General features: G+C 59.9%; 109 protein-coding genes, 3 tRNA genes and 1 pseudogene (2 of these 113 running past the window's edge). 57 read left to right on the forward strand and 56 right to left on the reverse strand.

The annotated features are described in order from the left end of the window. The 4 genes from ACR3EL_RS09900 to ACR3EL_RS09915 all read right to left on the reverse strand — a co-directional run. Positions 1-742: the 5' portion of a hypothetical protein gene (locus ACR3EL_RS09900; RefSeq protein ID WP_480721425.1), read on the reverse strand. 194 nt of this gene lie to the left of the window's left edge; the window shows 742 of its 936 coding nt (coding positions 1-742); the start codon lies at positions 740-742; its stop codon lies off the left edge, out of view. 5 nt (positions 743-747) lie between these two features. Beyond that, the gene (locus ACR3EL_RS09905) at positions 748-1731 is read right to left on the reverse strand and encodes a glycosyltransferase family 2 protein (protein WP_170339127.1); all 984 of its coding nucleotides are present in this window, start codon (positions 1729-1731) and stop codon (positions 748-750) included. 365 nt (positions 1732-2096) lie between these two features. Next, positions 2097-2173: transfer RNA gene (locus ACR3EL_RS09910), tRNA-His, on the reverse strand. Between the two features lie 47 nt (positions 2174-2220). Next, positions 2221-2712 carry a GNAT family N-acetyltransferase gene (locus ACR3EL_RS09915; RefSeq protein ID WP_170339129.1) on the reverse strand — a complete coding sequence of 164 codons (492 nt, stop codon included), beginning with the start codon at positions 2710-2712 and terminating at the stop codon, positions 2221-2223. 70 nt (positions 2713-2782) lie between these two features. Between ACR3EL_RS09915 and ACR3EL_RS09920 the strand changes: the two genes are divergently transcribed. Further along, positions 2783-2971 carry a DUF6324 family protein gene (locus tag ACR3EL_RS09920; RefSeq protein ID WP_093961768.1) on the forward strand — a complete coding sequence of 63 codons (189 nt, stop codon included), beginning with the start codon at positions 2783-2785 and terminating at the stop codon, positions 2969-2971. Between the two features lie 2 nt (positions 2972-2973). Here the strand turns inward: ACR3EL_RS09920 and ACR3EL_RS09925 are convergent, their stop codons facing one another. From ACR3EL_RS09925 to ACR3EL_RS09955, 7 genes are all read right to left on the reverse strand, one after another. Beyond that, positions 2974-3405 carry an MmcB family DNA repair protein gene (locus ACR3EL_RS09925; protein ID WP_170339131.1) on the reverse strand — a complete coding sequence of 144 codons (432 nt, stop codon included), beginning with the start codon at positions 3403-3405 and terminating at the stop codon, positions 2974-2976. 349 nt (positions 3406-3754) lie between these two features. Further along, a complete protein-coding gene (locus ACR3EL_RS09930; RefSeq protein WP_170339133.1) occupies positions 3755-4732 on the reverse strand; it encodes a PIG-L deacetylase family protein in 978 nt (325 codons plus the stop codon). Positions 4733-5221: 489 nt separating this feature from the next. Continuing rightward, the gene (locus ACR3EL_RS09935) at positions 5222-5518 is read right to left on the reverse strand and encodes a hypothetical protein (protein ID WP_170339134.1); all 297 of its coding nucleotides are present in this window, start codon (positions 5516-5518) and stop codon (positions 5222-5224) included. Between the two features lie 67 nt (positions 5519-5585). After that, positions 5586-6068: a transcription antitermination factor NusB gene (nusB, locus tag ACR3EL_RS09940; protein ID WP_093961764.1), complete on the reverse strand. Its 483-nt coding sequence runs from the start codon at positions 6066-6068 to the stop codon at positions 5586-5588. Then, the gene (locus tag ACR3EL_RS09945) at positions 6065-6616 is read right to left on the reverse strand and encodes a 6,7-dimethyl-8-ribityllumazine synthase (RefSeq protein ID WP_005983872.1); all 552 of its coding nucleotides are present in this window, start codon (positions 6614-6616) and stop codon (positions 6065-6067) included. The genes nusB and ACR3EL_RS09945 overlap by 4 nt, the downstream gene beginning before the upstream one ends. Before the next feature lie 2 nt (positions 6617-6618). After that, positions 6619-7740, reverse strand: a complete 1122-nt coding sequence (ribB, locus tag ACR3EL_RS09950) for a 3,4-dihydroxy-2-butanone-4-phosphate synthase (protein WP_480721431.1) — start codon at positions 7738-7740, stop codon at positions 6619-6621. A gap of 116 nt (positions 7741-7856) precedes the next feature. Further along, positions 7857-8444 carry a riboflavin synthase gene (locus ACR3EL_RS09955; protein WP_170461821.1) on the reverse strand — a complete coding sequence of 196 codons (588 nt, stop codon included), beginning with the start codon at positions 8442-8444 and terminating at the stop codon, positions 7857-7859. Positions 8445-8596: 152 nt separating this feature from the next. Here ACR3EL_RS09955 and ACR3EL_RS09960 point away from each other — a divergent pair, with 152 nt between their 5' ends. From ACR3EL_RS09960 to ACR3EL_RS09970, 3 genes are all read left to right on the forward strand, one after another. Continuing rightward, entirely contained in the window at positions 8597-9895 is a 1299-nt protein-coding gene (locus tag ACR3EL_RS09960; protein ID WP_170461819.1) for a capsule biosynthesis protein, read from the forward strand. A 92-nt stretch (positions 9896-9987) separates the two neighbouring features. Further along, positions 9988-11121, forward strand: coding sequence for a polysaccharide biosynthesis/export family protein (locus ACR3EL_RS09965; protein WP_367646340.1), 1134 nt, complete (start codon positions 9988-9990; stop codon positions 11119-11121). Between the two features lie 3 nt (positions 11122-11124). Continuing rightward, entirely contained in the window at positions 11125-13125 is a 2001-nt protein-coding gene (locus tag ACR3EL_RS09970; RefSeq protein ID WP_170368286.1) for a capsular polysaccharide biosynthesis protein, read from the forward strand. Between the two features lie 9 nt (positions 13126-13134). On the opposite strand, the gene ribD is transcribed toward ACR3EL_RS09970, so the two are convergent. The 4 genes from ribD to ACR3EL_RS09990 all read right to left on the reverse strand — a co-directional run bounded on the left by ribD (position 13135) and on the right by ACR3EL_RS09990 (position 15660). Continuing rightward, the gene (gene ribD, locus ACR3EL_RS09975; RefSeq protein WP_480721435.1) at positions 13135-14235 is read right to left on the reverse strand and encodes a bifunctional diaminohydroxyphosphoribosylaminopyrimidine deaminase/5-amino-6-(5-phosphoribosylamino)uracil reductase RibD; all 1101 of its coding nucleotides are present in this window, start codon (positions 14233-14235) and stop codon (positions 13135-13137) included. After that, a complete protein-coding gene (gene nrdR, locus ACR3EL_RS09980; RefSeq protein ID WP_039534475.1) occupies positions 14232-14702 on the reverse strand; it encodes a transcriptional regulator NrdR in 471 nt (156 codons plus the stop codon). The genes ribD and nrdR overlap by 4 nt, the downstream gene beginning before the upstream one ends. 120 nt (positions 14703-14822) lie before the next feature. Beyond that, complete coding sequence (locus ACR3EL_RS09985; protein ID WP_170339147.1) at positions 14823-15236, reverse strand: secondary thiamine-phosphate synthase enzyme YjbQ; 414 nt, start codon at positions 15234-15236, stop codon at positions 14823-14825. 22 nt (positions 15237-15258) lie between these two features. Next, positions 15259-15660: a hypothetical protein gene (locus ACR3EL_RS09990; RefSeq protein ID WP_093961755.1), complete on the reverse strand. Its 402-nt coding sequence runs from the start codon at positions 15658-15660 to the stop codon at positions 15259-15261. A gap of 325 nt (positions 15661-15985) precedes the next feature. On the opposite strand from ACR3EL_RS09990, the gene ACR3EL_RS09995 reads away from it, so the two are divergent. Continuing rightward, the gene (locus ACR3EL_RS09995) at positions 15986-17092 is read left to right on the forward strand and encodes a helix-turn-helix domain-containing protein (RefSeq protein ID WP_480721438.1); all 1107 of its coding nucleotides are present in this window, start codon (positions 15986-15988) and stop codon (positions 17090-17092) included. 186 nt (positions 17093-17278) lie between these two features. Here the strand turns inward: ACR3EL_RS09995 and rpoD are convergent, their stop codons facing one another. From rpoD to ACR3EL_RS10040, 9 genes are all read right to left on the reverse strand, one after another. Next, on the reverse strand, positions 17279-19267 hold the full coding sequence (gene rpoD / locus ACR3EL_RS10000; protein WP_170357505.1) for an RNA polymerase sigma factor RpoD: 1989 nt from the start codon (positions 19265-19267) through the stop codon (positions 17279-17281). Between the two features lie 114 nt (positions 19268-19381). Beyond that, positions 19382-21334 carry a DNA primase gene (gene dnaG, locus ACR3EL_RS10005; protein ID WP_170339152.1) on the reverse strand — a complete coding sequence of 651 codons (1953 nt, stop codon included), beginning with the start codon at positions 21332-21334 and terminating at the stop codon, positions 19382-19384. 80 nt (positions 21335-21414) lie between these two features. After that, positions 21415-21711, reverse strand: coding sequence for a hypothetical protein (locus tag ACR3EL_RS10010; protein WP_170357503.1), 297 nt, complete (start codon positions 21709-21711; stop codon positions 21415-21417). 33 nt (positions 21712-21744) lie between these two features. Then, positions 21745-22290, reverse strand: coding sequence for a sarcosine oxidase subunit gamma (locus ACR3EL_RS10015; protein WP_170339156.1), 546 nt, complete (start codon positions 22288-22290; stop codon positions 21745-21747). After that, a complete protein-coding gene (locus ACR3EL_RS10020) occupies positions 22283-25216 on the reverse strand; it encodes a sarcosine oxidase subunit alpha family protein (RefSeq protein ID WP_480721441.1) in 2934 nt (977 codons plus the stop codon). The genes ACR3EL_RS10015 and ACR3EL_RS10020 overlap by 8 nt, the downstream gene beginning before the upstream one ends. Continuing rightward, positions 25213-25476, reverse strand: coding sequence for a sarcosine oxidase subunit delta (locus ACR3EL_RS10025; protein ID WP_170339159.1), 264 nt, complete (start codon positions 25474-25476; stop codon positions 25213-25215). Before ACR3EL_RS10025 ends, ACR3EL_RS10020 begins: the two co-directional genes overlap by 4 nt. Positions 25477-25528: 52 nt before the next feature. Next, complete coding sequence (locus ACR3EL_RS10030; protein ID WP_170339161.1) at positions 25529-26782, reverse strand: sarcosine oxidase subunit beta family protein; 1254 nt, start codon at positions 26780-26782, stop codon at positions 25529-25531. A 134-nt stretch (positions 26783-26916) separates the two neighbouring features. Further along, on the reverse strand, positions 26917-27771 hold the full coding sequence (locus ACR3EL_RS10035; protein ID WP_217358598.1) for a hypothetical protein: 855 nt from the start codon (positions 27769-27771) through the stop codon (positions 26917-26919). Positions 27772-27915: 144 nt separating this feature from the next. Next, the gene (locus ACR3EL_RS10040) at positions 27916-29346 is read right to left on the reverse strand and encodes a Glu/Leu/Phe/Val family dehydrogenase (RefSeq protein ID WP_093961747.1); all 1431 of its coding nucleotides are present in this window, start codon (positions 29344-29346) and stop codon (positions 27916-27918) included. Positions 29347-29776: 430 nt separating this feature from the next. Here ACR3EL_RS10040 and ACR3EL_RS10045 point away from each other — a divergent pair, with 430 nt between their 5' ends. From ACR3EL_RS10045 to ACR3EL_RS10055, 3 genes are read left to right on the forward strand one after another with little or no spacing between them, the layout of a single operon-like run. Further along, complete coding sequence (locus tag ACR3EL_RS10045) at positions 29777-31444, forward strand: pilus assembly protein TadG-related protein (protein WP_254429305.1); 1668 nt, start codon at positions 29777-29779, stop codon at positions 31442-31444. Positions 31445-31494: 50 nt separating this feature from the next. Beyond that, on the forward strand, positions 31495-32001 hold the full coding sequence (locus ACR3EL_RS10050) for a TadE/TadG family type IV pilus assembly protein (protein WP_254429306.1): 507 nt from the start codon (positions 31495-31497) through the stop codon (positions 31999-32001). Next, a complete protein-coding gene (locus ACR3EL_RS10055) occupies positions 31988-32572 on the forward strand; it encodes a TadE/TadG family type IV pilus assembly protein (protein ID WP_093961744.1) in 585 nt (194 codons plus the stop codon). The genes ACR3EL_RS10050 and ACR3EL_RS10055 overlap by 14 nt, the downstream gene beginning before the upstream one ends. A 3-nt stretch (positions 32573-32575) precedes the next feature. Here the strand turns inward: ACR3EL_RS10055 and ACR3EL_RS10060 are convergent, their stop codons facing one another. Beyond that, positions 32576-33046, reverse strand: coding sequence for a hypothetical protein (locus ACR3EL_RS10060; protein WP_093962924.1), 471 nt, complete (start codon positions 33044-33046; stop codon positions 32576-32578). A 158-nt stretch (positions 33047-33204) separates the two neighbouring features. Here ACR3EL_RS10060 and ACR3EL_RS10065 point away from each other — a divergent pair, with 158 nt between their 5' ends. After that, positions 33205-34116 (forward strand): pirin family protein, encoded by a 912-nt coding sequence (locus tag ACR3EL_RS10065; protein ID WP_170339165.1) that lies wholly within the window; start codon positions 33205-33207, stop codon positions 34114-34116. Positions 34117-34147: 31 nt separating this feature from the next. Here ACR3EL_RS10065 and ACR3EL_RS10070 read toward each other — a convergent pair whose 3' ends face one another. Then, on the reverse strand, positions 34148-34735 hold the full coding sequence (locus ACR3EL_RS10070) for a TetR/AcrR family transcriptional regulator (RefSeq protein ID WP_093961742.1): 588 nt from the start codon (positions 34733-34735) through the stop codon (positions 34148-34150). Between the two features lie 100 nt (positions 34736-34835). Here ACR3EL_RS10070 and ACR3EL_RS10075 point away from each other — a divergent pair, with 100 nt between their 5' ends. From ACR3EL_RS10075 to ACR3EL_RS10140, 14 genes are all read left to right on the forward strand, one after another. After that, on the forward strand, positions 34836-35084 hold the full coding sequence (locus tag ACR3EL_RS10075) for a hypothetical protein (RefSeq protein ID WP_170339166.1): 249 nt from the start codon (positions 34836-34838) through the stop codon (positions 35082-35084). Positions 35085-35216: 132 nt separating this feature from the next. Beyond that, positions 35217-36503, forward strand: coding sequence for a homoserine dehydrogenase (locus ACR3EL_RS10080; RefSeq protein ID WP_170339168.1), 1287 nt, complete (start codon positions 35217-35219; stop codon positions 36501-36503). Between the two features lie 72 nt (positions 36504-36575). After that, positions 36576-37559, forward strand: coding sequence for a class II fructose-bisphosphatase (glpX, locus tag ACR3EL_RS10085; RefSeq protein WP_170339170.1), 984 nt, complete (start codon positions 36576-36578; stop codon positions 37557-37559). 69 nt (positions 37560-37628) lie between these two features. Further along, positions 37629-39371: a single-stranded-DNA-specific exonuclease RecJ gene (gene recJ, locus ACR3EL_RS10090; RefSeq protein ID WP_480721447.1), complete on the forward strand. Its 1743-nt coding sequence runs from the start codon at positions 37629-37631 to the stop codon at positions 39369-39371. 109 nt (positions 39372-39480) lie between these two features. Next, positions 39481-39555: transfer RNA gene (locus ACR3EL_RS10095), tRNA-Glu, on the forward strand. A 24-nt stretch (positions 39556-39579) separates the two neighbouring features. After that, positions 39580-39654 (forward strand) — tRNA-Glu (locus ACR3EL_RS10100). 319 nt (positions 39655-39973) lie between these two features. Beyond that, positions 39974-41713, forward strand: a complete 1740-nt coding sequence (locus ACR3EL_RS10105) for an ABC transporter substrate-binding protein (RefSeq protein ID WP_170403822.1) — start codon at positions 39974-39976, stop codon at positions 41711-41713. A 93-nt stretch (positions 41714-41806) separates the two neighbouring features. Then, the gene (locus ACR3EL_RS10110; protein WP_170528218.1) at positions 41807-42856 is read left to right on the forward strand and encodes an ABC transporter ATP-binding protein; all 1050 of its coding nucleotides are present in this window, start codon (positions 41807-41809) and stop codon (positions 42854-42856) included. Between the two features lies 1 nt (position 42857). Next, on the forward strand, positions 42858-43934 hold the full coding sequence (locus ACR3EL_RS10115; protein ID WP_170368276.1) for an ABC transporter ATP-binding protein: 1077 nt from the start codon (positions 42858-42860) through the stop codon (positions 43932-43934). Beyond that, positions 43931-44794, forward strand: a complete 864-nt coding sequence (locus ACR3EL_RS10120; protein WP_005983941.1) for a carbohydrate ABC transporter permease — start codon at positions 43931-43933, stop codon at positions 44792-44794. Before ACR3EL_RS10115 ends, ACR3EL_RS10120 begins: the two co-directional genes overlap by 4 nt. Further along, on the forward strand, positions 44791-45588 hold the full coding sequence (locus tag ACR3EL_RS10125) for a carbohydrate ABC transporter permease (RefSeq protein ID WP_480721451.1): 798 nt from the start codon (positions 44791-44793) through the stop codon (positions 45586-45588). The genes ACR3EL_RS10120 and ACR3EL_RS10125 overlap by 4 nt, the downstream gene beginning before the upstream one ends. A 146-nt stretch (positions 45589-45734) precedes the next feature. After that, positions 45735-46004, forward strand: a complete 270-nt coding sequence (locus ACR3EL_RS10130) for a DUF2160 domain-containing protein (protein ID WP_370797609.1) — start codon at positions 45735-45737, stop codon at positions 46002-46004. Between the two features lie 68 nt (positions 46005-46072). After that, positions 46073-46468, forward strand: coding sequence for a BlaI/MecI/CopY family transcriptional regulator (locus tag ACR3EL_RS10135; RefSeq protein ID WP_005983946.1), 396 nt, complete (start codon positions 46073-46075; stop codon positions 46466-46468). Further along, on the forward strand, positions 46455-47552 hold the full coding sequence (locus ACR3EL_RS10140) for a M56 family metallopeptidase (protein ID WP_170339182.1): 1098 nt from the start codon (positions 46455-46457) through the stop codon (positions 47550-47552). Before ACR3EL_RS10135 ends, ACR3EL_RS10140 begins: the two co-directional genes overlap by 14 nt. Here ACR3EL_RS10140 and ACR3EL_RS10145 read toward each other — a convergent pair. From ACR3EL_RS10145 to ACR3EL_RS10170, 6 genes are read right to left on the reverse strand one after another with little or no spacing between them, the layout of a single operon-like run. Next, entirely contained in the window at positions 47540-48700 is a 1161-nt protein-coding gene (locus ACR3EL_RS10145; RefSeq protein ID WP_480721455.1) for an NnrS family protein, read from the reverse strand. The genes ACR3EL_RS10140 and ACR3EL_RS10145 overlap by 13 nt on opposite strands. 9 nt (positions 48701-48709) lie before the next feature. Continuing rightward, the gene (gene ubiV / locus ACR3EL_RS10150) at positions 48710-49621 is read right to left on the reverse strand and encodes a ubiquinone anaerobic biosynthesis protein UbiV (RefSeq protein WP_170339185.1); all 912 of its coding nucleotides are present in this window, start codon (positions 49619-49621) and stop codon (positions 48710-48712) included. Between the two features lie 4 nt (positions 49622-49625). Continuing rightward, positions 49626-50624 carry a ubiquinone anaerobic biosynthesis protein UbiU gene (gene ubiU / locus ACR3EL_RS10155; protein ID WP_170339187.1) on the reverse strand — a complete coding sequence of 333 codons (999 nt, stop codon included), beginning with the start codon at positions 50622-50624 and terminating at the stop codon, positions 49626-49628. Then, positions 50621-51157, reverse strand: a complete 537-nt coding sequence (gene ubiT, locus ACR3EL_RS10160; RefSeq protein ID WP_254435634.1) for a ubiquinone anaerobic biosynthesis accessory factor UbiT — start codon at positions 51155-51157, stop codon at positions 50621-50623. The genes ubiU and ubiT overlap by 4 nt, the downstream gene beginning before the upstream one ends. 39 nt (positions 51158-51196) lie before the next feature. Beyond that, on the reverse strand, positions 51197-51730 hold the full coding sequence (locus tag ACR3EL_RS10165) for a DUF2478 domain-containing protein (RefSeq protein ID WP_480721458.1): 534 nt from the start codon (positions 51728-51730) through the stop codon (positions 51197-51199). Positions 51731-51742: 12 nt separating this feature from the next. Next, positions 51743-52222 carry a hemerythrin domain-containing protein gene (locus ACR3EL_RS10170; RefSeq protein WP_254437057.1) on the reverse strand — a complete coding sequence of 160 codons (480 nt, stop codon included), beginning with the start codon at positions 52220-52222 and terminating at the stop codon, positions 51743-51745. Between the two features lie 106 nt (positions 52223-52328). On the opposite strand from ACR3EL_RS10170, the gene ACR3EL_RS10175 reads away from it, so the two are divergent. The 3 genes from ACR3EL_RS10175 (at position 52329) to ACR3EL_RS10185 (ending at position 55016) form a co-directional block, all read left to right on the forward strand. Next, entirely contained in the window at positions 52329-52757 is a 429-nt protein-coding gene (locus tag ACR3EL_RS10175) for an RrF2 family transcriptional regulator (RefSeq protein ID WP_480721461.1), read from the forward strand. 260 nt (positions 52758-53017) lie between these two features. Next, positions 53018-53899, forward strand: coding sequence for an AraC family transcriptional regulator (locus ACR3EL_RS10180; RefSeq protein ID WP_480721463.1), 882 nt, complete (start codon positions 53018-53020; stop codon positions 53897-53899). A 139-nt stretch (positions 53900-54038) separates the two neighbouring features. After that, a complete protein-coding gene (locus tag ACR3EL_RS10185; protein ID WP_170339194.1) occupies positions 54039-55016 on the forward strand; it encodes an oxidoreductase in 978 nt (325 codons plus the stop codon). A 137-nt stretch (positions 55017-55153) separates the two neighbouring features. On the opposite strand, the gene ACR3EL_RS10190 is transcribed toward ACR3EL_RS10185, so the two are convergent. Beyond that, complete coding sequence (locus tag ACR3EL_RS10190) at positions 55154-55987, reverse strand: DeoR/GlpR family DNA-binding transcription regulator (protein WP_170339196.1); 834 nt, start codon at positions 55985-55987, stop codon at positions 55154-55156. A gap of 169 nt (positions 55988-56156) precedes the next feature. Between ACR3EL_RS10190 and ACR3EL_RS10195 the strand changes: the two genes are divergently transcribed. From ACR3EL_RS10195 to ACR3EL_RS10210, 4 genes are all read left to right on the forward strand, one after another. Then, the gene (locus tag ACR3EL_RS10195; protein WP_170339198.1) at positions 56157-57818 is read left to right on the forward strand and encodes a Na/Pi cotransporter family protein; all 1662 of its coding nucleotides are present in this window, start codon (positions 56157-56159) and stop codon (positions 57816-57818) included. Positions 57819-58012: 194 nt separating this feature from the next. Beyond that, complete coding sequence (locus tag ACR3EL_RS10200) at positions 58013-59938, forward strand: DUF3604 domain-containing protein (protein ID WP_254437760.1); 1926 nt, start codon at positions 58013-58015, stop codon at positions 59936-59938. 150 nt (positions 59939-60088) lie between these two features. Beyond that, positions 60089-60919 (forward strand): peptidyl-prolyl cis-trans isomerase, encoded by an 831-nt coding sequence (locus ACR3EL_RS10205; RefSeq protein ID WP_170339199.1) that lies wholly within the window; start codon positions 60089-60091, stop codon positions 60917-60919. Next, entirely contained in the window at positions 60916-61917 is a 1002-nt protein-coding gene (locus tag ACR3EL_RS10210; RefSeq protein WP_367646641.1) for a HupE/UreJ family protein, read from the forward strand. Before ACR3EL_RS10205 ends, ACR3EL_RS10210 begins: the two co-directional genes overlap by 4 nt. 17 nt (positions 61918-61934) lie before the next feature. Here ACR3EL_RS10210 and ACR3EL_RS10215 read toward each other — a convergent pair whose 3' ends face one another. Genes ACR3EL_RS10215 through ACR3EL_RS10230 form a run of 4 tightly spaced genes read right to left on the reverse strand, consistent with a single transcriptional unit; the run spans position 61935 to position 66262 of the window. Next, positions 61935-62858, reverse strand: coding sequence for a 2-hydroxyacid dehydrogenase (locus tag ACR3EL_RS10215; RefSeq protein WP_480721466.1), 924 nt, complete (start codon positions 62856-62858; stop codon positions 61935-61937). Continuing rightward, a complete protein-coding gene (locus tag ACR3EL_RS10220; RefSeq protein WP_480721468.1) occupies positions 62851-63699 on the reverse strand; it encodes a fumarylacetoacetate hydrolase family protein in 849 nt (282 codons plus the stop codon). Before ACR3EL_RS10220 ends, ACR3EL_RS10215 begins: the two co-directional genes overlap by 8 nt. Before the next feature lie 11 nt (positions 63700-63710). Next, positions 63711-65507, reverse strand: coding sequence for an IlvD/Edd family dehydratase (locus tag ACR3EL_RS10225; protein WP_480721471.1), 1797 nt, complete (start codon positions 65505-65507; stop codon positions 63711-63713). After that, positions 65504-66262 carry an SDR family oxidoreductase gene (locus tag ACR3EL_RS10230; protein ID WP_093961720.1) on the reverse strand — a complete coding sequence of 253 codons (759 nt, stop codon included), beginning with the start codon at positions 66260-66262 and terminating at the stop codon, positions 65504-65506. Before ACR3EL_RS10230 ends, ACR3EL_RS10225 begins: the two co-directional genes overlap by 4 nt. Before the next feature lie 194 nt (positions 66263-66456). Between ACR3EL_RS10230 and ACR3EL_RS10235 the strand changes: the two genes are divergently transcribed. Together ACR3EL_RS10235 and denD are read left to right on the forward strand one after the other, a co-directional pair. Next, positions 66457-67338: an NAD(P)-dependent oxidoreductase gene (locus tag ACR3EL_RS10235; protein ID WP_480721473.1), complete on the forward strand. Its 882-nt coding sequence runs from the start codon at positions 66457-66459 to the stop codon at positions 67336-67338. Further along, entirely contained in the window at positions 67338-68306 is a 969-nt protein-coding gene (gene denD / locus ACR3EL_RS10240) for a D-erythronate dehydrogenase (RefSeq protein ID WP_170368263.1), read from the forward strand. The genes ACR3EL_RS10235 and denD overlap by 1 nt, the downstream gene beginning before the upstream one ends. Here denD and ACR3EL_RS10245 read toward each other — a convergent pair. Then, complete coding sequence (locus tag ACR3EL_RS10245) at positions 68303-68953, reverse strand: GntR family transcriptional regulator (RefSeq protein ID WP_170368262.1); 651 nt, start codon at positions 68951-68953, stop codon at positions 68303-68305. The two genes, denD and ACR3EL_RS10245, sit on opposite strands and share 4 nt — an antisense overlap. Positions 68954-69151: 198 nt before the next feature. Between ACR3EL_RS10245 and ACR3EL_RS10250 the strand changes: the two genes are divergently transcribed. From ACR3EL_RS10250 to ACR3EL_RS10295, 10 genes and pseudogenes are all read left to right on the forward strand, one after another. Then, on the forward strand, positions 69152-70165 hold the full coding sequence (locus ACR3EL_RS10250; RefSeq protein WP_093961716.1) for a TRAP transporter substrate-binding protein: 1014 nt from the start codon (positions 69152-69154) through the stop codon (positions 70163-70165). A gap of 78 nt (positions 70166-70243) precedes the next feature. After that, on the forward strand, positions 70244-71413 hold the full coding sequence (locus ACR3EL_RS10255; protein WP_170339214.1) for a mandelate racemase/muconate lactonizing enzyme family protein: 1170 nt from the start codon (positions 70244-70246) through the stop codon (positions 71411-71413). A 16-nt stretch (positions 71414-71429) separates the two neighbouring features. Further along, complete coding sequence (locus ACR3EL_RS10260) at positions 71430-72272, forward strand: TRAP transporter small permease subunit (protein WP_254432860.1); 843 nt, start codon at positions 71430-71432, stop codon at positions 72270-72272. Continuing rightward, complete coding sequence (locus ACR3EL_RS10265) at positions 72272-73894, forward strand: TRAP transporter large permease (protein WP_170403878.1); 1623 nt, start codon at positions 72272-72274, stop codon at positions 73892-73894. Before ACR3EL_RS10260 ends, ACR3EL_RS10265 begins: the two co-directional genes overlap by 1 nt. Before the next feature lie 10 nt (positions 73895-73904). Next, entirely contained in the window at positions 73905-74855 is a 951-nt protein-coding gene (locus tag ACR3EL_RS10270) for a phytanoyl-CoA dioxygenase family protein (protein ID WP_480721477.1), read from the forward strand. A gap of 24 nt (positions 74856-74879) precedes the next feature. Continuing rightward, positions 74880-76382 carry a UxaA family hydrolase gene (locus tag ACR3EL_RS10275; protein WP_480721479.1) on the forward strand — a complete coding sequence of 501 codons (1503 nt, stop codon included), beginning with the start codon at positions 74880-74882 and terminating at the stop codon, positions 76380-76382. Further along, positions 76379-77383: a Gfo/Idh/MocA family protein gene (locus ACR3EL_RS10280; protein WP_480721481.1), complete on the forward strand. Its 1005-nt coding sequence runs from the start codon at positions 76379-76381 to the stop codon at positions 77381-77383. The genes ACR3EL_RS10275 and ACR3EL_RS10280 overlap by 4 nt, the downstream gene beginning before the upstream one ends. A 116-nt stretch (positions 77384-77499) precedes the next feature. Then, a pseudogene (locus tag ACR3EL_RS10285) lies at positions 77500-78411 on the forward strand (NAD(P)-dependent oxidoreductase); the annotation flags it as partial. A gap of 3 nt (positions 78412-78414) precedes the next feature. Continuing rightward, on the forward strand, positions 78415-79296 hold the full coding sequence (locus ACR3EL_RS10290; RefSeq protein WP_480721482.1) for a DMT family transporter: 882 nt from the start codon (positions 78415-78417) through the stop codon (positions 79294-79296). Continuing rightward, the gene (locus ACR3EL_RS10295; RefSeq protein WP_480721484.1) at positions 79293-80156 is read left to right on the forward strand and encodes a sugar kinase; all 864 of its coding nucleotides are present in this window, start codon (positions 79293-79295) and stop codon (positions 80154-80156) included. The genes ACR3EL_RS10290 and ACR3EL_RS10295 overlap by 4 nt, the downstream gene beginning before the upstream one ends. On the opposite strand, the gene ACR3EL_RS10300 is transcribed toward ACR3EL_RS10295, so the two are convergent. After that, positions 80143-81339 carry a mannitol dehydrogenase family protein gene (locus ACR3EL_RS10300; RefSeq protein ID WP_480721486.1) on the reverse strand — a complete coding sequence of 399 codons (1197 nt, stop codon included), beginning with the start codon at positions 81337-81339 and terminating at the stop codon, positions 80143-80145. The two genes, ACR3EL_RS10295 and ACR3EL_RS10300, sit on opposite strands and share 14 nt — an antisense overlap. After that, positions 81340-82683: a glucuronate isomerase gene (gene uxaC, locus ACR3EL_RS10305; protein ID WP_480722458.1), complete on the reverse strand. Its 1344-nt coding sequence runs from the start codon at positions 82681-82683 to the stop codon at positions 81340-81342. A gap of 123 nt (positions 82684-82806) precedes the next feature. Between uxaC and ACR3EL_RS10310 the strand changes: the two genes are divergently transcribed. From ACR3EL_RS10310 to ACR3EL_RS10340, 7 genes are all read left to right on the forward strand, one after another. Continuing rightward, positions 82807-83823 carry a Gfo/Idh/MocA family protein gene (locus tag ACR3EL_RS10310; protein WP_170339233.1) on the forward strand — a complete coding sequence of 339 codons (1017 nt, stop codon included), beginning with the start codon at positions 82807-82809 and terminating at the stop codon, positions 83821-83823. After that, on the forward strand, positions 83820-84821 hold the full coding sequence (locus ACR3EL_RS10315; protein WP_480721489.1) for a Gfo/Idh/MocA family protein: 1002 nt from the start codon (positions 83820-83822) through the stop codon (positions 84819-84821). Before ACR3EL_RS10310 ends, ACR3EL_RS10315 begins: the two co-directional genes overlap by 4 nt. Then, positions 84818-85870: a Gfo/Idh/MocA family protein gene (locus ACR3EL_RS10320; RefSeq protein ID WP_480721491.1), complete on the forward strand. Its 1053-nt coding sequence runs from the start codon at positions 84818-84820 to the stop codon at positions 85868-85870. Before ACR3EL_RS10315 ends, ACR3EL_RS10320 begins: the two co-directional genes overlap by 4 nt. Further along, positions 85867-87048, forward strand: coding sequence for a mannonate dehydratase (gene uxuA, locus ACR3EL_RS10325; protein WP_480721493.1), 1182 nt, complete (start codon positions 85867-85869; stop codon positions 87046-87048). Before ACR3EL_RS10320 ends, uxuA begins: the two co-directional genes overlap by 4 nt. Before the next feature lie 224 nt (positions 87049-87272). Next, a complete protein-coding gene (locus tag ACR3EL_RS10330; protein WP_170339241.1) occupies positions 87273-88163 on the forward strand; it encodes an NAD(P)-dependent oxidoreductase in 891 nt (296 codons plus the stop codon). An 11-nt stretch (positions 88164-88174) separates the two neighbouring features. Further along, positions 88175-89038, forward strand: a complete 864-nt coding sequence (locus ACR3EL_RS10335) for a sugar phosphate isomerase/epimerase family protein (protein ID WP_170339243.1) — start codon at positions 88175-88177, stop codon at positions 89036-89038. 112 nt (positions 89039-89150) lie between these two features. Beyond that, positions 89151-89570 carry a secondary thiamine-phosphate synthase enzyme YjbQ gene (locus ACR3EL_RS10340; RefSeq protein ID WP_058277404.1) on the forward strand — a complete coding sequence of 140 codons (420 nt, stop codon included), beginning with the start codon at positions 89151-89153 and terminating at the stop codon, positions 89568-89570. 30 nt (positions 89571-89600) lie between these two features. Here ACR3EL_RS10340 and ACR3EL_RS10345 read toward each other — a convergent pair whose 3' ends face one another. From ACR3EL_RS10345 to ACR3EL_RS10380, 8 genes are all read right to left on the reverse strand, one after another. Next, on the reverse strand, positions 89601-90371 hold the full coding sequence (locus ACR3EL_RS10345) for an SDR family oxidoreductase (protein ID WP_170339245.1): 771 nt from the start codon (positions 90369-90371) through the stop codon (positions 89601-89603). Further along, positions 90368-91408 carry a zinc-dependent alcohol dehydrogenase gene (locus tag ACR3EL_RS10350; protein WP_170371356.1) on the reverse strand — a complete coding sequence of 347 codons (1041 nt, stop codon included), beginning with the start codon at positions 91406-91408 and terminating at the stop codon, positions 90368-90370. The genes ACR3EL_RS10345 and ACR3EL_RS10350 overlap by 4 nt, the downstream gene beginning before the upstream one ends. After that, positions 91405-92505 (reverse strand): mandelate racemase/muconate lactonizing enzyme family protein, encoded by a 1101-nt coding sequence (locus tag ACR3EL_RS10355; RefSeq protein ID WP_170339249.1) that lies wholly within the window; start codon positions 92503-92505, stop codon positions 91405-91407. The genes ACR3EL_RS10350 and ACR3EL_RS10355 overlap by 4 nt, the downstream gene beginning before the upstream one ends. Then, on the reverse strand, positions 92502-93500 hold the full coding sequence (locus ACR3EL_RS10360) for an ABC transporter permease (protein ID WP_142634806.1): 999 nt from the start codon (positions 93498-93500) through the stop codon (positions 92502-92504). Before ACR3EL_RS10360 ends, ACR3EL_RS10355 begins: the two co-directional genes overlap by 4 nt. Before the next feature lie 3 nt (positions 93501-93503). After that, positions 93504-94481: an ABC transporter permease gene (locus ACR3EL_RS10365; protein ID WP_170339251.1), complete on the reverse strand. Its 978-nt coding sequence runs from the start codon at positions 94479-94481 to the stop codon at positions 93504-93506. Continuing rightward, positions 94466-96001 carry a sugar ABC transporter ATP-binding protein gene (locus tag ACR3EL_RS10370; protein ID WP_254437761.1) on the reverse strand — a complete coding sequence of 512 codons (1536 nt, stop codon included), beginning with the start codon at positions 95999-96001 and terminating at the stop codon, positions 94466-94468. The genes ACR3EL_RS10365 and ACR3EL_RS10370 overlap by 16 nt, the downstream gene beginning before the upstream one ends. 67 nt (positions 96002-96068) lie before the next feature. After that, positions 96069-97043 carry an ABC transporter substrate-binding protein gene (locus tag ACR3EL_RS10375; protein ID WP_093961695.1) on the reverse strand — a complete coding sequence of 325 codons (975 nt, stop codon included), beginning with the start codon at positions 97041-97043 and terminating at the stop codon, positions 96069-96071. 55 nt (positions 97044-97098) lie between these two features. Beyond that, positions 97099-98565: an aldehyde dehydrogenase family protein gene (locus ACR3EL_RS10380; RefSeq protein ID WP_217358571.1), complete on the reverse strand. Its 1467-nt coding sequence runs from the start codon at positions 98563-98565 to the stop codon at positions 97099-97101. A 167-nt stretch (positions 98566-98732) separates the two neighbouring features. On the opposite strand from ACR3EL_RS10380, the gene ACR3EL_RS10385 reads away from it, so the two are divergent. Then, positions 98733-99833 carry a LacI family DNA-binding transcriptional regulator gene (locus tag ACR3EL_RS10385; RefSeq protein WP_254437762.1) on the forward strand — a complete coding sequence of 367 codons (1101 nt, stop codon included), beginning with the start codon at positions 98733-98735 and terminating at the stop codon, positions 99831-99833. A gap of 10 nt (positions 99834-99843) precedes the next feature. Continuing rightward, entirely contained in the window at positions 99844-101481 is a 1638-nt protein-coding gene (locus tag ACR3EL_RS10390) for a GMC family oxidoreductase (RefSeq protein WP_170339252.1), read from the forward strand. Between the two features lie 148 nt (positions 101482-101629). On the opposite strand, the gene ACR3EL_RS10395 is transcribed toward ACR3EL_RS10390, so the two are convergent. Together ACR3EL_RS10395 and ACR3EL_RS10400 are read right to left on the reverse strand one after the other, a co-directional pair. After that, the gene (locus ACR3EL_RS10395; RefSeq protein WP_170339254.1) at positions 101630-101941 is read right to left on the reverse strand and encodes a cupin domain-containing protein; all 312 of its coding nucleotides are present in this window, start codon (positions 101939-101941) and stop codon (positions 101630-101632) included. A gap of 35 nt (positions 101942-101976) precedes the next feature. Continuing rightward, a complete protein-coding gene (locus ACR3EL_RS10400; protein WP_170339257.1) occupies positions 101977-102657 on the reverse strand; it encodes a GntR family transcriptional regulator in 681 nt (226 codons plus the stop codon). A 259-nt stretch (positions 102658-102916) separates the two neighbouring features. Between ACR3EL_RS10400 and ACR3EL_RS10405 the strand changes: the two genes are divergently transcribed. From ACR3EL_RS10405 to ACR3EL_RS10420, 4 genes are all read left to right on the forward strand, one after another. Next, positions 102917-103705 (forward strand): SDR family NAD(P)-dependent oxidoreductase, encoded by a 789-nt coding sequence (locus tag ACR3EL_RS10405; protein ID WP_480721503.1) that lies wholly within the window; start codon positions 102917-102919, stop codon positions 103703-103705. Positions 103706-103756: 51 nt separating this feature from the next. Further along, complete coding sequence (locus tag ACR3EL_RS10410) at positions 103757-104740, forward strand: TRAP transporter substrate-binding protein (RefSeq protein ID WP_170339260.1); 984 nt, start codon at positions 103757-103759, stop codon at positions 104738-104740. A 75-nt stretch (positions 104741-104815) separates the two neighbouring features. Next, a complete protein-coding gene (locus ACR3EL_RS10415; protein WP_170339262.1) occupies positions 104816-105343 on the forward strand; it encodes a TRAP transporter small permease in 528 nt (175 codons plus the stop codon). A 9-nt stretch (positions 105344-105352) separates the two neighbouring features. Further along, positions 105353-106633 carry a TRAP transporter large permease gene (locus tag ACR3EL_RS10420; protein WP_480721506.1) on the forward strand — a complete coding sequence of 427 codons (1281 nt, stop codon included), beginning with the start codon at positions 105353-105355 and terminating at the stop codon, positions 106631-106633. A gap of 181 nt (positions 106634-106814) precedes the next feature. Here ACR3EL_RS10420 and ACR3EL_RS10425 read toward each other — a convergent pair whose 3' ends face one another. Then, positions 106815-108071 (reverse strand): NADH:flavin oxidoreductase/NADH oxidase family protein, encoded by a 1257-nt coding sequence (locus tag ACR3EL_RS10425; RefSeq protein WP_170339265.1) that lies wholly within the window; start codon positions 108069-108071, stop codon positions 106815-106817. Between the two features lie 66 nt (positions 108072-108137). Here ACR3EL_RS10425 and ACR3EL_RS10430 point away from each other — a divergent pair, with 66 nt between their 5' ends. Continuing rightward, positions 108138-108500 (forward strand): MerR family transcriptional regulator, encoded by a 363-nt coding sequence (locus tag ACR3EL_RS10430; protein WP_170339267.1) that lies wholly within the window; start codon positions 108138-108140, stop codon positions 108498-108500. Positions 108501-108551: 51 nt separating this feature from the next. Here the strand turns inward: ACR3EL_RS10430 and ACR3EL_RS10435 are convergent, their stop codons facing one another. The 5 genes from ACR3EL_RS10435 to ACR3EL_RS10455 form a co-directional block, all read right to left on the reverse strand. Further along, entirely contained in the window at positions 108552-109283 is a 732-nt protein-coding gene (locus ACR3EL_RS10435) for a proteasome-type protease (RefSeq protein WP_170339269.1), read from the reverse strand. An 11-nt stretch (positions 109284-109294) separates the two neighbouring features. After that, complete coding sequence (locus ACR3EL_RS10440) at positions 109295-110092, reverse strand: transglutaminase family protein (RefSeq protein WP_170339271.1); 798 nt, start codon at positions 110090-110092, stop codon at positions 109295-109297. Between the two features lie 3 nt (positions 110093-110095). Continuing rightward, complete coding sequence (locus tag ACR3EL_RS10445; RefSeq protein ID WP_480721509.1) at positions 110096-111037, reverse strand: alpha-E domain-containing protein; 942 nt, start codon at positions 111035-111037, stop codon at positions 110096-110098. Between the two features lie 2 nt (positions 111038-111039). After that, positions 111040-112458 (reverse strand): circularly permuted type 2 ATP-grasp protein, encoded by a 1419-nt coding sequence (locus tag ACR3EL_RS10450; protein WP_170339274.1) that lies wholly within the window; start codon positions 112456-112458, stop codon positions 111040-111042. A 238-nt stretch (positions 112459-112696) separates the two neighbouring features. Next, positions 112697-113569, reverse strand: coding sequence for a LysR family transcriptional regulator (locus tag ACR3EL_RS10455; protein ID WP_170368239.1), 873 nt, complete (start codon positions 113567-113569; stop codon positions 112697-112699). A gap of 120 nt (positions 113570-113689) precedes the next feature. Between ACR3EL_RS10455 and ACR3EL_RS10460 the strand changes: the two genes are divergently transcribed. Then, on the forward strand, positions 113690-114520 hold the 5' portion of the coding sequence (locus ACR3EL_RS10460; RefSeq protein WP_217358572.1) for a TauD/TfdA dioxygenase family protein. Its footprint extends 42 nt past the window's final position; the window shows 831 of its 873 coding nt (coding positions 1-831); the start codon lies at positions 113690-113692; its stop codon lies off the right edge, out of view.

Raw genomic sequence — 114520 nt, forward strand, 5'->3', positions numbered from 1 at the left:
CCGGCTTCAAAAGATTGAGTTTCCGCAGCATGGGCGCGGCAAAGTGGTTGGCGAACCAGGTTTTGAGAAGAACGACATTGCCGCCCTGCAGCCGTGTGACCTGTTGCCTGTCCAAGTCAAAGAACGGGTCGTAAAACACATAGGCTCGAGCAGCTGCCTGAACGGTTTCGACAGCGTCGCTCAGTGGCAGATCCCAGTCCTGGACACGGCCGAACCGATAGCGAGTTTCCCAAGGGACCCGCCGCTCGTCCAATGTGGTCTGAGGATTGAAAGCAATGACGATCGCACCCGGCACCAGCGCCGAGAAGGTCAACGCGGCGAACCCTCCCATGGACGCTCCGGCAAACACGACCTGATCGAACTGGTCAAAAAACCCCTCGCGCGCCTTGTCCTCGAAATAACCGATGATTTCGGGGTCGCGATACCATGCCTTTGTGCGGGCGATCACGCCCAGATGGGACCATCCCTCGTCCCGGAAAAACTTCCAGCCCCACGGCTCGCGGGCAAAGGACAGGTCATTGGCATTTGCAATATTGTCAAAACTAATGACCAGCCGCGCCGAGTCACGCTGGTGGAAGAGAACCGAGTGACGGTCGAGCTTTTGCAGAAACCCCTTCCCGTCCCCGCCGGGGTAAATCTCGACAAACCAAGGCGGAGGCGGATCGGTCAGAATGCGTTCATAGCCGGTCTTACGATCCGGGTGGTCAGGTTGCAGCTGCGCTTTGGTTAGATCGTCCGCCATGGCCGTCACACCAGATTGTCGGCCAGCCAAGACCGGAACTCCACCCAATCAGGGCGCATCTTGATCTCGGCGATTTTGGCGCGGTGCCAGTCGCAGGCCCGTTCGTGCAATTCGCGCAGCTCGGGATCCGATTTGAGTTCGTCAAGCAACGGTGCTGCACGCTGAGCGATCGGCTGGATCGAGGTGTCCTTAACCTTGTTTGCATTCATGTCCGACCAGTAGGATTGCCCCTGATCCACCTTTACGTGGTTGGTCCGCCCCCGGTCCCGCTTGATAAGAAAGCCATCCAGAGATCGAACGGAATAATGATGGAGCCGTCCGAAGGAATGGTCAAAATTCCTCCACGCGCGCCAACCGACATTCTGGGCCGGAAACAGATTTCCGCCGGCGTCCGACCATGCGACCTCGGCCTCTTTGCCCTGTTCAATGCCCTTGGGTCTATGCGGACCGAACCGAGTGAACTTGCCATTGTTCCGAAACAGCGTTTTCAGACCATATGCGCGACCCGAATGATAGGGAAACTCCTGATCGGCCATGCAAAAAGACCGTGTCACGGGCGTGTCGTCAAAACTGATATTGCCCGACGTCCCAAACAACCGCCATGCGAACGAAATGGCGTCCACCGATTGTCCTGCCTTCTGTTCGACGGCATCAATCAACGCCGCGAAGCTGTTGTCGCCGCATCGGATGTTCCAAAACTCATCGACATCAAGGCACATCAGCCAATCGGCTTCTTTGACCTTGGGATGCCGCCGTGCCCGCCGGAGCATCTGGTGCTGGGGGTTTCCACCCTCAGGCACAGCATTTGGGACGTGGGATGCCAAACCCATCTGCTCAAGGCGTTGTGCAATTCTGTCGGTACCGTCCTCACAGTCATTGGTGAAGATCACAAAGTGATCGACGCCCAAAGTCCGATGAAATGCGACCCACTCCAGCATGTAGGGGCCTTCGTTCTTCATCGTCGTGAATACGGTAATGGTCTGAGACATTTACGCCTGTTCCCGAACTGCCTTTGACCTTCTTCTTACACAAAGCGCACCAATGCTGCGAGGGTCGAATTCCGTGCGAGGGAATGTCTGCTCCAACTGGTGCACCGCTACACGCGCACCCGACGTTCAGACGCAAGTGCACATAGCACCACTGAAGCAGGCGACAGGTTCCATCCGGGGTCCATTGCCCTCTCGCACAATCCCAAACCTACGGCTTCCGGCGTAAAGGGGAACAGTAAAAACCAATTTAATTCCGCCGGTTGCACCGAAAATATCGTGCGGCCGGCCTCTGTAATCCTCACCGGACTGACGGAAAAAAAGCGCACAGTCACAGGCGGAGGACGAGCAGTCTTGTCGAGGGGAGATGGTACCGCCTCCCTGGCTTGAACAGGGGACCTCTGGATCCACAATCCAGCGCTCTAACCAACTGAGCTAAGGCGGCACTCGTGAGGGGCGATTTAACGAACGCGTTCGGGGATTGCAAGAGCCTTAAAGTCGAATTGACCAGCTTTGTTCGATGAGATCGACGCCGAAGGAATGAACCGATTTGCTGTCGGTCAGGCGCCATCCATGGGCCCGGTACAGCTTGCAGGCAGCCCTGTGGCTTTCGTGGGTCCACAAGACCATCGACGTGTACCCTGCGGATCGTGCAAAACCCATGCATGTCATCAAAAGCCGCGCCCCAAGCCCCTTGCCCCGCGCGTCGGGTTCCAGCAGAAAAAGGCGCAGTTTGGCGGTGGTTTCATCCAGCGCGACACAGAAAATACTACCAAGGCGCCTTCCGTCACTTTCAACGATCCATCCCCTCTCGCGTTGGGGATCATGCCTGGCGACAAATTCGTCCAGAATACGGGCCACCAGCGGGGCGAAACTCTCGTCAAACCCTTCATCCCGCGCGTAAAGCGTTCCGTGGCGCTCGACCAGCCAATCGCGGTCATCGTCGCGAAACGGCCGGATCACAGCATAGTCCCCTTGCGACATCGGCCACACACTCCGCTTGATTCCCATTGCGTTGCAGGCTAGCAGAAACGCTCAGTCCCCGGAGGCGAGAATGGGCATCAATACCGAACGTGACATCGAAGCGAACCTTCAGATCGGTCCGACCGACCATGGAATGGTGCGCCTGTTCATCGAGGCGGGCGAGCTTGAAATCCCCATGGATTTCGACCCGGAAGAAGCCGAGGAAATCGCCGACGAGATCCGCGCCGCAGCACAAGCCGCACGCGCCGTCAAAGGCTGAAGTCAAAGCCGAGGGTCACGCAGGCCATGCAACCGCCGCGCGGCGTCCATGGCAAATTTCTGGATCATCTTTTTGCGTCTTGCCCCGGCCAACTTGGCCTCGGGGGACATGCGTACGATCTCGGCGTCATAAGCATCCGCAATGATAAGTCCGGTTTCAGCGGGCAGCAGCTCGGTGGGAAAGTCCGTGTCCACCGCCCAGAAGAAGCGGTCGCACCAATCCAGATAACCCTGCCACTTCGAATCGGACATGTAGTCCGTCCGGCTGGACTTGCACTCGATCACCCATAGCTCGCCCTTTGGCCCCAACCCCATGACGTCAACGCGCAACCCGCGGGTCGGGACGAATTCCTCAATCGAAACAAAGCCGTGCGTCACAAGGTGTCGAGAGACACCCCTGGCCAGTCTTTGTCCGGGCTGAAGTTCAACTGTCATACGCAGAGTGTGAACAATTAGTGAACAAATTGTCAAGTTGGCAGGTGTTGATCATCATCCCGGATTTGATCCGGCCCGCATGCCCAAGATTTGCCCCCACAATCAACTTCCGCACGACCCAGACCAAAAACTGTTGTGCAAGCCCCTTGTGCAACTCAGTGTTGCGCCCTACTTACGTCCTTGGCGGGTTCTGCCCTTCTCGTGACTGGTAGCATTCCGGTGGCCTTAAGCAATTCCGAGGGAGCTGGCTCTGTTCGGGTCCTGGCCCGTTTACCTGGCGCCCACCTGTACATACAGGTCCTCGGGAATCAAAACCGCACGGTTGCCTGGTGGTCCCGCCGCTTTCCGATCAGGGGATTTCTTGCGGATCGACCCGTGCGAAGGTTTCGTCATCCAGAGCAAAATCATAAAGCCTGCGCCCGTTCCATTGCGGCATATAGCCGTCAAACATCCTATTTTTTTGCTCCGGCAGGCTTGGCACGGTCAAATCTGCCGCTGGCAGGTTCAATCCAAACGTCAACATCTGGACGTCCGTGTAACGTGCAGATGCCTGCTTGACCGCATGATGCAGCAGCACGTGTTCGACATGCCCGTATTCGCCAACTCGGTTGTGAGTGATGACGGTTGTCGGCGCGAACTGCTTCATCAACGCATAGGCAGATCCAGATAACAGTCCAAACAACGGATGGCGGCGCAATGGCCGGACGATTTCGGGTTCTGGCAAGCCATCGCCGGTTGGCATGCGAATAAAACGGCGCAGCCTCGGGTAATCACTTTCGACCGCAAAAGGCAGTTGCACCCGGGTGGCACCAATCATTTCGCACACCTTTTGCATCGCTGCCTCGCGCGTGTCGGTGTCTCTACGGTTGGATGCAGGCCGGAAGAAGCTTGCGACGACAACTTCGGCACGCCCCTTGAGGTGCGCCAGAAGTGAGCCGGCAAACAGCGTTTCATCATCCTGATGGCACACGCACACAAGAATGCGCTGATGGGCAAGCCCGTCCAGGCTGAGTGCGTTGCGCACAACGCCCGGGCCGGTCTCCAAAAGGCCGAAATTCGCGCTGTGCAGGGTTTCCTGCCCAATCAGGTTGACCGGCCGCGCGCGCCCTTGCTGGACCAAACGGGCCGAGCTTGCCTGCACATGGCCGTTTCGGTTGTCTCCCTGAATCAAGTAGCATCTGTCAGCCAGGCCAGACCAGACCGCATCCAGCTCGGCGACCCTGCTGTTCTTCTGCGCATCCAAGTGCAACAGGTTGATCGGGCCGAACGGCCGATCCTGAACCGCCTGCTCAAGCCCTTCGGTCGCCGGCCTGAGGTAGAACTTCACGCGATCAGGGAAGCGGTTTTCGAACCATCGGAATGCAATCGGCACATAGATGTCGACCGGCGGCCACGAGGCGCGCAAACGCTGTCCAAGGTCGATGCCGATATATTTCAAACCGGGGTTCGAGTGCAGCGCCAACAGACCCGCGTGACCGCCCGCCACTCCGACCTCGGCAAAACAATTGCTTTCCTGTGCCAGCCGGTGAAGAGCACGCCGTTTCGGCTCCATCGATGGCGCCAGATCGGATGTGTGAAAGTCCTCCTGCATGTGTGCGTAGCACACGTTTCCATTGATCGCGACCGGCTCGCCTGCTTGTTTCAGCCCGTCCGCAATCGCCTGATTCAAACTTGACAGATCATCCAGAAACGCCGGCGAATTTCTGACGTCTTCATAACTTGGCTTGGTCAAGGAATCGGTCTTTCATGGACAATTCGATACGCTTGCGCATCAAATGTCAGGGGCAGACCAATTGCAAGCGTCAGCAACCACCCATCACGACCGGCGCGCTTCGACGCGCACAGGTTCCAGCTTGACCGCAACCGGGGTTCCTCCGCGAGGGCCTTTGGGCTTTTCGGCCATGCTCATGATCGCATAGGCGAATTGGACGCCCGCAAAAACGATCCCGTTCATGAACCAGATCATGATCAGAGCGATAAAGCCTATGTCGGACCCGGTGATGAGGTGGCGCAGGTTGGCCACGTTCAACATCAGCAGCACGGCGACAAACACAGCCGAGACTACAAAGCCCAGTGCAACCTGGGTGATGTAAAGACGGATCAGTTTCGGCATGACGCACCTCCTTCACACGACAGGAGTCTAGCGCAATTTCATGCCGGGTAAAATCGCCCGTGGCGCGTCAGAACGCCTCGGGCTTGGCCTCGCGGGCCATGTGGTCCAGAACCGCGTTGACGAATTTCGGTTCCTTGCCTTCGGGGAAGAAGGCGCGCGCCACGTCGACGAATTCGGTGATGACCACCTTGGGCGGCGTGTCGCTCTGGCTCAGCTCGGCGCCGGCCGCGCGGAACAGCGCCCGCAAGGTCGGGTCGATGCGCGAGATCGGCCACTTGGCCACCAGCGCCCGGTCGGTCATCTGGTCGATCGGCGCCTGATAGTTCACCGCGTCATCCACCAGCTTGCGGAAGACCGAGCTGTCGCCTTCCAGCATCTCGTCGCCCTCGTAGACCGCGCCGAACCGGTGATCCAGAAACTCGTTGACCACCTGCTCGGTCGTCTGGCCCGACTGCTCCATCTGGAACAGCGCCTGCACGGCATACAGCCGCGCGGCGGATTTCATCAGGCGTTTCCGGCTTGCCGGTTTCGGCGTGTCTGTCTGGGTCATGCTGTCGTTGATCCGTTGCTGTCGCCCGCCACGAGGATGGACTCGGACGGCGGCTTGAATCCGACGCCCTTTTTCGAAGCGCCCCACTTACGTCTGAGTGCGATCAGATGCAAGGCCGCAGCCGCCGCGCCGCCGCCTTTGTTCATTTTTTCCGGATTTGCACGCACTTCGGCCTGCGCGTCATTTTCAACCGTCAGGATGCCGTTGCCGATGCACAGGCCCTGCAGGCCCAGCAGTTGGATTGCGCGGCTGGAATCGTTGCAGACGGTTTCGTAATGCGTGGTCTCGCCCCGGATCACGCAGCCCAGTGCGACGTAGCCGTCAAAGTTGCACTGGCGGTCGGCCATGGCAATCGCCGTCGGGATCTCGAGCGCACCGGGCACCTCGACCACCTCGCAGCTGCCGCCGGCGGCCTCGATTTCGGCCTTGGCGCCGCGAACCAGGTCGTCGGCGATGGCGCGATAGAACGGGGCCACGACGATCAGCAGCTTGACCGGGTCATCGAATTTCGGAGTCGGCAGAACGCCGTGTTTGTCTTGCTCAGCCATGCTCAGTCATCCTTGAGAATCGAGCGGGTCCCGACGATGGACAGGCCAAAGGCGTCCAGACCCAGGTATTTCGTCTGCGGCGAGTCGGTCAGCAGCACCAGTTCCTTGATGCCCATCTTGGACAGGATCTGCGCGCCCAGACCGGTTTGCTTGATGGTGCGCGGGCCTTCGTCCTCGGCCGCGTACAGCGAGTTGCGCGGGTTGCGAAACAGGCAGACCACGCCGCGCCCTTCGGCTGCGATCTTTTCCATCGCGCGCGGCAGTTCCTGCGGCGATTTCGGACCAAGCCCCAGAATGTCCGACGCCTCGTGCAGCGCGTGGGTGCGGGTCAGCACCGGCTCGGGCGTGCTGATGTCGCCCTTTATCATCACCACATGTTCGATCCCGTGGGTCTGATCGGTGAAGATCCGCATCTCCCACTCGCCGCCATATTCCGACGTGACCGTTCTGCGCGCGGTCTCGACCACCAGATTGTCGTGGCGCGCACGGTACGAGATCAGGTCGCTGATGGTGCCAATCTTCAGCCCATGCTCCTTGGCGAATTCGACCAGATCGGGCAGCCGGGCCATGGTGCCGTCGGGCTTCATGATCTCGCAGATCACGCCCGAGGGGTTCAACCCGGCCAGGCGCGAAATGTCCACGGCGGCCTCGGTGTGACCGGCGCGGACCAGCACCCCGCCCCGCTTGGCGCGCAGCGGAAAGACATGGCCCGGCGTGGCCAGATGCGCCATGGTGTTCTGTTCGTTGATCGCGGTGGCGATGGTCAGCGCCCGGTCGGCGGCGGAAATGCCGGTGCTAACGCCTTCGCGTGCTTCGATCGAGACGGTAAAGGCGGTCTCGTGCCGCGACGAGTTGTTCACGGCCATCATCGGCAGGCCCAGACGGTCGATCCGCTCGGCCGTCATCGGCAGGCAGATCAGGCCGCGGCCATGGGTGGCCATGAAATTGATCGCCTCGGCATCGGCAAATTCCGCCGGGATCACAAGGTCGCCTTCGTTTTCGCGGTCCTCGTGATCGACCAGGATGTACATCCGGCCCTGGCGCGCCTCTTCGATGATCTCTTCGATCGGGCTGATCGCGTCGCGCAGCTGGGCCTCGACCGGTCCGGGTGTTTCAAAGCTCATGGGGCAGCCTTTCACAGAGCAGGTGTTGCATCGCGGGATAGACCAGCGCGCGCGCAAAGGCCAGTCCGCAAACGAAGTGGGCCGTAGCTAACGCGACGCAATTTCTTCGCTGGTGATCACGAAACCTCGGCCAGACGGGCCACGTACCGGGCCAGCGTGTCGATTTCCAGATTGACCCGATCTCCGACCTTCGCCGCGCCCCAGGTCGTCACCTCTTTGGTATGAGGAATGAAGTTGATCCCGAAATCGCAACCGTCGACATCGTTGACCGTGAGCGAAGTGCCGTTCAGAGCAACCGAGCCCTTGGGCGCGATGAAGCGCGCCAAATCCTTGGGCGCGCGCAGGGACACGCGGGTGCTGTCGCCTTCTTCGGCCATCGCGACGATCTCGGCGACGCCATCCACGTGTCCCGATACGATATGGCCACCCAATTCGTCACCCACCTTCAAGGCCCGTTCAAGGTTGACCCTTGAGCCCACCTTCCAGCCGTCCAGATTGGTTTTGGAAACGGTCTCGGCGCTGATCTGAACATCGTACCAGTCATCACCCAGCGCGATGACGGTCAGGCAAACCCCGTCGCTGGCGATCGACGCACCAATATCTATGCCGGATGTATCATAGCCTGTCCGGATGCGCGCACGCAGATCGCCCTGCTGCTCCAACTCGATGATTGTGCCGATATCGGTGACGATCCCAGTAAACATTCCGTTAACCCTCTGCGCCTAAGCTGTGCCATGCAATCCACGCCGAGGTAAGGCCAAGTGGCGGGCGGAGCAAGCCCTGCCTTGCCCGGCTGGCCGCAAAAAGGCATAGTTTGTTCAACAAAACACGGGCAACCAGAATTCGAGCATCTGGCATGAGGCAACCGAAGGACAACTCCGACAGTCGCGTATTCCTGTTTCTGCAGGGGCCGCATGGGCCGTTCTTCAGCGGCCTGGGGCGCATGTTGCGCGCGGCTGGCGCGCAGGTGTGGCGTGTCGGGTTCAACGCCGGGGACCAGGCCTTTTGGTTCGATCGCGCCAGCTATATCCCCTATCGCGGCGGGCTAGAAAACTGGCCGGAAAGCCTGACGAACATCATCCTGTCGCGCGGTGTAACCGACATCGTGCTTTATGGCGATGTTCGCTCGGTGCACGCCGACGCGATCCGTACGGCGCGAAGCCACGGCATCCGTGTTCATGTGTTCGAGGAAGGGTACCTTCGACCTTGGTGGGTCACCTATGAACGCAATGGGTCAAACGGACATTCTCGCCTGATGGATCTGGAAATCGCCCAGATGCAGCAAGCGTTGCAAAGCTCGGGCGCCAAAACGCCCCCACCCCCGTCACATTGGGGGGATATGCGGCAACACATTTTCTACGGCGCACTGTACCACTGGTTCGTTCTGTGTGCGAACCGTGGGTACCGTAATTTCCGCCCGCACCGAGAAGTGCCTGTCTCAAAGGAATTCAAACTGTATTTCAAACGTTTGGCGCTCATGCCGATCCATCGACTGCAGCGCGTTCTCGCCACCTGGCGCGTAAGGCGCGGCGGGTTCCCCTATCATCTGGTGCTGCTGCAACTGGGGCACGACAGTTCGGTCCAGGCGCATTCAGACTTTTCATGCATGGCCGATTTCATCACCCCGGTGATGGAGGGGTTCGCCAAGGGCGCTCCGTCCCACCACCGCCTTGTCATCAAGGAACATCCCCTTGAGAACCAGCGCGAGCCGCTAAGAAGACGCGTCCAAGCACTTGCGCGCGAACTGGGCATTTCGGATCGCGTGCATTACGTGCCCGGGGGAAAGCTGGCGCGACTTCTGGATCACGCGAGCTCGGCCCTGACCATCAACTCCACCGCCGGACAGCAGGCTCTGTGGCGCGGCATCCCTCTGCGTGTCTTCGGCAAGTCGGTCTACGACAAGCCTGAACTGGTCTCGCATCAACCGATTGACGAATTCTTCAGGCACCCGCAAAAACCGGACACGGAGGCCTATCGGGCATACCGCCAATTCCTGTTGGAAACCAGCCAGGTGCCGGGCGGCTATTACTCACGCGGCGGACGGCGCCAGTTGCTGCGGCGGGTTGCAGACATGATGTTGCAGGCTCGCGACCCTTATCAGGCCGCGCTGACCGGAATCGCGACCATCACGCCACAGTTGAAAATCGTTGAATGACACGGTGCTTGGCTGGCTGGAACTTGAAGTATGAAACCGCTAGTTTGACCGCAAACCAAAAGACTACATACGAAACTCGAGGTATTTCGGCAGTGCAGCGTTTCCCTACTCGATGGATACGAGGGTTGTCCCTTGTTGCAGCCATTGGCCTTCTGACAGCGTGCCAACTGCCCAAGGCCGGGCCGAACAAAACCGAAATTCTGGCGGGCTCGACAGTCAATGGCGGCAACGCCCACGTGGTCGAAGTTGATGACCGGGTGGCCCACGTCACCTCTGCGGTTCCACAGTTTGGCTTTCCGCCTGCCTTCCGGTCAGCACAAAGCGTAACATCCGACACCATTCGTCCCGGCGACGTGCTTGGCCTGACCATCTGGGAAAACGTCGACGACGGTCTGCTGGCCGGTGAAACCGGCCCATCGACCAATCTCGATGAGGTTCAGGTCGACAGCGAAGGCTTTATCTTCGTGCCCTATGCCGGCCGCTTGCGCGCATCGGGCAACACGCCCGAGCAGCTACGCTCGCTGATTGCAGAAAAGCTGCGCGAGCAGACGCCTGATCCGCAGGTTCAGATCCGCCGCGTGGCGGGTGACGGTGCAACGGTCTCGGTAACCGGTACGATCGGTGCCTCTGGCATCTACCCGATCGAGCGCCCGACCCGCACGCTTTCGACGATGCTTGCCAGGGCCGGCGGCGTGGCGGTCGCCCCGGATATTGCGCTGGTCACTGTAATCCGCGGCAATCAGCGTGGCACCGTTTGGTATGACGATTTGTTCCGCAATCCTGAAACCGACATCGCACTGCGCGGTGGTGATCGCATCCTGGTCGAACAGGACACCCGGTCGTATGTCGCGCTGGGGGCCACGGGTGGGCAATCCCGGGTCGCTTTCGACAGTCAGGATCTGTCCGCGCTGGAAGCGCTGGCGCAGGTCGGCGGCTTGCAGTCGCTGTCCTCAGATCCCACCGGTATTTTCGTTCTGAGGGACGAGCGCGAAGATATCGCACGCAAAGTGCTGGGCCAGCCGAACCTTCAGGGCGAACAACGCGTGATCTACCTGCTGAACCTCACGGCGCCCAACGGTCTGTTTGTGGCACGTGATTTCGTGATCCGCGACGACGACACGATTTACGTGACCGAAGCCCCGTATGCACAGTGGACCAAGTCGATTTCGCTGATTGCCGGCGGTCTGACACCCGTTGCAAACGTCGCCACGCTGACCGGAAACTGAGGCATGAAACCCGGCGCCGACACTGCGGACGCCGAGGATCGAACGCGCCTGTATGTCTACAACGGCGGGTTTCTGACCCAACGTAGGATCCGCCGCATCCTGTCGCTGACGGGATTCGACATTCGCGTTGGGCTTCCGCGTTCGGGCGACATGGTGGGCATCTGGGGCGAAAGCCCGACTGCGCACCGCGGAACCCGAGTTGCGAAAGACCGGAATATCCCGCTGTTGCGGGTCGAGGATGCATTCCTGCGATCCCTGCTGCCGGGGCGCGATCACGAGCCGCCGCTGGGCCTGCTTCTGGAACGACGTGCGATGCATTTCGATCCGTCACAGCCGTCGGACCTCGAAACTCTGCTGGCCACGCACCCGCTGGATGACACCGCCCTGCTGGATCGGGCGCGCGGCGCGATCGCACGGCTGAAGGAATCGCATCTGAGCAAGTATTCGGCATGCGACCCGGATATCGCACCCCCGGATCCGGGCTATGTACTGGTTGTCGATCAGATACAGGGCGATGCGGCGGTTACGGCAAGCCGGGGCGACCCTGCGCGGTTTCTGGAAATGCTGATCATGGCCCAAGAGGAAAACCCCGGGGCGCGTGTGATCATCAAGACCCACCCGGAAACACTGCAGGGTCACCGGCGCGGTTTCTTCTCGGAGGATGACGAAACTGACCGTGTTTCCCTGTTGGCGGATCAGATCAGCCCCTGGTCGTTGCTGGAAGGCGCGATTGGGGTCTATACCCTGTCCTCGCAACTGGGGTTTGAGGCCATTCTGGCCGGTCACAAACCTAGGGTTTTTGGGCAACCCTTCTACGCCGGGTGGGGTCTGACGCAGGACGAGATGCCTCTGCCGCGCCGGCAGCGCAATCTGACTCGCGCCCAACTATTCGCTGCCGCCATGATACTGTACCCGACGTGGTACGATCCCTATCGCGACCAGCTGTGTGAGCTTGAAACGGTGCTGGATACGCTTGAAGCCCAGAGCCGCGCCTGGCGACAGGACAGGCACGGCTGGACAGCGTCTGGAATGCGCCTGTGGAAACGCAGGCATATTCAGCAAACCTTCGGGAAGTGGAAAAAAGTCCGTTTCGTGCCGGAACGGCCCTCGGCGACCGATCGGTCCCATATGGTCTGGGCCAATCGTGATCTGGAAGCCGAAGATGTGGTCCGCGTCGAAGACGGTTTTCTGCGCTCGCGCGGGTTGGGGGCCAACCTTGTGCCCCCGCTTTCACTTGTGACCGACGACCTTGGAATTTACTACGACCCCACCCGACCCAGCCGTCTGGAAGAACTGATCACCGCTCGCGAAGAGTTGCGACCCGATCAGGAGATACGGATACGCCGCCTGGTGACGCAACTCACCGCGGCGGGGCTAAGCAAATACAATACGGGCGGCGGTTGCCCGCCCTTGCCGGACGGGCACCGGATTCTTGTACCTGGCCAGGTAGAGGACGACGCCTCGATCCGGTTGGGCACCAGCACGGTCCGCACAAATCTCGAGTTGCTGAGCACCGTTCGCGCGGCCAATCCCGCCGCAGTTCTGATCTACAAGCCGCATCCGGATGTTGAGGCCGGGCTTCGGGACGGTCGAATAGACGCCGAGGGTCTGGCGGATGTCGTCCTCCACGATGTGGATCCGGCACTGGTTCTGCCGGAGGTTCATGAGGTCTGGACAATGACCTCACTGCTTGGGTTCGAAGCTTTGCTGCGCGGGATAAAGGTCACTACGCTTGGGGCTCCGTTCTACGCCGGCTGGGGTCTGACGACCGACCTTGGATCGGTCCCGGCGCGACGAGGCGCGCGACCGACAGTGCTGGGCCTGGCCTACGCCACGCTCATCGACTATCCACGGTATTTCGATCCAGTCACGCGCGACGCATGCCCGGCGGAGGTTGTCGCAGACCGTTTGACGAATGGCCCGATTGCACCAGCTGGGCCGGCAATTCGGCTGCTGGCTAAGCTTCAGGGGGCTTTTGCAACACATGCGAACCTGTGGCGCTAGGGCTCGCCGCTAGCCGACCGGCCTGCGCCAGACATGCAGGACATCGCCACCCAAGTCCCGGGTTTCGACCAGCGAAAAGCGGGGCGCGTCCCCCAATTCCTCAAGCCCCATGGCGCCAATGGCGGGCAAGCCCTCGGCTCCGATGGCCAAGCCCGCGCTGAAACCGACCAGCTCGTCGACCAGATCATTTGCCAGCAGGGACGCAGCCAGAGCCGAGCCCCCCTCGCAGAATACCCGGGTCAGACCGGCCTGCCCCAATTGGTGCAGCATGTCTGCGGCGTCGATCCGGTGATCCTGCAAAGCGCAGGATATCAGCCGCGCGCCCAGTCCCTGCCACGCCGCGGCACGCTCGGGATCGGGCGACGGGCCATGGCACAGCCAAACGGGAATATCAGAGGCGGTTCGGGCCAATTGGCTGAGCAAAGGCAATTCAAGGTGACGTGAAACCACGACACGCACGGGCTGCCGGTCGATACCCAGATCACGAACCGTCAGCGAAGGATCGTCGGCCCGCGCGGTGCCCGCGCCGACCATCACCGCATCGTGCTGCGCCCGCATGGCATGCACCGCCCGGCGGGCCTCGGGGCCGGTGATCCACTTGCTCTGCCCGGTCTCGGTTGCGATTCGTCCATCAAAGCTGCTGGCAAGTTTCAGCGTCACGAACGGTCGGCCTTGCTCGGTCTTCATGAAAAAGCCCGCGTGGTCCATTGCCGCCAGATCGCTCAGAACCCCGGTCGTGACCTCAATCCCGGCATCGCGCAACATGGCAAAACCCTGCCCCGCGACGCGCGGATCGCTGTCCTCGATCGCCGAAACCACACGGGCCACTCCGGCGTCGATCAACGCCTGAGCACAAGGTGGCGTCTTGCCGTGATGCGAACATGGCTCCAGCGAAACATAAGCCGTCGCGCCACGCGCTTGTTCGCTGGCCTCGGCCAGAGCCTCGGTTTCCGCATGAGGGCGACCGCCGGGCTGCGTCCACCCGCGCCCGACGATCCGGCCGTTTTTCACCAGAACACATCCGACCGCGGGGTTGGGCCAGCAAGATCCTTGTCCGCGCCGCCCCAAGGACAGGGCCAGCGCCATGTATCGCTTGTCTGTTTCGGTCACTCGTCAGTCGATGGCTGCGGCGGGCGCAGTTCGTGGACGAACTCCTCGAAATCATCGGCCGCCTGGAAATTCTTGTATACGCTCGCAAAGCGAACATAGGCGACGGTGTCGATCCGCGCCAGAGCTTCCATGACGATCTCGCCGATCTTGTTGGAGGGAATGTCGGTCTCACCCATGCTTTCCAGGCGCCGCACGATGCCGGATATCATCTGGTCGATGCGGTCCGGATCAATCGGGCGCTTCTGCATCGAAATACGGATTGACCGTTCCAGTTTGTCCCGGTCGAAATCCTCGCGTTTGCCATTTGTCTTGATGACCACAAGGTCGCGCAACTGGACCCGCTCATAGGTGGTGAAACGGCCCCCGCATGCGGGGCAGAACCGACGCCTGCGGATGGCCACGTGATCTTCTGCCGGACGCGAGTCCTTGACCTGAGTATCGATATTTCCGCAAAACGGGCAGCGCATCCGCCGTCTCCTCGTCCCTTGTTCCGCCTCTTTTTGTCAGCGCTGTGGCCGACTTATCCACAACTATAGGGCAGCCGCTAGAGTTTGGGTAGTCGGAAATTTCAACCGCTATATGCAGGGTCACCCAAAATGCGCCGCAACTCGGCGAACGTGGGGCGCGGTCCGGTGTTCGAACAGGTAGATACCCTGCCATGTTCCCAAGGCAGGGCGCCCACTTAAGACCGGGACCGAAAGAGAGACCGGCATCATCGCCGCCTTGATATGGGCCGGCATGTCATCGGGCCCCTCATACGTATGTTTCAGATAAGACATCGATGGATGATCTGAGGGCGGAACCAGCCGCGAGAAAAATGCCTGCAGGTCCGTCTGAACTTCGGGATCCGCGTTTTCCTGTATCAACAGTGAACAGGATGTGTGGCGGACGAACAGCGTCAGCAATCCGTCGGCCACACTTGCGGACAGCCAGTCACGGATGTCGGAGGTGAACTCGTACAGCCCCTGCCCTCGGGTTTCGATGGTGAATTCGGCCTGCATCAACCGGGTGGCCCTGTTCGCGTCAGTTGAAGAAGGGGCGCACGTTGCATCGGGCGTTCGCACCTTGGACCGACATGCTGTAGCCCGGTTGAAATCCCGAAACCACTACGCTGGGTTGCTGTGGCACGCCGCCTGTCGGCGGTTTTATGGAAAACTGCACAGCGGTCCGACGCCCGGTTGTCACACTGGGCCCATAGCCGCGCAAAACGTAAATCCGCTGCTGCCAGCCGGCCCCCAGTTTGCGCCGAGCAAAATCCGCCGCTGCGCACCAATACCCATCAACGTCCTGCCGGGCACGAGGGATGACCTCAAAATCGGTGCTGTTCATCGGCTCGGTCCGGTACCCGTTCGGGGCGGCATCAGTCTCGACCGGAGCGGCTGCAACCATTGCCGCAACCGCAGCGCATGTCAGAATATGTTTCATTGCAAATATCTTCCCTGATTTCGACACGCATCATAGCCTAGTTTTCCACCAAGCCCAGAACAGCGCCGTTCACGATGATTTCAGGAACGGTGCGCATGCGAATGGTGCCTTGCGTCTTTGGAATCGGGACATGCGTTCAATGTGTGCCGGGGAGCCACAGATCGGTTGGTGTGACCAAATCCTTCGGCTCTGCCCGATCCCCACGGGACTGACCCGGCACGCGGCTGATCTATGACGGCCGTACCACGGAGTCTTTCTTTGCCCGGCCACGTCTTTGTGATCTGAAGCCATTTCCGGCGTAAATACTTGCGCCGTGTCTGAACCTGTGTGGGAACTGTCACCTCACAAAAACTATGCAAATGACAAAATTCGCTACATAATCCGGCCAATTCAGTGGGTTCCGGAGCGTGGCATGCAAGTCGATATCGCCAGAATTCAGTTGCTGGCGTCCGCGTTGCAGGCGCAGGCAGGGAATACTGATACGGTCGTTCGTGTCCTCGCCAAAAGCGGGCTGAGTGCGCAAGACCTCGCGCCGCCTGCAAAGCTGTACAGCGCCCACAGCGAGGCATTGTTCGCCCGCCACGCTTGCGATGAACTCAACGACATCCTGTTCGGCGCGCGAACGGGTTTGCAGTTCAGTGCAACCTCCAGCCTGACGGCATATATCAGCAAGTATTCCCGGGATCTGCGGCAGGTTCTGGAGAACGCCAACCACTTCCACCGGCTGATTGATCCTGCCATCGCCGTGAGGCTGCACGAGTCCGGCAATTCGGCAACCATCGAGGCCAGGTGGAAGGACCCAAGCTTTTCGCGGTACCACCGGCGAACCGAGTTCCTCATGTTTGCCTGCATTGCCCGCCTGCGTGCTCTCACGGGGATCCCGATCCAACCGATCGAACTGCGGTTTCAGCACAAGGTCGGCGCGCTAGAGGAAGACTATTCGAAACTCGGCAGATTCCCGGTGGTGTTTGGCACAGAAAAGCTGGAGATCATTTTGCCGCAATCAACGCTCGACGTGCCCGTCCCGACCTACGACCCCAGCTTGCGACAACACCTGATGGAATATGGTGACCGTCTGCTGCATGAAAACAGTGACGAAAAACAGACTCTACGGTCGCGGGTCGAAGGGCGGATCACCCAATCGCTTCCCGGGGCCATCGCCCGCGCCGAACAGGTTGCCAAGGATCTGGGCATGAGCCCGCGGACATTCGGTCGACGCCTGACCGAGGAAGGCACCAGCTTTCGCGAAATTGTCGACGACCTGCGCTGCGACCTCGCCAGAACGTTTCTGAAGAACGACATGGGCCTTTCTGAGATCTCGTACAGCCTTGGCTACGCAGACCAAGCGGCATTTTCGACTGCCTTCAAACGCTGGACCGGGCAATCTCCCAGCGCGTTCAAGGATCAGTCCCGGCGCAGAAAGCTTGCCTGACAAGCGGCCGGGGGTCATCAGCGTTGCCGCCTCGCCCCGACCTGTCCCATGAGTGGACACAAGCGATATGGACCGCGAAGGCTCAGACCACTTGCGAATTCCCGCCAAATTGAATTCACGTTTGGCCGTCGTGAACCAAACCGCAGCTCAAATGAAAAAGGCGCCTCGATCGAGACGCCTTTTTGATCACTGATCCAGGAAGGACCGCAGCTTTCGGCTTCGGCTGGGATGTTTCAGCTTGCGCAGCGCCTTGGCTTCGATCTGCCGGATACGTTCGCGCGTCACGCTGAACTGCTGACCGACCTCTTCCAGCGTGTGGTCGGTGTTCATGCCGATGCCGAAACGCATCCGCAGAACCCGCTCTTCGCGCGGGGTAAGCGAGGCCAGTACCCGCGTGGTGGTTTCCTTGAGGTTTTCCTGAATGGCGCTGTCCAGCGGCAGCACGGCATTCTTGTCCTCGATGAAATCACCCAGCTGGCTGTCTTCCTCGTCGCCGATCGGGGTTTCCAGAGAGATCGGCTCCTTGGCGATCTTCATCACCTTGCGGACCTTTTCCAGCGGCATCTGCAACTTTTCGGCCAGTTCTTCCGGCGTCGGCTCGCGACCGATTTCGTGCAGCATCTGGCGGCCAGTCCGCACCAGCTTGTTGATCGTCTCGATCATGTGCACCGGAATACGGATGGTGCGCGCCTGATCCGCGATCGAGCGCGTGATCGCCTGACGGATCCACCAGGTCGCATAGGTCGAGAACTTGTAGCCACGGCGGTATTCGAACTTGTCCACCGCCTTCATCAGGCCGATGTTGCCTTCCTGAATGAGATCAAGGAATTGCAGGCCGCGGTTCGTGTATTTCTTGGCGATCGAGATCACCAGCCGCAGGTTGGCTTCGACCATTTCCTTCTTGGCCTGACGTGCCTCTTTCTCGCCCTTCTGAACCTGCTGGACGATGCGGCGGAATTCGCTGATGTCCAGACCGACATACTGGCCGATCTGCGCCATGTCGTTGCGAAGTTCCTCGACCTTGTCCGACGAGCGTTCGATGAACATCTGCCAGCCGCGACCCGGCTTTTGGGCCATGTCGGACAGCCAGTTGGGATCAAGTTCACGACCGCGATACTCGTCAATGAACTCACGGCGGTTGATGCGGGCCTGGTCGGCCAGCTTCACCATGGCACTGTCCAGCGACATCACCCTTTTGTTGATGCCGTACAACTGATCGATCAGGGCTTCGATCCGGTTGTTGTGCAGATGCAGGCCATTCACCAATTCAACGATCTCGGCGCGCAGCTTTTGATAGGTCTGCTCATCCTTGTCGCTGAACGACCCATCCTCGTTCAGAGTTGCCGAGATCCGGCTGTCCTGCATCTCCGAGAGCTTTGCGAAATCCGTCGAGATCCGCTCAAGCTGAGTCAGAACCTGATCTTTCAGTGCCGCTTCCATCGCGGCCAAAGACATGTTCGCCTGATCGTCTTCATCATCGTCATCGTCGTTGGCAATCGGGTTGCCGTCGGCATCCAGTTCGGGACCCGTGTCCTTGGCGGGCTTGGCGGCCGTGACAGCCGAAGTATCCACCACCGGCTCTTCTACGTCGCCATCCTCGTCCATCTGATTGCCGAACGTCGCTTCCAGATCGATGACATCGCGCAGCAGGATGTCCTCGGACAACAGTTCGTCATGCCAGATCGAGATCGCCTGGAAGGTCAGCGGGCTTTCGCAAAGCCCGAGGATCATGGTGTTGCGACCGGCTTCGATCCGTTTCGCGATGGCGATTTCGCCCTCGCGGCTCAGCAGTTCTACCGACCCCATCTCGCGCAGATACATGCGCACCGGGTCATCGGTCCGGTCCAGCTTTTCGGTTTGCGCACCGGCCAGCGCAACCTCACGGTTACTGTCGGTGGTGACCAGATCGGTCGAGCCCTTCTGCTCTTCCTCTTCGGCCTCTTCGTCTTCGATGATGTTGATGCCCATCTCGGACAGCATCGACATCACGTCCTCGATCTGTTCCGAACTGACCTGATCCGGCGGCAGGACCTGGTTGAGCTGATCGTAAGTGATGTAGCCTTTCTCGCGAGCCTCGGCGATCATCTTCTTGACCTGGGCCTGGCTCATGTCCAGCGAGATTTCCTGTTCCTGGTCGTCGGACTTCCGTTCCTCGTTGGTATCCTTGGCGGCCATTCAGTGCTCCTGCAGGGATGGGTGATTCGATGGAACCGAATCATTAGCGCGTAGAAGTGATTCGGCCACCCGTTTACCCGTTTTTCTTTTCCAGTGCTTTATGAAAACACCACTTCAGCGGCGTTTCCGCTCGAACTTGATGCCGGACATGATCGCCTGAAACGCGTCTTTCTCGTCACGATTGATTCGCGCCCCGTTGTCAGCAATGTCGAAAACGGCCCTGTCCTCGTTCTGGCTGCGGCTTGCGCGGTTGCGTTCTTCGGCGGCCTGGGCCAACCGGAACGTTAACGCTTCATCCGCCAGATCGGACAACTCCTCTTCGGCTTCGGCAATCTCGGCATCCAGCCCCCGGAGCGCTTTGATTTTTGCGAGTTCCTCGGCCAGAGTCATCTGTGCCTTTTCGACGTCGCCCGGTTTGTGCACACAGGGGATTACAGCGACATGGCGAAGGGCTAGCAGGTTTTCAAGAGGGGCCGGCCCCAAAGACTGAACAATATGCTCTTTCAGGTTGTCGGGATCGTCGATCGCGTGCCGCAGGATTGCATCGCGCAGGGCCGCGTGATCGGTGTTCAGGCATTCCATCTCTTCCAGTTGGTGCTCGAATTGAATGACGACCTCGGGGTTCAGGATTGCAATCGCAAGGATTGCCGCTTCACGCAGCTGGATATCCGCATTCTCCGAGGACGCAAGGAACGAGGCCCGCGCATCCGGAGTTGCCGACGGTTTTGGCGGTTGCCATTTGCCTTTCGGCTGCCAGTTTCGAGCCCCTGCCCCTTGCCGCTGCGGGCGGAAAAGTTGCCAGCGGAGATCCTTGATTTCCTGTCCGTAGTGCGACCGGATCGAAGGATCGCGGATCAACTGGATCTTTTCGCGCAGCGCCTTGTCCAGGGCCGCCTTGCGCTCGGGGCTGTCGAACACTTTGCCCTCGGTCTCGCGCCGCCACAAAAGCCGCACCATCGGAATGGCCGCGTCCAGCACCGCCTGAACCGCCTCCGGGCCTTCGGCGCGCAGCAGATCGTCGGGATCCTTGCTCTCGGGCATCAGGGCGAACCGCAGAGACTTGCCGGCCACCAGCAGGGGCAGCGCCAGGTCGATGGCCCGCATCGCCGCGCGCAGGCCGGCAGTGTCGCCATCCAGCGCGATGATCGGCTCATCGGCGATGCGCCACAGCATGTGCAACTGGTGTTCGGTGATCGCGGTGCCCAGCGGCGCGACGGCGGCGCCGAAGCCTGCCTCGGACAGGGCGATCACATCCATATAGCCCTCGGCCACGATCAGCGGTTGCCCCTTGCCCGCCGCCTGACGGGCCGGTCCGTGGTTGTACAGGCTTCGCCCCTTGTCGAACAGCGCGGTCTCGGGCGAGTTCAGATATTTGGCGTTGTCGTTGGGGTCCATCGCCCGCCCGCCGAACGCGATGCACCGGCCGCGCGGATCGCGGATCGGGAACATGATGCGGTTGCGGAAGGTGTCATAGGGCTTTTTGCCCTTGTTCGACGGCTTGGCCAGACCGGCGCCCAGGATCAGGTCCTCGGTCACGTTCTTGCCGCGCAGATGGTCCCACAACGCCTGCCAGCCGTCGGGTGCAAACCCGATTTCCCAGCGTTCCAACGCCTGAGCGTCCAGACCGCGGCGGTCCAGATAGGCGCGCGCCTCGGCCCCTGCCCCGGTCTTGAGTTGCAGGCGGAAGAACTGCACCGCCTGCTCCATGACATCGGCCAATTGCGCCCGATGGTCCTGCTTTTCCTGCGCCTTGGGATCGCGCGCGGGCATCGGCAATCCGGCCTCGCGCGCCAGAATTTCGACAGCTTCCATGAACGAGACGTTCTCGGTTTCCTTCACGAAGCTGATCGCGTCGCCCTTGGCATGGCACCCGAAGCAGTAATAGAACCCCTTTTGGTCATCCACATGGAACGAGGCCGTCTTTTCGTGATGGAACGGGCATGGCGCCCACATGTCGCCCTTGCCCGGATTGGACTTGCGGTTGTCCCACATGACCTTGCGCCCGACGACCTGAGACAGGCTCAGACGGGTGCGCAGCTCATCCAGAAATCCAGGGGGCAATGACATGCTTCATACATGGCAGAAACCAGGCCGCCCGCCAAGGGCACGGCAGGCCTTTGTCCACAGCCAATTCGCGGCCCTGTGGATTACTGCTGCAGGCACAGCTCCATCCAGGCGGCACCGAGGTCTTTTTTGCGGATATCGCGCATCTTCTGCTCATAGACCCACGGGGTGATCAACGGGATTGCGGCGTTGTAGTTCTCGGGCCAGGTCGGGCCGGCCTCGGCCACCGCTTCAGGAACGTCCCGTTCTTTCACGCGATCAAGACGGGCTTTTTGAACCGCCGCCACAACGTCTGCTTGATAGCGGCAGCTTTGTTCCTTGGTTTCAGCGGCAGCCAGCGGTGTGGCAAGCAGAGTGGCGGCAAGTGCGATGCGCAGCATAAGGTCCCCTTGGAATCAGTTCTTTGCAACAGTCTAACCGCGTGCTGCCACACCTTCCATTGCCCTCTGCAGATCATGAACCAACGATGTGGCCATCGACCGGAACACCATGATCTGAAAGGCTTTCTCGCTAACCCGAGTGATCGACGCGGTCATGTGGAACAGGAGCGTGCGCGCCGTATGTCCGCGCTTGAAGTTCTGCGGGCGCAGATCAACGGGAACCAGACGGGCCAGAACATCCTCGGCCCCGTCGCCCTCAAGCCGCACCACGGCCCAGGCATCAGACTGGTCGACGACCGCGGCATAGGCGGACAGCGAAGGATCTGGTGCGGGGCCGATCAGCATGACCTGACCCGGGCCGAACCAGATGGCCCGCGCGCCCGACTTCCCGGTGGCGCGGTTTGGGGCCGGCAGCGCCATGCCATGCGCCGCCTTCATCGCCTCGGACAGTGCTTTGGTCTGCCCTTGAAAGGCCGAAACCGCATGTATCGCGCCCGGGTCGACCTCGGTGACCGAGACCGTTCCGATGATCAGCGGCAGCAGCCCGTCACACGGGGTCTGAGCAATCAGCTTATCCACGCAAACGCTCTCCCTCTGAATCAAAGAACACCGGGTCCGTCACCTCACACAGCGTGGTCACGCCGCGCAGGTGATCGACCATCTTGACGATCTCGCCATGACGGTCGGGGCCATCGGCCAGAAACGCCAGCCCCAGCATGCTGCCCAGCGTTGGCGAATAGCAGACCGAGGTCACATAGCCCTGATCGTTGGTGCGTACCGGCGCGTCCTCTTCGTTGTACAGATGCGCACCTGCCAGCAACTGGCGGCTTTCCCCGATGGGTTTGAGCCCGACCAACCGCTCGCGCCCCGGCGCCTCAAGCCCTGGGCGTTCGGACATAGTTTTGCCGATGCAGTCCTTTTTCTGCGACACCATCCGCCCCATCCCGATGTCATAGGCCGTGGTCCGCCCGTGGATTTCGGCATGGGTGATGAACCCCTTCTCGATCCGGAGGACGTTCAGCGCCTCCATCCCATACAGGCCGCCGCCCAGCGCCTCGGCTCGTTGGGTCAGAATGTCGAACAAACTGGCCCCATACCGCGCAGGCACGGCGATTTCATAGGCGTGTTCACCCGAGAACGAGATCCGGAACAGACGCCCCGGCACTCCCAGAACCGAAACCGGCCCGCAGGCCATGAACGGCCACGCAGCATCATCCAGCGGGGTGTCGAGCACGCCGTTCAGCACCTCGCGCGATTTGGGGCCGGCCACGGCGAATTGCGCCCATTGTTCCGTCACTGAAACCAGTGTCACGTCCCAATCGGGCCGCAGACCTTGGCGCACGAATTCCAGATGTTTCATCACGTCGCCCGCGGCGGCGGTCGTGGTGGTCATCAGGAAATGACTGTCACCCAAACGCGCGGTGGTGCCGTCATCCATGACGAACCCGTCCTCGCGCAGCATCAGCCCATAGCGCACGCGCCCGACCTTCAGCGTCGAAAACGTGTTGGTATAGACGAAATCCAGAAACTGCGCGGCGTCGTGCCCCTGAATGTCGATCTTGCCCAGCGTCGAGACATCGCACACGCCGACCGCCGTGCGCACCATCTGCACTTCACGGTCGCAGGATTGGCGCCATGTGGTCTCGCCCGGCTGCGGGAAATAGCTGGGCCGGTACCACAGCCCGGCCTCGACCATCGGCGCTCCGCGCGCCACCGACGCCTTGTGCGAGGTGGTGAAGCGCTGTGGCTTGAACCCCGCCCCCTCGGCCCCCGCGCCCAGCGCGGCAATGGCGATCGGGGCGTAAGGCGGGCGGAAGGTGGTGGTTCCGGTCTCGGGGATCGCGCGCCCGGTGGCATCCGCCAGCACGGCCAGCGCCGCGACATTCGAGTTCTTGCCCTGATCGGTGGCCATGCCCTGCGTGGTATAACGCTTCATGTGCTCGACCGAGCGGAAATTCTCGGTCGCGGCCTGCTTGACGTCCTTGACGGTCACGTCGTTCTGGAAATCCAGCCACGCGCGCCCCTTGCCCGGCACCGCCCACAGTTGCGCGATTTCATAGGGCTGATCCTCGGCCGGCGGCGGCTCGGGCTTGGGCGACTTGAGGCCCAGATCACCCAGCGCCTCGGTCGCAGCCGAAATACCCTCGCGCAGACAGGCGGCGGTGGAGAACGCGCCGTTGCAGGCCCCGGCCGTGCGCATCCCGGGCACGGCGCCTGGCGTGGGCACGAAGGCGGCAATGTCACGCCGCCAAGTCGGTCGACCGTTCATGTGGCAGGTCAGGTTGACCGAGGGGTTCCATCCGCCAGTCATCGCCAGGCAATCGGTCTGAATGCGCTCTTCTCCGCTGGCGCGGCGCACAGTGATCGACTCCAGCCCTTTGCGCCCCGAACTGCCACAGACCTGCGCCCCGCGCAGCACCGGATAGTCGGTCGACACCGGCCCGTCATGGCGGCTGTCGATCACGGCGGCAACGTGGACCCCAGCCGCCAACAGGTCGCGGGCCGTCCGGTGAATGTCATCGGTGTTGCCGAAGACTGTGACACTCTGGCCGGCGGCGACGCCCCAGCGGTTCAGATAGGCCCGCACGGCCCCGGCGGTCATGATACCGGGCCGGTCATTGTTGCGAAACGCCACCGGGCGTTCCAGCGCCCCGGCCGCCAGAACCGAGCGGCGGGCGGCGATCCTCCAATAGGTTTCCAGCGGCGCATCGGCGGGACGGTCGCCCGTATGGTGCAAGACCCGTTCGAGCGCGGCAAAGGTGCCTTGATCGTAGGCACCCGCCACGGTCGTGCGGGTCATCAGCCGCACGTTCTCCATCGCCCGCAGTTCGGCCAGAACCTCGTCTACCCAGACGTGACCCGGCTTGCCATCCACCTCGAGCCTCTCGGCCAGCAGACGCCCGCCCATCTGGTTGCTTTCGTCGGCCAGAATGACATCCGCCCCGGCCCGGCCCGCCGTCAGGGCGGCCATCAAACCCGCCGGGCCAGCCCCGATCACCAGCAGGTCGCAGAAGGCATAGGCGCTTTCATATGTGTCGGTGTTGGCCTGCCCGGACAGCGCGCCCAACCCTGCGGCGCGGCGGATCATCGGTTCGTACAGCTTCTCCCAGAAGCTGCGGGGCCACATGAAGGTCTTGTAGTAGAAACCCGCCCCCAGGAAGGGCGCGGCCAGATCGTTCACCGCCATCACGTCGAAATTCAGGCTGGGCCAGCGGTTCTGGCTGCGCGCCTCGAGGCCCGGATAGATCTCTTGCATCGTGGCCCGGACATTGGGGTCCTGCGCGGGGCCTCGGCCGATGGTGACCAGCGCGTTCGGCTCTTCGCTGCCGGCGGTCAGGACGCCGCGCGGGCGATGATACTTGAACGACCGCCCCATCAAGCGCTCGCCATTGGCCAACAGCGCCGAGGCCAGCGTGTCGCCCTGAAAGCCCGAATACCGGATGCCGTCAAAGGAAAATTCGACCGGTGTGCCGCGGTCGATCAGCCCCCTGTCCGCGACCCTCATCGCTTGCCCCCGGACGCAGGTTCGGTCGCCGAAATTTCGTGGGTCAGCGTGTTTCGGGTCACGACGATCCATGCGCCGCAGCCGCCCTCGTGATACCACAGATCCCGCGTCTCGCCCGCCGGGTTGTCGCGCAGATAGACGAAATCACCCCAAGCCTCCGGCCCGGCATCCGGGGCGGGCCGGTCCAGATCGACGGCGGCCCCGCGATAGTAGAACTCGCGGCGGTCACGCTCGCCGCAATACGGACAGGTGATCCTCATGGCCGCGCCTCCTGGATTTCACAAATATTCGAACGAAACATACCGACCCGCCCTAATGCAGATTGTGCTGAGAGCCCTTGCCCTCTTCATCGATGATCCCGCGCCCGGTGCGGAAACGATCCAGCCGGAACCCTGTCGCGTTCTCGTGGTACCGGTCGGTGGCCATCAGGTGGGCAAACACGTTGCCCGAGCCCGGAACCGCCTTGAACCCGCCGTAGTTCCAGCCGCAGTTCAGGTACAGCCCGTCGATATGCGTGCGGTCGATGATCGGCGATCCGTCCGGCGACATGTCCATGATCCCGCCCCAAGACCGCAGCACCCGGGCCTTGCCGATCATCGGCATCAGGGCCACGCCGGCCTCCATCACGCTTTCGACCGTGGGCAGATTGCCCCGCGCCGCGTAGGAGGCATAGAAATCCAGGTCGCCGCCGAACACCAGCCCACCCTTGTCGGATTGGCTGATGTAGAAATGCCCCATGCCGAAGGTCACGACTTGGTCGATGCAAGGCTTCAGCCCCTCGGTCACGAAGGCCTGCAGCACGTGGCTTTCGATCGGCAGGCGCATCCCGGCCATGCCGGCAACAAGCCCCGAACGGCCCGCAACCACGATTCCTACCTTCTTGGCCCGGATCGCCCCGCGCGTCGTCTGCACCCCGCGCACGGCGCCGTTTTCGATGTCGATGCCGGTGACCTCGCAATTCTGGATCAGATCCACCCCGCGCTGATCCGCCCCGCGGGCATAGCCCCAGGCCACGGCATCATGCCGGGCCGTGCCGCCGCGCGGATGATACAGGCCGCCATAGATGGGAAAGCGCAGATCGTCATAGTTCAGATAGGGCAGCATCTCGCGCAGCGCATCGCGGTCCAGCAGGATGGCATCGTCGCCCTGGCTGATCATCATGTTGCCCCGCCGCGCGGCCGCGTCCCGCTGCCCGTCTGAATGGAACAGGTTGATGATGCCTCGCTGTGAATGCATCACGTTGTAGTTCAGGTCCTCTTCCAAACCCTCCCACAGCTTGAGGGAATGCGAATAGAACTCGGAATTTCCTTGCAGAAAATAGTTGGCGCGCACGATCGTCGTGTTGCGCCCCACATTGCCGCCGCCGATATAGCCCTTTTCCAGCACGGCGACATTTGTCAGTCCGTGCTCTTTCGCCAGATAATACGCGGTGCTGAGGCCGTGCCCCCCACCGCCGATAATGACGATGTCGTACTCGGCTTTGGGCTCGGGATCACGCCAATGCGCCGTCCAACCCTTGTTGCCCGTCAGTCCTTCCTTCAGGACGCGTAAGCCGGAAAAGCGCATTCAGATCTCCCTGCGGGTTTGCTGGCATCAAACCAACTTCCAACAGGAGTAGCAATCCGGGCTCGGGGCTCCGCATCCGTTTTCGACAAGAACTTGTCAACGCGCGACCAAACCGGACGCAAACGAATTCGCCCTCAGAACCGCAGACGGAAGGCAAAGCCAACGATCGGAGCGGTATCATAGCCCTGCCGGCTGACTTCCTGCCCCGCTGCATTGTCCAAGCGCAACTCGCCGTTAAACTCGGCACCCGCAAATGCCGAAAGCGAAACTCCGGGGTTTGGCGCGTATTCAACCGACAGAACCACTGGAATGCTGCTGTCCTCGCCCACGCCGCCCGGCGCCAACCCGTTGTCGTTCAACTGAAAGCGGACCCTCTCGGACCGAACGGCAAGCCCGACGCTGACACTTTCCGAAGCCTTGTACTCCAATGTGACGCCGGGGCCTTGAGTGGCCCCCAGCGCGCTCCCGGTGCTCAGACGCCAGCGCTCGGCAAAGGTCCAGTCGACCAGAAGCGCGGGAAAGACTTCGAGGTCATTCGTTCCAACCTCGGAGAACACGCCAAATGCCGGGCCGATGCGCAGATTGGGGCTCACCGCCCATGAAATGCCGGCGAAGGCACCATAGGTGAAGCCGTCCGAGGCACTGGCGCCGGTCTCGTAGTCCCATCTCAACTGGGGCGAAACGATCACCGCAGCCCCGTTGTCCAGAGCGAAGCGCAATGGAACGCTCAGGCGAATGTCGCGGACGTCGTCCCACGGCTGGGTTCCGGGCAACCCGAAATCGTAAGAAAACTGACCGAAACTCGCCAGCAAACCCACAAAGGACCCGTCTCCATAGCTGTAAATGCCGCCTGCCCGCAGAAATGCGCGCGATGCGCTGAAATCACCACCGTCCTCAAGATCGGCGCTGCCCTGATAGACAGCCAACCCTTCCACAGTCGGCGTCCAGCCCTGTCGGGGCTGGGCAATGGCGGCAGTCGCAAGCGCCAAGGTCGCGGACCCAATCGCTGCGACCCATGCTAATGAACGGGTAATTTGCATGAGATCCTCGCTGGTTTCACTGCCTGAACTCCAGCGCAGGATGTGCGGCAACCGGACTTTTTGTCAAAGCCCGATTGCCCAGTTTCTGATACGTCAGAGGCCCTTGGCCCGATAGCTCTTGGCTACACGGTCAATGGACACGATGTAAGCCGCGGTGCGGAGGTCATCCACGTCGTCGCGATCATGCCAGACCTCGCTCATGGCCTGGTAGGCGATGCGCATCGTGTCATCCAGACCCGAGCGCACCAGCTCAAGTTCATCCGCGCCCTTGAGGTATTTGGCCTTGAAGTCCGGAGACATCGACCACGCATCGCCAAGATAGCGATCCAGCCGTTCCAGCTCTTTCACGATCAGCTCGTGCCGCGCCTCTTCCTGACGGCGCTGCATCCGGCCGAAACGGATGTGACTGAGGTTCTTGACCCATTCAAAATACGAGACCGTCACACCGCCGGCGTTCGCGTACATGTCGGGAATGATCACGGTGCCCTTCTTGCGCAGCACTTCGTCGGCCCCGGCGGTCACCGGGCCGTTCGCGGCCTCGATGATCAGCGGCGCCTTGATGCGCTCGGCATTGGACAGGTTGATCACGCCCTCCAACGCTGCCGGGATCAGAATATCGCACTCCTCTTCCAGCACAGCAGTGCCCTCGGCGGTGTGCGTTGCATCCGGGTAGCCGTTCACACCGCCATGTTTGACGATCCACTGGTGAACCGCTTCGACGTCGATCCCCTCGGGGTTATAGATCGCACCGTCACGTTCGATGATGCCCACAACCAGAGAGCCGTCTTCCTCACTCAGGAACTTGGCCGCGTGATAACCCACGTTGCCGAGGCCTTGAACGATGACCCGCTTGCCGTCCAGCGAGCCTGACATGCCAGCCTTTTTGACGTCCTCCGGATGCCGGAAGAATTCTCGCAGCGCGTATTGGATGCCACGCCCCGTCGCTTCGACCCGGCCCGAGATGCCGCCGGCATTCAACGGCTTGCCGGTCACGCAGGCCCGCGCGTTGATGTCTGTGGTGTTCATCCGCGCATACTGGTCAGCCATCCAAGCCATTTCACGCTCGCCGGTGCCCATGTCGGGGGCCGGGACGTTCTGCGACGGGTTGATCAGGTCGCGCTTGGCCAGCTCATAGGCGAAACGGCGGGTGATCTGCTCCAGCTCATGCTCTTCGTATTTGCGCGGGTCGATGCGTAGGCCACCCTTGGACCCGCCGAAAGGCGCCTCGACCAGAGCACACTTGTAGGTCATCAGCGCAGCAAGCGCCTCGACCTCGTCCTGGTTCACGGCCATCGCATAGCGGATACCGCCTTTTACCGGCTCCATATGCTCGGAATGAACCGAACGATAGCCGGTGAAAGTATGGATCTGCCCCCGCAGACGCACGCCAAACCGAACGGTGTAGGTCGCATTGCAGACCCGGATCTTTTCCTCAAGCCCGGGTGGAAGATCCATCAGGGCAGCCGCCCTGTTGAACATCAGATCTACACTCTCCCGAAAGCTGGGTTCCTTGATGGCCGTCATAAAATCCTCCATGCCGGTTGACGTCGAGCGTCATGACGTTTTGTCGCACCCTTGGCAAGCTGCTGCAATCGCGATTTGCACTTTTTTTCATCAATTTATGAACAGCGCGTTTCGACCAACCGAGCCGAGTCGCGGACATTTACGATTTCCAGAAATTGTCCCGAGCAACGAAACAAAGATGCCCCTCCCGGCCAGACTGCCGCCGATTTTCATTCAAAAAGAGCACCATAGTGACGATCACGCCCAATTCTCGCCACGATCCACATCTAAATTATTAAAGTTCCGAAGAACTGGCTTCGCTGCTTTTGGCCGGCAAAAGGATTTCGTTATGCGCAATTTTGAATGGACATCGACACGGTCGGGGAAACCGCGCCACGCAGACCGCTGCCGGGGCGCCGTCGAGTCTTTCGCGACCTCGGAAAGCGGGACGATGACCATCTTCGCCCTCTTCCTTCTGATGATCATCTTCACCGCGGCGGGCTTCGCCGTGGACGTTATGCGGTACGATCGCGAACGTGCGCGCCTGCAATACGCTCTGGACCGCGCCGTATTGGCGGCGGCCGACCTGGACCAGGACCTTTGCCCCAAGGACGTAGTCGTCGACTACCTCGCGAAGGAAGGCTTGGACCAGTACCTGGTTGGTGACCCGATCGTGGAACCCAATGTCTGCGGCGCGACCGCCGTTACGATCGAAGGCTACCGCAAGGTCCAAGCGAGCGCCCAGATGGATGTCGGCATGCACTTCATGCAGTGGTGGGATGTTGACTCGATCGTGAGCGCGGCAACCAGCGTTGCCGAAGAAGCCATTGATGATGTTGAGATTTCTTTGGTCCTCGACGTCTCTGGCTCGATGAACAGCTACAATCGCCTGGCCAACCTGAAAGTGGCGGCCAAAAACTTCGTGCAAGAGATGGCGGACAAGACCGAGGACGGGAAGCTGTCGATCTCGATCATCCCATACGCAACTCAGGTGTCGCTGCCCGACTATCTGATGGACGAATTCAGCACGACCGGCACCAATAACCGGGCAAACTGCATCAACTTCACCAGCAGCGAGTTCAACACCACCGCGCTGGACCCCGATACGATCCGCCAACGCACACTGCACTTCACGCCGTGGAGCACCTATGACCGGCGCCCCAGCAACGGCTACGTCTACAGCGAAGTCTGTGACGAACTCGCCAACCGTGAGGTCTCGGTCCTGCAGAAGGACCCGCAGGTTCTCAAAGATCACATCGAAAGTTTTACGGCCGGCGGAAACACGTCGATCGACGTCGGTCTGAAATGGGGTCTTGCCCTGCTTGACGAAAGCATTCAGCCGGTGATCGCACGCCTGGCGGGTGACGAAGTGCCTGCAGAGTTCGCCACCCGTCCCAACAGCTACTCCAGCAACGACTCGATGAAGGTTCTGGTGCTGATGACGGACGGCGCGAACACCACACAATACATGGTAAACGACCCCTACCGTGAGGGTACGTCCATTCTGTGGTGGAATGCCAAAAAGTCCACCTATTCGACCTATGACTACGAGACCGAGAAGTACTTCTGGCACGATGTCGACTATACCGAATGGGACAGCAGCAAAGGTTGGTACTGGGGTCGCGAGATCTGGCAGGACGATCCCTATGGCAACGACGAGTATACTGTCTATCGGTGCACCTACCGGTCCGGCGGCGTCTGCTACAACTTTGACTACAGCAGAAGCGAGACTCGCACTGTTCTGGACAACAATGGCGACCCCGCGACATCGGTCAACCTGACCTGGGTTCAGGTCTGGGAACGCACGACCCGTCGCGCGATCCGCGACCTGTTCCGCGAAGCGCTGGGGAGCACGAAAGGCAACACCTGGTACAACAACGCGGTCACTTCGATCGGGTCGGGCACCAAGGACCCGCGCGCGCGCGCAATGTGTGCCGCCGCTCGCGCCAATGGCATCGTAGTCTTCACTATCGCTTTCGAAGCTCCCGATCAGGGCAAGGCCCTTCTGAAAGACTGCAAAAGCGATGATGGCGCCTACTACGAGGCGACCGGTGACGAAATCGTCGACGTATTTGCATCGATCGGATCGACCATCCGCAATCTGAGGCTGACTCAATGATCAAGCGTTTGCTTCATAAATTCCGCACGTTCCGGCGGAAAGAAGATGGGATGGCGACGATCGAGTTCGTCTTCTGGTTCCCCATCTTCATCATGACGACCTATTCGGCCGTCGAAGTCGGGATCGGGGCCTTCAACCACGCCAACCTCGAGCGTGGACTGGACGAAACGATCCGCGACGTTCGCCTGAACAATCTGGACAAGTATACCACCAACGTTCAGGACGGCTGGACCCACACTCTGTTGAAGGACATCGTGTGCGACAAGGCAGGCTACATTCCTGAGTGCAAGGAAAACCTGATCCTGGAAATGACCCGCGTCGACCCATTTATTGGGACCACGCTGGATCCCAACCCCTACTGCATCGATACCCCGGCAACGATCCGCAACAGCCAGATCTTCGAGCCGGGTACGTCGGACGAACTGATGATCGTCCGCGCCTGCGTCGAGGTAAAGCCGCTGTGGTGGGGTACCATTCTGGGCGCCATCGCGCGGAAAAAGCCCAACGGTATGTACGAACTGCACGCAACAACGGTGTTTGTCTATGAACCGACCTGATCGCTCAATCTTCTCGCTGGCTGTCCGGTATCTGAAACGGTTTTCCCGCAAGGAATCCGGCGTGATCAGTGTCGAGGCCGTGATGATCTATCCCCTGCTCTTCTGGGGCATGTGTGCGTCCTATACGTTCTTCGACGGGTACAAGCAGAGCTCGCGGAATCTCAAGGCGTCTTATGCGATCGCCGACGTCATTTCCCGCGAACGCAATGACATCAACGCAACCTATATGGATACGCTGTACGACCTGCTGCAGCAGATGATGTCGGACCGCTCCGACGTGTCGATGCGCATCTCGTTCCTTCGCTTCGACCTGCCGGATGACCGGCACTATGTGCAGTGGTCTTGTATTCGCGGCGAAAGCTTTGAGGCGTGGACCGATGGCACCATAAGCGAAATCCGTGACAAGCTGCCCATCATGCCGGACAACGGCAAGATGATTCTGGTCGAAGTGAAGGACTTCTATCGCCGTCCCTTCCGCATCGGATACGGCGAAAACGAATTTGCCATGGACAATTTCGTATTCACCCACCCGCGCGTCTACGACAAGATCGACGCACCGGGCGGGTGCTGAGAGCTATTCGGCCTCGGCCAGCATCGCAGAAAGCATTTCTGACAGGAACTTGGTCTCGGCGGCGGACGTCATGCCGCCGACGCCGACACGTCGCCCGACGCGCCACCAAAGGCCCGGGGCCCAAGCCCTGCCACGTTTGCTACGGGTCGTCAGCAGAAACCCGTTCGACGGCTTGAAGGCGAATACGCCCCGATCCACCCCTTCGATTTCACCAACCTCGGCAATCAGCTTGCCGCTGCCCGTGCGCAATTCCGTGCGCGTCAGTTCGATCCGGTCCGCTGTCGCATGCCAGACGCGATGCGCGAGCCAAAGCGCGCCACCTCCGACCACGAACAGGAACAGCTGCCATTCCGGCGCTGGCGGTGCGGCCAGGGCGACATAAGTCACGAACACGCCCACAGTGACGAGCATTCCCACCCCCATCCACCGCCGTGCCGATGAAGCCTGAATCGTTGCCAGTACGTCTTCTTGCATTTCCAACTCCGCCTTTGCCTGCCCCCCATACCCGCTTTCAGCGACAAGCAACAGGCCAAGACTCACCCGGCGCAATTTTGCACAGAGGCAGTGCTTTCTCGCGAATTGACCGTACTTCAGCGAAAATTAGATAACGGGTCCAGAGACAGGAGATCCACATGTCGCTCAGACCAACACTCGAAACCCGCAAGGCCGTTCCGACGATGGAAGGCGCTGGCGTAAAGCTGCACCGCGCTTTTGGATTTCAGGATCCGTCCGAACTTGATCCATTCCTGTTGTTTGATGACTTCCGCAACGAGCACCCGCAGGACTACCAGGCCGGCTTTCCCTGGCACCCTCACCGCGGCATTGAAACTATCACCTACGTGCTGTCAGGAACCGTCGATCACAGCGACTCGCTGGGCAACAGCGGCCAATTGGGTGCCGGAGACGTCCAGTGGATGACGGCGGGGTCCGGAATTCTGCATCAGGAAATGCCCAAGGGAAACACATCCGGGCAGATGCATGGGTTTCAGCTGTGGGGCAACTTGCCCTCGGCTCAAAAAATGACGGCTCCTCGATACCAGGACGTTCAGGGCAAGGACATTCCCGAAGTGATCGACGATGATGGCACCACGGTGCGGGTCATCGTCGGCAAGTTCTGGGGTAGGACCGGGCCGGTGGACGGTATCGCCGCGGACCCGCAATACCTGGACGTATCGATTCCTGCAGGGGTGAAAAAGACCTTCAAGATAGATACTTATCGCCGTGCTTTCGCCTATGTTTTCGATGGGCAGGCCGCTTTCGCCGACGCCTCGCAACCGACCGGCGTTCTGCTTGAGAAGGAAGTCGCCGGGCAAGAGCTGAACATTCGCGATATGTCGGGCAACCGGACGCTGGTGCGGTTTGGTACCGGAGACGAAATAACCGTTCAGGCCGGACCTGAAGGTGTGCGGTTCCTGTTGATCTCGGGTGCGCCGATCAATGAACCGGTAGCGTGGCATGGCCCGATCGTGATGAATACGCGCGCCGAACTCGAGCAGGCGTTTCGGGAGTTGCGCAACGGTACTTTCATCAAGCCGGCGCACTGACTCCAAACAGCCGGTAACAGGGCGCGGCCAGTCAGGCCGCGACCGCCTTGCGTACCATATCCCAATAAATCTGCTCGACCTCGTCCAGCGAAAGCCGTCCACCGGCCCGGTACCACGTCATGACACCATTCAGCATGGCAATCACTGCCAGAGTCGCGATTTTGGCATCCTGAACCGAGAACAGACCGTCCTTCTGGCCGGCGAGAAGGATGCTCTGCAACGCATCTTCATACCGCCGGCGCAGCTTTTCGATTTCGGCGAAGTTTTCAGGCGTCAGGTTTCGCAGCTCCATGTACGCGATGAACACTTCGTCCGGTCGCTGCATGTGAAACCGGATGTGGAAACCCACGAATTGCCGCAGGGCGCCCAATGCATCCGCCTGTGGTTCCAACTCTTCATAGGCCGCCAGCAGCTCTTGCATGTGGTCCTGCATCAGGCGGAACAGAAGGCTTTGCTTGTCCGGAGTGTAATTGTAGAGCGCACCGGCCTGCACCCCGACCTCCCCCGCGATTTGACGCATGGAAACAGCGGCATAGCCATGCCGTGCAAACAATCCCAGGGCGGCCTCGCGGATACGGGGCCCGGTGATATCGGAATGAGAGCCTTGAGTACGTGCCATGGATCCATCGTATATGAACGTACGTTCATATAGAACCCCGCTTGAACCGTTCATGCAAAAAGTGCATCACGTTCAGGTTCCTCATTGTTCGGGTCGCGAAATGAAAGCTGTTTCCGTCATCCTGCCGCTGCTCCTCTTGGCCGCGTGCGCAGATATTCCCGAGTTGGAGGGAAGCGAAGCGGCCTCGGTAAAGGCCGCGCCCTACCCCAAGCTGATCCCGTTGACCCAGGTCAACGTGCCACCCGTCGACCCGGTGAACGAGGCAGCCGCGGTGGAAGAAGAATTGGAACAACGGGCCGAGCGGCTGTCGCAAAAGGCACAGGCACTCCAGAACGCCGAGACCCAGTAAGCCCCGTACGCTCGCCCGCTGCGCAACAACTCTGTCCCTGACGGATTGCACCGCCGCGTTGAACCAGCTATGGCAGCCGACAAAGGACCTTGCGTCCAACAGGCAGACTTCGAGCGGAAAGGAACCCACGGAATGACACAGGCGCTGCGGCTTGGAATTGCTGGCTTGGGAACCGTGGGTGTGGGCGTCGTCAAGATCGTGCGCCGTCATGCCGAATTGCTGCAAGCGCGCACTGGTCGACCGATCGAGATCGTTGCGGTTTCGGCGCGCGACGCCGACAAAGATCGCGGGATAAACCTGTCCGGCTTCGCGTGGGAAACCGACCCGGTGGCCTTGGCCAAACGAAACGACATCGATGTGTTCGTCGAACTGATGGGTGGTGAAAACGGCCCGGCAAAGGCCTCGGTCGAGGCGGCATTGGCCACCGGCAAGGATGTGGTCACCGCAAACAAGGCGCTGCTGGCCATTCACGGCCAGGCATTGGCGGAACAGGCCGAGGCCGCAGGCCGCGTGATCCGGTTCGAGGCTGCAGTGGCCGGTGGAATTCCGGTCATAAAATCCCTGACCGAAGGGTTGGCCGGAAATGACATCAAACGTGTCATGGGCGTGATGAATGGCACCTGCAACTATATCCTGACCCGAATGCAATCGCAGGGATTGGGCTACAATGCCTTGTTCGAGGAGTGCGCGCAGTTGGGCTATCTCGAAGCCGATCCGAACTTGGACGTAGGCGGCATCGACGCGGCGCACAAGTTGGCGCTGTTGGCCTCTATCGCGTTTGGAACAAAGCCGAATTTCGACGGGATCGAGATCGAGGGTATTCAGCATATCAGCCTGGACGACATCCATCAGGCCGACGATATGGGCTACCGCATCAAGCTGCTTGGCGTTGCGCAGCGCACGCCGCGCGGGCTTGAACAACGGATGCAACCCTGCCTGGTACCCAGTGACTCGCCTTTGGGGCAGCTGGAAGGCGGCACCAACATGGTGGTCATTGAGGGCGACGCCGTCGAACAGATCGTTTTGCGCGGACCCGGCGCTGGCGAAGGCCCGACGGCCAGTGCGGTGATGGGGGATGTTTGCGACCTGGCGCGGGGCCTGCGGATTTCCACCTTTGGTCAACCCGCCACGTCGCTGGTCGACTCCAAGCCCGCAATCACCGGCCTGCCTGCCCCTTATTATCTGCGCCTTGCATTGCTGGACAAACCAGGTGCGCTGGCCAAGGTGGCCGCGATTCTGGGCAATGCCGGCGTTTCAATCGACCGGATGCGCCAATACGCACATGCCGAGGACACGGCACCGGTACTGATCGTTACACACAAGACCACACGCGCCACGCTGGACGTTGCGTTGGAGGACTTGCGCACCACGGATGTGGTTGCGGGCGAACCGGTAGCTCTGCGTATCGAGCAGGTTTGAACCCTTGCGGCCTGCGCCACGAGCAGGCTATGCCAGTCAGGACGTCTTCGCTTTACCAAAGGATTACATCGCATGAGCGCTGCCAAAATCGATTTCAACGACCGCCTTCTGTCCCTTGGACTTGCGCGCGTGGCTGAGCAGGCCGCTCTGGCCTCGGCCTCGCTGGTCGGACGCGGAGACGAGAAAGCCGCCGACCAGGCCGCGGTCAACGCGATGCGTGAACAGCTGAACCTGCTGGATATCGCTGGCGTGGTAGTCATCGGTGAAGGCGAACGCGACGAAGCGCCCATGCTGTATATCGGCGAAGAGGTCGGCACCGGCAACGGCCCGGGCGTGGACATCGCTCTGGACCCGCTCGAGGGTACGACGCTGACCGCAAAAGATATGCCCAACGCCTTGACCGTCATCGCGATGGGTCCGCGCGGTTCGATGCTGCACGCGCCGGACGTCTACATGGACAAGCTGGCGATCGGCCCGGGCTTCCCCGAGAACGTGGTGACACTGGACATGTCCCCGCGGGAAAGGGTCGAGGCGCTGGCCAAGGCCAAAGGATGCACCCCCGAGGACATTACCGTTTGCATACTGGAACGTCCGCGCCATGAAGCGATGATCGCCGAGGTGCGCGAAACCGGCGCTGCGATCCGCCTGATCACCGACGGTGACGTTGCAGGCGTCATGCACTGTGCCGAGTCCGAGACGACCGGCATCGACATGTACATGGGCCAGGGTGGCGCGCCCGAAGGCGTTCTGGCGGCCGCCGCGCTGAAATGCATGGGTGGCCAGATCTTTGGACGTCTGATGTTCCGAAATGATGATGAACGCGGTCGGGCGGCCAAAGCCGGTATTGCCGATCTGGATCGTGTCTATGCCCGCGACGAGATGGTCACCGCAGATGTGATCTTTGCGGCGACCGGTGTCACCGGCGGGTCGCTGCTGCCGCGGATCAAGCGGGAACCCGGTTGGGTCGAGACGACGACCCTGCTGATGCGCTCGAAAACCGGATCGGTGCGGCGCATGTCCTACCGCACCCCCATTTGGCCGCATGTCGAAGGCTGAGCGGCCCCGCAGACACAACCGTTCAAGGGCCGGGTCCGACAGGATTCGGCCCTTTTCAGGAGAAGTGGATTGAGCTTTCTGGGTGTTGAACAGTCTTTGACGGGCCGCCGGTGGATTGGTCCATCGCCTGAATTGGACCGGGCCGCCGAGATGCTGGCCCAGCAGACCGACCTGCCCCGCCCCCTGTGCCAGGTGCTGGCACGGCGAGGTGTCCCGCCGATGGAGGCCGAGAGCTTTCTGTCTCCAAAACTGCGCGACCTTCTTCCCGATCCTCGCAGCCTGCGCGACATGGAGATCGCCGCAACGCGGTTCCTGAAAGCGGTGCGGGACAACCAGCGCATCGCCGTTTTCGCCGACTATGATGTCGACGGCGGCAGCTCGGCAGCCCTGTTGCTGGTTTGGCTCAGGCAGATGGGGCGTCAGGCGACCTTATATGTGCCCGATCGTATCGACGAGGGCTATGGCCCCAACGTCCCCGCCATGAGCCAGCTTGCTGAAACGCATGATCTGATCATCTGCGTTGACTGCGGCACGCTAAGCCACGAAGCAATTGCCGCAGCCAAGGGGGCCGATGTGATCGTTCTCGATCACCACCTGGGCGCCGAAACGCTGCCGGATTGCGTGGCCGTGGTGAACCCCAACCGCCAGGATGAAAGCGGTGACCTGGCCCATCTGTGTGCTGCAACCGTTGTCTTTCTGATGTTGGTCGAGGCCGGGCGCCAACTGCGCGAGGCCAACGCCCAAGGTCCGGACCTGATGGCGATGCTGGATTTGGTCGCGCTGGCGACCGTGGCAGACGTGGCACCTCTGATCGGGATCAACAGGGCGCTGGTTCAGCAGGGTTTGAAAGTGATGGGGCAGCGGCAACGCCCCGGACTGGTTGCGCTGTCCGAAGTGGCGCGCATGGATTCGGCGCCCAACAGTTACCACCTGGGTTTTCTGCTTGGGCCGCGCATCAATGCCGGCGGCCGGGTTGGACAGGCAGACCTCGGCGCGCGGCTGCTCAGCACCGACTCGGTGACCGAGGCCGAGGCCTTATCCCGGCGCCTTGATGACCTGAATACCGAACGGCGCGACATCGAGAATGCGGTCCGCGCCGCGGCGCTGGCGCAGGCCGAAGAACGTGGATTGGATGCGCCGCTGGTGTGGGCTGCAGGTGACGGCTGGCATCCCGGCGTCGTTGGGATCGTGGCGGCTCGCCTGAAAGAGGCGTCGAACCGTCCCGCCGTCGTGATTGGTTTCGACGGTGACGAAGGCAAAGGCTCGGGCCGTTCGGTCTCGGGTGTCGATCTTGGTGCATCAATCCACCGGTTGGCCGCCGAGGGTTTGTTGGTCAAGGGCGGCGGTCACAAGATGGCCGCAGGTCTGACCGTGATGCGCGACCAGCTGGAACCGGCGATGGAGAGACTCTCGGAGTTGCTGGCAAAACAGGGGGCGGGCCAAGCCGGTCCTGCCGACCTCAAGCTGGACGGTGCGCTGATGCCCGGGGCGGCCTCGGTTGATCTGATCGAAAAGATCGAGCAGGCCGGCCCATTTGGCGCCGGGGCCCCTGCCCCTCGATTTGCAATGCCCGACCTGCAGGTCCGCTTTGCCAAGCGGGTCGGAGAAACCCATCTGAAGCTGTCGCTGTCGGACGGAATGGGTGGTGGGCTGGACGCGATTGCATTTGGTGCCTTTGACGGACCGATGGGCGAAAGGCTGTCAAATCACGGTGGCGCGCGGTTCCATTTTGCCGGTCGGCTCGAGGTCAATACATGGGGTGGAAGGCAAAGCGTGCAGTTGCGCCTGGAAGACGCGGCCGATGCAAATTGACCGCTGACGCCACTGCCTTTTTTGACCCGCAAAAAAGTTTCCTGGCCGTGCGTTTTTCGTCTTGCGGGTGGGGGGCGTAATCCGTAAAAGGCCCTCCACAAGCCAGCGTGGCCCGTTCGTCTATCGGTTAGGACGCCAGGTTTTCAACCTGGAAAGAGGGGTTCGATTCCCCTACGGGCTGCCACTTGTGCTTGGGCAATGCTGACGTGGCCCGTTCGTCTATCGGTTAGGACGCCAGGTTTTCAACCTGGAAAGAGGGGTTCGATTCCCCTACGGGCTGCCATTTTCACCCTCGAGAAACGCAAATCGCGCGCTACTATTGCGGCGTCTTTCTGCATCGAAATTTGCAGCTCGACCAATCGGTGACCCAAAAAAATCCTTAACGAAGCGTGATTGGCATGCTCTTTTCGCCCGGCAGATGACGCCACGTAGAGTGGGTTAAAAACCATATATTTTCAAGGATATAGTCGTTGAATTCGTTGGGTCGAACAGGCCAATTTCGCCATTTACTAATTTTTTAGTTTGACAGACTCGCGAAAAATCGCTGATGCTGTTCGTCATCCGGTTCGCGCCGGAGAACCATAAATTTTGGGAGGAGAAAGATGCGGAAACATCTTTTGTCCGCAGTGGCGGCGGCTGCCGTCATTGCGGGGCACGGTCCTGTTTGGGCCGACGAAGCCGCAGCACAGCGCTGGGTCGACGATGAATTCCAACCATCCACCTTGTCGAAAGACGAGCAGATGGCGGAAATGCAGTGGTTCATCAAGGCTGCCGAACCGTATGCCGGGATGGAGATCAACGTTCTGTCCGAAGGTATCCCGACCCACTCGTATGAATCCGAAGTTCTGACGAAGGCGTTCGAGGAAATCACCGGCATCAAGGTCAACCACCAGATCCTGGGTGAAGGTGAGGTCGTTCAGGCCGTCCAGACGCAGATGCAGACCGGACGGAACCTGTATGACGGCTATGTCAACGACAGTGACTTGATCGGCACGCACTCGCGCCTGCAACTGGCCTATCCCCTGTCGGATATGATGGCGGGTGATTGGGCGGCGACAACCTCGCCGACGCTGGACCTGAATGACTTCATGGGTATCCAGTTCACCACCGGTCCCGACGGCAAGCTGTACCAGCTGCCCGACCAGCAATTCGCCAACCTGTACTGGTTCCGCAAGGACTGGTTCGATGACGAAGCCAACAAGGCCGCATTCAAGGAAAAATACGGCTATGATCTGGGCGTTCCGGTGAACTGGTCTGCCTACGAGGATATCGCCGAATTCTTCACCAATGACGTGAAGGAAGTCGACGGTGTCGCGATCTATGGCCACATGGATTACGGCAAGCGCGCGCCTGACCTGGGCTGGCGGATGACCGACGCCTGGCTGTCGATGGCCGGTGCCGGCGACAAGGGCGAGCCGAACGGTGTGCCCGTCGACGAATGGGGCATCCGCATGGAAGCGGGCACTTGTAACCCGGTCGGCGCCTCGGTGTCGCGGGGTGGTGCCGCAAACGGCCCGGCGGCCGTTTACGCGATCCGCAAATGGGACGAGTGGTTGCGGGCCTATGCGCCTCCGGGTGCGGCGTCCTACGACTTCTACCAGTCGCTGCCCGCTCTGTCGCAAGGCAACGTGGCCCAGCAGATTTTCTGGTACACGGCCTTTACCGCCGACATGGTCAAGCCCAAGTCCGAAGGCAACAATACCGTCGATGATGAGGGCAACCCGCTGTGGCGGATGGCGCCCAGCCCGCATGGCCCCTATTGGGAAGAAGGCCAGAAGGTTGGCTATCAGGACGTGGGATCGTGGACTTTCCTGAAGTCCACCCCGTCGGATCGGGCACAGGCCGCGTGGCTGTACGCTCAGTTCGTGACGTCCAAGACTGTCGATGTGAAGAAGTCCCATGTGGGCCTGACCTTCATCCGCGACAGCTCGGTCAACCACGAGTCCTTCACCGAACGCGCACCCAAGCTGGGTGGTCTGGTCGAGTTCTACCGCTCGCCCGACCGTGTGGCCTGGTCGCCGACCGGCATCAACGTTCCCGACTATCCGAAGCTGGCCCAAATCTGGTGGCAGCAGATCGGTGACGTGAACTCGGGCGCCTTCACCCCGCAAGAGGCGATGGACCGTCTGGCTGAAGAGATGGACATCACCATGGCCCGCATGCAGGCCGCGGATGAAAGCGCCGGCGTCTATGGCGGCTGTGGTCCGCGCCTGAATGAACCGCAGGATCCGGCCTTCTGGCTGGAGAAGCCGGGCGCGCCGAAAGCCAAGCTGGAGAACGAGAAGCCGCAAGGCCAGACCGTCAACTACGACGAACTGGTGGCACGCTGGCAGTCCCAGTAAGCCACTACTCCCCGGGGGGCGCCGGTACCGGCGCCCCTTACCAACCAAGACCAAACAGCGTTGCCACGCGCTGCGGGATCGGAACCCACGGACATGATCGAACTACAAAACGCAACCAAGCGGGTCGGCACCGTTACCCATATCAAACCCACGTCCCTGACGCTGCAGACCGGCCATTTCAACGTGCTGCTGGGCGCGACCGGGTCGGGCAAGACCTCTCTGATCAAGATGATGGCCGGCCTGGATCCGATTGCCTCGGGCAAGGTCCTGATGGATGGGCAGGACGTGACCCGGCTGAGCACCCAAAAACGCAAGATCAGCCTCGTGCACCAGTTCTTCGTGAACTACCCGCATATGACTGTATTCGACAACATTGCATCGCCCCTGCGCGTTGCCGGAATGGCGCAATCCGAGATCGAAGGCCGCGTGGAAGAGGCCGCCGACCTGCTGCAACTGCGCCCGATGCTGCACCGTCGTCCGCATGAACTGTCAGGCGGCCAACAGCAACGCACCGCACTGGCCCGCGCCATCGCCAAGGACAGCCGCGCCGTGTTCCTGGACGAGCCGCTGGCCAACCTGGACTACAAGCTGCGCGAGGAACTGCGCGAGCAACTGCCCGAGCTGTTCGCCGGGCGCGGCGCCGTGGTGGTCTATGCCACGTCCGAACCCGAAGAGGCGCTGCTGCTGGGCGGCTACACCGCCTTGATGGAAGACGGCCGCGTGACCCAGTTCGGCCCGACGGCGGACATCTATCGCAACCCCGAAAACCTCGCCGCCGCGCGGGTGTTTTCCGACCCGCCCATCAACGTGGCCCGCGTCACGGTCGCCGGTGCCCAAGCGCGCCTGGCTGGCGGAGGTGGATGGACTGTGTCCGGAATTGCCGATGGCGAATACATGGTCGCCGTGCGTCCGCACCGTGTTACTCCGCTCAAGGCTTCTGACGCCGACGTTGAACTGACCGGCCGCGTGATCGTGACCGAGCTCTCCGGGTCCGACTCCAGCGCGCATTTCCAACATGGCGAGGAAGCCTGGGTGTCTCTGGCCGCAGGGGTCCACCCCTATCAGGTGGGCGAGGACCACACATTCTACATGAACCCGGCCCATTGCCGGTATTTCGGCCAAGACGGCAAAAGGGTGGCCTGACATGGCACAGATCAAGCTTGCAAACCTCAAACACAGCTACATGCCATCGCCGCAAGGCCCACAGGACTATGCGCTGAAGGAAATCGACGTAACCTGGCGTGATGGCGGGGCCTATGCTCTGCTTGGGCCGTCGGGTTGCGGCAAGTCCACGCTGCTGAACATCATCTCGGGGCTGCTGACCCCATCCGAGGGGCAGATCCTGTTCGACGACCGCGACGTGACCGCCCTGCCCCCCGATCAGCGCAACATCGCGCAGGTGTTCCAGTTCCCGGTGATCTACGACACGATGACCGTGGGCGAAAACCTGGCCTTTCCGCTCAAGAACCGCGGCGTCGATCCCGCGACGATCAAGCGCCGCGTCGACGAGATCGCCGAGATGCTGGATGTCACCGACATGCTGAACACCCGCGCGAGCGGCCTCAGCCCGGACAACAAGCAGAAGATCTCGATGGGGCGCGGTCTGGTCCGCGACGACGTGAATGCGGTGATGTTCGACGAGCCATTGACCGTGATCGACCCGCATCTGAAATGGAAGCTGCGGTCCAAGCTGAAAGAGCTGCACCAGCGCGTCAAGGCGACGATGATCTATGTCACCCACGACCAGACCGAAGCGCTGACCTTCGCCGACGAGGTCGTGGTGATGCAGGAAGGCGAAGTGGTCCAGATCGGCACCCCGGTCGAGCTGTTCGAACGCCCGCAGCACACGTTCGTGGGCCATTTCATCGGCTCGCCCGGCATGAACGTTCTGCCCTGCGAAGCCCGCGGCGATCGTGCCCTGTTCGAAGGGCACGAGGTGGCGCTGGAAGGTCCGGTCAGCGGCAGTGGCGGCCGCACAGATCTGGGCATCCGGCCCGAATATGTGGGTTTCGGCCCCGAGGGCATTCCGGCCCATGTCACCAAGGTGGCCGATATCGGCCGGCATTTTGTGGTCAGTGCCATGGTCGGCAACACCGCGTTGAAGGCGGTGACCGAACACGCGCCCCCCGAGCCCGGATCGCAAGTCTTTCTGAAATTCAAACCTGAACAGACGCGCGTGTATCGCGACGGCTGGATCGCAACCGAGGAGCGCGCCCGATGAGAACGGAAAACCAGAAAGCGTGGTTCTTTGTCCTGCCGGTGCTGGCGCTGGTGGCGTTCAACGCGCTGGTGCCGATGATGACGGTGGTCAACTACTCGGTGCAGGAAACCTTTGGCAACAACCAGTTCTTCTGGGAAGGGCTGGGCTGGTTCGAACAGATCCTGCGGTCCGACCGGTTCCAGGCGGCGCTGGGGCGGCAGTTCCTGTTCACCGCGCTGATCCTGATGATCGAGGTGCCGCTGGGCATCATCGTGGCCTTGTCGATGCCGCGCAAGGGCTTTTGGGTGCCGGTCTGCCTGGTCCTGATGGCCCTGCCGATGCTGATCCCGTGGAACGTGGTCGGCTCGATGTGGAACATCTTCACCCTGCCCAAGATCGGCCTGCTGGGGTATTTCCTGAACGACGTGCTGGGCATCAACTATGACATGACCCAACAGCCGCTATCGGCCTGGATCACCATCGTGGTGATGGATGTCTGGCACTGGACCTCGCTGGTGGTGCTGCTGTGCTATGCCGGTCTGGTGTCGATCCCCGACGCCTATTACCAGGCGGCCAAGATCGACGGGGCAAGCCCCTGGTCGGTGTTCCGCTATATCCAGCTGCCCAAGATGAAGACGGTTCTGACCATCGCGGTGCTGCTGCGGTTCATGGACAGTTTCAACATCTACACCGAACCCTTCGTTTTGACCGGGGGCGGCCCCGGCAACTCGACCACTCTGCTGTCGATCGACCTGGTGAAGATCGCGCTGGGACAGTTCGACCTTGGCCCCGCGGCCGCGATGAGCCTGATCTATTTCGCCATCACGCTGCTGGTTTCCTGGGTCTTCTACACCCTCATGACAAAGGATGACGCGCAATGAAGAAGCGGTCTCTCATCCCGATCCTGTATATCGCGTTCCTGATGCTGCCGATCTATTGGCTGGTGGCGATGTCCTTCAAGACCACGAACGAGATCCTGTCGGGCTTTTCCCTGTTTCCCCAGACCTTTACGCTGGAGAATTACACCACCATCTTCACCGATCCGACATGGTATTGGGGCTATATCAACTCGATCACCTACGTGACGATCAACACGGTGCTTTCGGTCTGCGTGGCCTTGCCTGCGGCCTACGCGTTCTCGCGCTATCGGTTCCTGGGCGACAAACAGTTGTTCTTCTGGCTGCTGACCAACCGCATGGCCCCGGCGGCCGTGTTCGCCCTGCCCTTCTTCCAGCTGTATTCGTCGATCCATCTGTTCGACACCTACCTGGCGGTGGCGCTGGCGCACACGCTGTTCAACGTACCGCTGGCGGTGTGGATCCTGGAAGGTTTCATGCGCGGCATCCCGAAAGAGCTGGATGAAACCGCCTATGTCGACGGCTATTCCTTCCCCCGGTTCTTCGTCACGATCTTCCTGCCCAATATCAAGGCGGGCGTGGGCGTGGCGGCGTTCTTCTGCTTCATGTTCTCGTGGGTGGAAATGCTGCTGGCCAAGACCCTGACAGCGGTCGAGGCCAAACCCATCGCCGCCGTGATGACCCGTACCGCGTCCAGCGCCGGCTACGAATTGGGCCTGCTGGCCGCCGCCGGCACTCTGACCATCATCCCAGGCGCCATCGTCATCTGGTTTGTCCGCAACTACATCGCGCGCGGCTTCGCGATGGGACGTGTATGAGGTTCGACATGCGCAAACTCCTTCTCTCCCTCTCCCTGCTCGCCCCGTCCTCGGCACTGGCGCAAGCCAAGGCCGGCTGGGGCAATGTCGGCCAGGAAGAACCCAAGGGCTTTTCCTGGACCGACCCGCTGTGGCCCGATTTCTGGATGGCCTGGACCCCGGCAACGCTGGCGGTTTTCGTGGGCATCTTCTCGGCCATCGCCCTGATCGGGGTGCTAGAGGTGGTCAAGTTCCGTGACGGGATCGAACGCCGAGGCGTGCTGGGCCTGACCACCACGTTGGGCGACCGGCTGTTCATCACCCTGCTGGGCTCGGCCTACATCTTTCTGGCCTGGCTGGGGCTGGTCGGCCAACCGGTATGGACCCCGCTTTTCCTGTCGATCGGCTGGGGCATTTTCGTTTTCTGGAAAGTTTAGGCTTTGCGTAACCGCGAAAGGATGCTTGTCTGGCAAGCATAACAGGCAAAATGGTGACACCGAGACCGATGCGAAAGAGAAAGACAGGAAATCTGCTGACCGAGGTTGAACTGGAGTTCATGAACGAGCTCTGGGCACTTGGCGAAGGCTCGGTTCGCGACGTGCTGGACCGGCTGCCGCCCGAGCGGAACCTGGCCTACACCTCTGGCGCGACGATCCTGCGCATTCTGGATGAAAAGGGATTTGTCCAAAGCCGCAAGGACGGCAAAACCCTGATCTACCGCCCGCTGCTTGAAAAGGACACATATCAGGCGCGGTCGCTGCAGAACCTGTCCCGCACGTTGTTCGATGACACCCCGGCCTCGCTGGTGGCACGACTTGTCGACGACGCCGGCCTGACCGAAGCTGATCTGGAGGAAATTCGAGCACTGGTAGAGAGGAGACTGCAAAATGACAGCGGTTAAACCGGTTCTCGATGTATTTCTCGACCTGAACGTGGTGCTGGTTCTTTCGGCACTCATCTGGTTGGGCGCCCGCATGGCCGTAGCCCGAACGCGCCTGCGGCACGACTACATGACACAGCTGCGCGTGCTGAAGGTTCTTTGCGTCTGCGTCATGCTCAGCCCTGTTCTGGCCCTTGGGGTCACGGCAGCCGCCGGTTTTTTCTGGCCGGGTCAGGCCGTTTCCATCGGTGATATTGCGGTAGCGGCCTATTTGCGCGGTGAAATCGCGATGCCGGCTACACAATTCGAAGCTCTGCTGAACACGCGTGAACGTTGGGTCGACACGGTACTGTCCGGACAAAGCGCCCTTGTGACGGCCGCCTTGGTGCTGCTGACCCTGGCCGCCCTCCGGATGCTGGTCCGCACCGTCCGGGATGCGCTGGCAATCCGCGACACGGTGGTTTCAAGCTTCCTGTGGCGGCGGTCGGCCAACGTGGACATTCGCTTGTCCGATCGGATCACGGTTCCATTTGCCGTGCGCGGGGCGCGTCGTCGCCATGTCGTTCTGCCCAGCCATCTGCTGGACACCCCCCGCGAACTGCGATTTGCCCTAGCGCATGAATTGCAGCACGTTCGCGCCCGGGACGTCGAATGGGAGATTGCGTTTGAGGCCATGCGACCGCTGCTGTTCTGGAACCCTGCCTACTGGGCGTTGAAATACCAGTTCAGCCGACTGCGCGAACTGGCCTGCGACCAATCCGTCGTCACCCGACGCGGGATCGACGCGCGCGACTATACCGACTGCCTGCTGGACTATTGCGCCCGGACCGTTGCGCAGGGCCGGCCACGGGTCTTGAACGTGGCGCTGGTCTCTGGTGGCAAGGCCAAACGGGTTCTGAAACAACGCGTGATCGCGCTGGCCGATGCACCCTCGTTCTCGGCACCGTTGCCGGCAATCTTCATGGGTTCGGCCCTGCTGTTCGCTGTTCTGCTGGCCTTGGGCGCAGCCACGATCCGCCAGACTCAGGACTGGAGCCATGACCGGCTGATGCTGTCGACCGTCGTGAACCTTGAACGGCTCGAGGCACGCAATCAGGGCAATTGATCGGCGACGCCAGGATCCATCCTGTTGCTGGCCTGACCGCTGAACACCGGTCGCTCGAGTGGGCGGCCTAGCGCTTGGACGTGCCGCCAGAGAAACACGGCCCAACACGCTCCCCAAGCAAGGACCGCGGGCACGTCTGCAGAGGACGCCCGCAAAACCGCGGCAAGGCACAACAAGGCATATCCGATACCATCAATCGCACTGGGGCGCAGCCGGCCGCAACGGCGCGCGACCGCACGGGCAGCGACGGCATAGATCGCGCAGCTGACCGCTCCGACCGTCAGAACGTGCAACGCATCATGCGCCGCCAGCAAGTCGGGGAAGTACAGCGAAGCCGCCAACAGGGACAGACCAGCGGGCAACCACGCAAAGGCAATATGAAGCATCCCCAGCAATCCATCCTGAAGAACTGCCGTTGAATGCCAGAGCCACAGACGCCCACCCTCGCACCCCGCGCAGATCACAAGAAGGACGCCGATAAGCGGACCATCGGCGACGGAAACAAGCCCGAGAAGCACCGCAGTTAAAGCCAGAGCTGCCGCCGAAGCGTCCCCCAATGCCCTCGCGCACCGAAACTTTTGCGCGGCGGTTGGGCTTTGGTGCGTCCAATTCCATGTGAAAGCAGCGATCATGCGCCCACCGACAACCGACACCAAAAGTGCAACGAGTAAAACTGTGGAGAAGGACGGCGCAGACCCAGCTAGAAAGGCAAGTTGGCAGATGGCCAGGAAAAGGGCGAAAAGCGCCTGAAGCCCTCCGGCAACCGCGGGCTCGCGCAGTGCAGCCCAAGCGAGACGACCGGCGAGAAAGAGCAAGAACGCCGTGCCCATTGGGACGATGAACATGGGTTCGCCCCCAAGCGCACCGATGGCGGCAAACCGGGACATCGCCCAAATCGCAAACAGCAACAATGTGCCGGTTGGCGAGACAGAATCGCCCCCCGACCAGCTGCGCATCGCCGTCAGCGAATAGCCCGCAAATGCCGCGCCGACGAAGCCGAACAACATCTCATGCGCATGCCAGGCGTACAGCCCCAGCAACGGCGACCAATGGGTGATGAAATCCTGCCCCAGAAACAGGCCGCTCACCCCCGGAAGGGCAGCTGCCCCCGCCGCAGGAAACATGATCCGATGAGGCGAGGACAGCATGGTTTCCGATCATGCAAGGGACGCCTGGGCTATCCTGCGATAGCCGGCTTGACCGTGATAGAACCCATTGCTGAACGGCGTATCTGCACAAACCTGCCGCAACCGGGCTTCGGCCGCCTCGGTCGACATGCTTTGATCCAACAGCGCCCGGTAAACCTCAGCGACGGTGACCATGTCGACGGCCTGCGGCATCAATCGCAGATGGCTCACACCATCGGCAACCAGTTGGGGCAGTTCCTGCAGCAGGATCAGATACCCTTCGGATTGGGTCTGGATCCCGTTGATGCGCAGGATCGGCTGCTCATCCCTCGTACGCAGGGGCATCCCGTCGGGGTCTTCTTCGCAGACGAATTGGCAATTGTCCTTTGTCCGCCCGTGCGAGCGCGCGTGATAGCACCGCGCCGAAACGGCCAGCGACGCCCGGCCAAAGACCTGCACTTCAACCCCGAGACCCAAGTCGCGCGCCATTCGCGCCGCGACGGCGATCGAGGGCGCTGGCAACTCGGTGGGCAGGCAGACATGCGTCGCCCCCTTTGACGCCATCCAGCGGATTGTGGCCTCGTTATAGGCATTCATGAATGGGCCGATGCGATGCGGTCGCGTACCGCGTGCATACAGTCCCGCAGCGTTGTTGATTTCGATCTCGGGCGACTCCATCTCAGACAGGTCTTCGGTGGCCTTGCGCTCTCGCTTCAGCATCACTTCGGCCAAGGAGGACAAAATCACCTTTTTGCCCGTCCGTTCGAGCCTTTCGATGATGGACGGCAGGTCAGCCTCTTGGAACGGGGCGCGTTTTGAACAGATGACCTCGCCCAGATAGACCTCATCCACCGGAGCTTCGTCGGCGACACGCGCATAGAAATCCCGGCGTTGGTCGGCCGACCAGTGATAGGCGATCGGGCCCAATGTAAGTTTCGTCATCGTTTCACCGCCATTTCTTCGTGGCAAAAGCGCCTTGCGTCTGTTTCTGACCCTCGGTCAGTGCGACGAGGTTCCCGATATCCGCTTCGCGACCCGCCCGGATATCGTCGACAGCGTTTCGAAATGCAGACACCACGGACCGGACATAACTCTTGGACCTTTGCCGCCCTTCGATCTTGAACGCATGCACCCCGGCATCGATCAACTCAGGCAGAAGGCGGGCCAGGTTCAGGCTGATCGGTTCCTCGAACGCATAGTACCCGTCCGGACGATGTGCGACCTGATAGCGGCCTTTGCAAATCGTCGGATAACCGGCCTTCTCATCTGGCCCGAACCGGTCGATGGTAAAGCCAGCCAACCTCGATGACATCGAACCATCGGCATCGCGCACGTACTCCACGTCGGACGCCGGCGAACAGACGCCATCGAGGTTCGTGGACTGCCCGGTCAAATAGTTCGTCAGGCTGCAGCGCCCTTCGACCATCAGACCGTGATTTCCGAAGATGAAGGTTTCGATCTCACAGGGGATTTCTTTTCGGATCTGCCGGATCTCGGGAATGGTCAAAATACGGGGCAGGACCACGCGTTTGACACCGAAATTCTCGCAATAGTAGCGGATCGCCTCGGGTGACGACGCTGCAGCCTGTACCGACAGGTGCAAGCGTACCTGTGGATGGGTTCGGGCGATGTAGTCGGCCACGCCCATATCAGCCACGATGAAGGCATCAACGCCGATCCGCGCACCGGTGTCGGCAGCGTGCCGCCAAAGGTCGACCTTGCCCGCCGGGGGATAAGTGTTGAGTGCCAGAAGGACCTTGGCACCCTTGGCATGGGCATAAGCGACCGCCTCCTCCAATTCCTGCGGCGTGAAATTCAGCCCCGGAAAATTCCGGGCGTTGGTGGCGTCCTGAAAGCCGCAATAGACGGCGTCGGCCCCGGCATCGACCGCTGTGCGCAGGGCAGCGGGAGTTCCGGCGGGGCATATCAATTCGGCGAGGCTCATGAAGCAGTCGCTCCTTCTACTTCTTGGTAATTTCGGCGCAACCGGGACAGGATCGCGCGGCCAGGCGGGCCGAACATGTCCGCAGCCTCCTGAGCGATGGATCCATCCATGTCGTCCAATGCATTGCGCAAACGGACGACGGCCTCGGTATCTCCAGTGATCTCCAGATCGCGTGAGAAAAAGGCCGCGTCGCCGTCCTGTTCCGCATCAACCAGCTCCAACAGCAGCAGGAACCGCCCTCGGATAATTGCTGTTGCGTCAGGCAGCATCGACCGCGGTACGGCACGAAAGCTCAGGTTCTGAGGATCTGGACGCAGATGCAGCGCGAACGGCAGCTCGATCGGGTCGATCAGGAAATCGGCGCTTTGATACGGGCCAAGTCGGGCAAACAGTGCAGGATGTTCCTGCGCGACCCTACGGACCACACGCGCGAGAATGGGCTGAACCGCCAAGCAGGCCAAACGCGAGACGACTGCCTGTCCCGGCGGTCTTGGCCTGTTCGATGTCTGTGTTGGGCTCACCATATGCTGCATGTACTGCCTCATCCGTTTGGCTGTTGTATTTGTGCGGGTTCAACCCGGTGCCGCCGTGTTTCGGCCTTGCGCGATGGAGCATCGGCACCATTCGACAACAACGCCCTCAAGGGGCGGCAGGAGCTTGGCGGTTCCACCGGCAAACTGATCGAAGGCGGCGCGATGGGTTTTGCTCACGCCGATCAGGACCGGAGTATCTCGCGCCAAGGCCTCGGCTATGAGAGTGCGAAATCCGCGGCCCTCGGCCTCGCTGAGTCCGAACTTGTTCAGCAGAACGATATCGCAACCGTCATCTCGCAACCGAGCGGTCGCGATGCCGACCACGTCCTCGATCGCACCGGCGTCCATGCGACACGCGCCTGAGCCCGAACCCAGATCCTGCGTGATCCGGATATTGGGACCATGCGGCAGCAGTCCAAGCGTTGTCTCACAAAACTGGGCGCCAGTATCCGGAATGTTCACACGCAACGCTCCGAGCAAGCGCAGACCTTCTTCCTGCAATCGCGCGGCCACTGTCGCCAGCAAATGATCCGTTCCGCCTGCCTCACTTGCGTCGACACCTGCAAGAAGCATGATTGATCCCCTCTACCGTTCGAACCGTGGAAACAGGACCTGGTTTTCAAGCATCATGTGCCGGTCAATATCCGCCAAAAGGTTCCGCAGCCCATCGTAAAGCCGTCGCCAAGACCCGCAGGCATGTGCGGGCGGTGTCAGGTCAAGGGTGACATGCCGGATCAGAGCGATACTCTCGGCGTGGCCATCGTGATCGGCGCGCATAACCCGGATCGGGTTTTCGATCCCTTCCATGCCGCCCATGCGCATGGCGGGAAACAGGACGATCTCCTCTTTTGCCATGTGCGTTTCCATTTCGGCCGCCAGTTCGGCCAGCGCGCGGACCAACCCTCGGGGGGCTTGGGGGTCGTCTCGGTGAACCAAGGCCACGCGTTCGGCAAGATGTTGAAGCTGTTCAAGCTCGGTCCGGTGTGTTTCGTGATACCGTGTGAGGATGTGATCAATCAGAGCGTCTGTCTCAAGATCAGCTTCGTGCATATCGAAGTTCGTCATGGTCCGTGCTTTCAGGGTTCACGACCCGAGCATCTCGAATCGGAATTTGATTTGCGCATTCTGTTTTGCTAATACGCATAGAAAATACCGATTGGAAAACGCGACCATGCGCCTCACCTCATTCACTGACTATGGTCTCCGCATTCTGATGCGGCTGGCTGGCAGCCCGGACCGCCCGTTTTCAACCGGCGAACTGGCCGATGAATTCAAGGTGTCACGCGCCCATCTCGCCAAGGTCATTTCGGCGCTGGCCAATGCCGGATACCTCAAAACGCGGCGGGGCGGTGGCGGCGGGGCTGTCCTGTCTCGCCCGGCGTCGGACATCCGCTTGGGCGACGTAGTGCGCACTCTGGAGACCGGGCAACCAATCGTTGAGTGTTTCTCGGCCGATGGCAGTGCGTGCACTCTGACTCCAAGCTGCCTTTTGAAGGATCGACTGAAGCAAGCCGAGCAAGCGTTTTTTGACGACCTGAACCGGGCAACATTGGCTGATTGCATCTATCTTCCACCGTGGGAGATTTCGGCGGCGGAATAGTAGCCGGCCTGCCCCTTCGGACAATTCGCCTGGGTTCTCTCAGAACCAATCAGGCTGCGACCACTGTTACCTTTGTGCTTAGACCGGTCAGATCAGTTGGCCCCAATCTAAGAATAAGAAACGGTGTTCAACTGCACGCCTCTGTAAATTCAGTCATCTGTTTCTCCGGCGGACTTGCCTGATCCTCCGAATGTCAGACCGAAACTCTTGTGCGGAAAAATGCAGGTTGTAGTCTTGGCAGACTGGCCGGAGAGATCCCATTGGAACTGCAGAGACTCCTTGACGACGCCAAGGCGCTGATTACCGAGGCCCAGCTGGATGACGGCTTTTGGCCCTGTGGTGTGCGGGAAATGGCATTGGCCCAGACGCGCCAATCCAAACGCCCGTCATGCTCGGTCGTTGAGCCCATGATCGGGCTGGTGCTTCAGGGCAGCAAGTCGGTGCAGTACGGAACCGAGCATGTCCGTTATGACGCAGGGGACGTCATTGTCGTGGGAAGCGCCCTGCCAATGGTCTCGGGCCTTGTGGATGCCTCGCCCGAAAACCCCTACATCGCCCTGTATATCGGCATCGACATGCGCGTATTGCGGGGCGTCTACACCGACATGGGCGGCACCTCGCTGGACGATGCGGGTCCGGCCTTGGAAAGCGGTCAGGCCGACGCGGAAGTTATTGATTCATTTACACGTCTTTTCCGTCTGCGCCGAGATCCGATCGCAGATCAAACGCTGGGGGCCGCCGCCGTCCGCGAGGTATATTTCCGGGTTCTGCGCGGCGACAAAGGGCGCGCGCTGCGCCGTATCATCCGCGCGGACAGCAAGGCCAACCAGGTCGCCAAGGCAATCGCGCATATCCGCAAAGAGTACCGCTCGACGATCAAAGCCTCGGACTTGGCCGCGATCTCGGGCATGAGCGCGTCGGTATTCTATGACGCTTTCAAACGGGTGACGGCCAACAGTCCGCTGCAGTTCCAGAAAGACCTACGCCTGACCGAGGCCTTCCAACTGCTTCAGCAGACGGGAACGCCTGTATCGAGTGTTGCGCATGCAGTTGGGTATGAAAGCCCGGCCCAATTCAGCCGTGAGTTCGCCAAAAAATTCGGCGTTCCGCCACGAGAACTGACCCGGGATCACGTGACCTGAGCTGCACGCTTTATTCTTGGGTTTCGGAGAATCGAGCAAGAGTTGAGGAGGAAGCCCTGTGTTCCACCCGAGGCGGACAGGTTAGGTTCATCCATGATGCAACCGGGCGATGTTGCCCCCGAAATCGCAAGGATACCTGATGGCAGTCTCCGACCAAGTCCCTACAAATTCCGGATTTCACGCAAAAAGCACGGCGGCCGAAGTGCTGGCCGATATCGACCTGACCGGAAAAACCGCAATCGTAACCGGTGGCTACAGCGGTATTGGCCTCGAAACAGTCCGCGCCCTTGCCGACAAGGGGGCCGTGGTGATCGTTCCCGTACGCTCGGAAATCAAAGCTCGGGAGAGCCTGGCAAGCGTGGAAGGTCATGTCAGGACCGCACCGATGGACCTGGCGGATCTGGGATCAGTCCGACGGTTTGCCAAGACGGTATCCAGCGACTTGCAAAACCTGGATCTGCTGATCAACAACGCCGGGATCATGGCGTGCCCCGAGGCCCGTGTTGGACCCGGTTGGGAATCCCAATTCGGTATCTGCCACATGGGCCACTTTGCCCTGACCAAGTTACTGCTGCCGCTTTTGGAGCAAACACCGGGCGCGCGGGTCGTGGCTCTCTCCTCAACCGCGCACAAGATTTGTGACGTGCATTGGGATGATATCCAGTTTGAGAAGACGGACTACGACAAATGGCAGGCCTATGGGCAAGCAAAGACCGCAAATGCGTTGTTTGCCAACGCCCTTTTCCGCCGTTTGGCAGAGACCGGAGGGTTGGCGTTTTCGGTACATCCCGGTGGGATCTTCACCCCTCTGCAACGGCACCTGCCGAAGGAAGAGATGATCGCACTGGGCTGGCTGAACGAGGATGGCGAGCCGTCCGAATTGGCAAAGGAGGGTTTCAAGACGCCCGAACAGGGCGCGTCAACAACGGTTTGGGCGGCGACTTCGCCAAAGCTGGTTGGCAAACCGGGGGTATATTGCGAGGACGCTGACATTGCTGCCCCGACCGCCCCCAACAGCCCGACGGCCCGATATTTCGGGGTCAACGCACATGCGTGCGATGACGCATCAGCCGAAAAGCTGTGGGAGATCAGCGAACGGCTACTGCAAGAGGCCTGATACCCACGCAATCCGGTCGGGACGATCCCGGCCGGACTGCGCTTTTTGGGGATAAGGCAGCGCCAGGGCTTTAGACCACAGTCGCGCCCCCTAGCCCTCTGCGCAGCTGGTCTTGGCCCGGGCTGGACCCAAACGGTTCAGGCCAAAGCCTGCTCGGGCGCCGGATCGGCGATCAACAGTTCGACATCTGACACGCCCAGCGCCACGGCCAACTGGCTTGGCGGGACCGTGTCGACGATCAACGTGTCCAAATCCGACAGTTCGCACACTTTGTGCAACTGCTTGTGATTGAACTTCTGGGCATCCAGCAGAAGATGGCGTTCCGCAGAACGGCCCAGCATCGCGCGTTTGACGGCGGCGATATCACCGATCGGCTCGCTGGGGCCATCCTCGGACAATCCCGACGCGCCTATCATGCAGCGATCGACATTGAACCGGCCCAGAAACTCCAGCGTTTCATAACCAACGACGGCAGCCTCAGCGGTAAGATAAGCACCGGGGCAAACAATAACCTCGGTCGCGCTCCCGCCCAGTGTCACGGCCACCGGAATCGAATTCGTGATGACAGTGCAACGTATGTCGCGAAATGCCAATGAGCGCGCCAGTTGAGCGGTTGTCGAGCCCGAGTCGATCATGACCGTCTCACCTTCACGCACAAGGCCAGCGGCGGCGTTTCCGATCCGCTCGCGTTCGGCAACCCTGGCCGCATTGCGCTCGTCCAGACTGAGATAATGCCCTTGCACCGGCGCCGACGCGCCACCGTGCGCACGCGCAATCAGGCCGTCTTCGGCCAGCGCGTCAAAATCTCTGCGGACGGTCTCGGTGGATACGTCGAAACTGCGGGCCAGATCACTGATGCGCACGTGCGGGCGCAGCTTGAGCTCAAGCAGGATACGTTGGCGACGATCGGACTTTTTCAGCCGATCCCGCCCTTTCTTGCTGTGTTTCTGACGTGTTTTGGCCTTTGACATCTCATTGACCCGGCTAGACGATAATCAACTTTTGTGGCGTTTACCTCATTTTTGCAAATATTTTGTTGCATTGCCCTCAAACTGGTGATGAAGATCGTCGGACTCACCCCATTGTGGAAGGCAGAATGTTGGCCATGCAACGGCGCAGCGCAAACAAGGTATCGAACGCATGATCGTGCTTGCCACCCATCTGGCGGCCGGGGTCGCCCTGCTTTTGTGGTCTGTCCGGTTGATCCGGACCGGAGTGGAACGAGCGTTCCTGCCCGAGTTGAAACGCGGCCTGAAAATTCTGTCTGAAAATCGAGTGTCCGCTGCATTGGGCGGCGGTATGGCAGCGATGCTGATGCAAAGCTCGACTGCGGTTGCATTGATCGGAGCCGGGTTCGCGGTATCGGGCATGCTGGCCCCACCCTCGGCCCTTGCGCTGCTGCTGGGGGCGGAGGTGGGATCCGCCCTCATGGCAAAGGTGCTGACCTTGCCCGTCCAGGCGGTGATGCCATTCGCATTGCTGGTCGGCGTCGTGGTGTTTTTGAAGGCCGGACGACGGCGGACGAAACAAATCGGGCGCATCATCATCGGTTTTGCCCTGGTGCTGTTGTCGCTTGGAATGATCCGCGAAGCCACAGTGCCAATCGGGGCCAGCCCAATCGTTCAAAGCATTGCCGCATATTTTCAAAGTGACTTGATCAGCGCCTATGTGGTCGGCGCAATTCTGGCGTGGCTCATGCATTCCAGCCTTGCCGCGGTGCTGACCTTTGCCACATTCGCGGCGTCAGCACTGGTTGGCGGCACTGTGGCCGCCGCACTGGTCATCGGTGCCAATCTCGGTGGCGCCGTGATCTCATTCGCCCTGCTCTGGTCGCAGGAGCGCCCGGCCAAGTTGATCGTCCTTGCCAACCTGGTGGCTCGGGCCTGTGTCACTTTGGTGGCGCTGGCCCTGCTGCTGACCGGCGTACTGAACATATCCGCGTTCGGCACAGCGCCCGGTCAACAGGTGGTGATGCTGCACATTGCGATGAATGTCGCCCTTCTGGTCGTTGCGCTGCCATTCACCAACCTGCTGATCCGGTTGGCCGGCACGTTCGTTCCCCGCCACTCCAGCATCACCGCCGACAACGTGACGGCATTGGACCCCAGCGCACTGGACCACGTGCCTCTGGCGCTGGCCTGCGCACAGCGCGAACTGCTGCGCATGGCTGAAACGGTTCAGGCGATGCTGGTGCCGACCATTCACCTGTTTCGGAACTGGGACCCCGAACTTGCCCGCACCATCGAATTGCGGGAAAACGATGTCGACCGCATGCATTTTGATATCAAAATCTACGTCTCGCGCCTGCGGGAAGGCGATCTGACACCTCAGCAGGAGAAAAAGACACTCGAGCTGGTGTCGATGGCCAACAACCTTGAAGAGGCTGCCGACCGGATCGCGGTCAACCTTGTGGCGCTGGCGAAGAAAATGGCTGACGAGGGCATCACATTTTCCAAGGAAGGTCTGACCGACATTGAACAATTCCACGATCAGATCACAACGAACGGCCAGTTGGCTCTGAGCATTCTGACCACCGGCGACGCTGAGGCGGCCCGCCAATTGGTCGCCGAAAAGGATCGCATCCGGATCGAAGAGCAATACCTGCAGGAGCGCCACTTGAAGCGCCTGCAAAGTCGGGGTCCGGCCAGTATCGAGACAACCAATATCCACCAGGAGACACTGCGCCTATTGAAGCAAATCAACGCGGCGCTGGCCTTTGTCGCCTACCCGATCGCCGAAGAGACGGGAGATCTTCTGGAAAGCCGCCTGGCCAAACCGCGCATAATCTCGGACGCACCTTAGTCACGGCAATCTTCGGATTGTACTTTTAAAGACCGGCAGCCAAGGCTCCCGCCCTTCCGTGAGTACAAGGCTTTCTGGCTTCCTGAACCCGGCAGAATTGACAGTCGGCCCCACCCACATGCTATCGTCATATCAGAATGTTATGACATAAAACCGTTTCTTTGAATTCGAAGCTGTTGAATTGGGAGGTTCTCATGCTGCGACTCTACGTCTGTTCAATGCTGCTGACACTCGGCCCGGCAGGCGTTCTCGCCGACGCTGTGCCGACCAAGGAAGCCGCAGAGGGAACCTTTGCCGAGCGTCCGTTCTCGCCCTATGCCAACCGGACATTCCCAGAGCGCCCTCTTTGGGGGGACACGCACCTGCACACCGGGTTGTCACTGGACGCCGGAACGTTCGGGAACACGCTGCTGCCGGATGACGCCTGGCGATTTGCGAAAGGCCAACAGGTCATCTCGTCGACAGGACAGCCGGTTCGGCTTGCGCGCCCGCTGGATTGGATGGTTCTTACGGATCACACCGACCTGATGGGTTTTGCCCCGGACCTGCAGGCCGGAAAGCCGGGGGTCTTGGCACATCCCAAGGGTTTAGAATGGTACGAAGGATACTCTGCGGGCGGGGACGAAGCTGCCAAAGCGGCGTTCGACATCATTTCCAATTTCTCGCAGATGACCCTTCCGGAAGACCTGCTTGAATCATACAGCCCCGGAGCGGACGCCTTTGCGTTTACCTGGGAACATATCGTGATGGCCGCAGAACGGCACAACGACCCGGGCAATTTCACAGCGTTCATCGGTTTCGAATGGACCTCGGTGCCCAAAGGATTCAACCTGCATCGAAACGTCATGCTGCGCGATGGCCCGATCCGTGCGCTACAGATGGTGCCGCCGGTCACGCAGCCGCCCTACGGGAATACGGATCCGAAGGCACTTTACGTGTGGCTCGAGGAGTACCAGGCCAAGACCGGAGGCCGTGCCGTTGCCTTCGCGCATAACGGCAATCTGTCGAACGGCTGGATGTTCCCGACCGAAGACACCTATCACGGCGGCAAGGTGGATGAGGAATACGTACAGAACCGCGCCAAGTGGGAACCCCATTACGAGGTCACCCAGATCAAGGGTGACGGCGAAGCCCATCCTTATCTCAGCCCTGACGACCCATTTGCCGACTATGAAAACTGGGATGTCGGGAACCTCGATATCTCCGAGCTGAAAACCGATGACATGCTGGCCGGCGAATATGCGCGTGAGGCGCTGAAGCGCGGGCTGATGCTTGAAGAGAAATTCGGCGTGAACCCCTACAAGTTCGGGATGGGCGGCGCGACGGACAGCCATACGTCGCTGGCCACGGCCGAGGAAGACAACTATTTCGGCAAATCCGTAAGCGCCGAGCCCTCGGCTACGCGCGTTCTGCACCCGTTTGTCGAAAGCGATCTGGGCGCCTTTGAGGGGCATACGCTGGTCGCATCGGGCTATACCGCAGTCTGGGCGTCCGAGAATACGCGCTCGGCCATTTTCGACGCGTTCAAGCGACGCGAGACATACGCCACGACCGGGCCTCGCATCGGGCTTCGTTTCTTCGGCGGATGGGATTTCGATGAGTCCGACCTGCTGACGCGTCTGGTAGCCGATGTGGGATACACCAAAGGCGTGCCGATGGGCGGTGACCTGCGTCCGCCCGAGGGCGAAGGCGCACCGACTTTCCTGATCGGCGCACTGCGTGACCCCGTCGGCGCAAACCTTGATCGAGTTCAGGTCGTCAAGGGCTGGTTGGATGCAGACGGCGCGCTTCAGGAAAAGGTCTACAACGTAGCCTGGTCCGACGATCGTGCGCTGGATGCCAATGGCAACCTTCCCGAAGTCGGCAATACCGTCGATCTGGACACCGCCAGCTGGAGCAACTCGATCGGCGCATCGGAATTGGTGACCGTTTGGACGGATCCCGACTTCGATCCCGACGCGCGGGCATTCTACTACGTGCGGGTTCTGGAAATCCCGACCCCGCGATGGGTGCTGTACGACAAGCTTCGTTTTGGAATCGATTTGCCGGCCGAGGCCCAGTTGATCCATCAGGAACGGGCGTATTCGTCACCGATCTGGTACACGCCTGCCAGCGAATGAACCAAGACCGAAACCGGGGGCGCGGGATCGCGCCCTTGGGCCGGGGTCGTTGCAGCAACATCTTCACCCCAAATTGAAATCGGCGATTTGACATGACGGGCCGTTGGGATCAACGATCGGGTATCGAATTGCCAGCAGGTCAGATCTTTCATGCGCTTTTACAAAGAACCGCTGTTCCACTTCATTCTGATCGGGCTGGCCATTTTCGGCTGGTTCTATCTTGTATCCGACGAGACCGAGCCCCCAGTAGAAGCCGAAACGATCACAATTGACAGCGACGACATCGCGCTTTTGAAAACACGGTTCGAGGCCAGCTGGAAACGCCAACCCACCGACGCCGAGTTGCAGGCGCTGATCGATTCCTGGACCCGCGAAGAAATTCTTGTGCGCGAGGCCCGAAAGCTGGGTTTGGACCGTGGTGATCAGGTGATCCGGGCCCGCCTTGCCCGAAAAATGGAGTTTCTGACTACCGCAATTGCGTCCTCGGTCGCCCCCGAGGAGGCTGTTTTAGAAGAGCATCTGGCCCAGAACGCAGACCGCTTCACGACCCCTACCCTGATCGCGTTTGATCAGATCTATCTGGGTGATGCCCCAGACCCGGACGTCGTCGACGATACTCTGCAGGCGCTGAACGGTGGCGCGGATTGGTCCAGCCTTGGCGTTTCGTCCTTGCTGGCGCGGTCGATGCCACTGACAGCCGCGGGTGCAATCGACACAACCTTTGGTCGTGGGTTTGCGTCACAGCTTGACGGGAGCGAGCCGATGATTTGGATCGGTCCGATCAACTCGGGATACGGGCAACATCTTGTCCGCGTGACCGAAGCAAAGCCCGGTTATCTTCCGCCGCTCGCCGAGATCTACGACTCCGTTCTGAACGATTGGCGCAGGGCGACGGCTCAGGACCTGGCGCAGGCTCAATACGAAAGCCTCGCCGCCCGGTACCGGGTCGAGACACCCGAATCCGCAGAGGGCGGCTCGTGAAGACGCTCTTCTTTGTTCTGCTGGCTTTCTGGCTGGGCATGGTTCCGCAATTCGGTCGAGCACACGCGCTTGACCCCGGCTATCTGGACCTGAACGAACTGGCGCCGGGCACCTGGAGAATCCTTTGGCGTATTCCCGACGTGAACGGACAACCCATGGAGATCGATGCGGTTCTGCCCGACCATTGCGCGCCGGCAAATGGCCCGGAGCCAACAGCGGAAAACCAGGCTTGGGTGTCTTCTTGGATTGCAGAATGTGAGGCCGAAATCGCGGGCCATGTTGTGGCCATAGACGGGTTGGAGCGTCAGCAGAACGATGTCTTGCTACGCGTTCGACCGCTGAATGCTGAACCCGTGACGCTCAGATTTACGCCTGATGAGGCCGAATTGACGGTCCCTGCGGAGCCTACGATCTGGTCGGTTTTTGGCAGCTACTTCCTGCTTGGTTTCGAACACATTCTGGGAGGCTGGGACCACCTGTTGTTCGTCTTTGCGCTTTTTGTTCTGGTGCGGAACCCATGGCGGTTGGTCGGTGCGATCACCGCCTTCACAGTCGCGCATTCGCTGACGCTGGCAATGGCGACGCTTGGGTTTCTCAACGTGCCCGCCGGCCCCGTCGAAGCCGTCATTGCATTGTCCATCGTATTCCTTGCTTTGGAAATCCTGAGGCACAAAGAGGGCGAACTGCGGTTATCCGAGCAATACCCGTGGATCGTTTGCTTCAGTTTCGGCCTTCTGCACGGGCTCGGCTTTGCCGGTGCTCTGGCTGAAATCGGCCTGCCCTCGCAAGAGATCCCCGCAGCACTGCTGGCTTTCAACATCGGCGTCGAGGCTGGTCAGCTTGCCTTTATCGCAGTGCTCGCACTTCTGATTGCGATGTGGCGCCTTATCGCGCCACGGAACGCCGATTGGGTGACCCACTTGGCCACCCCGGTGACAGGCTATGCCATCGGGTGCATATCGCTCTATTGGCTGATCGAGCGGGTCAACGGGTTCTGAGCGCCTAAGCGGTCAATTCACAGATCTTTGCATTCCGGCACGGCGGTCAGAACCGATCCGTCCTTGAGATGCTGCAACAGATTGTCCACCGTCAGATCACCCATAGCGGCACGCGTTTCGACAGTAGCACTGCCCGCATGCGGCAACAGAACCACGTTTGGCAACTCGCGCAACGCCTGTGGAACGCGGGGCTCGTCCTCAAAAACATCCAGCCCTGCCCAGCCAAGCGCACCGCTTTGCAGCGCCTCAATCAGAGCCGCCTCGTCAACAACAGATCCTCGGCTGACATTGATCAGCGTGCCCCCGGCCCCCAACGCCCGCATCACTTCGGCATTGACCAGCTTGTTGGTCGACGGCCCGCCCGGCGTTATGCAAATCAGCACATCCACGTGTTTGGCCATGTCGACCAGATTGTCGAAATATCGGTATGGCACATCCTTGGGACTGCGGGTGTGATAGGAGATTTCGGGCGACCACGGCCCCAGTTTGTCAGCAATCGCCTGGCCGATACGGCCAAGCCCCAGAATTCCAACCTTTTGATTGTCGGCTGATCGGGTCAAAGGGGCATTGCCTTCTGATTCCCACCGGCCCGATCGGACGTATTCATGGTCGCGCACAAGCTCTCGGTAGCAGGCCAGCATAAGCAGAACGGCGGTGGTTGCGACCTCGTTGTTCAGCACATTCGGGGTGTGCGTTACGACAACTCCGCGGGCTGCAGCAGCCGTTGCATCGACTGCATCATATCCCACCCCATAGACGCTGATCATCTTCAGATTTGTCAGTTGGGCCATCAGGTCGGGCGGCACGCCGTCATGTCCGTTCGTGACCACATGCGTGATGCGCGCGGCATCAAAATCGTCCAATTGGCGAATATCAAATGCGGTGGACAGCCGATCTTTCATCCGGTCGGTAATCCCGCCGATCTGCAACAGCTCAGTCATCCTGACTGACCTTCTGCCGCTGCGTGCCCAGCCCGTCGATCCTCAGTTCCATCACGTCGCCCTTCTTCAAATAGACCGGATTGGGCTTGATACCCATGCCAACTCCGGGCGGTGTGCCCGTCGAAATCACGTCACCGGGATGAAGGGTAAACAACTGGCTCAGATGTTCGATAATCTCGGCAACGGTAAAAATCATCGTCGCCGTGTTTCCAGTCTGCATCCGCTGTCCGTTCACATCCAGGGCCATGCCCAGCGCCTGAGGATCGGGAACCTCATCGCGGGTGACCAACCACGGACCGGTCGGACCGAACGTGTCGCAGGACTTTCCCTTGGTCCATTGTCCGGTCAGTTGCGTCTGGAAATGCCGCTCGGACACATCATTGACGATGCAATAACCGGCGACATAGTCCAAAGCATCAGCCTTGGAGACGTATTTCGCCGTTTTGCCGATCACCACACCCAACTCGCATTCCCAATCGGTATGGGTGGACCCGCGCGGCATCACAACGTCATCATAAGGCCCCACGATGGCGGAATTTGCCTTGAAGAACAGGATCGGATGCTTGGGAATATCCGCGCCCGTTTCGGCAGCATGGTCCGAGTAGTTCAGTCCGATGCACAGAAACTTTCCGATCTTGCCGACGCAAGCTCCGATCCGCGGATCCCCTTCAACAATCGGTAGGCTTTCGGGATCAATTGCGCGCAGCCTGTCCAGCACTGCGTCGCCCAGCAATTCACCGGTGATATCGGTGACATGGGCGGACAAATCCCGCAATTGACCCGCAGAGTCGACCAACGCAGGCTTTTCCGACCCTGCGGCTCCGTAGCGAACAAGTTTCATTTCGGTTCCTTTTAGTGATTGTCCCGCGGCAGGAATTGCCGCGCGATGTCCCTGAATTTGTCGGCGCCCTTCAGCGTCATGCCGCGATCCAGACGATCGACCTTCTCGCGGAAGATCTCCTGCCAGGGTGACTGGTCGGGCGGGACCGAGTAGCCACCTGCGGCTTCCAGTTCGCGGGCACGTTCATGCAACTCCTCCAGCGGAACAAGCATATCCGCTGTCCCTTTGCCCAGATCGATGCGCAGCCGGTCGCCGTTTCGCACCAGCGCCAGCCCGCCGCCTTCGGCCGCCTCGGGCGAGGCGTTCAGGATCGACGGGCTTCCGGAAGTGCCGGACTGGCGCCCATCACCGATGCAGGGCAGCGTTTCGATCCCCTGTTTCAACAGGTATGAGGGCGGCCGCATGTTCACTACCTCGGCCGCGCCCGGGTAACCTTTGGGCCCTGCGCCGCGCATGATCAGGATACAGTCTGCGTCGATGTTTTCTGCCGGATCATCGATGCGGTGATGAAAGTCTTCAGGCCCGTCAAACACGACCGCTCGGCCCTCGAATGCATTGGGGTCATCCGGGTTCGACAGGTAGGCATCGCGGAAAGCGGACGAGATCACCGATGTCTTCATGATCGCGCTTTCGAACAGGTTGCCCGAAAGGTTGATGAACCCGGCCTGATGCTTGACCGGATTCCTAACCGGCTTGATCACGTCGTCGTTCAGCGACCGGCGTGTCCCGCAGTTCTCGCCCATCGACTGGCCGTTGACCGTCAGTGCATCGGGGTTGGGTAGCAATCCGGCATCAATCAACTCACCGACCACGGCAGGGACACCGCCGGCGCGCTGGTAGTCCTCTCCTAGGTATTTCCCGGCCGGCTGCATGTTGACCAGCAGCGGCACGTCGTGACCCAGGCTTTGCCAGTCATCGTTGTTGAGAGGAACGCCAAGGTGCCGGGCGATCGCATTCAAATGGATCGGCGCGTTCGTCGATCCACCGATCGCCGAGTTGATGACGATCGCATTTTCAAATGCCGCCCGTGTCATGACATCGCTTGGGCGCAGATCCTCCCACACCATCTCGACGATGCGCTTTCCGGTTTCATAGCTGATCTGTCCGCGTTCCCGGTACGGGGCCGGTATCGCGGCGGACCCGGGCAGTTGCATTCCCAAGGCTTCGGCCAGCGAATTCATCGTGGTCGCAGTTCCCATCGTGTTGCAATAGCCAACCGAGGGCGCCGAAGCCGCTGCGATTTCCATGAACTCATCAGTGTCGATTTCACCGGCGGCCAGGTCTTCCCGAGCCTTCCAGATCACAGTTCCCGACCCTGCGCGCTCGCCCTTCCACCAGCCGTTCAACATCGGGCCGACTGACAGAGCGATTGCCGGGATATTGACGGTGGCGGCCGCCATCAACAGCGCCGGCGTGGTCTTGTCGCAACCGATGTTCAGCACCACGCCGTCGATCGGGTATCCAAACAAGCTCTCGACCAGCGAAAGATAGGCCAGATTGCGATCCAGCGAGGCAGTCGGCCGCTTACCTGTTTCCTGAATCGGGTGCACCGGAATTTCGATGCACGTGCCACCGGCCGCGATGATCCCGTCGCGCACACGTTTGGACAATTCCAGGTGGTGGCGGTTGCACGGGCTGAGATCGCTACCCGTTTGCGCAATGCCGATGATTGGCTTGCCGGATTGAAGCTCGGCGCGGGTCAGGCCGTAGTTGAGATACCGTTCCAGATACAGCGCGGTCATCTCGAGGTTCTCCGAGTTCATGAACCATTTCCGCGACCGCAGATCGTCCTTTGTTATCTTCGTCATTGGCCTGACCACCCCCCATCGATTATGTGTGTATGTCCTGTGGTGAAAGCACTCTCATCGCTTGCCAGGTAGACGACCAGTGCCGCTATTTCTTCCGCCTTGGCGACGCGGCCCATGGGTTGGCGAGCCACGAACTGCGCCATGGCCTCTTCCCTGCTGCCCAGCTCTTGGGCCAAGGCCTCGACCCGATCGCGCCAACTGGGGCTGTCGACCGTTCCGGGGCAGATGCAGTTGCAGCGAATGCCCTTTGTGATGAAATCAACCGCAACCGATTTCGTCAGCCCCACGACCGCTGCTTTGGTCACACCATAGACAAAGCGGTTGGGCGCGCCGATGATCGACCCCAGAGCGGAAGACATGTTGATGATCGAGCCGCCGCCCCGTTCGACCATCCCCGGCAGCACAGCCTTCGTTGTGCGCATCATGGACCGCACGTTGAGGTCCATCGCAAAATCCCACTCCTCATCGGTGGCGTCCAGGATGGTCCCGTGATGCACGAAGCCCGCACAGTTGAACAACACGTCCGGATTTGCCCGCTCAACCCCCTGAGCGACGCTGGTGTCATCGGTGACGTTCATCTCGAAAATTTCGATATTTTCGAGATTCTCGGACCGAATCGAAGAAAGGTTTTCGAGGTTGATATCCGTCGCAAACACCTGCGCCCCTTCGCGCGCCATTGCGATTGCGCTGGCACGCCCGATACCCTGTCCGGCGGCCGTCACAAGGACGCGCTTCCCCACAAGTCTTTCTGACATATGTAAAATTTACCTTTCACTACTTGCGACCAAACACAACGACCCCGGGCCCGAGTGCGACCGGGCAGCACCAAAAAATTCTGCGTGGAAACGCAACAGGCTTTGGCGCAGGAACTTGATGCCGTTAGCGTATGACAGAGATTTTGGTTTGGCTATAACCATGCGTGGTGCGGCCCGAAGGAGGATAAGCAAGTATGAGCGAACAGCGCAAAGTGACCCTTTTGGGCACCGGCCTAATGGGGGCGCCGATGGCACGAAACCTGCTTGCGGCAGGCTTTCCCCTGACCGTTTGGAACCGCAGCGCCGAAAAGGCACGACCATTGGCGGACCAAGGTGCCACGGTTGCGGACACCCCGGCCCACGCGGTTGCCCAAGCCGATGTGATCGTGACCATGCTGGCCGACGGATACGCAACCGGCGCGCTGCTGGAAGACCCTTCCTTTTACGACCAGCTGAAACCTGGTGCCGTCTGGATCGACATGTCCAGCGCCAAGCCTGAACATGCCCGCGCGCAGTCGGCCCAACTCGAAACCCTCGGCCTGCGGCATCTGGATGCCCCGGTCTCCGGTGGCACCAAGGGGGCCGAGGCGGGCTCGCTGGCGATCATGGTGGGCGGCGACGAGAAGGTCATGCTGGAGGTACTGCCAATCCTCTCCGCCATGGGGCGGCCTGTGCATGTCGGCCCCAGCGGCGCCGGTCAATTGTGCAAACTGGCCAATCAGACGATCGTTGCCGTCACGATTTCCGCCGTTGCCGAGGCAACCCTGCTGGCCGAACAAGGTGGCGCAGACCCGGCTGCTTTGCGCGCCGCGCTGCGCGGTGGGTTTGCCGACAACGTGATCCTGCAACAGCACGGAGAACGCATGTCCAACCGGGATTTCGTTCCCGGCGGGCTCTCGAAGTTTCAGCTGAAGGATCTGGACAACACCTTGGATGAGGCACGCGGTCTCGGCCTGGAACTGCCCAATACGCAAGCCGTACGCGACCGGTTCGAATACCTGATAAACGAAATGGATGGGGCCGAGCTGGATCACTCTGCGCTCTACCTCGAGCTCAGAAAACGGAATGGCATGTAGTGACGCATATCCTCATCATCGGCGGCGGTGGAATGCTGGGTCAGAAGCTGGCGCATCACATTTCGGCCGAGCAGACCTTTAGCCCGGACGCCCGTGTATCATTGTTCGACCTTTCATTTCCGGTCGAGGGTGCACCCGGCGAAATTACCGTTGGCGACATCGCGGCCCCGAACTCGGCCAAGCTTCTGGCCGCTCAGCGCCCTGACGTGATCTTTCATCTGGCCGCGATTGTCTCAGGTCAGGCAGAAGCTGACTTTGACCTCGGTTGGGACGTCAACCTGATGACGACCTGGGCGCTGCTGAACGCATTGAGGGACGAGCATAACGCCACCAGCGGCGCCTACCGCCCGCGGCTGGTCTTCGCTTCGTCCATAGCCGTCTTTGGCGCTCCTTTCCCCGAACGGATCGACGATGAATTCCTCTGCGCCCCTCTGACCAGCTACGGGGCGCAGAAGGCTGCGTCCGAGTTGATGATTTCCGACTTCAGTCGAAAAGGATACATCGACGGCATCTCCCTGCGGCTGCCGACGCTGTGCGTGCGGCCCGGCAAGGCAAATGCCGCCGCTTCCTCCTTCTTTTCGGGTATCATTCGAGAGCCCCTGAACGGGCTCGAGGCGGTTCTGCCGGTTGACGACACCGTTCGCCACTGGCACGCCAGCCCTCGGGCAGCGGCACGATTTCTGACCCACGCGGCCGATCTTGATACGAAACTGCTGAACGACCGGCGCGCCCTGAACATGCCAGGCATCAGTTGTACGGTCGCCGAACAGATCGAAGCTTTGCGGACCATCGCCGGTCAAGACGCGGTCAACCTGATCAAGCATGTTCCCGACCCGGACATAGAGCGCATTGTCAAAGGCTGGCCACGCGATTTTCAAACCGACCGCGCGTTTGAGCTGGGCTTCCGCGCAGAGTCGAGCTTTGAAGACATCATCCGCGTTTATCTTGAGGATGACTTCCGCGCTTAGTCGCCCATCGTCTTGCCTGTCAGATGGCGCTTGAGGTGGTCATGAATCTTCTGCTTGGTCTGTTGCTCATCGCCGGACAATGCGGCCTCGAGGATGTCGGCGTGATGCCGGATGTTCTCGGAGATGAACTCGAACCGCCGGTCTGCCACCATCAATTGCTGCCGGAACTGCGCGTAAATTCGGCCGTGCATCTGCTTCAACGTGTCCGACCCACAGGCCGAGATCAGCGTTTGATGGAATTCCTTTTCCGACGCAAACCAGATCTCGATCAGCTCGCTGGGGTCGTCGGTGGCATGAATGCGCTTTTCGATATGGCTCAGCTTGTGATGCGCCGCGGTCAACCTGGCTTCCCAATCCACCCCGCCGTTGCGGATCGACATTGCGGTGCCTTCTCCCTCCAGCAAAACGCGGATGTGGGTCAGCTCGATCAGTTTTTGCGGCGAACGCTTCGGGACGCGAAAGCCCTTCTGCTCCTGAAAGTCCACCAACCCCACAGATGACAAACGAAAAAGAACTTCGCGAACCGTGCTGGCCGAGCACCCATAGTCCTTGCGCAACTCTTCGGCCCGAACCTTGGCACCATGATCGAATCCGTTCGAGATTAGACGCATTTTAAGGTGCTGATAAATATCTACTTCTTCATTCATTCCGGTTTGAACCTTTCAGGTCTGGCCCCTTAGTGTCCTAGTCATATTTTCGACTTATTGCAAGAATCTCGAAATTTTTGGAAATTTCATATTTTTCTTGTTGCATTCGATTCGACCGCTTAACGTCTAGCAGCGTGTCGACAAGGGAGGCGGCAAGATCTCCTACCCGGCGCACTGCTCAACGTCTGGGAGGACAATATGAAAATAGTCAAGACAGCGGCTGTTGCCGCCGTAGCAACGACGATGGCGGCCGGTTTCGCGGTGGCCGAAACGACCAAACTGAGAATTCAAACCCATTTCTCGCCCGAGACGCTGTCCGGGCAGATGGCGGCAAAATACGTCGAAGACATCCAGGAAATGTCGAACGGCGAGATCGAAGTCGAGATGTTCTACTCGTCCTCGGTGGTCAAATCGGTCGAAACCTTCGATGCCGCGGCAACGGGCATCCTCGACTGCGACATGACCGGCGGCGGCTATCAGACCGGTAAGAACCCGGCCTTCCAGTTCGCGGGCGATCTGCTGGGCGGTTACCAGAACCCCTATCAGCAAATGGCATGGCTGCTGCACGGTGGCGGCAGAGATGCGGTCAATGACCTGTACAACGGCTACGACATGGAATTCATCGGCTGGTGGATCCCAGGACCGGAATCTCTGGCCTCGACCAAGCCGATCGCCAAGGTCGATGACTTCAAAGACTGGAAATTCCGTTCGCCCCCGGGCCTGGCCACCAAGGTCTTTGCCGAACTGGGCGCATCGCCGATCGTTATGGACTTTAACGAAATCTTCACCGCTCTGGAAACCGGCATCATCGACGGCGCGGATGCTGCGAACCTGACCAACAACGTGGGTCTGGGTCTGTACGAAATCGCCGGTCACACGAACTATCCTGGCTTCCACTCGATGCCCGCAGACCACCTGGCCTGCCGCAAGGACGTTTGGGACGCGATGCCTGCACATCACAAAAAGATCATGGAAGTCGCGATGGACAGCCTGGCGCTGCACAATGCGACGATCAACGAAGTGCAGAACGCTCAGACCGCCAAGGACCTGAAGGCCAAAGGCGTTCAGCTGTATGAATGGTCGCCGGAAGATCTGGCCGCCTACCGCGCAGCCGTTCAGGTCGGGTGGACCGAGTTCGCCACGACCCCAGAGGCCAAGGCGCTGTTGGAAAGCCACATCAACTTCCTGCGCGATCTGGGCGCAATGCAATAATCGGGCTTCGGCCACTCAACGACAATCGGAAAGGCCGTGCTGACGGCCTCTCCGAATGTGCCCGGGACCCTGCATTTCATGAAAATCACCAAGATCACCAGCCATGTACTGCAGTACGAGATGCCCGAAGTCCTGGGGTATTCGCAGCAGTATTATGACAAGCGCACAACCCATCTGGTCGAGGTTCAAACCGACGAGGGCGTGACCGGCTGGGGAGAGTGTTTTGGCCCCGGCAACGTAGCAAGAGCCAACAAATCCATCGTTGAACAGGTCATTCAGCCGATGGTTCTGGGGCTGGACCCTTTGGACAAGGACGTGATCTGGCACAAGGTGTACAACCTTCTGCGAGATCATGGGCAAGGCGGAATGCCGATACAGGCGCTGTCCGGCGTGGACATCGCCCTGTGGGACATCGTCGGCAAGGTGGCCGGTTTGCCGCTGCACAAACTCATTGGCGGCGCACATCGGACAAGCGTTCCCTGCTACGGCTACGGAATGATGCTGCGGGATGAGCCGATTGCCGACCTTGCCGCCCGGTTCGAGGACGAAGCCGTAACGATCAAGGACATAGGGTTTGTCGCCACCAAGATGAAAACCGGGTTCGGACCCAAACCGGACGTACAGCTCTGCGAGGCGGTGCGTCGCAGGGTTGGCGAAGACTTCCCCTTCATGGTCGACGCGAATCATGCCTACACGACCTCGGACGCGTTTTATGTGGGCCGTGCCTTGGAAGAGCTTGGCGCCTATTGGTTTGAAGAACCGGTGGCCCCTGAGGATCTTGACGGCTATCGCGAACTGCGCGCGGGGCTGAAGATCAATATCTCCGGCGGCGAGGCTGTCTTCAATCGCTGGGCGTGGCGCGCGCTTCTCGAAAACCGCAGTGTCGATATCGCTCAGCCCGAAGTATGCGCGTTGGGCGGAATCTCGGAGTATCTGCGGGTACTTGCGCTGTGCCACGCGCATTTCACCCCGGTCGTCAATCACGTCTGGGGAAGTGCGGTTGCTGTGGCCACCAACCTGCATCTGCTGGCGTCAATGCCGGCAATGCCGGGCGGGCTGCACCCGTGGGAACCGATGTTGGAATTCGACACCACGGACAACAAATTCCGCGACGATCTGCTGACCGTTCCGCTAGAGATTCAGAAACAAGTCAAGGCCAACAACGGCCGCGTGACGATCCCGACCGGCCCCGGATTGGGCGTCGAGCCGGACCTGGAATTTATCGATCACCACCGGATCGACGGATAAGGACGAGGGCTACGTGATGCAAAAAAACTCAGGCGGAATACTGGAGTGGCTCATCCCGCTCGCCTTCGTCGCAACGGCCAGTTGGCTCGTCTGGCATTTGCCGGCCTTCCTGTTGGACTGGCTGCCGTACACGTCCGAATCTCTGAAAAGCCAGGTAACGGAAATCTATCTGCGCAGCGACGTGACGCCCGAAATGGCCGGGGTTTTCGGCGGATTTGTCGACATTGTCGATATCGGCGCGCTGATACTGCTGCCGATCCTTGCGGTGATCGGAACCAAGACCGTCCAGCCGGCCGCGATGGAATACGAGGGCACGACTGCGATGGACCGCTTCGCCCTGTTCATCGGTCGGGTCACGATGATGATGATCGCCATCATGACGGTGGTGATGCTGTACGAAGTCTTCATGCGCTATATCCTCGAGAAGCCGACTGAGTGGGCCAACGAGATGACCCTGTGGTTCGCCAGCTTCGTGTTCCTGATGTCCGGCTACTATGCCATGCAGCAACGCAGCCATATCCGGATCTTTCTGCTGTATGATGCGGTTCCTCGCTGGTTGCAGCGCGTGTTCGACACGATCTCGACCATCCTGATCGTGATGTTCGCGTTCTTTCTGGTCTACGGCAGCTATCAGCAGGTCTTCGTCAACAAACTCTATAAATGGGAGCTTTACGGCTCGGCCTTCAACCCGCCGATCCCGGCGACGTTGCAACCCATGGTCCTGATCGTGATCACTCTGGTCGCCATGCAGGCCGTTCTGAACCTGATCGCGGATTGGAACAAAGAACCGGAAATCCACACGGATGAACCGGACGAAGACGAAATTGAAATGATCAAACGAGCGGTGGGACAAGACTGATGGATATTGGAACGATCTCACTCATCCTGATGGTCGCCCTGATCGTGCTTCTGGCGATCGGGATGCCCCTGGGTCTGGCCTCGGCCTCGCTTGCGGTTCTGGTTCTTGTTCTGAAGTTCGAGCCGACACTTCTTTTGAACCCGTTTTCATTCGGCGATGGCATTCTGACCGGACGCCCGGGGACTGGGCCACTCTATATTCTGGCGCAGAAGATATATGGGCTCTTAACGGACTACGTGCTCATATCCGTGCCATTGTTCATCTTCATGGCATCGCTGCTGGAGCGATCCGGGATCGCGCGCGACATGTATTCGTCGCTGAATGTCTGGCTGTCCAGAACGCGCGGCGGCATCGCCATCGTGACCTCGATCATGGCGGTGATCATGGCGGCCATGTCCGGCATCATCGGTGGTGAGGTTGTCCTGCTGGGTCTGATCGCCCTGCCCCAGATGCTGCGCCTCGGCTACGATCAGAACCTCGCGATCGGCGTCATCTGCGCCTCGGGGTCGCTGGGGACCATGATCCCGCCCTCGATCGTTCTGATCATCTATGGGCTGATCACCGAAACCTCGATCAAGTCGCTGTTCACCGCGTCCTTCATCCCGGGTTTCATGCTGGCCTCGATGATCATCCTGTACATTATCATCCGCACGCAGTTGAATCCTCACCACGCGCCGCTTCCGGAACCGGACCCGAGCGACCCCGAACCGGCTGAAAAGCGCAAACTGTTTGCCGCCTTCATGAGCATCGTCGTCGCCGGATTTTCCACCGTTCTGTTTATCCGGGCCGCGTTTTTCGAGCTTTCCGGCTCGAACGCTGCCAGCCAAGGCGAGCCCGCGCGATTGGGGACAGCTGACTACCTGCCCTGGTTTGCCGGTATTACGATCGTCGCCCTTCTGCTGATCTTCTTCGTCTTTGGCAGAGAGCGCGCCAAAATCGGGTGGGAAATGGGCAAAGGCCTCGTCGCGCCGCTGGTCGTCATCGGCGTCGTTCTCGGCTCGATCTATGGCGGGATCACAGGCATCACCGAGGCAGCAGGCATGGGCGCCTTCGCCGTTCTGATCATCGCCATCCTGCGGGGCGAAGGATCGTTCGAGCTGGTTTGGGACAGCTTGATGCGAACGCTCAAATCCACAGGCACCATCATCTGGGTCACCATCGGCGCCGCCGCGCTGGCGGGTGCCTACACCATTGCCGGCGGGCCCCAATACGTGGCCGATCTGATCGTTGGGCAGGACCTGCCGACGATGCTGGTCATTCTGGTTATGATGCTGATCCTGCTGTTCATGGGCGCGTTTATGGATTGGGTCGGCATCGTGCTTTTGATCATTCCGGTCTTTCTACCGATCGTTCTGCGCCTTCCCATCGAGGAAATCGGACTCATCGGCCAGTTGCAGCCCAGCCATGTCGCGATCTGGTTCGGCGTCGTGTTCTGTATGAACATGCAGGTCAGCTTCCTGTCGCCCCCGTTCGGCCCGGCGGCGTTCTACCTGAAATCGGTGGCCCCGCCGCATATCAGCCTGACGGATATCTTCCGCGGCTTCCTGCCATTCATCGGGATCCAGCTGCTGGCGCTTTCCGTTCTTCTGATCTGGCCGGGCATCATCGCGCTGCTTTTGTGAGGTTGCACCCATGCTGACACAAGATCAGATTGGCAAGTTCCAGACGGACGGATACCTCGTGGTCGAGGATGTAATTCCCGGTGACGTCCTTGATCGGGTGCAAGCCGAATACTCGGATGTCCTGAACCGGCTCTTTGACGGTTGGTACGAAAAAGGGCTGGTCAAGGACGAACCATCCGGGATGTCATTCTGGGACAAACTTCTGTCCGCTTATCAGGCCGGTTGCGACTATTTCCAGCCGCTGGACATCTCTTTGCCCGGCGACCGGATCATGGCTGACACACCGTTCCATATAGGACCCGCAGTGTTCGACTTGCTGACGGCCCAGCCCATGCTTGACATCGTCGAGCAGTTGATCGGGCCAGAGTTGGTCAGCAATCCGATCCAGCACGTTCGGCTGAAGCCCCCTGCCCTCAAGCTGTCCAAGGACGAGGTGCGGGCGCACATAACCGCAACGGACTGGCATCAGGACCGGGCAGTTGCGTTGGAGGATGCGGACCAGACCGACATGGTCACGGTCTGGATTGCCGTCAACGATGCGACGGTCGAAAACGGCTGCCTGCAAGTGCTGCCTAAGGCAAAGGACCAATCCATCCTGCCGCATTGCGCGCGGACGCAGACAGGCATTGCCGACGGATTCATTGACGAAGAGCGAGCCGTGCCCTTGCCCGTCAAGGCAGGCGGGGTCATCCTGTTTCATCCTCTGACGCCACATGCGTCGTTGGTCAACGAAACGGACCGGTTCCGCTGGTCGTTCGACATCCGCTTCAGTGCGGCAGGCCAGCCCACCGGTCGAGACCATTTCCCCAGCTTCATCGCAAGGTCCAGATCGCGCCCCGAAACCGAGCTGCGGGATTGGCGTGTCTGCAAATCCAATTGGGAGGCGGCGCGAGCAAAGCTGTCTGGACAGCCGCATATAGATATTCACCGGTGGACATCGGACTCGCCGTTCTGCGCCTAGCTGCAGCCGCCAGGAAAGCTGATTATGACTTTTGTACGTTTAGATCGAACGGATAGCGTGGTGGTTGCAACTCGGCTGCTGGAGGCCGGCAGTGTGGTCGAAGGTGTTACGACCAATGCGCGCATCCCATCGGGCCACAAGGTCGCCACGGCGACCCTTGCACCCGGCGATCCGGTCAGAAAATACGCCCAGATCATTGGTTACGCCACCCAACCGATCCACCCCGGCGATCATGTGCACACCCACAATGTCGAGTTCCGCAACACCAGCGTGGACTATGAGTTTGCGACAGATCACAGGCCTATGAGGCCCGCCACCTCGGTTGATACGTTCATGGGCTACCACCGGGACAGTGGTCGGGTCGGCACGCGCAATTACATTGCGGTTCTGACCACCGTGAACTGTTCTGCTACGGCGGCCCGCATGATCGCCAACCACTTCACGCCGGACAAGCTGGCCGCGTATCCGAATGTCGACGGCGTGGTGGCCTTTGTCCACGGAACGGGATGCGGAATGGCAGATTCCGGCGACGGTTTCGAAGCTCTTCAACGGGTCATGTGGGGGTTTGCGAAACATCCCAACCACGCTGCCGTTCTGCTGGTCGGTCTGGGCTGCGAAATGAACCAGATCGATTGGCTGCTGGACGCATATGGGCTGAAGCAGAGCCCCACTTTTCAGACGATGAACATCCAGAACGTGGCCGGATTGCGCCGGACTGTGGAAATGGGCATCAGCAAGATCAACCAGATGCTGCCCATTGCCAATGAGGCAAAGCGCAGAGAAGCCCCGGCGTCTGAACTGATGGTTGCGCTGCAATGTGGTGGATCGGACGCTTGGTCCGGTGTGACGGCGAACCCGGCGCTCGGACATGCCTGCGACCTGTTGGTCGCTCAAGGTGGCACGGGTGTCCTTGCGGAGACGCCCGAAATCTACGGAGCCGAACACCTGTTGACCCGCCGTGCCCTTGACCGCGCAACTGGGGAAAAACTGATCGGCCTCATAGATTGGTGGCAAGACTATACCGCCCGCAATCACGGTTCGATGGACAACAACCCCAGCCCCGGCAACAAGCAAGGGGGGCTGACGACCATCCTTGAGAAATCGTTGGGGGCAGCGGCGAAGGGCGGAACCACCCCTTTGACCGGTGTGTTCAAATACGCCGAACCTATCACTGCCAAGGGCTTCACCTTCATGGACAGCCCCGGATATGACCCTGCCTCGGTGACCGGGCAGATCGCGGCCGGGTGCAACCTTGTGTGCTTCACTACAGGGCGCGGTTCGGCCTTTGGGTCCAAACCGGCGCCGACGCTAAAAATCGCCACCAATTCTGAATTGGCGGCGCGCATGTCCGAAGACATGGACGTGGACGCGGGCGACATCCTGACCAAAGGCGTCAGCGTCGAAGAAAAAGGACAGGAGATATACCGACGGCTGCTCCAAGTCGCCTCGGGCGCGCGAACCAAGTCCGAGGCGCATGGCTTGGGTGATTACGAATTCGTTCCCTGGCAAATCGGAGCGGTGATGTGAAACGGATCCTCGTAGCCGGCGGCGGATTGATCGGTATCCGCCACGTCCGCGCCGTCATTGAGCATCCCGGCTGCACGTTGGTCGGGTTGGCCGATCCGGATGGCTCAATCCAGATCGACGCGCCGCGTTTTGCCAGTATGGACGAGGTGCAGGACACAGTGGATGGTGTCATCATTGCAACGCCGACCCGCCTGCATGCCGAACATGGCATTCTGGCCGCATCCCGCGGTTGGCATATGCTGATCGAAAAGCCGGTTGCCGCATCGATCGATGATGCCCTGCGCCTTAAGACAGCCGTTCGCCAGGCCGATGTACGCAGCCTGGTCGGCCACCATAGGCGGTACCACACAACCTTGCAGCACCTGAAGGAGGTGATCGCGCAAGGTACGATCGGACAAGTCATCAACATCTCGTTGCTATGGGCCATGCGTAAACCCGAGAGTTATTTTGAACAGAACTGGCGGACATCTGATGGCAGCCCGGTCATGATCAATCTGGTGCACGACATCGATGTCCTGCGCTTTGTGATCGGAGAAATCTCGGATGTCGTCGCCCTGCCCGGCGCGCCGATCCGCGGATCGGATCGGATCGAAAGCGGCGCTGTCGCGATCGCATTCGAAAACGGCGCGACGGGTACCATCAGCTTTGCCGACACCGCGCCCAGCCCTTGGGGATTTGAGGCCGGAACCGGTGAAAATCCGAACATCGGCACGACCCATCAGGACATGATGTGGATCACGGGAACCAGGGGCGCCGTCAGTTTTCCATCCATGACCCTGTGGCGCGGACAGGATTGGGGCACTGCGGCCCAAAAAGACCAACTTCCAAGACCGGACCAGACACGCACACCGCTGGAGGCGCAACTGGATCACTTCCTTGACGTGATCAATGGCGCCCCACCTTTGATCGACGTCGAGGATGCAGCCCGGACGCTCGAAGTCACATCACGCATCGAACAGGAGCTGAAGGCGCGAACGGCCCGAGCGCGGGCGCCGGCCTGACGGAGACGCGGCAGGTCAAAATATCGGACCATTCAAAAGACCAATGACTATTCCTCGGGCAATATGAGCAATCAGACTGCAAATCCGCCCGCGACAGACACAAGAATGAAAACCAGACATATTCACGGAAAGGGAAACCAATGAGCAAACCATCAATCGGGTTTATCGGCCTGGGACTCATGGGCGGAGCCATGGTGAGCCGGCTTTTGGACCAGGGATACTCTGTCACGGTGTTGGGAAACCGCGACCGCACACATCTGGACGCCGCGATTGACCGGGGCGCCCGCGAGTCGCAAAACGCCCGGGAACTGGCTCAGGCCAGCGACATCGTGATGCTTTGCATGGGAACGTCCGAGCAGGTCGAAGGCCGTATGCGCGGTGCTGATGGAGTGATCGCGGGACTGAAGCCCGGGGCGATCGTCATCGACTTTGGCACCTCGCTTCCGGGCAGCACACGCGCCCTGGCCGAGGAGGTTGCCGCAGCCGGCGGAAGCTATCTTGACGCGCCACTGGGCCGGACGCCGTCGCATGCACTGGAAGGCAAGCTGAACATCATGACGTCCGGTGACAAGGCTGCCTTTGACAAGGCCGAGCCGACACTGAAGGATCTGGGTGAAAACGTCTTTTACCTGGGCCCTGTCGGATCGGGACATACGATCAAGCTGATCAACAACTTCTTCGGAATGACGGTCGCGAACGCGATGGCGGAAGCCTTTGCCATGGCTGACATCACCGGCGTTGACCGCAAGCAGCTGTATGACGTTATGGCCGCAGGGCCGCTGCATTCCGGTATGATGGATTTCGTCAAAGCCTACGGTGTCGAGAATGATCCAAACCAGCTGGCCTTTGCCATCAAGAACGCGGCAAAAGACCTTGGGTATTATGATCGAATGGCGCGCGAGGCCGGCGTTACCAGCCTGATGTCGCAGGGCGCGCTTTCCGCGCTGAACGACGCGCGCGACCACGGTCAGGCGGATGACATGGTCAGCCAGATGGTTGACTACTACGTCAAGCGTTTCAACACCTGATCGATGGCCGTCACCGCCAACCCCACTGCGGACCTGCCGCGCCTGGGCATCGTGCTGATGCTGACGGCGTGGCTGTTCTTTTCGCTGGTAGACCTTGGGGCCAAATGGTTGGCGTTGGCCGGCGTGCCGGCATTTCAATTGGCGTTCATGCGCTATGCAGGGCACTTCGTGATCTCAGTGGGCGTGATCGCCAAGGGCGGGATCGAGGCCGGCCGGTTCAAGACGGACCACCCTTGGCAGGTGATAAGCCGGGCCTTGCTGCTGATCTCGGCGACTGTTTTCAACTTTTATGCCCTGCGGTTTTTGCCCCTGACCGTCGTGTCGGCAATCATGTTTTCCAGCCCGGTCATTGTGTGTTTTCTGTCCGTCTTTGTGTTGAAAGAAAGCGTGGGCCCATGGCGTTGGGCGGCTATCATCCTGGGCTTCCTAGGGGTGTTGGTTGTCGTGCGGCCGTTTGGTTCGGCCTTTCATCCGACCATGCTGCTGATCGTCTACAATGCCACCGCGTTGGCCTTGTACTCGATCATGACGCGCAGGCTGTCGGGGGTTGTTGCCGTGGACACCATGCAATTCTACCTCGGACTTACCGGTACAGTGGTCCTGCTGCCCTTCGCCATCTGGTTTTGGATCCAACCGGAAAACACCTGGAGCCTGATCGTCCTGATCAGTCTTGGCGTCTTTGGATGGTGCGGGCATCAACTGCTGACGAACGCGCATCGCTTCGGAACGGCGAACCAGTTGATGCCATTCACCTATTCGTTCCTGATCTACGTTGCGATCTGGGGCTATCTGTTCTTTGACACGGTACCGGACGCATTCACGTTGGCAGGGGCTGCGCTGATCATGGCTGCCGGTCTCATCATCTGGAAAAGAGAAAAGAAATGACGCGAATTGCCTGCATCGGCGAAGCAATGATCGAATTGTCCATGCTGGAAACCGGCGCAAAGGTGGGCGTCGCGGGGGATACGCTGAACACGGCCATCTACATGCACCGCGCAGCGCCTGATCTGCAGGTGGAGTATGTGACATGTTTGGGCGACGACCCGTTCTCGGGGCGCATCGCGGACTTCATCGCCAGCCATGGCATCGGGACATCCGGCATCCGCATCATTCCGAATGCCTCTCCGGGCCTGTACGCGATCACCACCTCTGCGGACGGTGAACGCAGCTTTACTTATTGGCGCAGCGAAGCGGCCGCCCGCCAGCTTTTTGCCGATCACGATTTCAGCTCGTTGAACGGTTATGACGTGCTGTATTTGTCGGGTATTTCGGTAGCCATTCTACCGCATTCGGTAAGGCTTGCGCTTCTGGACTGGCTCGAAGGCGCTTCAGTCCGGTTGGTCTATGACAGCAACTTTCGTCCACGTCTTTGGGACAGCGTTGAACACGCCCGACAGATCAATCAACGGCTTTGGCGGCGTGCTGACATTGCCCTGCCATCCATCGACGACGAGATGGCACTGTTCGGGGAAAGCGCCGATCAGGTGGCGGCACGCTTTGCGGGTCATCACGGAGTCGGCGCGTTGAAGCGCGGAGAGAATGGCCCCCTGTCCATTGGTCAGAGCATTGACCAAACCTATGAGCCTGCCAAAAACGTGCTGGATACGACCGCGGCGGGCGACAGTTTCAACGGTGGGTACCTCGCGGCGTTGCTGACTGGGAAATCACAGGCCGAGGCCCTGATGGCTGGACACAATCTGGCATCCACCGTTGTTCAGTTCCGCGGCGCGATCATTCCCGGATAAGCGGCGCGAGATCCTCGGCTCCGACAAGACGCAAAAGCGGCACTAGCGGATCTGGCTGCTTGGCAGCCAAAGCGATTTCCGACGCGCACGGATCGTTCAGCGCCCTGCCCTTGGCGGTCTCGGACAGGCAATAGGAGACCCAGGCCCGCATACCCGCGATCACCGCCTGAGAGCCGGTCTCACGAAGTGTGGGAACAAACCGATACGGCAGCTTCTGGCTTCCATCCATCGCGATTTGGTCCAGACGATGCGCCAACTCGGGGTTTTCAAAGCGGCGCAACAGAGCCTCGGCATAGTCCGGAACCTGTGCTTGCACCGCAGCCGGCAGCGTTGCGCCCGCATCCTTCATCAACTCGGAAACAAGCGGGCGCAGAGCCGGGTCTCGAACCGCTTCGTGGACGTAGGTCAGGCCCCGCTCCAACCCGGCATACGCCAACAGAGAATGGGCCCCATTCAACATGCGCAGCTTTCGCATCTCGTGCGGGGCCACGTCATCGACCAGTTGCACGCCCGGCCAATCCGGATGCGGTCCGGCAAAATTGTCTTCGATCACCCACTCAGAGAACGCCTCGGTCGGAACGGCCATGGGATCGCCGCTGATTGCGCGAACTGCGTCCGTGGTGGCCGGGGTGATCCGGTCGACCATCGCGTTGGGAAAGCGAACGGCGTCCCAATTGACGTCCAGACCGGCTGCTTTCGCGAAATCGAAAACGGCCGTCTCGAGCGTTTTTCCGTTCTCTATACGATTGTCGCAGCTCAGCACCGTCACTGGCTTGCGCCGTTCCGCCAGACCAAAGGCAAGAAACCCGATCAGAGTCGCGGGCCCCTGCCCTGCCAGATCGGCGGCAATGGCCGGGTCCTGGAGGTTCAGCTTGCCCGCGGTATCCAGATGATAACCTTTCTCGGTCACGGTCGCCGAGATGATCTCGGCATCCGCCATCGCATCGAAAATCGCTGCGCGATCCTCGGGCGCGACCAGAACGTCGCGAAGAGCTTTAATGCGCCGGACGCCCTGCCCCTGTACGCACAGATCGTACTCGAAACCCTGTCGGGCCAATCCATCCCGAACCGAGGATGAACGCAGGCTGACGCCGACAACGTCCCATCCACCCGCTTGATCGGTGTAGTCCAGCAAATGCGCCCGGGCAAAGTTTCCGAGGCCGAAGTGAAGAATTGTACCCATCTAACTCTGCAATCCATAAACCTGTTTCGCCAGATCGACCGCCAACAACCGTGCAAGATGCTCGGCACTGTCCCGACCGAAGTAACCGCGCGCAACCTGCTCGGCCAAATGAATCGCCACGCCCCGCCGCCAGAGGTCGTGTCGTGCAGGAATGGACAGAAAAGCCCGTGTGTCGTCATTGAATCCGGCCAGGTTGTAGTACCCGGCCGTCTCAACGACCTGATCAAAATACCGCGCAATCCCGGCCGGACTGTCGTGGAACCACCAAGGCGGCCCGATCCGAAGGCACGGCCAATGTCCCGCCATAGGGGCCAGTTCACGGGCGTAGGTGCCTTCGTCCAGTGTGAACAGAATGATGCGCAGTTCCGCTGAGTTTCCGACCCGGTTCAACAGCGCCTCAAGGCCCGTGACCCAATCCATCGCGATTGGAATGTCGGCCCCCTTGTCCCTTCCGAAGTCCCGGATTACCGCATGGTTCGTGTTGCGCTTGCTGCCTGCATGTATTTGCATGGTCAGACCATCATCGACAGACATCTGCGCCATTTCGATCAGCATATGCCCATAGAACCGGCGCGCGTCCTGTTCGGTCCCTTCCCGCCGTCTCAGCTGTTGGTAAAGCGCATCCGGGTCCTCCAGCCACTCGGTCTGTACGCGTTCGATACCGTGGTCCGTGGCGGTACAACCAAGCTGGACGAAATAAGCCCGCCGCATCCGCAGCGCGTTGAGGTAGCCATCATAGCTGTCCAGATCGCAGCCTGTCAGCTCGGCCAACTTGTTCAGGTTCTGTACGAACTCCGGGTCCGCCCCATCCAAAACCCCGTCCGGGCGGAACGTCGGAACAACCCGCCCGCCCCAACCGCTTGCACGGATCTCCTGATGCTGTGTGAGAGGGTCGAGAGCCGAATCCGTAGTGGCCAGAACCTCGATCCCGAACCTGTCGAACAAAGCCCTCGGGCGAAAATCGGGTTGCGCCAGCTTTTCCGCGATCTTGTCGTAGATCAGATCTGCCGTACGCGAAGACAACTCCTCAGACACGCCCAGCGTTTTATGCAGCACGTAGTTCATCCAGATCCGGGAAGGCGTTCCCAGAAATAGATGCCAATGTTCGGCAAAGGTGCGGAAAACGGCGCGAGGATCCTTCTTTCGCCCCTCTTCCCCAACGCCGAGTTCCGACAAGGGAACTCCCTGCGAATAGAGCATACGGAACACGTAATGGTCGGGAACCACCAACAGCTCTGCCGGGTTGGGGAACGGCGCATCGGTTGCAAACCACCCCGGATCGCAGTGACCATGCGGAGACACGATCGGCAGGTCCTTGATGCCCAAGTACAGGTCTTCTGCCATCCCATTCAAATTGCCAGTCAATTCTGCCTCCGATACTGCTACCCGCAATTGTTAACACAGTTTTTAATGGTTGCATCTTTCCCGTTCGAACCCGCAGACTGACCGGGTGATCCGGGGGACTGAATGAATATTGCGCTGATTGGTTTGGGGATGGTTTCTGGCACGCATGTCGCCGCCATTCGGGCATCGGATCAAGGCCTCAGTCTTGCCGGAGTCCTCGGGCGCAATCTTGAAAAAACAGCTGAGTTCGCGCGGCGAAACGATACCCGCGCATTCGGCTCGGTCGAGGAAATCGCAAACGACCCAAAGGTCGACTTTGCGATCATCGCAACCCCGCCCGATCAGCGCACAGAGTTGGTACAGATTCTTTCGACCGCTTCGAAGCCGATCCTGATGGAAAAGCCCATTGAAAGAACGCTGGGCGCCGCGAAAGCCATTGTCGAGCAGTGCGAGGTGTCTGGCGTACCGCTGGGCATCGTTTTTCAGCACCGCGCCCGCGCCGCCTCGCAGGCGCTGAAATCGGCCATCGAACAGGGGGAACTGGGCACGATCGCCACGGTGGAGATCCGTGTCCCCTGGTGGCGCGATCAGAGCTACTATGACGAACCGGGTCGCGGCACTTATGCACGTGACGGAGGCGGCGTCATGATCTCGCAGGCGATCCACACGCTTGACCTTGCGATGTGGCTACTGGGGCCGATCTCGGACATTCAGGCCGTGATGAGAAAAACTCCACTACACGATCTCGAGGCCGAGGATTGGGCGGGTGCAGTCTTTGAAATGGACAACGGCGCGGTGGGAACGTTGATGGCAACTACCGCCGAATATCCCGGGGCTGCTGAGTCCATCACGATCCAGGGCACGCGCGCCAAAGCGCATCTGGAGTCAGGTGTCCTGACCTTGACCACTCTCGACGGCCGGAAATCCACGGTCGGCGAAACCGCCGCCACAGGCGGAGGGGCCGATCCCATGGCGTTCACACATGCCTGGCACCAAGCGGTCATCGAGGACTTCGCGAAGGCCGTTTCCAGTGGAACGCAACCTATGGCCACAGGACGCAGTGCCCTTTTGACCCACGCCGTCATCGACGCGATGCAGATCGCCAATCGAACCGGCCAGAAAACACGAGTCATCTCATGAGCCTGACCTGCGTCGCCCTTGGCCTGGACCACCGCCATATCTATGGCATGACGGAAAACATGCGCAAAATCGGCGTAGACTGCGTAGGCTATTGGACACAGGGCGATCCGGAGACGCTGGCGGGCTACGTCAAAAGGTTTCCCGATATTCCGCGGCTGGCCCGACTGGAAGACGCCCTGACCTGCGGGGCGGATCTGGCGCTGATTTCAGCGATACCGGCAGATAGGGCCGCGTTGGCGGTCCGCGCCATGCAGAACGGCATGGATGTCATGAGCGACAAGCCGGGCTGCACGACGTTCGAGCAACTCGACCAGATCAAAAGAGCGGTCGCAGACACCGGTCGGATCTGGTCGGTGAATTTTTCGGAACGGTTCGAAACGCCCGTCAGCACCCAGGCCACCGAGTTGGTCGAGGCCGGTGCCATCGGGCGCGTGGTCCAGACGGTCGGACTTGGCCCGCACCGATTGAACCGGGCAACCCGGCCGGAATGGTTCTTCCGGCGTGACCGCTATGGCGGCATTCTGACCGACATCGCCTCACATCAGATCGATCAGTTCCTGCATTACACAGGTTCAAAAAGCGCAGAAATCACGAACGCCTATGTGGCGAACTACGCAAACCCGAAGGATCCCGGATTGCAGGATTTCGGCGAGGTCAATCTGCGCGGCGAGAATGGCACCGGGTACATCCGGGTTGACTGGTTCACGCCAGATGCCCTGCCAAACTGGGGAGATGGTCGTCTGACGATCCTGGGCACCGAAGGCTATATCGAGTTGCGGAAATACGTCGACGTGGGGGGAGCCACGGGGACAGATCATCTGATCCTCGTCAACGGAGAAACCTGCCAAAAGACCGACGCATCCGACGCCGGCCTCCCCTACTTTGCGCGCCTGGCCGATGACATTCGCAACCGGACCCAAACCGCAATGACGCAGACCCACTGCTTTACAGTCATGGAACTGGCACTGCGCGCGCAGGAAATGGCGGAACGCAGATGATCAACGTTGCGATCCTCGGCGCAGGTATCGGTGCGCAACATCTGGACGCTTTGGAACAACTAGACGGCACCTTTCGCGTAGCCGCCGTGGTCGACCAGAACACGGACCGGATCGAACAAATACGGCAGAACTCGGGTTTTCGAGCATTGACCAACATTCAGGATGCTCTGGATGATCCGGCGATTGATGTCATCGACATCTGCCTGCCGCCGCATCTGCATGTACCAACCACGCTTGCGGCACTGGCCGCAGGAAAACACGTTGTCTGCGAAAAGCCTCTTGCGACCTCGATGCGGGATGTGGATCGGATCACGGCAGTCGAACGCAACGCGGGCAAGCATGTGTTTCCGGTTTTTCAATACCGGTGGGGCCCATCACTGGCCCAACTGCGCCACCTGCAGCGCGCAGGCCTGACCGGAGCGGTCCAAACTGCAGCGCTTGAAACCCATTGGTCCCGAGGGGCGGACTATTACGCGGTGCCGTGGCGGGGAACTTGGGCCGGCGAACGCGGCGGCGCAGTGCTGGGCCATGCCATCCACAACCATGATCTGCTGACACATATCGCGGGCGATATCGCCTGGGTGTCTGCAATGACCACAACGCGGGTCAACCCGATCGAGACCGAAGACTGTGCCGCAATCTGCTTTGGCATGGCTTCCGGAGCCTTGTGCACAAGCAACATCACCTTGGGCGCTGCCACGGATGAAACCCGCCTGCGGTTCGTCTTTGAAAAATTGACCGCCACCTCTGGCACCGAACCCTATGCCCCGGGTCAAACGCCCTGGTCATTCGTCGCGCGGGACCCGGCGGATCAAGCCGCTATCGACGCGGCTCTCGCCGCTGCCGCTGCCGAGCCAACGGGGTTCGAAGGGTTTTTTGCCGAAGTCGGCAAAGCGCTGCGGTCCGAGGCAAATTCGGCCGTTACGCTGAAAGATGGCGCTGCGTCCATCGGCCTTGTGACGGCGATTTATCACGCGGCGCGCACCGGGCAGCGCGTTGCCCTTCCCATCATGCCCGATCACCCGCTGTATGAAGGATGGCTGCCATGAAACAATGCTGGCGTTGGTTCGGACCCGAGGATCCGATCGCCCTGGCCGATCTCCATCAAGTCGGGGTTCAGGGCATCGTCACCGCGCTGCATCACATCCCGCCGGGACAGCCTTGGGATGAACAGAGCATCGCCGACCGGCAGGCCGTTATGGCCGCGGCCGGGTACAGTTGGGACGTTGTCGAAAGCCTGCCAGTCTCCGAGGCGATCAAGACGCAGTCGGCAGACATGGCCGAGCATCTGCAGGCGTACAAGTCCAGCCTCAGGGCCCTCTCCGTCCGTGGCGTCAAAGTTGTTTGCTACAACTTCATGCCGATCCTGGATTGGACGCGCACCGCCCTTCGTGCCCCACAGCCGCATGGCGGAACGGCCATGCTGTTCGATCTGACCGATTTTGCAGTTTTCGACATACATATTCTCGAACGTCCGGGCGCGTCCGAAGACTATTCCGGCGACGTCCGCCAAGCGGCCAAGGATCGCTTCATGCGCATGTCGGATGTCTCCAAGGCCCAGTTGCAGCACAATGTCACCGCGGGGCTGCCCGGCGCCAACGATCAGTGGAGCGTAGAGGACGTGCGCGGCTTGCTGCGGACATATGCTGAGATAGACCGTGACCGGCTGCGCGCAAACCTCATCGACTTCCTGTCTGAGGTCGCCCCGATAGCCCAAGAATTGGGGGTGCGCTTGTGCTGTCATCCCGATGATCCGCCCTTCTCGTTGCTCGGTCTGCCGCGGATCATGTCCAGTTCCGAGGACTACGGCACCGTACTGGATGCGGTTGATATGCCCGCGAACGGTGCAACCTTGTGTACCGGATCGCTGGGTGTTTCCTCCGAATTCGATGGGCCGGAGTTCGTGCGCCGGCATGGCGACCGGATTCACTTTGTTCACTTGCGAAACACCCGACGCATCGCGGGGTCGGACAGACAGAAGCCGGATTTCTATGAGGCTCCGCATCTGGAGGGCGACACCGACATGGTCGGCACCATTCGCGAGCTGATGAACGAACAACGCCGCCGCAAATCTCAAGGACGTAGAGACTGGCAAATTCCGATGCGACCCGATCACGGACAAGAGCTGCTGAGCGATCTGGGCGGACACAGCACTCCCGGCTATCCGCTGATCGGACGCATGCGCGGGTTGGCGGAACTGCGCGGCATCATGGCGGCGTTTTCCTGACACGTCAGATCAGGCAGTTTCTTTCCGCCAGTAACACTTCTTTGCTTGCCTGTGTGCCGCAATCTTCGTTTACTTACGGTACGTAAACGGGCAGCGGGGTGTCTTCCGGACTCGCCCGACGTCTGTTCAAGACGCGTGAAACTCCCGCGAAAACCGATGCCTTGAGGCATCATTTTTCGAAACGTCTGCCAGACGGCAAAGACGGAAGAACGGGAGGAGTCCAAATGAAAACAGCAGGTGTAATCGGTCTTGGCGACATGGGCAGCGGCCTTGCCAAGAACCTGATCAAGAATGGCTTTGAAACATCCGGTTTCGACCTGAGCGAGACACGCATGACCGCATTTTCCGACATGGGCGGCCTGGTCAAGGACAGCGTGGGACAGGTCGGCCGTCACGCCGCCAGCGTGTTTGTCATGGTGATGAACGGAGATCAGGCCCGCGATGTCATTCTGGGTGAAGACGGACTGGTTGCGAACATGGCCAAAGGCGGAACGGTCATCCTGTCGGCGACCATTACTCCGGCTGAAGCGAGCGCTATCGGACAAGACATGGAGGGTTCGGGCATCCACCTGATCGACACCCCGGTCTCGGGTGGGTTTCCCGGCGCGCAGAACGGCACTTTGACAATGATGGCTGCCGGTGCTGCGGATGTGCTGAACCAAAACGCCGAAGTCATGCAGGCAGTGTCGGCAACCATTCACCGGGTCGGAGAAAACGCCGGTGACGGGCAAACCGTGAAAGCCTGCCTGCAATCCCTGATCGGATCGATCTTTTCCGCCACATTCGAGGCTGCGGCCCTGGCGGCCAAAGCCGGTGTCAGCGGTCAAGCATTGCTTGACGTGTTCTCATCGTCTAGCGCGGGATGTGGTGTTGTGAATACCGCCCTTGAAAACATCATTGATCGCAAGTTCGAGGCTACTGGCAGCCATATCGCAACGATGCACAAGGACCTGACGATCTCTCTGGCACTGGCCGGTGCGTTGGGCGTTCCCATGCACACAGCATCATCCGCTATGCAGATCTTTCACGCCGGAAAAACCAAGTACCCGAATGGCGACAACTGGGTGTGTACTCGCGTCATCGAAGAGATCGTTGGCGCAGAATTGCATCGCTGAGGGGACCGGACATGAAATTAGGTGTAATTTGCGACGGCATTTCCCGCGATCTGCGGCATGCCGTGGACGTAATGGACGAATTCGGTCTGGACTATGCAGAGCTTCAATTCGTTGGCGATTCAGAGGTCGGAGACCATTCCCCGCAGGAAATTGCCGAGATCGACGCGCTTTTGCGCGACCGGGGCAAGCCTGTGTCGTGTCTGTCGCGCCATATCTTTGCGGGGATGACAGCTGCCAACAGGCCCGGCGACGACCTGCACACTCGGCATATGGACGCCTTGAAACGCGTGATCGACATGGCGCATGTCGTGGGGTCTCCGCTGGTTCGGATCATGACCCAACGAAAAGAGCAGATACTCTGGGGAAAAAACGGCGCCGAGAAGTGGAACGTGGCGCATGGGGTATGGGACTCGATGCCGCCGCTGATCGCGCCGGCGGTTGAACTGGCCAGGGCTGAGGGCGTGACGCTTGTCGTGGAAACCGGAAACGGCACGCTGGTCAATTCCAACTATACCGCCCGCAAGCTGATTGACGAGTTGGATGCAAAGGATGCGTTGAAGGTACTTTGGGACCCCGGAAACAACTGCTGGTGCCATGAACTGGCATACCCGGACGGTTACGAAGAACTGCGCGGCGGCTATCTGGGGCACATTCACATCAAGGACGTAAAGGTCGACACGCCGAGGGCAACGCTGGAAGTGCGCCGCATGGGGGAAGGTCAGCTTGCGCCTTTGTTCCAACCCATCGCGGACGCGCTCAGATCCGACGGCTATGATGGCGTCATTTCTTTCGAAAGCGTTTATCAACCCGGCAACGGGAACTTCGAAGATGGTTTTCGTCTGTGTGTGGACCAGTTTAAAAGCCTGTTTGCATGAAAATGCAGTCAATATGCGTTCAAAATCAAAAGTTTGACCCCCATTGCTGAATGCCAAGTGAGATGTAGAAAGCTGGGCGCGTTCGCGTGAAATCAAGGAAAGGGCCTGCTGGATGAAACAACAGTTTTTTGACCTGTCCATTGAAACGCCGGGCAAATCCCTCATCGACATCAGCGGGATCGTTCAGCGTGCGGTGTTCGAACACGAATTTGTCTCGGGCTTGCTGACACTTTGGTGCGCCCACACCGGTGCCGCGCTGTTGGTGCAGGCCAATGCCGATCCCGAAGTGCTCAAGGATATCGAGACGTTCTTCGAGAAACTCGTACCCAAGTCACCAGGCAAGTATCACCACCGCCCGACCGAGGACGACAACGCTCCATCGCATCTGCGGGCGCTGTTGACGCAAACTCAGGTATCGATCCCGGTCGAACAGGGGCAGCTTCCGCTGGGTCGCGTACAAAGCCTGTACCTGTTCGAACATCGGGAAGCACCCAATGCACGCCGATTGAAGGTGCACTACATCGGGACGTGATGCCTTGGATGACATGGAGCGTTGGCAGTGCTAACGCCCCATCCAGCCCCCGTCGACTACAAGGATTTCACCGTTGACGAAGTCCGACGCTGCAGAAGCCAGAAAGACTACAGGTCCAGCAAAATCACCTGGCGTACCCCAACGGCCCTGGGGTGTTCGTTCCAGGATCGACTTCGACCGAACCGGATCGTCCTGCAGGGCTTGGGTGTTGTCGGTTGCGATGTAGCCGGGGGCGATTGCATTCACGTTCACACCCTGCCCGGCCCACTCATTGGAAAGGGCCTTGGTCAGCTGTCCGATACCACCTTTCGAGGCCGCATATCCGGGAACGGTGATGCCGCCCTGAAACGTCAGCAGCGATGCGGTGAAGATGATCTTGCCCGAGCCGCGCGCCAGCATGTCCTTGCCGATCTCACGGGACAGAACGAACTGCGAGGACAGGTTGACCTCAATCACTTCGTCCCACCAGTCGTCCGGGTGTTCGGCGGCTGGCTTGCGTTTGATCGTACCGGCATTGTTGACAAGGATATCAGGAGTTTGTCCGTCGGCTCTCAACTGATCAATGAACCCGTGCAGCGCGGAGCGGTCCGAGAAGTCGCATTGGTAAGCCCGGAAACTGCGCCCCATCGCCGTGACGGCTTTTTCGACCTCTGACCCGGACAGTTCAAGCGAGGCCGACACTCCGATGATATCAGCTCCGGCCGATGCCAATGCCTCGGCCATGCCGCGCCCGATCCCGCGTTTGCACCCGGTCACAAGGGCCGTTTTTCCCGTCAGGTCGAAACTTTGCAAAACACTCATGAACGCGGTCCTACTTCGATCAGGCTTTTCATTGCGGTTGGGCTGCGATCCAGTGCTTCGAACGCGGCCTGAATGTCTGCCAGAGGGCTGACATCAGTGATCACGACATCCGCGTCCACTCCGCCCGAGGCGACAACTGCGATCGCCTTCTCGTAGTCCTCCGGCTCATAGACCCGAGCACCGATCAGTTGCAGCTCTCGCCAGAAGAATTGGAACAGGTCGATCTGGGGCTTTTGAGCATGAATCGCGACCATCACGATCCGGGCCCGCGTCGCGGCAACGGCGGTCATCGCATCAACACCGGGCTGCGTTCCCGATACCTCGAAAACCACATCCGCCCCTTTGTCGCCCGTGCGCGCGTTGATTGTGGACACCAGATCGGTCTCGGTTGGGTTGATCGTATCAAAGCCAAGTTTTTCTGCGATCGCCAGACGGTTCGGATTCACTTCGGAAATCACGACGTTTCCGCCCGCGTCCCGCGCAACCATGGCAACCAGGATGCCGATCGGGCCACCGCCGATGACGACGACGTCCTCGCCAGGCTGCAGTCCAGACAGCCGCACATCGTGGCAAGCAACGGCGACCGGCTCGATCAGCGCCGCGTGATCCATGCGCAAGTCATCCGGTAGAACGTGCAAGGTGTGGGCCGGAACGGTCCAGATCTCTTGCATGGCACCATCGGTATCGAGGCCGAGAAACTTAAGGTTCTGGCAGATATGCTGATGCCCCCGTTTGCAGGCCGGGCATTCGCCGCAGTGATCAAGCGGTCGGACGACGACCTTCTGGCCGGGTTTTACCGTATCGACGCCCGCGCCCACCGCTTCGACGACACCGGACATCTCGTGCCCGATTACCCGGTTCAGGCCGACACGGGCATCCATGTTGCCGTGGTAGACATGCATATCCGTCCCGCATATCCCGCAATACGCAACGCGAATGGCGGCCTCGCCAGCGCCCGGAGCCGTCGCCTGGGCCTGTTCCACAGCAAAGCTCTTGTTGCCCCGGTAGTACGCCGCAGAGATCGTCTGGGTCGTCATGTATGCATCTCCCTGTGTTCCGCATTCAGTTTGTCCCAGTCGAATTCCACTCCGGTCCCCGGCGTATCCGGGGCCACGGCCAGGTAGTCTTCCACGACAAGCGGACGGGTCGTGTACTGGTCTATCGGGAATGAGTGTACTTCCAGCCAACCCGAATTGGGTTGCGCCGAAACAAGGCTGACGTGCAGCTCCTGCATACCATGGCTACAAACCGGAATGCCGTGCTGGGCGCTTAGCGCGGCCACGCGCAACCAGCCGGTAATGCCGCCACAGTTTGAGGCATCGGGCTGGATGAAACTCAGCTTGGCGTCATCGAAGGCATACTCGAATTCGTGAATCGTGTGCAGGTTTTCACCCATGGCAAGGGGAACGCCCGTGGCTTCGGCAATTCGGCCATAGCCTTTGTAATCGTCTGGAATTGTCGGCTCCTCGAACCACAGGATATCGCAGTCGGCGAACCCTCGGGCTGCTACGATGGCCTGCTCAACGCTCATGGAGTAGTTCGCGTCGACCATGAAGAACCGGTCCGGTCCCAGCATCTCGCGCACTGCCCGGGCACGTGCAAGATCGTCGGCAAGATCCGGTTGCCCAACCTTGATCTTGACCGCGTTGAACCCACGCGCAAGGTAGCCTTCGGTCTGGCGCAGCAGTTTCTCCAACGAGAAATTCAGGTCGATCCCGCCGGCGTAGGCCTTGCACCGTCTGGACGCTCCGCCCGCCATTTGCCACAGCGGTGCATTCTGCGCTCTGCCACGAATGTCCCAAAGGGCAATATCCACGGCGGAGATGGCGAACGAGGCTATCCCACCCCGTGCGACGTAGTGGACATGCCACTGCATGGCATCGTACAGGCTTTCGATCTGTTCGGCGTCTTGTCCAACCAGGAAAGGCGCTAGATCATGCTGGATCATCGCCAAGATGGCATGACCGCCCTTGCCGCCCGTATAGGTATACCCAACCCCCTCAACCCCATCCGACGTTTGGATGGTGACAGTGATCAATTGAAAGAACGTGTGATCCCCATGTTTGGCATCGACCAGGACTTCGGCGAGCGGGACGTTGAACAGCCGCGCTGAAACACTTTCTATGCGATTCACGAACCCAAGACCTTCTGCTGCCTGGCAATAACCCGAGACTGTAAAAGGATGACCACAAAAAGAAAGCCTCCACGTATGACCATCTGCCAATAGGCGCTGAAACTGATGGTCCCCTGACCGTTTTCAAAGTTCAGAACGTTGAAGACCAGCCCCAGCAGCAGCGCGCCGGCCACCGTCGCGGGGATCGACCCCATTCCACCCGTCAACAGAGTGCCGCCCACAACGACGGATGCGATGGCCGACAATTCCCATCCGATGCCCTCAAGGGGTTGTCCGGCTCCAAAGCCCGAGGCCAGAAAGACGCCAGCCAGCCCTGCGCAGCCGCCCGAAAGCAGGTAGACGAAAGCCTTGGCGCGATTCACCTTCAGACCCATGAGGTTCGAGGCATCCTCGCTGCCACCGATCGCCAAGACGGTCCGCCCGATGGTTGTTCTTTCCAGCACCAGCCACAGGACCAGCGTCAGTCCGGCCACTATGACGATTGCCCATGGAAACAGACCAAACGCCTGCCCCATGCCAAGCTTGGTAAAGTTCGACCCCCAATCAACCGAAATTGTCTGGGCGCCCGAAATCACCAATGCGCCGCCTTTTGCGGCAAGCATGGTCGCCAGTGTGGCGATGAAGGGCGGAATCCGAAGGATGATGATGCAAAAGGCGTTGATCGCTCCGAAGCCCACCCCGGCAAGCACGGCCCCCGGCAGCGCAACCTGAATCCCGTATGGGCTGAGATAGGCCGCAACAACCGACGTAAAGGCCGCAACGGATCCAACCGACAGATCAATCCCGCCGGTCATGATCACGAAACACATGCCCAGCGCGATCGCGATGAACATCGCGTTGTAATTCAGGAAAGACGAGAAATTGTAGGCGCTGCCAAAGTTGTCATAGCGCATCAACCCAAACAGGATCAAAGCCAGCAGTGCGATCCACACCGTCACCGAGGCCGAATTGCGCCGCAGGTACTTTCGCAGGTCAAAAGCCGTTTCATCCAACATCGATCAAGCCCTCCGGAACTGCTGGACCCAGACGGCCAGGATAATAATGACCGCTTTGGCGATCAGTGCAACTTCGTCCTCTACCCCGTTGGCCAGCAATGTATATTTGACCAGCTGGATGATCACGGCTCCCAGTATGGCACCAAAGATCGGCGCCCGTCCGCCTTGTAAAAGAGCCCCGCCAACGACAGCGGCCGCGATGGCGTCAAGCTCCATCAGATTGCCGTTGCGCGCGGCGTCCGAGGCCGAGTTGATCGCAACCACGATCAGACCTGCCAAGCCCGCAAGCACCGCGCAGATGACATAGGCCCCGATCTTGACCCGCCGAACGGGACCACCCGCCAGATAGGCCGCGCGTTCATTGCCGCCGATCGCCAGCAGGTAGCGGCCCCAAGTGGTTCTGGTGATAACCCAGAACAGCACACAGGCAATGGCCAGCGCCAGCCAACCCTGGAACGGCAAGCCAAGCACCTTGCCGGTTCCAAGATAACTGAATGAAGGGTTTGAAAATGTCTGCAGGTTGCCATTCGTCAAAACCTGGGCAATACCGCGACCCGAGATAAATAGAATGAGCGTCGCAATAATGGGCTGCACGTTCAACACGGCAACCATCACGCCGTTGAATACCCCGCATAAACCCGCGACGAACAGTGGCAGGACAATGGCCAAAATGACGCCAAGCACCGGATTGGCGGCGCCCAGATCCGACAGAAAGATCAGCGGGGCCAACGCCCCCGCGAGAGCCATGACAGCGCCAACCGACAGATCAATTCCACCCGTGGCGATGACCAGCGTCATACCCATGGCCACGATGGCGATCGTGGCAACCTGGCTGATATTCACGAACAGGGTCTGCAGCTGCAGGAAATTGGGGGTGAAAAACGCGTTGAACACCAGCAGGGCGACCAACGCGGCGATGCCGCCATGAAAGCGGAAGGGCATCGATGCGACCCGTTGCGGCAACTTCATTGCGCGGTCCATGAACCAGTTCCTTCTTCATGATGCGCAAGCGCGCGCACCAGTATGTTCTCGGTAATCCCGGGGTTGGTCAGTTCCTTGACAGAGCGCCCTTCGTGCATGACCACGATGCGGTCGGCGCCTTCCACCAGTTCTTCGAATTCCGAACTGATGAGGACGACGCCAAATCCTTTCTCGACATAAGACCGAATGAACGATTGGATCTCTCGCTTGGCGCCGACATCTACGCCTCGGGTCGGTTCGTCCAGTATCAGGATGTCTGGCTGCGTCGCCAGCCAACGGGCGAGCAGTACCTTTTGCTGGTTGCCGCCGGACAACTCGCGAATGGGTTGGTCCATATGCGCCGCCTTGATGCCCAGATCGTCAATGAAGGCCTGAACGATCTCGCGCTCGCGGGCAAAGTCGATCTGACCACGGCTGGCCAGTTTCGGCAGCAGGGCCAGCGTCATATTCTCGCGCACGGACATGTCAGGAATGATCCCTTCAGCCTTGCGATCTTCGGTCAGAAAGCCAACCCCGTTTGCGATCGCGTCGCCCGGTCCGGACGGTTGCCCGACCGCACCGTGCAGCTCGATTACGCCGCCGCGTGCACTATCCACTCCGAACAACGCGCGCGCAGCCTCTGTCCGGCCAGAGCCCAGAAGCCCGCCCAGCCCAACGATCTCCCCGCGGTGGAGCGTGAGGTCGAAATGCGTCAGTCGCGGGCCTGTCGAAACAGAGTCGGCCCGCAAAACGATATCGCCTTTCTTGGCCTTGGCGCCGGCGAAGTCCGTGAGCCCGTCTGCCGCGATCTCGTCCTTGTTGCGGCCCAGCATGTCCGCGATCATTTCCAGTTTGGTCGTGTCCTGCACGTTGCGCGTGCTGACGGTACGCCCGTCTCGCATCGTTGTGACCCGGTCGCAGATCTGGAACAACTCATCGAGAAAATGCGACACATAGAGAACGGAAACGCCCTGTTTCTTTAACTCGCGCACCACACCGAACAGAACCTCGACCTCGCTGGCATCCAATGACGAGGTGGGTTCGTCCATGATGACCAGCTTTGCGTCCAATGAAACAGCCCGCGCAATCGCAACCAACTGCTGGATCGCGGTCGAGAAATTTCCCAGCGGCTCGGTCACGTCGATATCTATGCCAAAGCGCGCAAGAACCTCGCGTGCGCGCCTGTTGCCTTCGCGCCAGTCGACGAGAAAGCCAAGACGTTTGGGCTCGTACCCCATGATGATGTTCTCGGTCACTGACCGCAGCGGCACCAGGTTGAGCTCTTGATAGATCGTGGCAATTCCGGATTCCTGCGCTTCGCGCGGAGTGGAGATGCGGCTCGGCACACCCGCCAGATGGACGTCTCCGGCATCCCGGTCGTAAACTCCGGTCAGGACCTTGATCATCGTCGATTTGCCGGCACCGTTCTGACCGATCAGCGCATGAACCTCGCCCGGTGCGATCTCCAGGCTGGCCTGGCTGAGTGCCGGTACGCCGGCAAAGGACTTTTCAATTCCCGACATCGAGACGAGCGCATTCATGAGATGTCTTCCTCCGATTGCTTGCAGGCGGCGCCGACCACAGGCCAGCACCACCCACCAGGGAGAATCAATAGGCTTCGTCGATGTGATCGGCCGCGTTGTCCTTGGTAAAGATGCGATCTTCGACTTTCACCCATTCCGGGATCGTCTCGCCAGCCGCGTATTTCTTCATGACTTCACAGGCCAGTGGGCCGAAGAAGGGCGAGCTTTCGACCGTGACGCCCATCTTGCCGTCGATGATGGCCTGAAGCGCATCGCGTGTCCCGTCGATCGACACGATGGTCACGTCCTCGCCGGGCTTGCGGCCGGCCAGTTCCAGAGCCTGGATCGCGCCAATCGCCATCTCGTCATTGTGGGCGTAGACCACGTTCACGTCAGGATGCGCCTGCAGCAGGGTTTCCATCACCTGACGACCCAGGTCGCGTGCAAAGTCCCCGGTCTGAGAGGCCACGATCTCAAAGCGGTCATCCGCTGCGATCGCGTCGTCGAAGCCCTTTTTGCGGTCATTTGCAGGCGAGGACCCTGTCGTGCCTTCCAACTGGACGATGATGCCTTTGTCGCCCTCGAAATTCTCCATCAGCCATTGCGCGGCCCGGTTGCCCTGATCAATGAAGTCCGATCCCAGGAAGGCCACGAAATGTTCGCCCGGCTTGGCGACGGCTGGATCAACCGAGCGGTCCACCAGAAAGGTCGGAATGCCGGCGGCACGGGCCTTCATAACGGCCGGGATCAGCGGCTTTTCTTCCCGCGGTGGCAGGAACAGGACGTCGATGCCTTGGGCGATCATGCTGTCCACATCCGCAACCTGCTTGGCCGCAGATCCCGCCGCATCCGTCGCGATAAGATCCCAGCCGCAGGCCTCGGCCGTGTCATGGAACGATTTCGTCTCGGCAATACGCCAGGGATTGTTCGACTCCATCTGTGCAAAGCCGACCTTGTAGCGATCTTTCTGCTCAAGCGGCGGCAGATCCTGCGCCATCGCCGTGGTGCCCAACAGCGCACCTGCGACAACCGTCGAGATCAAAAGGGTTCTGCGTTTCATGGTTATTCCTCCTCCATTGGTGCGGTCGCCTCCGTTTTGACCGCGAGTTTTCAGGTCATGCCCAATTCATGTAAGTCGTCTGTTTCCTCAGATAGCCATCGAAGCCATAGGCGCCGTCTTCGCCCCCAACCCCGGACAGCCCCCAACCAGTGTGAAACCCCTGCACGGCCTCGCCATTCGAACGGTTCAAGTACAGTTCGCCGAACTTCAAACGGCTCGGGGCCTCCATCAATCTGCGGTGCGATGCCGTAAAGAGATAGGCGGACAGCCCGAATGACGTGTCATTCGCAAAGGCTATCGCCTGATCAAAATCATCGACTCGCATGGCTGTTGCTACGGGGCCAAAGACCTCCTCTTGCATCGCGGCATTGCCGTTGTCGTAGACCTCGAGAACGGTCGGGGACATCCAGTGCCCTTTGCCATGCGCGCCGTCCGTCAAAGGCCCACCTTCGAGATGCACCGTGGCACCCTCTGCGATGCTGCGTTGGATGATTTCGGCGACCTTGGTCACTTCGACCTTGCTGACTTTGGGCCCCAAGTCGCAGTCCTCCATCGGATCCCCGATCGACAAAGCGCGGGCTGCTGACACGAATTTTTCCAAGAATTGGTCTGCAATGCCGCGATGCAGATACATACGCTCGTTGCAGGTGCAGATCTGGCCGCAATTGGCAAACCGGGCGGCAATGGCGGCCGAAACGGCGGCGTCAACATCCGCATCCTCCATCACGATGAACGGAGCCTTGCCCCCAAGCTCGAGCCGGACAACCTTGATTCGGTCGGCCGCTGAGCGAAAAATCTCTTTCCCGGCGCGCGTACTGCCGGTCATCGTGATCAGCGACGTATCGGGGTGTTCGACCAGCCGCTGCCCAACCACCGGCCCTTTCCCCGTAAGAACATTCAGAACACCGGGCGGAAAGCCGACCTTGTCCGCAAGCTCGGCAACCGCAAGACCCGACAGCGGCGTGATTTCATGCCCCAACAAAACAATGGTGTTGCCCGCGACCAGCGCTGGCCCGATTTTCCTGGCGGCCAATGCCAAGGGATAGTTCCAGGCCGTCAGCGCAACGACAACACCATAGGGATGGCGTCGTATCTGGATTTCTTCGGACCTGTTGTCCGAGGCCACTATGTCACCCGAAATCCGCCGGGCCTCTTCAGCTGCATGGCAAAGAAAGGTGACGGCGGCATCCACTTCACCTCGGGCTTGCGAGATCGGCTTGCCCTGCTCGGCTGTGATCAAAGCAGCCAGACGCGCGGCGTCGACCCGAATGGCCTCGGCGAGCTTTCGGACCATTTGCGCCCGCTCGATCGCCGGGCGCGCAGACCACGCGCCAAAAGCCCGGCGGGCCGCCTCGACCGCTGCATCGGCATGCATGGCACCACCATCTGGAACCTGCGCTACGATCTCTTCATTTGCAGGGTTTTCGACATCGACCGCGTCCGCGTCAAAGTCGGCAAAGCGGCCATCGATGAACATCGAATGACGAACGACTTGACCCAACTCCCCCACTACAGACCGCAATTTCGCCTCCCGCACTTGCTCGGCCAGACCACACTGGCGACCGCACCGCCGATCAAAACACTAATAGTATTATTTCGTCAACACTAATATTATTTATTACCTACTAATATTAGTTGCGCGCCCTCCGCATAGGCGATAAAAAGGATGCGAACAAAAAAGGTTGAGCGATGAACGATCAAGCGAACGAAGCCGGGCAGCACAAGGGTGTAGGACGAGTCGCGGGCCGGCAGCGCGTAACAATGCACGACATTGCGCGGGTCGCCGGGTGTTCGCAGACGACAGTCTCGCTGGTTCTCAACAAGAATGATTCCGTCAAGATCTCCGAGGATACCAAGCAACGGGTCCTGGATGCCGCCAACACGCTTGGATACGCCATGCCCTCTCAACTCAGGAAACCCCAGGACAGCGCGCGCCGGCCCGCGGCGCTGGACGGAACCATCGCTTTCGTCGTGGATGATCTGGCATCGAGCCCCGAAATGGTGAACGCGTTCAACGGCGTGAAACAGGCCGTTCGGGACACCGGAAATCTTGTGTTGCTGGCCGAGACTCAAAACGACCCCGAGGTCGAGCCCAGAACGCTGAGGTATTTCCTGGACCAACAGGTTGCAGGCATCATCTACGCGACCGTTTTCACGCGGCGGGTGGTCGTGCCGGAGATCCTCAGGCAGACGGCCACCCCGGTTCTGCTGTTGAACTGCTTCTGCGACGACCTCTCTTTTCCTGCGGTGATCCCCGGCGAAGTCGCTGCCGGACATACGGCGACCAACGCCCTGATCAAGGCCGGGCACAAACGAATTGCCACCATCACCGGCGAGCCGTTCATGGAATGCGCCGCAGGGCGTACGACCGGGTACAGAAACGCCCTGGCTTCCGCCGACATCCCATTTGACGAGGATTTGGTCATCGAGGGCAACTGGCTGCCCAGCGCAGGCTATGCTGCCACACGGGAATTGATGGACCTGCCCTCTCCGCCAACCGCCATTTTCTGCCAGAATGATCGCATGGCCATCGGCTGCTATGAGGCGCTCAAGGAACTTGGCCTGTCCATCCCCGAGGACATTTCAGTCATCGGATTTGACGATGACGAAACCGCGCGACACCTGTCGCCGCCCCTGACGTCGATGATCCTTCCCACCCGGGCGATGGGACGCTGGGTCGTCGAACAGCTGTTCCACGGACCGACGGACGGTCAGCGGCATCCACTCGTGAAGCTTGAATGTGAACTGGTCGAGCGTGACTCGATCAGCGAGCCTAAACGCCGGACCTGAAGGCGAAATCATGACGGAAACCTTCGATCACATCGTCATCGGCGGCGGCTCGGCCGGCGCCGCGGCAGCAGCGCGGCTGGTCAACAAAGGCAAGTGCAGGGTTCTGGTGCTGGAGGCGGGGCATTCGCATCGCCATCCGCTGCTGGACATGCCGCCGGGTATCTTCAAGATGATCAACGGGTCCAAGTTCATGACCTACCACCAGACCGAACCGCAGGACCACCTGGACGGTCGGGTGCATGACATTCCGCAGGCCAACGTGCTGGGCGGCGGGTCGTCCGTGAATGCGCAGGTCTATATGCGTGGCCGGCCTTCCGACTATGATTCGTGGGACGACCTGCTGCGACAGACCAACGACGGGGTCGGCTGGGGATGGGACGATGTGCTGCCTTATTTCCGCAGGATGGAAGGCAACAACAGGCTTCACAACGACCTGCATGGCAGCGACGGTCCGGTGCAGGTCTCGGATCCGGGGCATATCGACGACATGTCCCGTTGGTTCGTTCAGTCGGTGCAGGCCCTTGGCGAACCATTCAACACGGACTTCAACGGCGCAACGCAGCGCGGTGTCGGGTTCTACCAGTTCACCAATCGCGCCGGTAAACGCAGTTCGTCAGCCTATGCGTTTCTCGCTCCACTTGAGGCGAACCCGAATTTGACCATCCGGCTTGGCGCAAAGGTCAGCAAAGTCATCATCGAAAGCGACCGGGCCGTCGGCGTGCAGTATCGCGACAAACGCGGGTCCCACACCGTCCGGTGTGATGGTGAGGTTGTGCTTGCGGCTGGCGCCCTGGTCACGCCGAAAATTCTAATGCTGTCGGGTATCGGACCGGATGCACATCTTGCCGAACACGATATTCCCGTCGTCTGCTCATTGCCCGGGGTTGGCCAGAACCTGATCGACCACCCCGAGGTTCCGATCACCGCCTTTGCCAACGGCCCTTACGGATATTTCAAACAAGGTGAGGGCTGGCGGATGCTGCGCAACGGCATTCAGTTCAAGCTGTTCGGCAGCGGCCCGGTGACTTCGGCCGGGGTAGAAGCCGGCGCGTTCGTCAATCCGTCGAACCCTGATGGAGAACCAACCATTCAGGCCTTTTGCGTTCCCATCGTCTATCTGGATCGCGATGCGCTGGACGAGGTGCAGGATGACTTTGGCCTGACCGTCACGACCGTCGTGGTCAAACCGAAATCACGCGGTGAGGTTCGGCTTCGCTCGGCAGACCCCGACGCCATGCCGGTGGTTTCGCCGAACCTTCTTAAGCATGAAGACGACATGCAGGAGATGATCCGGGGGCAGCGTTTCTTTCGCCGGGCATTCACTTCGGGCCCGCTTGCGCAAAGGATCCGCGAAATCGTGATTCCTACAGCGGACGACGACCAGACGCTGCGAGCACACTGCAAACGGTTCGTGAAAACCAACTATCACCCGGCGGGCACCGCCAAAATGGGCCAGGACGGCGACGGTATGGCCGTGCTGGACGCCAGAATGCGCGTGCGTGGGATCGAGAGCTTGCGGGTGTGCGACATGTCCGCCGTGCCGGATATCAACGCCGGCAACACAAACGCACCCGCCATGATGCTGGGCGAACGATGTGCTGACCTGATCCTTGGCATTGGATCAGCACGCGAGGACCGCAATTCCTAGCCCAAGCTGCGGGGCCGCTGTCGGTTGATCCGATTTCCGGCGCAATGATATGCCCCCTGCCCCGCCCGTCTCGCCAAAAAACAGATTAACCAGCCGCAAGGCTTCAAGAAAATCGCAGCCCGAAGCAAGGGCGCTCGCGGAAAGCGCCTTACAGAAAGTCGTCCCGCCTGGGCGTGAAACAATCGATCAACTCTCCGGCCGCCAGGCAAACACAACCATGGCTTACGCCGGACGGAATGATCAGGCTGTCACCGGGCCCCAGCTCTCGCTCCTGATCTCCGATGACGAAATTGAACCGCCCGGACCGCACAAATGTCGACTGCACATGCGGGTGGTCGTGCAGTGCGCCTTCGGCACCTTTCTCAAAGCGGAAGGACACCATCATGAGGTCTTCGTGATCTGCCAAAACCTGGCGCGAGACGCCCGGCGCGGGCGACACAATCGGATAGCTTTTTGTCATGATGCAGTGTCCTCGGTCAGGTGGCGGCGTTCATTTCACTCGAAATACTCGGCATGTTTCGCGTAAACCTCCTCGATGGTCTTGTCGATACGGCCCAGATGACGGCGAATGGTTTCGCTTGCCAGCGCCTCGTCGCGGTCTGCAAGCGCCTTGGCCAGCGCCACATGATCCCGAACCAGAGTCTCGGCCTCGCTCTCGCGCCCTAGGCTCAGAACACACAGGCGGTCGATCTTTCTTTTGCATTCCTGGATCGTGTCGAAGGCCAGCGGGTTGCCGCTCAGCTCGCAAATCAACCGGTGAAAGTCGTAGTCGAGTTGATGGAACTCTTCGGCGTCGCTCCTTGAAACCACGTCTTTCTGCCGCCTGAGATTGTCTTCCAGCAGCTTCGAGTATTCGGGCTTCCAGACCAGGCATGCAGCGCGCACCACCTCCAACTCGACGGCCAGGCGAACAAAGCGTGCATGACCGATCCGTTCCATCGAAAAGCTACGGACCCGGGTGGCTTTCTGAGGCCGGATCAGCAGCAAATCCTGCGCCTCGAGCCTGTTGAAAGCATCGCGGACGGGCTGTCTGGACACCTCAAATTTTTTTGCGATGTCGGCTTCGGACAGTTTCGTCCCCGGCAGGATTTCAAGCGAAACGATCGCCTCGTACAGGCTCTCATAAACGATGTCGGTGGTTGTGCGCCGCTCGATCTTGTCCGTAATACTTTGCATTTCCTGCCTTTTTCTGCGCGTGACCAACTCGGGTGATCTTCTGAGGCTCGAGGCCCCTCTCTCGATACTCCTCAATGTATCTCCAGCCAATTGATTTGGCACGGGCCGGGCGATGCCTTTTGCGATCCCCAAACAAAGTTGTTGACAATACTAGTATCCTAGTCGACTAAAATATGCAACACTGCTTCATGCCTGTTGGGACTCAGAGTTCGGAACGGGCGCGCCAACAGGCTGACCGGGGATCCAAAGGGACAAGAGAATGACCGAATTGAACGCTGAACAGATTGGCCTGAACCGGAACCTTGCAGGAAAGGTTGCGATCGTGACCGGCGGCGGACGGGACATTGGCCGTGCCTGCGTTCTGAAACTGGCCGAGGCCGGAGCGTCGGTCGCAATCAACTATCACAGCTCATCCACGGGTGCAGAGTCGGCGGTCCAGGAGATAACGGCTGCCGGCGGTCAGGCGATCGCCGTACAGGGCGACATGACCTCTGGCGCAGATGTGGACAGGCTGGTCTCAGAAACGATTGCCGCCTTCGGGCCCCGGATCGACATTCTTGTCCACGTGACCGGAGGGTTGGTGGCCCGAAAGACCCTGTCCGAGATGGACATGGACCATTGGCGTTACGTTATGGACCTGAACACCACTTCTTTTGCCTGTGCCGTTCAGTCGGTGTTGCCGCACATGAAAAAAGGTGGTGCGATCGTCGGGTTTGCCAGTCAGGCGGGTCGTGACGGGGGTGGTCCCGGCGCGGTTGCCTATGCGGCCTCGAAGGGGGCGGTCATGACGATGACACGTGGGCTGGCCAAGGAACTGGGCCCCGACATCCGGGTCAATTCGGTTTGCCCGGGCATGATCGACACAGATTTCCATAATGTCTTCACCAAAACCGAAGTCCGAACCAACGTGGCCAGCGCCACACCGCTGAAACGCGAAGGAACGTCAGAGGATGTGGCAAACCTCGTCGCGTTTCTGGCCTCGGACGCCGCCGCCGCATTCATTTCGGGCGCGAACATCGACATCAACGGAGGCCTGCTCTTTTCATAGCCGGCTTCGACCGATCACCAAAAACATCTGTCTGCTTCTAGGGAGGAAAGCATGAACACCAAACTTACAAAAACACTGATTGGCGCCGCAGCCATGATCGTCATGACCGGCAGCGCATCTTTGGCCGAGGATTGGCGCGGGTGGAACATCCACGCGGACGGCTACCCGAATACTGTCGCGATGGACAAATTCGCCGAACTGGTCACCGAAAAGACCGGCGGTGAAATCAACCTGCAAATGTTCCACGGCGGCACATTGGGCAGCCAGCCCGATGCGGTCGAACAGGTCCGCGCTGGCGCTCTGGAGGTCGGAAATTTCAACCTGGGTCCGATCGGACCGATTGTGGCCGAGGCAAATGTCGTTTCATTGCCCTTCATCTTCAAGGACGTCCCTCACATGTTCCGCGTTCTGGACAGCGAGGGCGGTGCCGCGATCGCGGCCGGTATGGCAGCCAAAGGTTTGACCCCGCTTGCCTGGTATGACGCCGGCGCCCGATCCTTCTACAACGGGACCAAGCCGATCAATACCCCGGCCGATGTCCAGGGCATGAAAGTGCGGGTCATGAACAACGATCTGTTCACCGGCATGATTGCCGAACTTGGCGGCAACCCGTCGCCCATGGCTTTCGCCGAGGTCTATCAGGCCCTGAAGACCGGGGTCGTCGATGGCGCCGAGAACAACTGGCCGTCCTACGAGTCGACCGGCCATTTCGAGGTTGCCGGCTATTACTCGCTGTCCCAGCACCTGATCATCCCTGAATGCGTGTGCGTCAACACCGACAAATTCAACGCCTTGTCGCCTGAACTGCAGGCCGCAGTCAGAGAGGCGGCGCAAGAGTCCGCCGAGTTGCAGCGGCAATTGTGGGCTGAGCGTGAAGCGGCCAGCCGCGCGGCGGTCGAGGCTGCGGGTGTGGTAGTGAACGAAGTGGCCGACAAAGCGCCGTTCCAGGCCGCGATGGCCCCGGTCTACGAGGCCTATTTCGCAACCAACCCTGACCTCCGCCCGTTGGTTGAAACCATCCAGGCGACCGAGTGATCGGACCGTATCGGATCTGATACCGTCCGGCCCTGCCAATGCGGGGCCGGACATCTGATCAAGAGTTTCAGGCTTATGAGCAATACATCTACGCCCCCGTCCTCAGTGCGCACTATGGTCAGGATCCTCGACCGCATCGCCGATGCATGCCGGATCGTGACCGGTGTCGCGCTGGTCGTGGTCACCATCATATTCGGCTGGCTCGTCTTCGGCCGCTACGTCCTGAACGCAACGCCAACGTGGGTCGAGCAGGTCGCCCTGTTGCTGGTCATGACGATCGCGTTCATCGGCGCGGCGGTTGGTGTGCACGACAACACGCATTTGTCCGTGTCCCTCGTGCGCTCGGCCGTTCCGCGGCGAGTCAGGACGGCTCTGGTCGTTTGCACGGATGTGATCATGGCCGGATTCGGTGCTCTGATGCTGGTGTTCGGGGCGCGGCTTACGATGTTCAAATGGGGGTCGCTCATTCCCTTGATCCAGGTTCCCGAAGGCTTGCGGTCATTGCCCCTGACCATTGGCGGGGGCCTTATCCTTGTGTTTTCCGTTGGTCACCTGATCCGCCTCTGCGTCGGTTTTGACGAGCGAAAAGACAGCATCGAATAGAGGCGGATCATGGGAATTCTTCTTTTGCTTGGCGTCTTCGCCCTGTGTGTACTGATCGGAACACCCGTGGCCTTCGCCTTGGGCATTGCCGCCATCTCGACCTTCTGGTTCGAAGGTTTGCCGCTGATGATCGGGTTCCAGCGGATCATCTCGGGCATCAACGTTTTCTCGTTGATGGCAATCCCGTTTTTCATCTTCGCCGGTGAACTGATGTTCCACGGCGGGATCGCCATGCGTCTGGTGCGGTTCGCGTCAGCCGCGGTCGGCGCCGTTCGTGGGGGCTTGGGCATCGTGAATGTGTTTTCGTCGATGTTGTTTGGTGGGATTTCCGGATCGGCCATTGCTGATATCTCTGCACTGGGTTCCATCCTGGTTCCCGTGATGAAAGAAAAAGGCTACGACGCGGACTATGCGGTCAATGTGACGGTCACGTCGTCGATCGCAGGGATCATCATCCCTCCCAGCCACAACATGATCATCTTCGCCATTGCAGCGGGGGGCGGCATTTCGATCTCGAAACTTTTCCTCGCGGGTGTAGTTCCCGGCGTGCTGATGTGCCTCTGCCTAGCCGTCGCCGCGTATCTTGTTGCGGTGCGCCGAGGGTATCAGGCCGAAACCTTTCCGGGCTGGAAGGCCCTGGTCATCAGCTTTCTCAGCGCGATCCCCGGGCTGCTGACTGCCGTGATCATCGTCGGAGGTGTCCTGTCAGGCATCTTCACGGTCACCGAATCCGGGGCGTTCGGCGCAATCTATGCCTTTGTCGTCACGCTCGTGGTCTACCGGAGTATCACTTGGGACAAGTTCTGCATCGCGGTTGCGTCGGCCGTACGCACGACGGCCATGGTCATGATCCTGATCGCCTGCGCGGGTGCCTTTGCCTATATGCTGACCTTCTACAGAGTGCCGGACAAAACGGTGGATCTGCTGACAGGCCTGACGGAAAACCCGATCCTTATCCTGCTGATGATCAATGCGGTCTTGTTGCTTCTGGGCATGATCATGGACATGGCTGCCCTGATCCTGATCTGCACGCCGATCTTCCTGCCGGTTGCCAACAGCCTTGGCATTGATCCCCTGCAGTTCGGAATGATCTTGCTGGTGAATCTGGGCTTGGGACTGTGCACCCCTCCGGTTGGCTCCTGCCTGTTTGTCGGCTGCGCCGTTGGCAAACTGCCGATGGAAAAGGCGGTTCGGACGATATGGCCCTTTTACCTGGCAATTCTGGTCGCTCTGATGCTGATCACCTTTGTGCCCGCAATCTCGCTGACCCTGCCAGGGTTGCTTGGATAGAAAGGGCGAGCACGCAAAAATTCGGGCGCAACCTGTGTAAGGTTGCGCCCATTTCCAACTCTGGCGGCAACGGCAGAAACACCTGCGGTCGGTGCCGGAAGCCGAGCGTCAAAGGTGCCGCCACATGGTGATTACCCGCACAAACGCCGTTGGATCCCTGCTTTAGGCATCCCTGACCACATTATGCTCGGGCATCGCGCCAGGAACGGTAACGTTTCGTCCATCGCTTCGCCCGCATCTGATTTCGCATCAGCGCGAGAAACGCCGAGTGCGGTACTTTCGGTGGCTTGCCATTTGCCAGTCGTTCAAGCTGGAAATACGCCAGCACCATCGAGGCGAACCCCGCCAGCCTTTTGTTTTTCCAAGACACTTCCGGGATATTGACCGACTCTGATTTGCCATTCCGCCAGTTTTCGACAAGATCAGGTTCAAACGCCATCGCGCGGGCCACCCCAAGAACCGAGACGCCAATCCCGCCCCGGTTGTTGGCCAATGCATCCTCGGCAACAGCCCGAGAGCGAATGCCGCCGGTCACCATGATCGGCATTTTCGCGTCAGCAGCGATCTCCCGCGCGAAGTCTACAAAATAGGCTTCGCGCCGGGCCGTGCTGGAGCCATCCTCCTGCCTGCCCTGCATGGCCGGACTCTCATAGGAACCGCCGGACAATTCGACCAGATCAATAGCCATATCGCCAAGTTGGTTGACCACCCATTTGGCATCATCCTGCCCAAATCCACCTTTCTGAAAATCAGCCGAGTTCAGCTTCACCGAAACGGTAAAACTCCTGGACACGCTGGCCCGGATCGCGCGAACGACCTCAAAAAGGAAGCGCGCCCTATTCTCCAAAGAGCCGCCCCAATGGTCGGTACGGCGATTGGTCAAGGGCGATAGAAACTGGCTGATAAGATAGCCGTGGGCGGCATGTATCTGAACGCCGTCAAATCCTGCTTCTTCGGCCAACGCGGCTGTTCGAGCAAAACGGGGAACCAGGTCTTGAATTTCGGCCTCGGTCAGGGCCCGCGGCGGGTTGAAGTTTTTGGACATGCCGGGGATCTCGACCGGCACGTCGGACGCTGACACCGTTTCTTCGCCCAGGCTCGCCAGGACCTGACGACCGGGATGATTGATCTGCATCCAGATTGCTCCGCCGCGCATCTGCCCTGCCTCGGCCCATTCCCGGAAAGGCGCAAGATCAGTTCCGTCTTCCAGAACCACGCTGGCGGGGCCGGACAGCGCATCAGCCGAGACCATTACATTTCCAGTAATCAACAAGCCCGCGCCGCCCGCGGCCCAGCGGCGATAAAGCCGGTGAATTTTCTCGTCTGGCACCTGCCCGAAAGCCGCCAGGCTTTCTTCCATTGCAGCTTTTGCCAGACGGTTTCTGAGAACCGCCCCATTTGGCAATGTGAGCGGTTCAAACAGCGGTGAAACAGTCATCTTGGGATCCTTTTCTTCTCGATCCCAGGTGATATAAACCTTCGACAATGGTTGAAGGTCAAGGGCATGAAGATCGGAAAATTGGCAGAAGCCACGGGCGTGTCAGCGTCAAGCATTCGGTTCTACGAAAAACACGGCCTGATCCCACCGCCCGAGCGTCTGGAGAACGGTTATCGCGACTATCCCGATGCAATGATTTCCCGCATCAAGACCATCGCAATGAGCAAGTCGCTTGGCTTTTCTCTGTCGGAAATCAAGCGCTTCCTACCGGAAGACCCGGAAATCACTATCCCGCGGCCCGAGGTGATCGCGAACCTAAAAAGCAAGTTGGCCGATGTGGATCAAAAGATCAAAGACCTGCACGGGATTCGCCGCGACTTGGACCAGATGATCGCCTATCTGAGTGACCCTGAGTCAAATGGCTGCTGAGGGTTTGGCAGCCTGAAACCTGCGCCCTGCGGGAGCACAAGATTTCGCTCCTCAGGCTTCGTATGCCGGAAGCTTTGACAGGGCGACCTTCAGCGCATCGCCCCACCCTTCGGATATGGTCCGAAAGTACTGATCGTCAGGCTCGAACCTTGAACGCGTGCCGGCCGTAAGGCTGTCTTCCTCATAAAGCAGCAGATCAAGCGGTGCACCGACGGACAAATTGGCCTTGATCGTTGAATCGAAACTGACCAGCAACAGCTTTACCGTTTCGGAAAAGCTCATGTCCGGATCAAACGCACGTACCAGTATGGGGCGGCCGTACTTCGTCTCACCGATCTGAAAGAACGGGGTATCCTCACCGGCCTCGATGAAATTGCCCTCGGGATAGATCAGAAACAGGCGCGACGGGCCGCCTTTGATCTGCCCCCCCAGGATCAGGGTCGCGTGAAAGGCGCTGTCTGCCTGTTGGCCCGCTCGGGAATGCCCCTCGATGACGTCGTTCAGCGTCGCCGCAACCAATTGGGCGACCTGAAACATCGTCGGCGCTTCAAGGATCGACGGCGACCGGTCTTCCGGTGCTTTTGTACGTTCTTCCAGCAGGCTTATGGTGGCTTGGGTGGTCGCCAAGTTGCCAGCCGTCAACAAGGTGATTGAACGGTCGCCTTCGACGGTCCAATTGAACATCTTGTTGAAGGTGGACACGTTGTCGACACCTGCATTCGTGCGCGTGTCCGACATGAAAACCAGTCCGCGGTTCAGCCGCATGCCCACAGCATAGGTCATCAGGTTCTCCGTTACTGCTGTGCGACCTGCAATTGAACCGTCAACTGCTCGCCCGCTGCCCCAATTCTGTTTCCTATTACCGGGGCCGCCTGGGCATAGTCCAGACCGGTTGCGACACGCACGTATCGATCATCGGGTGAAATCCGGTTGGACACGTCAAATCCAACCCAGCCAAGCCCGTCCAGATGAACTTCGGCCCACGCGTGGGTGGCATCCTGCAATTCGGTTTCGTTCATCATCAGATAACCCGAGACATAGCGGGCCGGCACGCCGATCTTCCGCGCGCAGGTGATGAAAACATGCGCGTGGTCCTGGCAGACGCCGCGCCCGGCCTTGAGGGCGTCTTCTGCGCTCCAGTCCGGGTGCGAGCCTCCCACTTCGTAGGAGACCTGAGCCCGAACTCTTTCGGACAGCGCATGCATCCGCTCAAGCGGCTCACCATCCGGCAACTCGGCGATTACGTCTGCAACACCCTTGCCCGGCGTTGTCAAAGGCGTGCTCCGCTGAAAAAGCCACAACGGCGTCGAGCCCTCGTGACGTCCCAACACACCATGCGTGTCTTCAACCTCGACAACACCTTCAGAGATCAATGAGATGCTTTGGGTATTCGCTTCGAAACTGATCAGCTCCACCGTGTTGCGGTGGTAGTCCTCAAAGCTCAGTTCCTTGCGCCCCCCGGTCACTTCGGTGCTCCAAGAGAGGATATTCTGATTGCGGAAAGATTTGGGCGTCTTTCTCAGCTGCTGCAGGCCAAAGGGAACCGGCGCGTCGAAATCGTATCGTGTCTCATGGCGAATATGCAGTTTCATTGGTCACTCATAGAACCGGTAGTCAACTTCAATCTGGCGGCTCAAGTTCCCAAGATCCTTCAAAAAGTCCTGAATGTACTCGTGCAGCCCAAGGTCAAAGATATCAGAAATCTGCCGGTCGAGGTATTTTTCGGACAGCGCATCGGCTGCCGTAACCGACGGCCCCGCAAAGCCATAGTCTTTGCTGAGATACGAAAGGTTCTCTTGGATTTTCCTGCAGCAGAAATGCAGGCTGCGAGGCATCCGCTGATCGAGGATCAGAAACTGAGCGATTTCCGACGGCCGGGTATTCTGGCCGTGGGTCATGCGATAGCCACCACCTGCACCCACGGACCGCAGAATGCTTTCCCATTGGATGTTGTCCAGTGACGAGCCGACCGAAAAGGCCGTCGGCAGAAGAACATAGTACTTCACGTCCAGGATGCGCCCGGTATTGTCGGCCCGCTCGACAAAGGTGCCGATCCGGGTGAAATCAAAAATATCGTTGCGCAGCATGGTCCCTAGCGTTGCGCCACGAACCAGAGCCGCCTGTTGACGAATAAGCTCCAGCGTCCCCGGCAGGTCTCTCTCGTTCACGCGGCGCTTCATGGCTTGATCAATCTGTATCCACGTGGCGTTCACCGCGCTCCACACATCATGGGTCAATGCGGTTCGAACAAGACGCGCGTTGTCTCGCGCCTGCTTGATGACAGACTTGATCGAGGATGGGTTGTCGGCATCTCGCAACATCCAATCCACGGCATTGTCTTTTGAAATCTCATCATATTTGGCGCTGTAACCACCGAAAACGCCGGCGGTTTTCAGAACCGAGCCCCATTCCGCATCGGAGTTCTTGGTCCGGGTCAGCGCCATCCTCTGGCCTGTTTCAAGCAATCTGGCCGTGTTTTCCGCCCTCTCAAGATACCGGGACATCCAGAATAACCCGCCAGCAGTTTTTCCCAGCATGGTCAGTCCTCCAGAACCCAGGTGTCTTTGGTCCCGCCGCCTTGGCTTGAATTCACGACCAGGGACCCTTTTTTCAGCGCAACGCGCGTCAGGCCGCCGGGGGTGATCTCGATCCCATCCGGGGACACCAGAACAAACGGCCGCAGATCGACATGCCTGGGGGCAAGTCCCGAACGGGCGAAGATCGGTACTGTCGAGAGAGACAATGTGGGCTGAGCGATATAGTTCGACGGCCGCGACTTGAGCTTGTCACGGAAGGCCGCAATCTCTTTCTTGCTGGCGGTCGGACCGATCAGCATCCCATAGCCGCCCGAGCCGTGCACCTCTTTGACGACAAGGTCGGACAGGTTGTCCAATACGTAGGACAGCGACTCGGGGTCGCTGCAGCGCCACGTCGGAACGTTTTTGAGCAGGGGTTTCTCGCCCGTGTAGAACTCAACGATTTCAGGCATGTAGGAATAGATCGCCTTGTCATCGGCAATGCCCGTGCCCGGCGCGTTGGCGATCGTGATGCCCCCGGCCCGATAGACGTCCAGAATGCCAGGAACGCCCAGCGCGCTGTCCGGGTTGAAATTCAGCGGGTCCAGGAAATCGTCGTCAACCCGGCGGTAAAGAACGTCGATTGGTTTGTAACCACGCGTGGTGCGCATGCAGACGCGCCCATCGACAACCCGCAGGTCGTGGCCCTCGACCAGTTCCACGGCCATCTGATCGGCCAGAAACGCATGTTCAAAATAGGCTGAATTGTAGATCCCCGGAGTCAATACCGCGACGGTCGGCTCGCCGTCCGCGCAGGCCGGCGCACTGGCCGCAAGCGAGCGTCTCAGATTGCGGGGGTAATCGGATACATTGCGCACATTCGTGGCGCTGAAAAGCTCGGGGAACATCTTCAGCATCGTTTCCCGGTTTTCGAGCATGTAGCTGACCCCGGACGGCGTGCGGGCGTTGTCTTCCAACACGAAGAACTCATCCGGCCCGGTACGCACCAGATCAACGCCAACCACATGGGTGTAGACCTGCCCCGGCGGTGAGACACCCAGCATCTGCGGCAGGAAGGCTTCGTTGCTGGCAATCATCTCTGCCGGCACGCGACCGGCACGCACGATTTCCTGACGGTGATAGATGTCGTGAAGAAACGCATTGATCGCCCGAACCCGTTGTTCGATACCGCGCTCCAGACGTTGCCATTCGCGCCCTGAAATCACGCGCGGAACGATATCAAATGGGATCAAGCGTTCTTCGGCCTCGGTCTTGCCGTAGACGTTGAAAGTGATCCCCGTCAGCCTGAATACTTCCTCGGCTTCGCGCTGTTTGGCCCTCAGCCGTGAGACATCTTCCGCATTGAACCAACGTCCAATCTCTTCGTAAGGACCTCTGAGAGATCCGTCGCCGTTGAACATCTCATCAAAATACTCGCTCATACGAGAAGTGTGACGATCAATTCAAACTTTGCAAGTTGTACGGGCTTTTCCAGTTGGCGGCCTACCAAGAAATGCACAGTTTTCGAGCGAACAGCAGCCCGGCCGTCGATGACGAAACTTGTTTTGGGTGCAGCAAAAATCATCGCCGCCACTCTACCGGCTTCTGGCTTCAATGACGTGCAGCCACCAAAGCAATCCTCGAAAGCAATCAGGGGCTACGGCTCCGCCTGAGAACCGACTAGGTGCCCACCGCATCCAGCAGCGCGCCCCGGACTGCGTCTACCATTCTGGCACGGGGTGACATTGCCACACTCGCAAGACCGACGATGCGTCGGGGTCCGAACTGCTCCAGAGGAATTTTTCTGAGCCGCAAATGGTCATAAGACGCCAGACGATTGTCAGGTATGATCGAGACTCCGAGTTCAGCGGCGACCATGCTTGATATTGCCTCGAGGCCTTCAAGCTCCATGGCGTCTTTGACTTCTATGCCCATCCTTTGCAACCAGGTCTCGATCTGCCTCCCCACAACCGCGTCGCGAGTGAACCGAATAAACGGCAACGCGCCGAGCAGTTCTTCGGGAGAAAGGTCCGGAGTATTTTCCGAGACGAGCAGGACCAGTTTCTCGGTCACGATTTCCGAGAACTCCAGCGACTTCGGCAGGATATCCGGGCGTGAGATGATTGCTGCGTGAACCTGCTTGCGGTCCAGCTGCAACAGCAGTTGATTGGTCAAGCCCGGAACAAGTCTGACACGCACGTCAGGATGTTCTGACTTCAGCCTTGATAACGCAGCAGGCACCAAACCCGTCAAAGTCGTTGGAACTGCACCCAAGATTATCTCGCCGGCAAGTTCCTTGTCTGATCTCACCTTGTCGGTCAGGCCGTCATAGGCGGCGACGACCGCCGCCGCTTCTTCAACAAGCATGAGCCCCGCACTGGTCAGTTTGGGTGTCTTCGCCGACCGGTCAAACAAGTCGAGCCCCCACATGACTTCAAGGTTCCGCATCTGATGGCTTACCGCCGACGGCGTCAGATGCTCGGCCTCCGATGCGGCTCGAAAGCTTCCATGCCGATGTATTGCGATCAGAGTTCGCAACGCTCGAATGCTCATCTCAAAGACCTCGCCACCTTTGTCCGGGTCCACAATAGGTGAGAGATTTTCACCGATGGATCAAATCATTTTCGTTTTTGTTCACATTTTTTGATCTGTACCCTGCGCGAAACATGCTCAATGAAACAGCGCCCCGAGGTCCCCATGGTTGCCCCAAAGTCCAACACCTACACGTCCATCGTTGCCAAGCCTTTCGCCCCGAACCTCGGGGCCGAGATCTATGGGGTCGATTTGAGCCAGCCTGTGCCCGACGAACAGTTCGCCGAAATCCGCGATGCCTTTCACACCTATCAGGTTCTGTTCTTCAAAGAGCAGAAAGAGATACCGCCTGCGCAGCACATCGAGTTTGGGAAACGCTTCGGGCCGCTCCACGCACACCCCGCAGCCCCAACGATGGAAGGGTATCCGGAGATATTCGAGATCCATGCCACCAAAAATTCAAAGGTAGCCAACGGTGAGTTCTGGCACTCGGACGTGTCATGTGATGAGACGCCGCCATTGGGAACAATGCTTCAGATCCACATTGCCCCTCCTTGCGGCGGGGACACCATGTTCAGCGATATGTATGCGGCTTACGATGATCTGTCCGAACCGATCAAAAGCATGCTCGGCGGCCTGTCCGCCCTCCACAGCTCCGAGCACATATACAAGGGCCGGTACAGCGACCGGGGCCAAAAGGACGCCGATATTGATTGCCCCGAAGCAATTCATCCGATCGTCAGAACTCACCCCGAGACAGGACGAAAATCGCTGTTCGTCAACCGAACGTTCACAACGAAGATTATCGGCTTGTCGGACAAGGAAAGTGAGGCGATCCTCAACATGCTTTTCGAGCATGCCGAACAGATCAACTATCAAATCAGGTTCCGGTGGTCGCTCAACGATATGGCGTTTTGGGACAATCGTTGCTGTATGCATCGTGCCATCTGGGACTATTGGCCCGCGGAACGA

It is taken from the genome of Ruegeria sp. BJ3 (assembly GCF_056535665.1).

Coding starts and splice junctions, on each gene's coding strand:
- ACR3EL_RS09905 (WP_170339127.1), bottom strand. CDS start 1,731: ATGTCTCAGACCATTACCGTATTCACGACGATGAAGAACGAAGGCCCC.
- ACR3EL_RS09915 (WP_170339129.1), bottom strand. CDS start 2,712: ATGTCGCAAGGGGACTATGCTGTGATCCGGCCGTTTCGCGACGATGAC.
- ACR3EL_RS09920 (WP_093961768.1), top strand. CDS start 2,783: ATGGGCATCAATACCGAACGTGACATCGAAGCGAACCTTCAGATCGGT.
- ACR3EL_RS09925 (WP_170339131.1), bottom strand. CDS start 3,405: ATGACAGTTGAACTTCAGCCCGGACAAAGACTGGCCAGGGGTGTCTCT.
- ACR3EL_RS09935 (WP_170339134.1), bottom strand. CDS start 5,518: ATGCCGAAACTGATCCGTCTTTACATCACCCAGGTTGCACTGGGCTTT.
- nusB (WP_093961764.1), bottom strand. CDS start 6,068: ATGACCCAGACAGACACGCCGAAACCGGCAAGCCGGAAACGCCTGATG.
- ACR3EL_RS09945 (WP_005983872.1), bottom strand. CDS start 6,616: ATGGCTGAGCAAGACAAACACGGCGTTCTGCCGACTCCGAAATTCGAT.
- ribB (WP_480721431.1), bottom strand. CDS start 7,740: ATGAGCTTTGAAACACCCGGACCGGTCGAGGCCCAGCTGCGCGACGCG.
- ACR3EL_RS09955 (WP_170461821.1), bottom strand. CDS start 8,444: ATGTTTACTGGGATCGTCACCGATATCGGCACAATCATCGAGTTGGAG.
- ACR3EL_RS09960 (WP_170461819.1), top strand. CDS start 8,597: ATGAGGCAACCGAAGGACAACTCCGACAGTCGCGTATTCCTGTTTCTG.
- ACR3EL_RS09970 (WP_170368286.1), top strand. CDS start 11,125: ATGAAACCCGGCGCCGACACTGCGGACGCCGAGGATCGAACGCGCCTG.
- nrdR (WP_039534475.1), bottom strand. CDS start 14,702: ATGCGCTGCCCGTTTTGCGGAAATATCGATACTCAGGTCAAGGACTCG.
- ACR3EL_RS09985 (WP_170339147.1), bottom strand. CDS start 15,236: ATGCAGGCCGAATTCACCATCGAAACCCGAGGGCAGGGGCTGTACGAG.
- ACR3EL_RS09990 (WP_093961755.1), bottom strand. CDS start 15,660: ATGAAACATATTCTGACATGCGCTGCGGTTGCGGCAATGGTTGCAGCC.
- rpoD (WP_170357505.1), bottom strand. CDS start 19,267: ATGGCCGCCAAGGATACCAACGAGGAACGGAAGTCCGACGACCAGGAA.
- dnaG (WP_170339152.1), bottom strand. CDS start 21,334: ATGTCATTGCCCCCTGGATTTCTGGATGAGCTGCGCACCCGTCTGAGC.
- ACR3EL_RS10010 (WP_170357503.1), bottom strand. CDS start 21,711: ATGCTGCGCATCGCACTTGCCGCCACTCTGCTTGCCACACCGCTGGCT.
- ACR3EL_RS10020 (WP_480721441.1), bottom strand. CDS start 25,216: ATGAGGGTCGCGGACAGGGGGCTGATCGACCGCGGCACACCGGTCGAA.
- ACR3EL_RS10025 (WP_170339159.1), bottom strand. CDS start 25,476: ATGAGGATCACCTGTCCGTATTGCGGCGAGCGTGACCGCCGCGAGTTC.
- ACR3EL_RS10030 (WP_170339161.1), bottom strand. CDS start 26,782: ATGCGCTTTTCCGGCTTACGCGTCCTGAAGGAAGGACTGACGGGCAAC.
- ACR3EL_RS10040 (WP_093961747.1), bottom strand. CDS start 29,346: ATGACGGCCATCAAGGAACCCAGCTTTCGGGAGAGTGTAGATCTGATG.
- ACR3EL_RS10045 (WP_254429305.1), top strand. CDS start 29,777: ATGACCATCTTCGCCCTCTTCCTTCTGATGATCATCTTCACCGCGGCG.
- ACR3EL_RS10050 (WP_254429306.1), top strand. CDS start 31,495: ATGGCGACGATCGAGTTCGTCTTCTGGTTCCCCATCTTCATCATGACG.
- ACR3EL_RS10055 (WP_093961744.1), top strand. CDS start 31,988: ATGAACCGACCTGATCGCTCAATCTTCTCGCTGGCTGTCCGGTATCTG.
- ACR3EL_RS10060 (WP_093962924.1), bottom strand. CDS start 33,046: ATGCAAGAAGACGTACTGGCAACGATTCAGGCTTCATCGGCACGGCGG.
- ACR3EL_RS10065 (WP_170339165.1), top strand. CDS start 33,205: ATGTCGCTCAGACCAACACTCGAAACCCGCAAGGCCGTTCCGACGATG.
- ACR3EL_RS10070 (WP_093961742.1), bottom strand. CDS start 34,735: ATGGCACGTACTCAAGGCTCTCATTCCGATATCACCGGGCCCCGTATC.
- ACR3EL_RS10075 (WP_170339166.1), top strand. CDS start 34,836: ATGAAAGCTGTTTCCGTCATCCTGCCGCTGCTCCTCTTGGCCGCGTGC.
- ACR3EL_RS10080 (WP_170339168.1), top strand. CDS start 35,217: ATGACACAGGCGCTGCGGCTTGGAATTGCTGGCTTGGGAACCGTGGGT.
- glpX (WP_170339170.1), top strand. CDS start 36,576: ATGAGCGCTGCCAAAATCGATTTCAACGACCGCCTTCTGTCCCTTGGA.
- ACR3EL_RS10105 (WP_170403822.1), top strand. CDS start 39,974: ATGCGGAAACATCTTTTGTCCGCAGTGGCGGCGGCTGCCGTCATTGCG.
- ACR3EL_RS10110 (WP_170528218.1), top strand. CDS start 41,807: ATGATCGAACTACAAAACGCAACCAAGCGGGTCGGCACCGTTACCCAT.
- ACR3EL_RS10115 (WP_170368276.1), top strand. CDS start 42,858: ATGGCACAGATCAAGCTTGCAAACCTCAAACACAGCTACATGCCATCG.
- ACR3EL_RS10120 (WP_005983941.1), top strand. CDS start 43,931: ATGAGAACGGAAAACCAGAAAGCGTGGTTCTTTGTCCTGCCGGTGCTG.
- ACR3EL_RS10125 (WP_480721451.1), top strand. CDS start 44,791: ATGAAGAAGCGGTCTCTCATCCCGATCCTGTATATCGCGTTCCTGATG.
- ACR3EL_RS10130 (WP_370797609.1), top strand. CDS start 45,735: ATGGCCTGGACCCCGGCAACGCTGGCGGTTTTCGTGGGCATCTTCTCG.
- ACR3EL_RS10135 (WP_005983946.1), top strand. CDS start 46,073: ATGCGAAAGAGAAAGACAGGAAATCTGCTGACCGAGGTTGAACTGGAG.
- ACR3EL_RS10140 (WP_170339182.1), top strand. CDS start 46,455: ATGACAGCGGTTAAACCGGTTCTCGATGTATTTCTCGACCTGAACGTG.
- ACR3EL_RS10145 (WP_480721455.1), bottom strand. CDS start 48,700: ATGCTGTCCTCGCCTCATCGGATCATGTTTCCTGCGGCGGGGGCAGCT.
- ubiV (WP_170339185.1), bottom strand. CDS start 49,621: ATGACGAAACTTACATTGGGCCCGATCGCCTATCACTGGTCGGCCGAC.
- ubiU (WP_170339187.1), bottom strand. CDS start 50,624: ATGAGCCTCGCCGAATTGATATGCCCCGCCGGAACTCCCGCTGCCCTG.
- ubiT (WP_254435634.1), bottom strand. CDS start 51,157: ATGCAGCATATGGTGAGCCCAACACAGACATCGAACAGGCCAAGACCG.
- ACR3EL_RS10165 (WP_480721458.1), bottom strand. CDS start 51,730: ATGCTTCTTGCAGGTGTCGACGCAAGTGAGGCAGGCGGAACGGATCAT.
- ACR3EL_RS10170 (WP_254437057.1), bottom strand. CDS start 52,222: ATGACGAACTTCGATATGCACGAAGCTGATCTTGAGACAGACGCTCTG.
- ACR3EL_RS10175 (WP_480721461.1), top strand. CDS start 52,329: ATGCGCCTCACCTCATTCACTGACTATGGTCTCCGCATTCTGATGCGG.
- ACR3EL_RS10185 (WP_170339194.1), top strand. CDS start 54,039: ATGGCAGTCTCCGACCAAGTCCCTACAAATTCCGGATTTCACGCAAAA.
- ACR3EL_RS10190 (WP_170339196.1), bottom strand. CDS start 55,987: ATGTCAAAGGCCAAAACACGTCAGAAACACAGCAAGAAAGGGCGGGAT.
- ACR3EL_RS10195 (WP_170339198.1), top strand. CDS start 56,157: ATGATCGTGCTTGCCACCCATCTGGCGGCCGGGGTCGCCCTGCTTTTG.
- ACR3EL_RS10200 (WP_254437760.1), top strand. CDS start 58,013: ATGCTGCGACTCTACGTCTGTTCAATGCTGCTGACACTCGGCCCGGCA.
- ACR3EL_RS10205 (WP_170339199.1), top strand. CDS start 60,089: ATGCGCTTTTACAAAGAACCGCTGTTCCACTTCATTCTGATCGGGCTG.
- ACR3EL_RS10215 (WP_480721466.1), bottom strand. CDS start 62,858: ATGACTGAGCTGTTGCAGATCGGCGGGATTACCGACCGGATGAAAGAT.
- ACR3EL_RS10220 (WP_480721468.1), bottom strand. CDS start 63,699: ATGAAACTTGTTCGCTACGGAGCCGCAGGGTCGGAAAAGCCTGCGTTG.
- ACR3EL_RS10225 (WP_480721471.1), bottom strand. CDS start 65,507: ATGACGAAGATAACAAAGGACGATCTGCGGTCGCGGAAATGGTTCATG.
- ACR3EL_RS10230 (WP_093961720.1), bottom strand. CDS start 66,262: ATGTCAGAAAGACTTGTGGGGAAGCGCGTCCTTGTGACGGCCGCCGGA.
- ACR3EL_RS10235 (WP_480721473.1), top strand. CDS start 66,457: ATGAGCGAACAGCGCAAAGTGACCCTTTTGGGCACCGGCCTAATGGGG.
- ACR3EL_RS10245 (WP_170368262.1), bottom strand. CDS start 68,953: ATGAATGAAGAAGTAGATATTTATCAGCACCTTAAAATGCGTCTAATC.
- ACR3EL_RS10250 (WP_093961716.1), top strand. CDS start 69,152: ATGAAAATAGTCAAGACAGCGGCTGTTGCCGCCGTAGCAACGACGATG.
- ACR3EL_RS10255 (WP_170339214.1), top strand. CDS start 70,244: ATGAAAATCACCAAGATCACCAGCCATGTACTGCAGTACGAGATGCCC.
- ACR3EL_RS10260 (WP_254432860.1), top strand. CDS start 71,430: ATGCAAAAAAACTCAGGCGGAATACTGGAGTGGCTCATCCCGCTCGCC.
- ACR3EL_RS10265 (WP_170403878.1), top strand. CDS start 72,272: ATGGATATTGGAACGATCTCACTCATCCTGATGGTCGCCCTGATCGTG.
- ACR3EL_RS10270 (WP_480721477.1), top strand. CDS start 73,905: ATGCTGACACAAGATCAGATTGGCAAGTTCCAGACGGACGGATACCTC.
- ACR3EL_RS10275 (WP_480721479.1), top strand. CDS start 74,880: ATGACTTTTGTACGTTTAGATCGAACGGATAGCGTGGTGGTTGCAACT.
- ACR3EL_RS10290 (WP_480721482.1), top strand. CDS start 78,415: ATGGCCGTCACCGCCAACCCCACTGCGGACCTGCCGCGCCTGGGCATC.
- ACR3EL_RS10295 (WP_480721484.1), top strand. CDS start 79,293: ATGACGCGAATTGCCTGCATCGGCGAAGCAATGATCGAATTGTCCATG.
- ACR3EL_RS10300 (WP_480721486.1), bottom strand. CDS start 81,339: ATGGGTACAATTCTTCACTTCGGCCTCGGAAACTTTGCCCGGGCGCAT.
- uxaC (WP_480722458.1), bottom strand. CDS start 82,683: ATGGCAGAAGACCTGTACTTGGGCATCAAGGACCTGCCGATCGTGTCT.
- ACR3EL_RS10310 (WP_170339233.1), top strand. CDS start 82,807: ATGAATATTGCGCTGATTGGTTTGGGGATGGTTTCTGGCACGCATGTC.
- ACR3EL_RS10315 (WP_480721489.1), top strand. CDS start 83,820: ATGAGCCTGACCTGCGTCGCCCTTGGCCTGGACCACCGCCATATCTAT.
- ACR3EL_RS10320 (WP_480721491.1), top strand. CDS start 84,818: ATGATCAACGTTGCGATCCTCGGCGCAGGTATCGGTGCGCAACATCTG.
- uxuA (WP_480721493.1), top strand. CDS start 85,867: ATGAAACAATGCTGGCGTTGGTTCGGACCCGAGGATCCGATCGCCCTG.
- ACR3EL_RS10330 (WP_170339241.1), top strand. CDS start 87,273: ATGAAAACAGCAGGTGTAATCGGTCTTGGCGACATGGGCAGCGGCCTT.
- ACR3EL_RS10335 (WP_170339243.1), top strand. CDS start 88,175: ATGAAATTAGGTGTAATTTGCGACGGCATTTCCCGCGATCTGCGGCAT.
- ACR3EL_RS10340 (WP_058277404.1), top strand. CDS start 89,151: ATGAAACAACAGTTTTTTGACCTGTCCATTGAAACGCCGGGCAAATCC.
- ACR3EL_RS10345 (WP_170339245.1), bottom strand. CDS start 90,371: ATGAGTGTTTTGCAAAGTTTCGACCTGACGGGAAAAACGGCCCTTGTG.
- ACR3EL_RS10350 (WP_170371356.1), bottom strand. CDS start 91,408: ATGACGACCCAGACGATCTCTGCGGCGTACTACCGGGGCAACAAGAGC.
- ACR3EL_RS10360 (WP_142634806.1), bottom strand. CDS start 93,500: ATGTTGGATGAAACGGCTTTTGACCTGCGAAAGTACCTGCGGCGCAAT.
- ACR3EL_RS10365 (WP_170339251.1), bottom strand. CDS start 94,481: ATGGACCGCGCAATGAAGTTGCCGCAACGGGTCGCATCGATGCCCTTC.
- ACR3EL_RS10370 (WP_254437761.1), bottom strand. CDS start 96,001: ATGAATGCGCTCGTCTCGATGTCGGGAATTGAAAAGTCCTTTGCCGGC.
- ACR3EL_RS10375 (WP_093961695.1), bottom strand. CDS start 97,043: ATGAAACGCAGAACCCTTTTGATCTCGACGGTTGTCGCAGGTGCGCTG.
- ACR3EL_RS10385 (WP_254437762.1), top strand. CDS start 98,733: ATGAACGATCAAGCGAACGAAGCCGGGCAGCACAAGGGTGTAGGACGA.
- ACR3EL_RS10390 (WP_170339252.1), top strand. CDS start 99,844: ATGACGGAAACCTTCGATCACATCGTCATCGGCGGCGGCTCGGCCGGC.
- ACR3EL_RS10395 (WP_170339254.1), bottom strand. CDS start 101,941: ATGACAAAAAGCTATCCGATTGTGTCGCCCGCGCCGGGCGTCTCGCGC.
- ACR3EL_RS10400 (WP_170339257.1), bottom strand. CDS start 102,657: ATGCAAAGTATTACGGACAAGATCGAGCGGCGCACAACCACCGACATC.
- ACR3EL_RS10405 (WP_480721503.1), top strand. CDS start 102,917: ATGACCGAATTGAACGCTGAACAGATTGGCCTGAACCGGAACCTTGCA.
- ACR3EL_RS10410 (WP_170339260.1), top strand. CDS start 103,757: ATGAACACCAAACTTACAAAAACACTGATTGGCGCCGCAGCCATGATC.
- ACR3EL_RS10415 (WP_170339262.1), top strand. CDS start 104,816: ATGAGCAATACATCTACGCCCCCGTCCTCAGTGCGCACTATGGTCAGG.
- ACR3EL_RS10420 (WP_480721506.1), top strand. CDS start 105,353: ATGGGAATTCTTCTTTTGCTTGGCGTCTTCGCCCTGTGTGTACTGATC.
- ACR3EL_RS10425 (WP_170339265.1), bottom strand. CDS start 108,071: ATGACTGTTTCACCGCTGTTTGAACCGCTCACATTGCCAAATGGGGCG.
- ACR3EL_RS10430 (WP_170339267.1), top strand. CDS start 108,138: ATGAAGATCGGAAAATTGGCAGAAGCCACGGGCGTGTCAGCGTCAAGC.
- ACR3EL_RS10435 (WP_170339269.1), bottom strand. CDS start 109,283: ATGACCTATGCTGTGGGCATGCGGCTGAACCGCGGACTGGTTTTCATG.
- ACR3EL_RS10440 (WP_170339271.1), bottom strand. CDS start 110,092: ATGAAACTGCATATTCGCCATGAGACACGATACGATTTCGACGCGCCG.
- ACR3EL_RS10445 (WP_480721509.1), bottom strand. CDS start 111,037: ATGCTGGGAAAAACTGCTGGCGGGTTATTCTGGATGTCCCGGTATCTT.
- ACR3EL_RS10450 (WP_170339274.1), bottom strand. CDS start 112,458: ATGAGCGAGTATTTTGATGAGATGTTCAACGGCGACGGATCTCTCAGA.
- ACR3EL_RS10455 (WP_170368239.1), bottom strand. CDS start 113,569: ATGAGCATTCGAGCGTTGCGAACTCTGATCGCAATACATCGGCATGGA.